Here is a 109,618-nt window from a genome sequence, read left to right on the forward strand (position 1 = left end):
AGACCTGAAGGGGTCCGACGTCGAAACGCCTTCGGATGCGACCGGTTGCCGAATGGAACCGGTGTCGGTGACAGATGCCTCCGGATCGAGATCCGGAACCCCCTGGCCACCCCCACCCAAGAAAGCAGTCACGCTCCCTTTGGCGAACGCATACCAGAGCGTCAAGTGCGCCGAGCCGCTTTTCCCCCGGCGCGAGAACACCTGTCGTTGGGGCACAGACTTCCCCCGGAAAGCGACATTTTCATGATATCTGGAATTTCCTGCCCCAAGGGGGTTCGGAGAAGTGGTGCCTGGGGGCGGATTCGAACCACCGACACGCGGATTTTCAATCCGCTGCTCTACCAACTGAGCTACCCAGGCGCGCTCCGGCGGGCGGGAGCGGGGTCTATAGGCGAGCGAATGCGGGGTGTCCAGCACCCTTCTTCACAGTTCGCTTTCGTCGTCCCGCCGATCGTCCTCGCCGCCCTCTGCGGGCTCCCCGGGAAGCACATATCCTCCCGTCAGCCAGCGCTGCAGATCAACGTCCGAACACCGTTTGGAACAAAACGGCCGATAATCCGGATGTGTGGAATTTTTCTTGCAGATCGGACACTTGGCCATTCAGCCCTCCCGCAGTTCATAGGTACCGACCGCCAGGCCCGGGTCTGCGACAACGCGTCCCCTCGGACCGAGGCCGACGGTCAGCGACGCGATGTCGCCCGCCTCCCCTTCCGGGACCGCCAGGCTCACCCACGGGGATGACCTGTCGGTGGCCAGCGCATGGCGCAAGTTGCGCACGGCGTCGATCTGTTCCGTCCGCCGTCGCCGTTCGCCCGATACACCGAACAGCACCTCCTCGATCGGGGTGTGCGTCCAGGGCAGCGACAGCTGCAGGACCCCGAAACGGCTCAGTGGCCCAAAAGTGACACCGGTGTCCTGAAATGAAATTTTCGCTCCGGCCATCACCGGTTCCGGCGGAAGCGAGGTGCCGACCAGATCAATTGCGACCAGCCCGCCCCAGTTTTTCAGGGCGATCCGGCGCGCGGCCAGCGTCATTCCGCGCCGATTCGCCGCCAGACGAGCGCGCATGCCGTCGCGCCCGGCCTCTCCGGCATGATCGATGTCGACGTTCACCATGGCCCGCGTGCGCTCCACGGCCACGTCCAGTCCGCCTTCCATGACGAGGGCGGCCAGCGCCAGCTCGCGTGCTTCCCGCACGACCTCGATGGCGGGTGCCCCGGTCTCGGGCACGACACCCGGCGCGGTACGGGCCAGCCAATCAGCCACGCCGGGCCCGGCCTTCAGCAGGCGCGGCGCCCCCTGCCCGTCTCCCACCCGCTTCAGCGTCGGCCCCTTGCCGCCCCGCGGCTCGGCCGTGACCGCCACATGGACGGCCTCGCCTACCGCCCCCGCGCCCTTCGGCAGGAATCCGAACGGTTCTCCGGCCCCCAGATCGACAAAGGCCCCGCCGCCCCCGGGCAAAAGCGCCGTCACCCGGCCGATGCTCTCGGCCTCGAGGCGATTCGCCGGATGATCCTCGTCGCGCGACAGGAAGATGCGGCGCGGCTCGCCGTCCTCGCACACCACGCCCCAGGTCTCACCCGGCGCCCTATCCAAAAAGGTCTGCAGCGCGCTCACCCGCGCCGGTACCCGACGCCTTCCAGCAGGCTGACGGTCTCATAGAGCGGCAATCCCATAACCGCCGGGTGACTGCCCACGATTCGCCGGACAAAGGCGCCCGCAGGCCCCTGGATGCCATAGGCCCCGGCCTTGCCGCGCCAGTCGCCACTGGCGACATAGGCGGCGATCTCCGCCTCGCTCAGCACCTTCAGGGCGACGCGGGTCTCCACCACCCGCACGGACACGCGGTCCCCCCGGGCCACGGCCACACCGGTGTGCACCCGGTGGTTCCGGCCCGACAGCATCTTGAGGAAACGCGTCGCCTCGGCCTCGTCCGCCGCCTTTTCCAGAAACCGGCGCCCCAGCGACACGACGGTATCCGCCGCCAGAACGATGGCGTCGGGATGCCGCTCGGCCAGCACAGCCGCCTTGCCGCGCGCCAGACGCTCGGCCAGCTGCGCGGGAGTTTCGGATTTCAGCGGGGTTTCGTCGATGTCGGCGGGCTCTATCCGGTCCGGAACGATCCCCACCTGGGCCAGCAGCTCACGCCGGCGCGGACTGGCCGAAGCCAGGATGAGCTCAGGACGGGCCATCCCGCCCGGCCTTACTTGAAGCGATAGGTGATGCGACCCTTGGTCAGGTCGTAGGGGGTCATTTCGACCAGCACCTTGTCACCGGCCAGCACGCGGATGCGGTTCTTGCGCATCTTGCCCGCGGTGTGGGCGATGATCTCGTGGTCGTTCTCGAGCGTCACACGGAACGTGGCGTTCGGCAGCAGTTCGCTGACCACGCCGGGAAACTCGAGCAGTTCTTCCTTAGCCATGCGGCCTCTCACGCCCGGGGAAACATTGAACGGTACCAAGTCGGGCGAAACACGGACCGTTGAGGTCGCGCCCTATGCATTAAAATGCATGAATAGTCGAGAGGTCAGGGCTGATACGCCGCTTCCATCCGTGTCCAGGCATCAGCCGGCACATACGGTCGGATGGCTTTGGCAAAGCCTTCGTGTTCACCCAAATAGCGTTCTAGATGTCTCGATCCCGGGCTTGCCGCCTCTACATTGGCGACCCGATCAGCCAGCTTTACGAGGGCAGCGTCCGGGGTATCTGCAATCTTGCGATAGATGGCTGACATCTTCTCTGCACGATTTTCGCCCTCTGCGGTCACCGCCCACACCAGACCCGCGACACGCTCTCCGAAAACTCTCATCAGGTCGTCACGAGACGTGTCGGTATCCTCGATCGTGTCGTGCAACCAGGCAGCTGCCAGAAGATCGGGGTCGTCTGTCCAACTCTGCAAAATGTCCACGACCTGCGAAAGGTGATGTTCGTAGGGATGCTCGTCGTACCGCTGCTCCCCATGCTTTCGGATGGCAAAGGCCCTGGCTGATTCCGGCCCCATGGACTTCACCGCCGGTACAGGGCGCAGACCAGGGTGAACAGCCGTCGCGCCGTCTCCTGGTCCATGTCGATCTTGCCGTCCAGCCGGGCCTTCAGGATCTCCGCGCCCTCGTTGTGCAGACCCCGGCGGCCCATGTCGACGGCCTCGATCTGGCTGGGCGAGGAGCCCCTCAGCGCCTCATAATAGCTTTCGCAGATCAGGATATAGTCGCGCAGCACCGTCTTGAGCGGCGTCAGCGACAGCCCGTGCGCCCGCGCATAATCAGGTCCGCTGATATCGAACACCAGCCGGCTGTCCTGCAGCGACAGCTTCAGCGCATAGGGACCGCCGGACGCCCCCTCGGGCCGGAAGGCATTCTTCTCGACCAGATCGAAGATCGCCACCCGGCGCTCATGCTCGATCTCGGCCGTGGCGGCGGGCAGGGTTGCCGCATCCAGGTCGACCGAGGCCAGACGGTCCGTGTCCGGGCGGGCGCTGTCGGTCATTCCGTCTCGCTTCCCTCGTCCAGTTCGGGATGGCTGGGCTTCTCGCGCGCCGGCCACCGGTCCGACAGGTCCGCCAGCACCACGTCCAGACATTCCACATCGATGCGCAGATCGCCACCGCCCGCGAACATCAGATAGACCTGACCGGACGGCGCCTCCGACGGCTCGAAATGCAGGGCCAGCAGTTCCAGCGCCTGTTCCGGTCCGCGCGGCAGCTGCCGGCTTTTGACCGCTGTCACGTCGCCGAACTGCATGGCGGCCATCACCCGCGTGCCGCCGCACTCCCAGCAGAAGCGGCTCAGCGTCAGGGTCAGCTGCCGCGCCGACCGCTCCCACACGATGTCGACCGGTCGCAGGATCGCGTCCTGCAAGGCTGCAGACACAAACTGCAGGTCCTCGACGTCCATGGCCAGCAGCCGCAGGGGCTCGGGCGGCGTGGCCGGCTGCGGCGGCGAGACGGCGGCCTCGACGTCAGTGCTCATGGCCATCCCCTGTGATCCGGCGGATGTCCGCACCACAGCGCCCCAGCTTCTCTTCCAGCCGTTCGAAGCCGCGATCCAGGTGATAGACCCGGCCGATCGTGGTCTCGTCCTCGGCCACCAGCCCGGCGATCACCAGACTGACCGAGGCGCGCAGGTCGGTGGCCATGACCGGCGCCCCGCGCAGGCGCTCGACGCCCGTCACCACCGCCTCGCCGCCGTGCACGGCGATGTCCGCACCCAGACGCGCCAGCTCGGGCGCATGCATGAAGCGGTTCTCGAAAATGTTCTCGTGGATGCGGCTTTCGCCCTCGGCCGTGGTCATCAGGGCCATGAACTGCGCCTGCAGGTCGGTGGCAAAGCCCGGATAGACCTCGGTCGTCACATCGACGGCCTTCAGTCGCTCGGCCGGATCCCGCCGCACGCGCACGCCGTCGTCGGTCTCGGCCACGTCCACCCCGCACTCGCGCAGCTTGGCGGTCAGGGCGGTCATCAGCTCGGGCCGGCTGCCGGTCAGGGTCACGTCGCCCCCCGCCATGGCGGCCGCCACAGCATAGGTGCCCATTTCGATCCGGTCGGCGATCACCGGCCAGGCGGCGCCGCCCAGCGAGGTCACGCCCGTGATCGTCAGCGTATGGGTGTCCAGGCCCTCGACCTTCGCCCCCATCGCCATCAAACACCGCGCCAGATCGCCGATTTCCGGCTCGCGCGCCGCATTGTTCAGGACCGTCGTCCCCTCGGCCAGCACGGCCGCCAGCAGAGCATGCTCGGTCGCCCCGACCGAGATGAAGGGGAAGGTGATCTCCGCGCCTTTCAGGCCGTTCGGCGCCCGGGCCTCGACATAGCCCTCTTCCAGCTCGATCTCGGCGCCCAGCGCCTTCAGCGCCATCAGGTGCAGGTCCACCGGCCGCGCCCCGATCGTGCATCCGCCCGGCAGCGACACCCGTGCCTCGCCGGTCCGGGCCAGCAGCGGGCCCAGCACATTGAACGAGGCCCGCATCTGCCGGACCAGATCATAGGGCGCGAAGGTCGAGGTGATCTCCGGCGCATGGAACAGGGTCTGCTGCGCCCCGGCCTCGCCCGATTCGGTGACCTCGACCCCCAGCTGACGCAGCAGCTGTCCCAGGAAACGCGTATCCGCCAGCCGCGGCATATTGGTCAGGCGCAGCGGCTGGTCGGTCAGGATCGAGGCGGCCATCAGCTTCAGCGCCGAATTCTTGGCGCCACTGACCGGGATGCTGCCGTTCAGGGTGTTGCCGCCGCGGATGGCAATACTGTCCATGTCGATCCTGATGCTGACCGCCGGCACCTGATCGCGCTGCGGGGGGACCGGTTATCTAGCGCGACCCGCCCCCGGGTTGAAAGGGCAGGCCGCCGCCAAAACTCAGCTTTCTTCGTCGCCGGCCTCACCGGCCGGTTCCGGGGCGGGCACGCCGCGCGTGGCCTGCTTGCGCCGCCGCAGATTGGCCCGAAGCGCGCTGGCCAGCCGGTCCTCACGGGCCCGGGCCGCCCGGGCGGCGGGCGTGTCGGCGGGGGAATTGTCTCGCTCGCTCATGCGCCCCTCTGACCACCGGATGCGCTTTTCAGCAAGAGATTGCGATTAGGGGCTTTCGCCCGCACCGCGCTTTGGCTATACGCCCGGTTCCTCAGATTTGGCCGCCGTAGCTCAGTGGTAGAGCGCATCCTTGGTAAGGCTGAGGTCGTGGGTTCGATTCCCCCCGGCGGCACCATCTTCCCTACAAGATTACGCTAGCGCTCCGACTCCGGAGCGCGACGCGTGCGTCCATAGTCCTGCCAGGCCCGCGTGCGCTCCGGTCGGCCGTCGAGGCGCGCGTCGATGGGCTCAAGCCCCGCGTCCGACCGCCAGGGCGTGATCACCACATCGGGCCAGTCGGGGTCATAGTCGTAGCCATAGGGCGAGCCATAGCGGCTGTAGGCGGGAAAGCCGTTCTCGACCTCCCGATAATGCAGCTCCAGATGGCCCCGCTCGCCCAGCGGCACCGACACCGATGCTCCGTACGAGCGATAGCCCTCCGTCCCGACGCCAACGCTGAACTCACCGCGCACGCGGCGTTCGGCGTCCCACGCGACCCCGTCGACGGGGCCCTCGGGCAGATCGTCCGAAATCGTCTCGACGACCGGCCCGGCCGCCAGCCAGCGTTGGATCTGCTGGTCCGTCGTCAGGCCGTGCGGATCGGGGTCCTGAGTCGCTACTGTCGGCTGGCCGGCCCCGGTCGTGGCCACGGCTTCGGCGGACACCTGCGGGGCAGTGGCCGTGCGGATGATCTCGCCCTCGGGGTCCTGCGGATCAGACGCGGACAGGCTGAGGACGGCGCTGGCGAGTAAAAGGATCATCCGCTGATCTTCCCCTGTGATCGGGCGCGCCGCAATGGCCCGGGCGCCCGACCGGCACCGTGGGGGCCAAATGTGGCCATGTCAGGCCCCGTTTCCGGTACCGATTGCCTCGCCCCGACCGAGAGGGTCCGGCAGGGCCTCTCCCTCGGGCACGAAGCTCAAGGCCGCGGAGTTGATGCAGTAGCGCAGACCCGTCGGGGGCGGGCCGTCCGGGAACACATGGCCCTGGTGCCCGTCACAGCGGGCGCAGCGCGTCTCGATCCGCACCATGCCGTAGGAGGTATCGCGGATCTCGCGGATGTGGTCGGGGTCATACGGCCGGTCGAAACTGGGCCAGCCGGTCCCGCTCTCGAACTTGGTCTTGGTCTGGAACAGCGGCAGGCCGCACAGGCGGCAGCAGAAGACCCCCGCCCGCTTCTCGTCCAGCAGCCCGCCACAGAAGGGCGCCTCGGTGCCATGGGCCAGCAGGATCCGTTCCGCCTCCGGGTCCAGATCGGCGATCAGCCGCTCGCGCTGGTCTTCGGAGGGCGGGGTCAGGTCAAAGCCCGAGGCAGAGGTCATCTGGGTCATGTCCCTGAAATAGGAAAGGCCGGCCGGGGTTCCACCCCGACCGGCCCGATCCTTGTCCGTGTCGTGCGCCCTAGAACAGGGTGCCGACCCAGGTCCGCACGGCATTCTCGTCCGTGGGGTTGCCCGTATAGGCCAGACCGTCGGCCGGGACGTGGGGCTCGTTATTGCCCCGCTCGCGGCTGGTCCACACCTTGTGACCATAGGTCAGGTCGGCATAGTTCGACGGCAGGCGCACGATGGTCGGCTCCACAAAGATGGAGTCCTCGGCCGTGGTCGACCCGGCCAGACGCACGTTCGGCAGGTTCACCAGCAGGTCCAGCACGTCCAGGCAGCCGCCCGAGCAGCCCGAGTCGATCAGAACGACCACCGGACCCTGCACGGGGTTGGCCGCACCCGTATCGGGCACCGGAGCCCGACCCGGCAGGACGAAGCTGTCTTCACCGGCAGCCATGGCCGCATCAAACGCGGCGACCAGGGCGCGGGTCTCTTCGATGACGACCGGGTTTTCCTCGACGAACAGCGGATCGGCTTCCATGCGACCCAGCGCGTCGGCGAACCATTTGCGGTTGTCGGCGCTGACCCGATAGGTCACCTCGCCCACGACCGGCTGGCGGCTGACGGTGAATTCGGGCGTCCAGATGCGGTTGGCCACACCATAGGCACGCCGCGAGGCCGTGAACTCCGAGCCGTTGGCTCCGCGCAGGTCCAGCACAAAGCCCTGCGGACCCCGGATCGAGTCGACCTGGGCGACCAGGGCGGCGTTGAACGCGGCCCAGTCAGCGTCTTCGCTCAACGAGTGCACATGCACCCACGGACGACCGTTGACCTCCTCGATGGCCAGCGGCACGTCGCCCGGCATCCAGACGGTGGCGCGATAGGCCGCTTCCATGGCCGCGGGGCTGACCGGCTGGATTTGCAGGTCATAGTCGCGCGGACGGCGACGGCCTTCCTGGAATTTGCAGGTCTGCGGCACGCCGCGGGTGAAGGGGTTGTTGCGGTTCCACAGCAGATAGGGCGCAGAGCGGACACGACCGGCCTCGGTCGTCAGATCGCCTTCCCAGCGATCCAGCTTGCCCATGGCGAATTCCTCGATCGGGATGCCGTTGCATTCCAGAACGACCGAGCCGACCGGCGGACCCCGGCGCACGCCCGGTGCCACCTGGGTCACCACATACTGGCCATCCTTCCAGCCGGTAGTCACACCCGCCCAGCTGGTCGCGAAATACGGTCCCAGCAGGTCGAAGGTCGGGGTGATGCGCAGGTTGGAATCGCGGAAACCGGCGGCGAAGAAGCGCATCAGATAGGCGTGGCTGTCGCCGCTGTTCACCTGTCCGAGCATGGACTGCGCCTCGGCGAGACCTGCATCCAGATAGGTGCGGAAGGCCGCGGCCTCGGGGCCGTCGACGATCAGCGCCGGGTGGTTCTCGCGGATTTCCTCCTGGGCGGTGACCAGGTCCTGCGAGGCCAGTGCGCGAAAGTCCTGCGCAGCGACAGAGGTCGCGGTGGCGATGGCGAGGGCCGCAGCCGTGAGGGCAACATACGGTCGAAACGTCATACAAAAGGCTCCAGTGGCCGTGTCAGGGAGTACCCACACGTTAAAGCCGATCAGGCGGGGCCTTGCCAACCCCGAACGCCGATCAAGCGAACCCCCCGGTCCGGAACGCGGTTTACTCGCATCCGATCACGGCCTAATCGGGGCCGTCGCCTCAAGGTGAGATCACAGAGCCTTGATCTCCCGCCTCCGGCGATGTCGATGGAACCGGGAATGTTCGCCAAAATCCTGATCGCCAACCGGGGCGAAATCGCCGTCCGCATCATCAAAACCTGCCGTCGCATGGGCATTCGCACGGTGCAGGTCTATTCCGAGGCCGACGCCGGCTCGCTGGCCGTCGAGATGGCCGATGAAGCGGTCCTGATCGGTCCGGCTCCGGCCTCCGAGTCCTATCTGCTGGCCGACCGGATCATCGAGGCCGTGCGGCAAACGGGCGCAGAGGCCGTCCACCCCGGATTCGGCTTCCTGTCCGAGAACGCCGGTTTCGCCCGTCGCCTGCGCGACGAGGGAATCGCCTTCATCGGCCCGAACCCCGAGGCGATCGACGCCATGGGCGACAAGATCACCTCCAAGAAGTTCGCCGCCGAGGCCGGGGTCTCCACCGTGCCCGGCCATATGGGCCTGATCGAGACTTCCGAAGAGGCCGTCGAGATCGCGCGCGGCATCGGCTATCCCGTCATGATCAAGGCCTCGGCCGGCGGCGGCGGCAAGGGCATCCGCGTCGCCCACTCCGATGCCGACATGGCCGACGGCTTCTCCTCGGTGAAGGCCGAGGCCAAGGCCGCCTTTGGGGACGACCGGGTCTTCCTCGAGAAATTCATCGAGAACCCCCGTCACATCGAGATCCAGGTGCTGGGCGACAAGCACGGCAACGTCGTCCACCTGTTCGAGCGCGAATGCTCGATCCAGCGCCGCAATCAGAAGGTCATCGAGGAAGCCCCCTCCCCGCTGCTCGACGAAAAGACCCGCAAGGCCATGGGTGACCAGGCCATCGCCCTGGCCAGGGCCGTGAACTACGACTCGGCCGGCACGGTCGAATTCGTCGCCGGTCAGGACAAGAGCTTCTACTTCCTCGAGATGAACACCCGGCTGCAGGTCGAGCATCCGGTCACCGAGCTGATCACCGGCGTCGATCTGGTCGAACAGATGATCCGCTCGGCCTGGGGCGAGAAACTGAACATCACCCAGAAGGACCTCAAAATCCGCGGCTGGGCGATCGAGAGCCGCATCTATGCCGAGGACCCCTATCGCGGCTTCCTGCCGTCGATCGGCCGTCTGGTCCGCTATGGACAGCCCCGCGAGGGGGATCAGGACGGCTATCTGGTCCGCAACGACTCCGGCGTCCGCGAGGGCGACGAGATCAGCATGTTCTACGACCCCATGATCGCCAAGCTGTGCACCTGGGGCGAAACCCGCGAAGCCGCCATCGACGGCATGGCCCGCGCGCTGGAAGACACCCACCTCGAGGGCGTCGGCCACAATGTGCCCTTCCTCGCCGCGGTCATGGACCAGCAGCGCTTCCGCTCGGGCGAACTGTCCACCCGCTATATCACCGACGAATTCCCCGACGGTTTCGACGGCCTGCCCGTGGCGGGCTTTGGCCGCGACGTCATGCTGGCCGCCAGCCTCGCGATGAAGGCGGTCCAGGTCGAACAGGCCGGCGACCCCGGCCACCGCAGCGACTGGACGGTGCTGGTCGGCGCCGAACATGTCTCGGCCTCGCTGGCGGTCGATGACGACGAGAACCTCGTGATCGAGCTGGACGACGAGGATCGCACCCTGGTCCTGTCCGAGATCGACTGGTCGCCCGGCCTGCCCCAGTTCCGCGCCGTGCTGGACGGCACCCCCTTTACCGCCCAGGTCACCCGCGTCCCCGACGGCTTCGACATCCGTCACCGGGCCATGCGTGCCCGCGTCCGCGTGCTGTCCCCGCGCCATGCCGAGCTCTATGCCCGCCTGCCGGAAAAGGTCCCGCCGGACACCTCCAAACTGATCCAGTCGCCCATGCCGGGCCTGGTCGTCTCGGTCCCCGTCACCGTGGGCCAGGAGGTCAAGGAGGGCGAAACCGTCGCCATCATCGAGGCCATGAAGATGCAGAACATCCTCAAGGCCGAGCGCGATGGTGTGGTCAAGGCAATCGGCGCCGGCCCCGGCGACCCCGTCGCCGCCGACGACGTGCTGGTCGAGTTCGAATAGGCTGCGGCTGCGCATTACATTTACGTAAAACGTAATGATATTGCTGTTAATCGATATGTGATCATGTCACATGGGCGGAAAGGAGTTCGCCCATGCCGTCTCATGTCCTGCCCCGCCTTCTGACTGTAGCCCTGATCCTGACCTGCACGGCGACCGCCGTCGCAGCGGCCTTTGCGATCATCGCCCCACTGGTCGGCCAGCCCCTGATCACCGGTTTCCCCGTCGCCTGCGTGGACGCGGCGAATTCGGTCTGTGCCCTTGAGCGGCAGGCGGGCGCCGCCCAGCTGGTCCTCGATCGCGGAGAGATTGTGCTCCCGGCCTCGAGCCTCGACGCCACCGTTCTCCGGGTGGTCGATGTGGCGATCACAGGCGGCTTCGCCATTGTCCTGATCTGGCTTCTGCGCCGCTTCGCCCGCGATGCAGCCAGCGGCAGGCCCTTTACAGCCGGTTCGACCCATAGCCTCGCGCGCGCCGGCGTGCTGCTGATGGCCTGTCCCGTCTGGCAACTCCTCCGATCCGCTCTCTGGCAGATGAGCGTGATCGCTCACCAGGGGGAGCAGGTAACCCTCATCCACACCCTCGCCCCGGCGCCTGACCACGCGGCCCTCCGCCTGCTGCCCGAGTTCAGCCCCGAGGCCGTCATCGCCGGCCTGATCCTTCTGGTCGTGTCCCGCGCATTCGGTGTGGGTGTCGAGGTGCAGCGCGACAGCGACGAAGTCATCTGATGCGCATCGTCATCCGGATCGACGAACTCATGTTGCGCAAGAAGATGTCCCTCAATCAGCTCTCCGAGCAGGTCGGCATCTCCACCACCAATCTCTCCCTGCTGAAGAACGGACATGTGCGCGGGGTCCGGTTCAACACCCTGCTCGCCATCTGCCAGGCGCTGGACTGCCGGCCAGGCGACATTCTGGATATCGAAGAGGAAGCCTGATGCTCCGAACGCTTGCCTGCACCGCCATGCTCCTGCTGGCGACCACCGCCGCCCACGCCCAGGACCCGCTGATCCCCGAGCCCGTCACCCTAGCGGTCCGGTCGGCCGTCCAGGATGGCGATCGTATGGGCGTGGTCATCGGCTACTGGCGGGATGGTCGGAGCGATTTCTACGCATGGGGCACGACCGCGGCGGACGGAGTACCGGTCGGCCCCGACACCCTGTTCGAGACCGGATCGATCACCAAGGTCTTTACCGGAGACCTGCTGGCCGCCCTCAGCCTGTCCGGAGATCTGGAGCTCGATACCCCCCTGTCGGACATCTGGCCGGGCGCGGCCTTGCCGTACGACCTCACCCTCGGTGACCTGGCCACCCATACCGGGGGCCTGCCCCGCGACGTCCCGCTGGCGGCCCTGCAGAGCGGCAATGACGAGGACCTTCTCGCGACCGTTCCCGCACCCCCGCTCGACCGCGCCCCGACCTATTCCAGTGCGGGGATGGCGCTGCTCGCCCGCGCGATGGAAATACGCACCGGGATGTCTATGGAGCGCTTGCTGGGCCGTATCACGGGTCCCGCAGGTCTGCGCAGCACGGCCTACCATCCCGTTGATCGCGCGCGTCTGGCGCGGCCCCATATCGGCAGGACCGACATCGGTGACACCCGCCCGGAAACGGTGGATATCGGCCGGGGCGCAGGCGGCCTCTACAGCACGCCGCGCGATCTGCTCCGCTTTGCCGTCCTTCATCTGCCCGCCAGCCGGCAGCCGCAAACGGCCTCCATGCAGGCCGCACTGGTCGGCTACCGCGACCTTCCGCTCGGCTGGCAGGTTCACGAGGTGGACGGCCAGCGCATCTACCACCACAGCGGCGAGGCTGGCGGGTATCAGACCTTCATGGGCTTTCGTGAGGATGACGGAGGCACCGCCGTCGTCCTGATGTCCAACTCGTCCGTCGACGACGATCTGCAGGCCATCGCCCTGCACCTCCTCGATCCCGCGGTACCGCTCCCCACCTTCGACCGCACGGGCGGTCTGCCGTCGGCCGATGTTGACTATCTGGCGGGCACCTACGCCGTCGCCGAGGATCCCGAAGGCAACCGCATCACCCTCGTCCCCGTGGATTCCGGCCTCGGCTATTCGGAGACGGCACCGGACGGCACCGGTATCCGTCGCGCGCGGCTGGAGTTCGTTGGCCCGGGGGACCTGAGGATTCCCGGCACCCCCATCCACATCCGCTTTGACCCCAGTCCGTCCGGACCGATCCGGCTGGTGGTGGGCGATCAGACCTTCTCGCTGGTGAGGCTGGACCCCGCCGATTGAGCGGAGGGCTTGTCGTCTCCGGCCCCGGCGCCCCCGTCGCCGCCGACGATGTGCTGGTCGAGTTCGAATAGGGCCTACCCCTCGACCGGCTCGGCCTTCGTCCCCTTCAGATACGCCGCCGACAGCTGGCGGAAATAGCGCGAGTTCCAGGCGATCACCGTGACGATCAGGCCCAGAATGCCGGCCACGGTGAAGACCAGCGCCATCCCCCGCTCGGGCCCGCGACCGTACCAGTCGCCGATCAGGTCGGCCCCCCAGCCGTCGGTCATCAGCGGGATGAAGACGAACTGGGCCAGCGGCGCGATCAGGAAGGCCGTCAGGGGCGAGGCTGCCTGCTCCACCGACTGGGCAAAGCCGAACACCCGCCCCTGCCGCTCGAACGGCACCACCTTCTGCAGCGTCGTATGCTCGGCCGCCTCGGCGTAGGGGCTCAGCAGCATCCACATGAAACAGCCGATCGCCAGCAGCACGATCGACGACTGGATGGTGAACAGCGCCGCCACCACCCAGCAGATCAGATTGACGATCATCAGGGTACGAAGCGGGTTCCTCCCCAGCCCCGTTCTGGAAATGATGATCCCGCTCAGGATGAAAGCCGTCGACACCCCGGCCCAGAAGAAGCCCCAGGCCTCGACCGGCATGAGCGACAGCCCGTACGCATCCATCAGGGCCATGAACACGCCGCCGAGGAAGTTGTTGAAGGTCGCAAACAGGATCAGGGCAAACAGCCCCGGCACCACCGCGATCACCTTGATCGTCCCGCGAATGTCGACCCGCGCCGGGCCGCTCTGCCCGGCTTCTGCCCGCAAGGTCTCAGGGTACGGCTCATCGACGGCCACGAACCGCAGATGCAGGAATACCGGCACGATCAGCGCCAGGGCGAACGCCAGCGCACCTTGCATCCCGGACCAGGCGACCAGCAGACCGCTGATTACCGAGGTGGTCAGAAACCCGATCCCGGTCACCATCCCCACCAGTCCGTTGGCCCGGTCGCGCCGGTCCTCGGCAACCAGCGCCGTCACCAGCGTCGGCAGGGCGATGGAGCGGATATTGCCGGCAATTACGCCCAGCATCACCACGCCGACGAAGGCCCACAGCCAGAGGCTTCCGACCTCGGTCATCGCCCCGTCCGGCGCAACGGTCAGCACGCCAAATGACACGCCATAAAGCCCCAGCGACACCAGGCTGGACGCCAGCATGACCTTCTTCTTGCGATGGTGGTCCACCAGACTGCCGAACCAGAAGGCCAGCCCCGCCGTTAGCACCAGATACAGACCCGCGATCATCCCGGTGGCGAACACCGAGCGCGTCTCCAGAAACACCCAGAAGGTCAGGGCGAACCACACCGTGAAGTTGATGATGTTGGCCACCAGATTGTTGACCAGCACATGGTGAAAGGCGCTCATGACCCGCTCGCAATCCCACGCGCGGCCCGGCCTGCGCGGCGCGCCTTATGCCAGAAGTCGAGGCAGGCGGACCAGAGGGGCCGCCGGCGGGCGCCAGCCCTCGACGCGCGATCAAATCGGCCGTTTCCCGTGACAGCATCGCCCATGGCTGCCAGCATGGCCGCTATGACCTCCCCCCTCCGCGTCCTGCTGGCCGTCTGCCTGATGCTGATCATCGGACTGGCGGCGGCGGGCGCGCCGGCCTGGGGCCAGACGCCCGAACCGGTTCAGGATCCCCCCGCCATCCGCGTCGACAACGACGCCGGCTCTGATGCCGCCATCGCCGCGCGCCTGACACGCATTTTCGCCCAGTTCGACGCCCTTTCCGCGGTCGAGGTCCGGGTGACCGAGGGGGTGGTGACCCTCGACGGCATGGTGGCCGACCGCGCGGATCTGGATCAGGCCGAGGCGATCGCCGGCCGGGTCGAGGGCGTGGTGGCCGTGCGCAACGAGCTTGTGGCCAGTGTCCAGCTGGGCGAGCGGGTGTCCCCCTTCCTCGCACAGATGAAGGCCCTGTGGCGGTCTGTGCTCGACAGCGGGCCGCTGGTGGTACTCAGCCTCGTGATCGTCCTCGTCTGCGCGGGCCTGGGCTGGTGGGTGGCGTCATTCAACCGGTTCTGGCGTGGCCTGACGCCCAATCCCTTCGTCGGCGACCTGCTCGCCCAACTGGTCCGGGTGGTCAGCCTGATCATCGGGATCGTTCTGGCGCTGAACCTGATGGGCGCCACTGCCCTGCTGGGCACCGTGCTGGGCGGCGCGGGCGTGCTGGGCATCGCAGTCGGCTTCGCCCTGCGCGACACCCTGGAAAACTACATCTCCAGCATCATGCTCAGCCTTCGCCAGCCGTTCCGGGCGAACGACCACGTCGTCATCGACAGTCACGAGGGCAAGGTGGTGCGGCTGACGTCGCGGGCGACCGTCCTGATGACGCTGGACGGCAATCACCTGCGCATTCCCAATATGATGGTCTTCCGGGCGGTGATCCTGAACTACACCCGCAACCCGCAGCGCCGGCTGGAATTCGAACTGGGCGTCGATGCCGAGGACGACCCGGAGGCCGCCATCAAGGTGGGCGTGGCCGCCCTGGCGGACCTCGACTTCACTCTGTCCGACCCTGCGCCGACCGGCGTCATCGTGGCCGTCGGCGACAGCAACATCATCCTGAAGTTCACCGGCTGGATCGATCAGAAAGACGTCGATTTCCTCAAGGGGCGGAGTGCCGCCATCCGCGTCGCCAAGATGGCCATCGAATCGTCAGGCTTCTCGCTTCCCGAGCCCATCTACCGCCTGCGCATCGACCAGATGCCGGATCTGTCCCCAACCCCGGCCAGTCCGCCGGTGGCCAGGCCCCGCGCGGCCGCCCCGGCGGACGGCTCGGCCGAGACCGTGCAGTCCGTTCGCCCCGACGACCACATCGACCGCACCATCGAGGCCGAGCGCCGCGACTCCTCCGAAGAGAATCTGCTCTCGTCCAAACGCCCCATCGAATGACCACACGGGTCAGGCGCCGGCGCCCCGTCCCCCATCCCGTTCCCGGTGCGGGCACCCCGGCCAGCAGCAGGGGCGGCGCTTGCCGGCGGTCAGGTCCTCGATGGCCCGGACCACATGCTTCTCGCGCGTCCCGGCCTTCTTCACCGAGATCGTCCAGCAGATCCATTCATTGCGCGCCAGCGGGGTGATGTCCTCCCACGCGGCGCGCGCTTCGGGGTGAGCCTTCAGGGCGACGGCCAGATCGTCGGGCAGGTCGTGGACCACGCCCCCGCTGAGGACGGGTCCGCTCATGCGGCCCGTTCCCGCCTCACGACCCCACCGATGGCTTCCAGCAGGCCCGCTGGCGTCACCGGTTTCGACACGTGCCGGTCCGCACCAGCCTCCTTCGCCTGCTCCAGATGCTGGGGCATGGCATTGGCGCTCAGCATCAGGATGGGCAGGCGCTTCGGCGTCGCCATCGCCGCCTCGGCCGCCCGGATCGCCTGGGTCGCGGCCAGGCCGTCCATCACGGGCATCTGCATGTCCATCAGCACCACGTCATAGGCACCGGTCTCCACCTCGGCGATCGCCAGGGCGCCGTTCTCGACAATGGTCAGTTCGAACTCCGGCCCCGCCAGCATGGCCTCCACCACCCGCTGGTTCACGGGATGGTCCTCGGCCAGAAGCACCCGCACCGGCCTTTCGGCGTCCCGCGCTGTGATCGTCGGGACCGCCTGTTCGGCCCGCTCGCGCGCGGCCGCCACGCCAGCGTCATAGGCGTCCAGCGAGCGCGTCCGTGACAGCGGCAGCTCCACGACGAAGCGACTGCCCTTGCCCGGAACGGACTCGGCCCGAATCTCACCGCCCATCATCTCGGTCAGCGCCTGACAGATCGACAGGCCCAGACCCGTCCCCCCGAACCGGCGCGTGATCGTGCTGTCGGCCTGGGTGAACCGGTCGAACAGGGTCCGCGCAGCCTCGGCATCAAAGCCGACGCCCGAGTCCTGCACAACTATCACCAGCTGGCTCACCCCCGGCTCGGGCGTGTCGTCGTCGATCGTCAGCTCCAGCGCGACCTCGCCCACGTGGGTGAATTTGATGGCGTTCGACAGCAGGTTGGACAGGACCTGCCGGATGCGTCCGACATCGGCCAGGAACCGCCCGCGCGCCGTCGGCCCCGGGCGGAAAGTGAAGGTCAGATCCTTGGCCTCGGCCTTGGCCCGGGCCGTCGCGATCGCCCCCGCCAGCTCGTCCATGATGTCCATGTCGACCGGCACGATCTCGAGCTTGCCGGCCTCGACCTTCGACACATCCAGAATGTCCGACACCAGCCGCTCCAGGCTCTCGCCGGATTGGGCGATCAGGTCGACCAGTTCCCTTTGGCGCGGCGTCAGATCATCGCCCTGCAAGGCGCCGATCAGACCGATCACCCCGTTCAGCGGCGTGCGGATCTCATGGCTCATATTGGCCAGAAAGTCGGTCTTGGCCTGGCTGGCCGCCTCGGCGGCGATCTTGGCGGCCTCCAGTTCGCGCCGGGTGATCTCTCGCTCGGTGACATCGCGGGCCACGGCAAAGATGTGATCCCCGTGGCGCCGCGCCTGCCACTCCAGCAGCCGGTAACCCCCGTCCCGGTGTCGGTATCGATTAATGTATCCGCTTACAAAGCCGCCCCTCTGAAGGTCCTGCACCCGGGCGGCCGTCGTCTGCGTCGCCGCCAGGTCCTCAGGGTGCACCAGTTTTAGCAGCGGCTGACCTTCCAGTTCATCGGGCGAATAGCCGAGCGTCGATTCCCACGAGCGACTGACCCGGACGATCCGACCCTCCAGGTCGCGGATGCACAGCATGTCGAGCGAGACGTCGAAAAAGGTATCCGCCACGCCCATCTCGTCCGGGCAGGAATCAAAGGCGGCAAGAGACATGGCAGGCATACCCGGACACTTCTGGCGATAAGCCAAGCTTGCACACCGAAGTTAAGTTTACCCTGCGACCGTTGAGCCGAACTCCCTTTCGAAGCTGCTCTTAAGCGCGGCATCCACCTCGTCCATGCTCGCCAGAACCCCCAGATCGTGCAGGCTGGTGACCCCGTGCTCGCGAATGCCACAGGGCACGATCCCCCCGAAATGGTCCAGGTCCGGCTCCACATTCAGGCTGATGCCGTGGAAGCTGACCCATTTGCGCACCTTCACGCCGATGGCCGCGATCTTGTCCTCGCGCGACCATCCGGGCCCCTTGCGAGTGACCCAGACGCCGACACGGCCGTCCTTGACCTCGCCCTCGATGCCGAACTCGGCGAGCGCCCCAATGATCCACCGCTCAAGTCCCCGGACGAAGCCACGAATGTCCCGACCGCGCTGGTCGAGGTCCAGCATCACATAGGCCACCCGCTGCCCCGGTCCGTGATAGGTGAATTGCCCGCCCCGGCCCGTCTTGTGCACCGGAAAGCGCGCGTCGATCAGGTCCTCGGGCCGGGCCGAGACGCCGGCGGTATAGAGCGGCGGATGTTCCAGCAGCCATACGCGTTCCGTGGCCTCGCCTGCGCGGATGTCGGCCACCCGCGCCTCCATCTCCGCCTCGGCCTCGGCGTAGTCGGTCCGCCTAGGCGTCACGCGCCATTCAACCGGCCGTCCGTCGGCACGAATGAGGGCGGATCGCGCGGGGCTTAAGGCTTGCGAAAGCATGGTGCCCCCAATGTGGCCTGCGGGGGGTCCCATGCAAGCTCCATCCCAAACTTCGTCCAGTACGCCCGAGTCCGTCATGAGTCAGATCAACGCCGTCGATGTCGAAATCTCCGTCGTCCTCGGTCGCTCCGTGCTGCCCATGTCCCAACTGCTCAAGATGGGTCGTGGCGCCGTGATTCCGCTGAACGCCACCGAGTCGGACGAGGTCTGGATTCTGGCCAACAACCATCCGATCGCGCGCGGCGAGATCTCGATCAGCGACGACCGCATTGCGATCACCGTGACCCGCCCCGCCGACGTCTACGACTTCATGGCCGGCTCCGCCTGACCCCGGCGGGCAGCGCTATTCGGCCGCCTCTGTCTTCACCAGCACCGCGTCAATCGGCTGGATCACGCCATTGCGGGCCTGGACCTCGGTCCCGGACAGACGCGCGGACGCACCATCCGACGCCGTGACCACGATGGTCTCGCCGTCGCGGGTGAAGGTCAGCATGTCGTCCCCCATGGTCCGCATCTGGGCCTGATCGTTCCCGGACGCATCGATGGCGGCATTGATGTCCGCCCGGCCCAGCGAGCCCGGCACGATGTGGGCGCGCACCAGCGCCGCAGCCTCGGCCGACATGGCCTCATCCTTCAATCCGTCGGCATCGGTGCCCAGGGCCGTGTCCGACGGCGCGAACACCGTATAGGGCCCGACGCCTTCCAGAGCGGTGGAGAGACCCGAATTGTCCAGCACGTCGCGGAAGCCCGCCGCATCACCCTGATCCGACAGGGCCGCCGTCAGTGTCCGGTCTGATCGGGTCGAGGCGATCTCAGATCCGGTCGTGTCCGTCTCGGGCGCCGGGTCACAGGCCGCGAGCGACAGGCCGGCGACGCCCAGCACGGCGGCGGACAGCATCAGGGTATGAAGACGATTGCGCATGATGACTCTCCCCGGCCCTAGGCCAACAGCTGGATAACGGCCTGCACCAGCCGGGTGGTCGGATCGACCTGATAGACATAGCCGTCGCTGTACCGGTACCAGGACTGCGGACTGTCCGCGTACTGCCCGCGATACTGGTACGGCACATTGTAGACGTCATAGCCCTGCGGCATGGCCTGTCCGACGGTCCACGGCTGGCCGGTCAGCAGGGCCGCGACCGACTGGATCGCCTGCGTCTGCGGGTCCACGCCGTACAGAACGCCGTCGGCATAGCGATAGCTGTAACGGTCATTCAGGCCGTAATACTGGCTGTAGTACTGCGGCGCAGGCTGATAGCTGTACTGCTGGGGCCAGAGGTTGCCGAGGCCGAGCGCCCCGCCCAGCGCCGGCAGCCACCCGGTCAGGCCGCCGTTCCGGTCATAGCGATACATATAGCCGTCGTCATAGCGGTACCGGTAACCCTCGTCCCCGCGCAGCCAGTAGCCGTCGTACCGGCCCAGGGCCTCGCGCCGCATCTGGCGGGCCTGTCCCGGCGGCAGGCAGCCGTTGTTCTTCTTCGCCAGTCCCGGCGGGCATCCATCGATCAGCGCACGGCGCTCCACGCGGCCGTCGCGGAACAGGGTCACCACCGGCTCGGGCCGGTCATCACGACCGACCGGGACCGTCACCCGGGCCCGTGCATCGGCCCGTCGATCGGCATCGCGCACATCGGGACCATTGCCCCGATCCCGGGGTCGCGGCTCTACCTGGGGCGGCACCGGGCCATTACCGTTGCCGCGCGCCGCCGGAGGACCACGATCATCCTTGCGGGCGTTGTCATTGCCCCGACCCGGGTTACCCCGGTTGCCGTTGCCGGGACCGTCCTGGACGCGCTCGGCGCGGGCCGCCTGCGCCCGACCATTCCCGTTGCCATTGCCATTGCCGTTGCCACGATCCTGATCGGCAGCCAGCGCTGGCAGGGCCAGCGCCGCCGACAGCGCGAGGGTGGAAACCAGGGTGATGTGCGATTTCATGGTACTCCGTCCTGTGAAAGACGCCCTTCTGTCGGGTCAGGAAACGTGATCCCCCCGGCGATGTTCCGCCGACGGAGCGCTCGGACACTCGGCGGCCCCACTGCGCGAATGCGGGACGATGCCCCTTCCCTTTCCCCGCGACCTGCGCTATCGCCCCCGCTCCGATGCGAGCGGTCGTGGCGGAATTGGTAGACGCGCAGCGTTGAGGTCGCTGTGGGGCAACCCGTGGAAGTTCGAGTCTTCTCGACCGCACCATCTGATATCGAAGGGCGAATCATCGGCGAATAGCTGATCTGAAATCCGGGAGGCAGCCGCGTGAGCACAGACGCCATCGCATCCCCGGGCCCTGAATCCGACGAGATCGAGCACATCGCGCTCGACGAGGACTATGTGCTGACGCCCGCCTTCGTGGAAAAGGTCGTCGACGCCGCCGATGACGGCGACGGCATGCGGCTGCGCGGCCTGCTGGAAGACCTCCACCCCGCCGACGTCGCCGACCTGATGGGCTTTCTGACGGCCGAGCACCGCGCGGTGGTAACGCTCTGGCTGCCGCCCGAACTGCTGGCCGAGACCCTTCCCGAGCTCGACGACGGTATCCGCGAGGAGGTGCTGGAGCGCGTTCCCCACCTGACCCTGGCCGAGGCGCTGCAGGAGCTCGACTCGGACGACGCCGCCGCCGTGGTCGAGGACCTGGAGGACGACCGGCGCGAGCGGGTGCTGGCCGCCATGCCCGAGCTGGACCGGGCCGCGATCGAGAGCAGCCTCGGCTATGCGGAGGACTCCGCCGGCCGTCTGATGCAGCGCGAGGTCATGGCCGCGCCCCAGTTCTGGAGCGTCGGCGACACCATCGACCACGTCCGCGCCCAGGGCGAGGAGCTGCCGGAACTGTTCTTCGACATCTATGTCGTCGATCCGCTGAACCGGCCGGTGGGTGGCGTCGCTGTCAGCCAGCTCCTGCGCGCGCCCCGCGCCGTCCCGCTGACCGAGCTGATGGAGCCGATCAACGAGATCACCGTGGACCAGGACCAGGAAGAGGTCGCCTACGTCTTCGAGAAATACCACCTGATTTCGGCGCCGGTGATCGACTCGGCCGGGCGGCTGGTCGGCCAGATCACCGTCGATGACATCGTCAACATCATCCAGGAAGAGAACCGCGAGGACATCCTGCGCCTCGCCGGTGTGTCGGACGAGGACCGGGGCTCGTCGATTCCGGAGATCGTCCGCGGTCGCGTGCCCTGGCTGGCGATCAATCTGGCCACGGCGGTGCTGGGCGCCAGCGTCATCTCCTGGTTCGGCGCCACCCTGGAACAGATCATCGCGCTTGCCGTGCTGATGCCGATCGTCTCGGCCATCGGGGGCAATGCCGGCACCCAGGCCCTGACCGTGACCGTGCGCGCGCTCGCCACCCGTGAGCTGAACAGCTCCAACGCCGTGCGGACCTTCTGGCGCGAACTGGTGGTCGGTCTGGCCAACGGCCTGATCCTGTCGCCCCTGATCGGCATCGCCGCTGCCCTCTGGTCCGGCGACTGGCGCATCGGTGCGGTCATCTCGACCGCCATGGTGCTGAACCTGCTGGTCGCGGCCACTGTCGGCGTGCTGACGCCCCTGACCCTGTCCCGGCTCAAGTTCGACCCTGCGGTCTCCTCGGCCGTCTTTGTCACGGCGACGACCGATTTCTTTGGTTTCCTGATCTTCCTTGGCCTCGCCACCATCGTCCTGCTCTAGGCCGGAGGGCGTGGCCCGCCCCTTGCTGGGTGTCTGGCACGGCGAGGGTCGCCGTCTCGATTTGGGTCAATTGCGGTGTCTGAAGCCATCCGACACAAGATGAAGGTCTCCCGCGAGGGAGTGGTGCTCATCAAGAGCTTCGAGGGGTTCCGCGCGACCGCCACCCTCGATGCCGACGGGCGCTGGGTGATCGGCTACGGTCACCGTCTGACCGCGCGCGAGGGCCTGACCATCGGCGAGGCCGATGCCGAGCTGCTGCTGCAGTACGACCTGATCCCCGTGGTCAAGGCGCTGAACGGCGCCATGGACGACGGTCGCATCCCGACCCTTAACGGCCACCAGTTCGATGCCCTGGCCAGTTTCGCCCTGTCGGTCGGGGTCGAGACCTTCATGGCCTCCGATGTGCTCGAGACCCTGACCCGGGGGGCGACCGGCGAGGCCGCCGACGCCCTGGTCCACTGGCCCCAGCCCGCCTCGCCCCAGGACGGCCTGCGCCGTCGGGCGGCCGAGCGCGCGCTGTTCATGGCCGATCCGGGTCACCCCGTGGCACTGGCCGCCCTGCTGTCGGCCCCCCTGCCGCCGCCCGAACCCGCGCCGGCCGCAGAGCCTGAGCCGGACGACCGGGATCCCCGCGCCGAGGCCGTCGCCGTCCTGCTCGGCGAGACCGAAGCCGCCGCAGAGCCGCAGCCCGACGCCGCGCCCGAGGCGCAGCCCGCGCCGGACGTCCAGATCCCGAACTTCGGCCCCGCCCCGCTGCAGTCCGAGGTCCCCGAGCATCCCATGGTGGGCGAGGCGACCGACGCCCCGGCCTCCAACCCCGAGCCGCCCGCTGCGCCCGCGCCTGCGCCCACGGCCGCGCCTGCATTCCAGCGCTTCCTGCCCTATTCGGTCCAGGCCATCGGCCCCCTGCCCTTCCTGACCGCGGCCCCGGCGCCCGAGCCGGCTCCGGCCCCCGTCCCTGAGCCTGAACCTGCGCCCGAGCCAATCGAGGAGCCCCAACCGGAGCCCGAACCGGCACCGGCGCCCGAGCCCGAGGCCCAGCCCGAGCCCCAGGTCGAGGACACCCCCGTCACCCTGCCGGCCTTCGGCGAATCAGCCACGTTCCCGCCGGCCGCGCCGGCGCTGGAGCTGACCCCGCCGTCCCCGGTCGAGGAACCCCCGCCGCTCCGTCCGGTCTGGACCGAGGGGGACCGCAGCGGCGGCTTCCAGCTGGACCAGTCGCCCCTGTTCATCGACGACGGCGGCCAGACCGGTGTGCTGGTCCACGAAATGCCGGAAGAGCCGGCTCGCCGCTTCGACTGGCGCGAGACGGGGGCCTTCCTGATCATGGGCGGCGTGGGTCTGGCGGCCTGCACCGCCTCGGCCGCTGCCTTCCGCCTCGCCGTCGACCAGCCGTCTCCGATGGGCGAGACCACCCTGATCGCCTGGGTGCTGGCCGTGATTGGCGCGGCTTGCGTCGGCGTCTCGGCCCTCAACCTCTATCTGCGCTTCGGGCGCGGACGCTCGGGCGACAACGGGACGGCGGCCGAAGACGGCGAAGCCTGACGGTCGGGCGCCGGGGTCTTACCGGACCGCGGGATCGGTGCTAACCCGCTCGGCATGAGCATTCCCAACGCCCCCCAATCCATGGAATTCGGCCTCGGCGAGACCGCTGACGCCATCCGCGACACCACCGCCCGCTGGGCCACCGACCGGCTGGCCCCCCGCGCCGCCGAGATCGACGAAAAGAACGAATTCGCCCGCGACCTCTGGCCCGAAATGGGCGAGCTGGGCCTGCACGGCATCACTGTCGAGGAAGAGTTCGGCGGCCTCGGCCTCGGCTATCTGGAACACTGCGTGGCCATGGAGGAAGTCTCGCGCGCCTCGGCCTCGATCGGCCTCTCTTACGGCGCCCACTCCAACCTCTGCGTCAACCAGATCCGCCGCTGGGGCACCCCGGAGCAGAAGGCGAAATACCTGCCCAAGCTGATCTCGGGCGAACACGTCGGCTCGCTGGCCATGTCCGAGGCCGGCTCCGGCTCCGACGTCATGTCGATGAAGACCCGCGCCGAGAAAAAGGGCGACCGCTACGTCCTGAACGGCACCAAATTCTGGATCACCAACGCCCCGCACGCCGAGACCCTGGTGGTCTATGCCCGCACCGGCGACGGTAATGGCGGCGTCACCGCCTTCCTGATCGAGAAGGGCATGAAGGGTTTCTCGGTCTCCAGGAAGCTCGACAAGATGGGCATGCGCGGCTCCGACACCGCCGAGCTGGTATTCGAGGACTGCGAGGTCCCGGCTGAGAACATCATGGGCGGCGAAGGCCGCGGCGCGGCCGTCCTGATGAGCGGCCTCGACTATGAGCGCGCCGTGCTGGCCGCCGGACCGCTGGGCATCATGCAGGCCGCCCTCGACGTCGTCCTGCCCTACGTCCGCGAGCGGAAACAGTTCGGCAAGCCGATCGGCAGCTTCCAGCTGATGCAGGCCAAGGTCGCCGACATGTACGTCGCCCTGAACAGCGCCCGCGCCTATGTCTATGCCGTCGCCCGCGCCTGCGACCAGGGCCTGACCACCCGCTATGACGCCGCCGGCGCCATCCTGCTGGCCTCGGAAAATGCCGTGAAGGTCAGCCTCGAGGCCGTCCAGGCTCTCGGCGGGGCAGGCTACACAAAGGAATGGCCCGTCGAACGCCTCGTCCGCGACGCCAAACTCTATGACATCGGCGCCGGCACGAACGAGATCCGGCGGTTCCTGATCGGTCGGGAGTTGCTGGGGGGATGACTCCCCTCTGGCCCCTTTTTCTGACGTACATCGTCGGCTTGGGGGTCGACATCTTCGCGGCCAGGCAGGCTTGGCCGCTCTTCCGACGCATGGAACGGGAAGGCATCCTGAAAAAGCCGGTTCCCGACCTGCTCGAGGGCAACACGAATGCTTGGCGCACGACCGTCTTGGTGTGGGCCACGCCAGTTCCGGCAGAACGCAAGCGGCTGCGGAGATGGCTCCTGATCTGTCGCGCGGCACAGATCACATGGGTCGCTTCAATTCTGGCCATTCTGGCCATCGGGATCACCCGGCCTCCGAGTATGTCCCCGGAATCCAGCTCTGCGTCCCCGGCCGGCGATGTTCGGCTGGAGATTGGCTCGCAATGATCCCCGCCCCCCTCCTCGCCGAGTTGCAAGCGCGCTACGCCGAGCCGCAGCGCCAGTATCACACCTGGGCACACATCGAGGCCCTGCGGCGATGGTTCGGGCAGCGCTGCGCGCATCTGCACGATCCGGCGGCGGTCGAGCTGGCCATCCTGTTTCACGATGCCGTCTATGATCCAACCCGAACGGACAATGAGGCCGAGAGCGCCCGCCTCCTGAAGGACGCCGACCTGCCGGGCCTCGACGACACTGTCCGCGCCCAGGCCGTACGGATGATCGAGGCGACGGCCCGTCACGAAGTCCCCGACGGCCTCGACGCGCTCGACCGGAGCGACATGGCCGAGTTCCTCGACATGGACCTCTCAATCCTCGGCGCCCGGCCGGATGTGTTCGACACCTACGAACAGAACATCCGCCGCGAATACACCTTTGTGCCTGAGCCGCTCTATCGCGAGGCCCGGCGCGACATCCTGCAGCGTTTCGTCGAACGCCCCTCGCTCTACTTCAGCGACTGGGGCCGGGCGACGTTTGAGGATCAGGCCCGCGCCAATCTGGAGCGGTCGATCCAGCGACTGCAATAGATCCCGCCTTCAGCCTTCCTGTCGCCAGCGGCGGTCGAGGGTCGCCGTCACCCCGCACAGCTGGATGAAGCCGATCACCGGCCGGCCCGGCCCATCCCCGGTCGGCCGCGCCATCAGCGGCGTCAGCACATGCTGCTTCGGAAAGCGGGCCAGCTTTAAATCGGGATCGGCTCGCAGATGCGGGCACAGTTTTGCGGAGCGCTGGGCACAGGCCCTGTGCAGCGGTGCGATGGCGCCCGCATCGACGACCCGCTGGTCGTCGTGGATGTCCGGCGGCAGGTTTACCCCCCGGGCCCGCAGCGCTCCCGCCGAGCGGACCTTTGCCGTCAGGGTCCAGCGGTCCCCGGGTGGCGTCGGCTCTCCGCACATGGGGCACAGCATGCGCACGACCGTGTCGCGCTGCCGCTCCAGATGGTTCTGGGAATACAGGGGCCGGCCCCGCCCCGGATCATGCGTCTGACACAGAGCGGGGCGCCCGCCGACAGTCGCACAGCGCGCCGCGCCCGTGGGTTCCTCGGCGGTCCAGCTGGTGACCCAGGGAACGTCGATGCCCACCTTCAGCGACGAGAGCTTGTGCATGGACCGACCATGAACCTCTCCGCGTCGGCAGGCCAGCCGGAACCGCCCAACCGGCCACGGATTGGTTTCCCAGGAAAGGAGAGTCCCATGCCCGCCAAATCCGCTGCCCAACAGAAAGCCGCCGGCGCCGCCCTGTCGGCCAAGCGCGGCGACACGCCGAAATCCGACCTCAAGGGCGCGTCGAAATCCATGGTCGAGTCCATGAGCGAGAAGGAGCTGGAGGAGATGGCCAGCACCTCCCGCAAGGGCAAACCCGAACACAAGGGCGACTGAGGGGCGGGCGGGCCTGCCCCCCTCTTCCTTCTCCCCTTGCGGGAGAAGGTGCCCCCTGAGAAGGGGGCGGATGAGGGGTCGCGCTGCGGTCTGATAGTCACCGGGCCGGTCAAAGCGAACTCATCATCACCCGACTGAGAGACCCCTCATCCGTCAGGCTTCGCCTGCCACCTCCTCCCGCAAGGGGAGAAGGACCGCTGCCCGATGCCCTCAACCATCACAGTCGCCCCCGAATTCCCCCGCCCTTTCAAAGCCCCCACCCTTTCCCGACCCAACTTCCCCACCTCACCTCAGGCCTGTGCCAACGTCCTCCCGTCCCGTCGCACGGAGGGCTCGTAAGGCCTGCGACCTTGTGAGCGGCGGGAGCGATGGAGCGGGGTCGGGTCCAAGGGCCTGAGCACCCTCGATCTCCGCCTCCGGGTGCGGGATCGGGGCAAGGGTTGAGGGGGATACTCAGCCGTTCCGGGAGCCTTCGCAGGAAGGCCCCGCCCGTCGGAGGCGCTGCGGTAAGGCCCGAATACGGCCACCCGACGCAAGCTTCCGGAAAACCACCGCGCGGAGCGTCAGCCTTCGTCGAAACGGTATTTACTCAATGACTCCGGGCGAAGGCCCGGCGCTCCGCCTGCTCTCCACCCTCTGCCGCGCGCGGCGAGAGGCGCTTCCGCCTGTCCGGTCTTTGAAATCCAGCGTGCGCCTACGCCCGCACCGCCCCCGCCCGGCCCTCGACGCCCAGCGCGACCAGCGCCGTCGCGGCGATCTGGTCGGCGTTCAGGCCGGCGGCGGCATATTGCACCTCGGGCTTGTCGTGGTCTTGGAAGACGTCGGGCAGGTGCAGGGTGCGCACCTTCAGCCCCGCATCCAGCGCGCCCTTTTCGGCCAGCATCTGCAGCACAAAGCCGCCGAAGCCACCGATCGCGCCCTCCTCGACCGTGATCAGCACCTCGTGCTCGCGGGCCAGACGCAGGATCAGGTCCTCGTCCAGTGGCTTGGCAAACCGGGCATCGGCGACCGTGGTCGACACGCCCCGGGCGGCCAGGGATTCGGCGGCCTTCAGCGATTCCTGCAGGCGCGTGCCGAGGCTCAGGATCGCCACCGTCGTGCCCTCGCGCACGATGCGGCCCTTGCCGATCTTGAGCGGCGCGGCCAGTTCGGGGATCTCGACGCCCACCCCGTCCCCGCGCGGATAGCGGAAGGCGCTGGGCCGGTCGTCGATCTCGAGGCTGGTGGCGATCATGGCGGCCAATTCGGCCTCATCCGCCGCGGCCATCAGCACCATACCCGGCAGGGCGCCCATATAGCCGATGTCGAAACTGCCGGCATGGGTCGAGCCGTCGGCCCCGACCAGACCGGCCCGGTCCATGGCAAAGCGCACGGGCAGCGACTGGATGGCCACGTCGTGGACCACCTGGTCATAGCCGCGCTGGAGGAAGGTCGAATAGATGGCGCAGACCGGCTTCATCCCGTCGGCCGCCAGACCGGCGCAGAAGGTCACCGCGTGCTGTTCGGCAATGCCCACGTCGAACGTCCGCTCGGGGAAGGCCTGGCCGAACAGGTCCAGCCCGGTGCCCGACGGCATGGCCGCCGTCACGGCCACGATCGACGGGTCGCGCTCGGCCCGCTTGATCAGCTCGGTCCCGAACACCTTGGTATAGCTGGGCGCGTTCGAGACCGGCTTGGCCTGCTTGCCCGAGATCACGTCGAACTTGGCCACGCCGTGATACTTGTCGGCGCTGCTCTCGGCCGGGGCATAGCCCTTGCCCTTTTGCGTCACGACGTGGACCAGCACAGGCCGGTCGTCGACCGCCGCGGCATTCTTCAGCACCGGGATCAGAGCATCCATGTCGTGCCCGTCGATCGGGCCGACGTAGTAGAAGCCCAGCTCCTCGAAGAAGGTCCCGCCGACCACCATGCCCCGGGCATATTCCTCGGCCTTGCGTGCCGCATCGCGAAACGGGCGGGGGAAGTGCTGGGCCACCGACTTTCCGAAGCGGCGCAGGTTGCGATAGGTGCCGCCCGAGACCTGCTTGGCCAGATAGGCGCTCATACCGCCCACCGGCGGGGCGATCGACATGTCGTTGTCGTTCAGCACCACGACCAGCTGTTTGGTGGTCTCGGCGGCGTTGTTCATGGCCTCATAGGCCATGCCCGCCGACATCGAGCCGTCGCCGATCACGGCCACGACCTTGTTGGTCTCGCCCTTCTGGTCGCGGGCGGCCGCAAAGCCCAGCCCGGCCGAGATCGAGGTCGAGGCGTGGGCGGCGCCGAACGGGTCGTACTCACTTTCCGACCGCTTGGTGAAGCCCGACAGGCCGCCGCCCTGACGCAGGGTGCGGATGCGGTCGCGCCGTCCGGTCAGGATCTTGTGCGGATAGCACTGGTGCCCGACGTCCCAGATCAGAATGTCCTTCGGCGTCTCGAACACATGGTGCAGGGCCACCGTCAGCTCGACCACGCCCAGTGCCGAACCCAGATGCCCGCCCGTCACCGACACGGCATCGATCACCTCGGCGCGCAGCTCATCGGCCAGCTGGCGCAGCTGCGGCGTGCTCAGCCCGCGGGTGTCCGCAGGCAGGGTGACGGTATCGAGAAGGGGCGTATCAGGCATTCAGTCGGCTCGGTCCCGGACGCGGAGGTCGTCCTGCAGTCTCTCTACATGATTGATGGGCACCCGGAACACCAGTGAGGGATTCCTGAGCAATGGCTGATTGCCGCAGAGGATCCGTTCAGGACCGCCGTTTCAGCACGATATCCACGCTGGCGGACAGGATTTCGGCGGCGTCGCCGAAGACCTCCAGATGCGCCCGCGCCTGGTCCCGCAACAGGCTGACGCGCTCTCGCGCGGCCTCCAGCCCCAGCAGGGTGACGAAATTGGTCTTGCCCAGCCGTGCGTCCTTGCCTCCGGCCGCCTTGCCCAGCAGGGCCTCGTCGCCCTCGGCGTCCAGCACATCGTCGACGATCTGATAGGCCAGCCCCAGGTCGTGGGCAAAGGCGATCAGGGCCGTGCGCCGCTCGTCCCGGATCTCGCCGATGATCAGCGGAATCTCGAAGGCATGGGTGATCAGCGCCCCGGTCTTCAGCCGCTGCATACGCGCCACCCCGCCCAGGTCGTCACGCACCCCCATCAGGTCGATCATCTGGCCGCCCGCCATGCCCCGCGCCCCCGAGGCATAGGACAGCCGCCGGGCCAGTTCGCAGCGGATGGCCGGATCATCATGCGTATCCGGGTCCAGCAGGATGTCGAAGGCCGCCGTCTGCAGGGCATCGCCGGCCAGCACCGCCGTCGCCTCGTCATAGGCCCGGTGCAGGGTCGGCCGGCCGCGCCGCATGTCGTCGTCGTCCATGCAGGGCAGGTCGTCGTGGATCAGCGAATAGGCGTGCACACACTCCAGCGCACAGGCGGCCCGGAGCACCGCCCCCTCATCCAGGTCGAACAGCCGCCCGGCCTCCAGCGCAAAAAAGGGCCTCAGCCGCTTGCCGGGCCCCAGCGCCGCATAGCGCATGGCCTCGGTCAGGCGGGACTCCGGGCCGTCCGCGCGGGGCAGCAGTTCGTCGAGCGCCACGGTGATCAGGTCCGCGACCTCGGCGATCCGGTCGATCACCGCCTGCTCCGGGGAATTGGCGGCCAGGGGGATCAAAACAGCCGCCCCCCGACCGGAACCTCGCGGTCGACCCCGACCAGCACGACCTCGCCGTCGGCATCCGGAAAGCCCAGGGTCAGCACCTCGGACATCAGCGGCCCGATCTGGCGCGGGGGAAAGTTGACAACCGCCGCCACCTTGCGACCGACCAGCTGCGCGGGGGTGTAATGGCGGGTGATCTGGGCCGAGGACTTCCGGACCCCGATGTCAGGGCCAAAGTCGATCATCAGCTTGAAGGCCGGCTTGCGCGCCTCGGGAAAGGGTTCGGCGGTGACGATCTCGCCGACCCGCACATCCACCTTCAGGAAATCGTCGAAGGTGATCCGGTCGGCCGCGGGTCCGGACATCACTCGAACCCGGCGGGCTCGGCGCGGGCGGCCTTGCCGTCGGGGCCGACCACGATCTGCTCGACCCGCAGCTGGGCAGCCTTCAGCCGCGCCTCGCAAAGGGCTTTCAGGCGGGCGCCCTCCTCGTACAGGCTGATCGATTCCTCGAGCGGAGCCTGTCCGGATTCCAGCCGCGAGACGATGCCTTCCAGCCGCGCCAGCGCGTCTTCGAAGGACAGGTCCGGATCGGGCTTGGGGGCGTCGGCGGTCATGGCAGCGGTTCTGACAGGCAAGGCCGGGACAGGCAAGCCGCCCGGGCCCTTAGCGCTTCACGTAGCGCCGCTGCGACCAGTATTTGAAGCCCTGGTTATGGGCCAGGCGCCAGCCATTGGCCTTCAGCCGCCGGCCGACCATGTGGTTGAAGTAGCCGTGCGCCAGCACCAGCACATCGCCCCCCATGGCCGCCTTTTCGATCAGCAGACGGGCAGCGCGATCGGCCCGGGCCTCGGCCTCGCGGCGGGTCTCCTGCCCCTGATGGTGGTCAAAGGCGTGCCACCAGAAGCGCGACACCACCCCCCACCAGCGGGGCGACAGCTTGAACCAGTCGGGAAAGGGCGGCGGCGGCAGGGGCGCCTCGATAAACAGGGCGTCGCTGATCACTTCGCGATCCCCGGAGATGGCGGCGGCCGTCTCGATGGCGCGCTGGCGGGTGGACGACAGGATGAGGGCCGCCCCCTCCGCCGTCAGAAGCAGCTCGGCCGGCGGCGTCTGGCCTTCCAGCAAACCGCCCAGCTCATACTTGCCCCACCAGTCGCGGTACTGGCGGGCCGTGATCAGGCATTTGCGCGACAGGGCCGGTTCGCCGTGGCGGGCCAGCACGATGTCGCCCGTCGTGCCGGGACGGCGCGCAGCCGATTCGGCTTCCTTGCGCGTGCTGTCGGCAGCAAGATCGTTCAGGCGGTCGGGGTCGAGCATGGCATCGGGGTGGCTTGCGACAGTCAGCTGTCGGTCGGCGTGTCCCTCAATCCTCCCCAAGGGCCTGAACGTGCGCCACGGCAGATTGCCCCAGGCCGGCAAGGTCGTAGCCGCCCTCCAGCGAAGAGACAAGCTTGCCTGAACAGACCCGGCGCGCAACCTCTGCCACCGCCCGTGTGGCCCAGGCGAAATCCTCGGCCTCCAGGCTCTGGTGCGCCAGCGGATCGCGGCGATGCGCGTCGAACCCGGCCGAGATCAGGATCAGGTCGGGCGAGAAGGCCTCCAGCGCGGGCATCAGCCCTTCGGAAAAGGTCCGCCGCCAGACCTCCCGCGCAGCATGGGGCTCGACCGGCGCATTCACGATATTGCCGACCCCGGTCTCGGACCGTGCGCCGGTCCCGGGATAGAGGGGCATCTGGTGGATGGAGGCCAGGAACAGGGTCGGGTCGGCCTCGAACGCCGCCTGGGTGCCATTGCCGTGGTGCACGTCGAAATCCACCACGGCCACCCGCTGCGCCCCCTCCGCCTGCGCGACTCGCGCCGCAACGGCCACATTCGAGAACAGGCAGAAGCCCATCGACTGGTTCGGCTCTGCATGGTGGCCGGGCGGCCGGATCGCGCAGAACGCCCGGGTCATCTGGCCCGCCATCACGGCCCGGGTCGCGTCGATCACGGCCCCGGCCGCCAGACGCGCGGCGCGCACACTGCCCGGCGAAAGGTGGGTATCGGCGTCCAGCGACACCCGCCCGCTCTCCGGCGCGGCGTTCAGGATGTTGGCCACATAGTCGGCCGGATGCAGGCGCTCGAGATCGACGACCGAGGCCTCGCTCGCCTCCCGGCGATCATGGGCCAGTCCGGCGTCGTCCAGCGCCGCCAGCACCGCCGCCAGACGCTCCGGCCGCTCGGGATGGCCGACGCCGGGCTGGTGATCCGACATGGCAGGATGGGTGAAGATCGGCAGACTCATGACGACAGACTAGGGCTCGCCGGGGCGCTTGTCGCCTCCGTCGCGACGGCGTGATAAGCGCGCGCCATGACCGAGATCCTGATCCGCCCCGCCCGCATGGATGACGCCCCGGCCCTGTCCGAAGCCGGGGCCCGCACCTTCGTCGAGACCTTCATGGACGGCTTCGGCATTCCCTATCCGGAGGACGATCTGGCGATCTTCATGGATCAGGTGTTCAGCCTCGAGGCCACCCGCGTCCGACTGGCCGATCCGGCCATGGGCTGGTGGGTCGGTGAGCAAGACGGGAAACTGCTGGGCTTTGCCAATACCGGCCCGAACGCCCTGCCCCATCCGGATGCCCGCCCCGGCGAGACCGAACTGAAGCGGCTGTACATCCTCAAGGAAGCCCAGGGCCTCGGCCTCGGCACCCGCCTGCTCAAGGTCGCCATGGACTGGATGACCGAGCACGGCACCGGCGCCCAGTGGATCGGCGTCTGGAGCGGCAATCTGAAGGCCCAGAAGCTGTACGCGGCCTACGGCTTCAAGAAGGCCGGCGACTACCAGTTCGCCGTCGGGAGCTGGATGGATGACGAGTTCATCCTGCGGAAGCCCGCCTGATCCTGGCATGGACGCGCGGTCGCTCGCGTGGTCATCTGCCGATCCACACACGGGAGCCCTGCCATGCTGCGTCGTTTGTCCGGTCTGTTCGCCTGCGGATTGCTGCTTGCCCTGTCGACGCCGGTCGTCGCGCAGGAGGGCCCGCCACCGGCGACCGCCGAGGAGATCGCAGAAGCCCGCCAGATCGCCGACATGTTGATCAAGGGCGATGATGTCAGCCCCTACTTCACAAACATTACCGACGACGGCGTGCCGACAGTCCGGCACACGCGGAGCGGGCTGGTGTGCATGTTCGGCGGACTGGATGGCTCAAGGGTGGTCAGTTTCCCGGCCCAGGGAGGCGCTGAGCCCGGCGATGACGTGGGTTGCCTGAGCCGCGACGAGACTCTCGGTCTGGACCTTACGGTGTACGCCACACGCTATGTCGACGAGGTCCCGGCCGAGGACGTCATTGCCTCCGCAGCCTATGCCATCGAGCAGCGGTTCGAGGGCGTGAAGCCCTTCGAGGGTGACCTCAGCATCGTGTCCGTTGAGGGCATGGATCCGCCCCTGGCCGCAGCCTACGTTTACGAATCGACCGCCGGGCCCATGCTGACAATGGCCCTCGTCTCCCATCGCGACGGGTGGAGCTACAAGGTGCGGGCCACCGGACCGGCCGAACAGGCGACCGTCGTCAGTCTGATGGCCGGGATTACCCTGCTTATTGGCATGGACGTCGTCGACGCGGACGAATAGCCGGACCCCATGCTCCTCCCCTTCTTCACCGCGCTGCGTGACGCCCGGGTTCCGGTCTCGCTCAAGGAATGGCTGTTCCTGATGGAGGCCATGGACCGGCAGGTGCTGAGCGCCGACACGCGAGTCGAGGACTTCTACCACCTGTCGCGCGCCGTCCTGATCAAGGACGAGAAACACTATGACCGGTTCGATCAGGTGTTCGGCTCGGTGTTCAAGGGGCTGGAGACCCTAGGGCCGGGCGACGAGCCCGACGTCCACTCGGTGCCGGAGGACTGGCTGCGCCTGCTGAACGAGAAATACCTCACCGATGAGGAGAAGGCCCAGATCGAGGCCCTCGGCGGCTTCGACAAGCTGATGGAGACGCTTCGCCAGCGGCTTGAGGAGCAGCACGACCGCCACCAGGGCGGCAACAAATGGATCGGCACCGGCGGCACCAGCCCGTTCGGCAATGGCGGCTTCAATCCCGAGGGCATCCGCATCGGCGGCCAGTCGCGCCACGGCCGGGCGGTCAAGGTCTGGGAAAAGCGCGAATACCGGAATCTGGACGACTCGGTCGAACTGGGCACCCGCAACATCAAGGTGGCCCTGCGCCGCCTGCGCCGCTTCGCCCGGCAGGGCACGCCGGACGAGCTGGACATGGATGCCACTATCGACGGCACCGCGCGTCAGGGATGGCTGGACATCCAGATGCGGCCCGAGCGGCGAAACACGATCAAGGTGCTGCTGTTCCTCGACATCGGCGGTTCCATGGATGGCCACGTCAAGCTTTGCGAAGAGCTGTTCTCGGCCGCCAAATCCGAGTTCCGGCACCTGGAGTTCTTCTACTTCCACAACTGCCTCTACGAGGGTGTCTGGAAGGACAACCGCCGCCGGCATGAGGCCCGCACCCCGACCTGGGAAGTGCTGAACCGCTATCCGGGCGACTGGCGTGCGGTGGTCGTGGGGGACGCCACCATGAGCCCCTATGAGGTCACCATGCCCGGCGGGTCGGTCGAGCACTGGAACGAGGAAGCCGGCGCCGTCTGGCTCAAACGCCTGCGCCAGCAATGGCCCAAGTCCGCATGGCTGAACCCGGTGCCAGAGCGCTACTGGTCTTACACGCCTTCGGTGGGCCTGATCCGGGAGGTGATGGAGGAGCAGATGTTCCCCCTCACACTGGACGGACTGGAGCGGGCCATGCGATCGTTGGCGCGCTAGGGAGGCGAACTCTCGGAGGCTGCCATGCTCAGTGCCCTTGTTCTCAGCCTGATCCTTCAGGATCCCCTGCCCCAGTGGGCGAAGGACGACCCCTACGCCTGGGAGCGCGCCCGGTGCCATCCGCAGGTGCGGGGCGACACCCCGCTCGAGACCTGCCAGCTTTCCGTGCGCCGCCAGCTCGCCGCCGAACTCGGCGACAGCCTGCCGGCCGCCCTGCGTCCCACCAGCGAGCTGGAAAACTGCGCCCGCGCCCAGGCCGACGCCGGCTATGCCGTCCAGTGCGACCAGCCGCGCGAGGTGCGCGGGCCGAGCACGCCGCAGCTTGCCGACCGCGGCCGCTGCGAAACCCGTCCCCGGGCCCGCCCCGACGGCGGAGTCGTCTGGGAAGAAGTGTGCGAGCAACCGGCCGGCCGAGACAACGACGGCGGCCTGCGCGTCAACCTGTCGGGCCGAGACTGAAAAAAGGCCGCTGTCCTGCGACAGCGGCCCCTTTGATCAGCGAGAGATCAGGCGATCAGTGCTTGATGTCTTCCTTGACGTCGCCGACGGTCTTCTGGACCTTGCCTTCGACCTGGTCGGCCTTGCCTTCGGCCTGAAGTTTGCGGTTGTCGGTCGCGTCGCCCGCGGCATCCTTGACATTGCCCATGGCTTCCTTGGCGCGGCCTTCGACTTGATCCTTGTTCATTGTCGTCTCCTGGGAGGAAGGGCAGACCCGTTGTCCGCCCGCATGAAGACTCAACCGGTGGCTGCTCTATCCGTTCCCGGGATCACGCGGTTGTGCGAGTGCGCAGCCATACGGCGACCGCCCAGGCGTGGGCGTCGTGCCTCAGTTCGGCCAGCGCCACGGCCGGTTCCAGCCAGACCAGCTCATGGTCGTCCTCGATCTTGCCGGACGGCACGGGGTCCAGCAGGGTCAGTGTCCAGAACCCGCCGGTGTTGTTGACGGTCCGACCGTCGCTCTTGTCGACGAACTGGGCCGCCTCGGTCAGGCGCTCCCCGGCGGCGACCCGCAGGCCGGTCTCCTCCCGGTATTCGCGGACGACCGCCTCGACCTCAGTCTCCTGCCCATCCCGGGCGCCACCGGGCAGATCGAGGTAGCTGTTCGCCCCCCGGTCGATCCGCACACAGGCCAGCCGCCCTTCATGCACCAGAAGCCCGAACGCGGTCGGACGCGGGGCATAGACGTGATCCGGGCGGGCCGTTCCGAACTGCAGCATGGGTAAAGCCTAGAGGTCGAAGGCCAGCTGGGCGCGCACGCCCTTGTGCTTGTCATCGAACTGGACGGCGGAACGCAGCCCGCCGGCCATGGCCGCCACGATCTTGGACCCCAGTCCCGTGCCCTTCGGCCCGTTGGTCTGGTCGCCCAGGCCCGGACCGTCGTCCTCGACCGTCAGCAGGGCGCGCCCTTCGCCATCGGCCTTGAGGTGGATGCGGATTTCGCCCCCCTGCCCGGGCTCATAGGCGTATTTGACCGCATTGGTGACCAGCTCGGTCACGATCACGCCCAGCGAGACCGCCTGGTCGGTGCCGACATTCATCGGATCGGCGTCCAGCTTGAGATTGGGGGCATTGTCCTCGCGACCCAACGAGACGCCCAGTTCCTCGATCAGGCTTTGCAGATATTCGTGCATCGCCACCTGGGCCATGTCGCCGGAGGTATAGAGCCGGCGGTGGACATGGGCGACCGCCTCGATCCGGGCCTGGGCCTCGCGCAGGGCATCGCGCGCGTCGCCGTCCTTCAGCTGGCGCATCTGGAGCGAGATGAAGCTGGACACCAGTTGCAGCGAATTGCCCACGCGGTGATTCACCTCGCGCAGCATGGCCTCGGCCCGGTCGCGCGCGATGCGGACCTCGTCCTGGGCGATCTCGTTCTCGCGCTGCAGGCGCCGACGGTGATGCGCGTCCTCGATGGCCGAGCGCAGCAGGGCGGTGAAGTCCTCGGACACGTCCTTGATGACATAGTCCGCCGCGCCGGCGCGAAGCGCGGCCACCGCGATGCGGCCCTCCTGGGCGCCGGTCACATAGACGACGGGGGGCGGGTCCTGCAGGGCCAGGATGTCAGGCAGGACGTCCAGCCCGTCACGCTCCGGCATATAGTGGTCGAGCGCGCAGACATCGAACGTCTTGCCGCTCCGCAGGATCTCGAGGCCCGCCTCGCCGTCGGCCGCGCAGGTCACCACAAAGCCCTGCCGGCCAAGCTCCTTCTCGACCAGACGCGAGAGACCCCGGTCGTCATCAATGTAGAGCAGGTGCAGGGGATTGGTCAGGGGCTGCAATCGGATATCGGCTCTCAGCTGATCTCGGGCGCCTGGATCACGGACAGGAACAGGCCCAGCTGCCGGATGGCGTCGGAGAAGGACTCATACTCCACCGGCTTGGTGATGTAGACGTTGCAGCCCAGATCGTAGCAGCGCTGGATCTCCACCTTGTCGTCCGTGGTCGTCAGAATGACCACCGGGGCCCGGCGCAGGCGCTCGTCCGACTTGATCTTCTCGAGGATGTCCGTGCCGGACATGTCGGGCAGGTTCAGGTCCAGCAGGATCAGCAGCGGGCCGTTGTTCAGCACCTTCTCGCTGAACAGATGCTCGAGGGCCGAGGAGCCGTCGGCGAAATGCTCGATCTCGTTCGAGATGTTGGCCCGGCGAATGTTCTTCTCGATCAGGCGCGCATGGCCGTGATCGTCCTCGATCATCACGATCTTCACAGAGTGCGGCATATCCGGTCCCTTCTCGACTAGCTCAGCCGTTTCGGAAATTTCAGGAGGAATGTCGAGCCTTCACCGAGCTTCGACTCCACGGTGATGTCCCCGCCCATGCGGCGGACGCTGTTCTTGACGAAGGCCAGGCCCAGGCCTTCGCCGGGCTGGTCCTGTTTGCCGGCCCGCCGGAACAGTTCGAAAATCCGCTCGTGGTCGCGGTCTGAAATGCCCCGGCCGTTGTCGATGATCCGGTACTCCACCATGCCGTCGGCAAGGTCCACGCCCTCCACCCGGATGCGACCCGGGCGGTCGGGCGACAGGTATTTCACCGCATTGTCGATCAGATTGCCGAATACCTGTTCCAGCGACAGGCGGTCCCCTGTCAGCCCCGGAAGGTCCGTGACCTCGACCTCGGCGCCCACGCTTTCCGTCTGGTGGTTCACGGCGTCGGCGATCTTTTGAACCATCTTCGTCATGTCGATCGGTTCGGCGGTCAGCACCCGCCGGCCCTCCCGTGACAGCTTGAGGATGGCGTTGATCAGCCGGTCCATCTTCTCGGTCGAGGCGCGGATGAAGCCGATCGCCTCGGGCACATCCTCGCGCACCGCCAGCAGGGCGTCGCTTTCCATCAGGTCGGGAGCCTCGGTTTCCACCCTGGACATCTGGCGATCGATGATCTGGCCCGCCGTCTCGAGTTCCGAGGTGTAACCCATCACATTCACCAGCGGCGCGCGCAGGTCGTGGCTGACGATATAGGCGAAGCGCTGGATTTCCTCGTTGGCCCGGATCAGATCGCCCGTGCGGTCCCGGACCTCGTTCTCCAGATTCGCATTGATGCGATCCAGCTCCATCTGCGCCGACTGCATCTGGCGCAGATAGCGCATCACCATCCAGGCGACGATGCCGGCCAGCATCAGGATCAGTATGCCGGCGAGGGCATTGATGCCGACCGTAGCACCTGCGGACCATTCCGACTGTTGCCGCCGCGACGCCCAGCGCTCTTCCTCGATCGCGTCGATGGCGGATATCTCGGCCCGCATCTGGTCCATCAGTTCCTTGCCGCGGCCCTCGCGGACGATGCCGATGGCATCCCCGGACCTTTGGGCGCGACCCAGGGAGATGGTGGCTTCCATGATGCCGATCCGCTCACGTGCCATCTCGCGCAGGCGATCCACCCGGTCCCGCACCTCCGCATCCTGTGCGGTCAGGTCGTCCAGCGCCTGCATCAGGCCCGGCAGGTCGCGGATGGCCTCGTCGTGGATGGTCAGGAATTCCTGACTGCCCGTCAGCAGATAGCCGCGCTGGCCGGTCTCGGCATCCACCAGCCGGATCAGCAGGTCCCGCGCGGCGGTCTGCACCCGGTGGCTGCGGTCCACGGTTTCATGGAATTCGGTGGTACGACCGATCATGAAGAAGGTCGCGAGGTTCACGATCAGCAGCAGTACAAAGGCCAGTGACAGCAGGCCCAGCAAGGATCGTCCCAGCCCGCCGGTCCGCAGGAACCGGCTGAAGGTGACCAGATTTTCGCGAATGTTCCATTCCATCGGCGCGCACGTTTAACCGGTGGCCGGTGCAAGTCCAGTCGCGTCTCCGGTGAAACCTTCCACGTACCAAGGATTTACGGTTACCATTGTTCTAACGCGCGGATTCAGGGGGAAGACATGGTCTGGTGGTGGTGGATAATCCCGGCGATCGTCGGTGTGGCGGGCGTGATCTTTCTGCTCAGCGGTCTGGGCGCCTTCTTCAGGGGCCGTTTCCTGTCGGGCGGGCTCGGCGCCATCGGGGGGGGCGGTCTGGCGGCCGCAGCCGTCATCGCGGCCCTGCTGGGCATGAACGTCCAGACCTATGCCCGCCTGACCTATGAGCGCCCGGTCGCCACGATCCGCGTCAAGCAACTGGGACCCCAGTATTTCGAGACGACCGTCACCCAGCCGGCCGCGAGCGAGACGGGCGAGCCTGTGTCGGCGACCTATCCGCTGCATGGCGACGAATGGCGCATCGAGGCCCAGGTCCTGCGCTGGAAGCCTTGGGCCAATGTACTGGGTCTGGACACCCAGTACCGGCTGGACCGTCTGTCGGGTCGTTACCAGTCGATCCAGCAGGAGCGCGAGGGCATTCGCAGCGTGCATGCCCTGAGCGGCGGCGACCAGCCCGATGCCCTGTCCTGGCGCGTCAATGCCTGGGACATGGCGCGCAAGTACCGCCGCTATGTCGATGCCGTCGACACCCTGTATGGCGGCGGCGCCTATATGCCGATGGCCGACGGCGCGGAGTATGAGGTCTGGATCACCCAATCCGGCCTGATCGCCCGCCCGACCAATGAAGCCGCCCGGCAGGCCTCGTCCGAGGGCTGGACCGAGGTCAACTGATCCGTCGTCAGACCTGACCAAGGGTGCGCAGGCGCGCCCGCGGGTGGATTTCGTTCTGGCTCATCACGACCGTCTGGCCGCGGAAGCGTTCGATGATCGAGCGCACATAGGGGCGGACCTGCGGGCCCGTCAGCAGGACGGCGGTCTCGCCCGCCATGGCCGCGCGCTCGAACACGTCGCGCGTCGCGCGGATGAAGTCCTGCAGGCGTGAGGGCGCCATGGCCAGTTGCTTGTCCTCGCCCTGCCCCACCAGACTTTCGGCGAAGGCCTGCTCCCACTCGGGCGACAGGGTGACGATCGGCAGCGCGCCGTCGTCGCCCTTGTGCTGCCAGCACAGCTGGCGGGCCAGACGCGAGCGCACATGCTCCACCAGGATCGTCACCGAGCTGGTGTGCGGCGCCGCCTCGGCCAGACCTTCCAGAATGGCGGGCAGGTCGCGGATCGAGACCTTTTCCTTCAGGAGCGACTGCAGCACCCGTTGCAGGGTGGTGACGGTGACCGAGCCTGGGATCAGGTCCTCGACCAGCTTCTTCTCCTCGCCCTCCAGACCGTTCAGCAGCTTCTGCACCTCGGCATAGGACAGCAGCTCGGCCATGTTCTCCTTGAGGATCTCCGTCAGGTGGGTGGTCAGCACCGTCGACGGGTCCACGACCGTATAACCGCGGAAGGTCGCCTCCTCGCGCAGGGACTCATCGATCCAGGTCGCGGGCAGGCCAAAGGCCGGCTCCTTGGTGTGTTCGCCGGGCAGCTCGACCTGACGGCCCGCAGGATCCATGGCCAGCAGCTGGCCCAGACGCACTTCGCCGGTCCCGGCCTCCATCTCCTTGATGCGGATGGCATAGCCCTGGGTGCCGAGGCGCATGTTGTCGAGGATGCGCACCGACGGCATGACGAAGCCGTACTCCTGCGCCAGCGAGCGGCGGAGCGCGCGGACCTGATCCGTCAGACGGCGGCCCTCCAGATCATTGATCAGGGCCAGCAGCGAATAGCCCAGTTCGATCTTGACCTCGTCGATGTTGAGGGCGGTCTGGATCGGCTCCTCGACATCCTCGCGGGGCTTGGCGGATTCGGCCGCCTCGACCGGTTCGGGCTTCAGCCGGGCCCGGCCCAGCCGCCAGGCCATGAAGCCCGCGCCCGCCGCCAGGGCGAAGAACGGCAGCAGCGGCATGCCCGGGATCAGGCCGATCAGGGCCGAGGCCCCGGCCACCATGCCGAGGCTGACAGGGTTGGTGGCCAGCTGGCTGACGAGCGCCTTGTCGGCCGAGCCTTCGACGCCGGCCTTCGACACCAGAAAGCCCGCGGCGATCGAGATGATGATGGCCGGCACCTGGGTGACCAGGCCGTCGCCGATGGTCAGCTGCACATAGGCCGAGGCGGCCTCGCCGATCGGCATGCCGTGCTGCAGCGTTCCGATCAGGATGCCGCCGATGATGTTGATGAAGACGATGATCAGGCCGGCCACGGCATCGCCGCGCACGAATTTCGACGCACCGTCCATGGCGCCGAAGAAGGTCGATTCCTGCTCCAGCTCCTTGCGGCGGATCTTGGCCTGCGCCTCGTCGATCAGGCCGGCCGACAGGTCGGCGTCGATGGCCATCTGCTTGCCGGGCATGGAGTCGAGGGTGAAGCGGGCCGAGACTTCGGCGATCCGGGTCGAGCCCTTGGTGATGACAACGAAGTTCACCACCAGAATGATCGCAAAGACGATGATCCCGATGATGAAGCTGCCGCCCATCATCAGGGCGCCGAACGACTCGATCACCTTGCCGGCCGCATCGCCGCCCTCGTGACCGCTGGTCAGCACCAGCCGTGTCGAGGCCAGGTTCAGGCCCAACCGATAGAGGGTCGAGACCAGCAGCACCGTCGGGAAGATGGCGAAGTCCAGCGGCCGCTTCATCATCAGCGCCGTCATCAGGATCAGCACGCTGGAGATCAGCGAGATCGCCAGCAGCATGTCCATCAGGAAGGACGGGATCGGCAGGATCAGCAGCAGGATGACGCCGATCACGCCGACGGCCATGCCGACCTCGCCGCGCGCGATCCAGCCCAGCATGTCCTTGCCCGAAGGTCGGGCCATGCCGTCCTTCATCATGACGGGGGTATCAGTCATGCCCGGCCGCCTTCAGAACGCGCTGGACAGCCTCGGCCAGAATGGCCTCGCCCTCGGCAAAGTTGTCGGTTTCCGGCCCCTGATAGTAGGCGACGACATACACAGGCTGATCTTGCGGCGGCAGCATCAGGCCGATGTCGTTGACCGGGCCGGCGTTGCTGGTGCCGGTCTTGTGCGCCACCGTCCAGCCCAGCGGCGCGGCGGCCTTCAGCCGGTTCGGTCCCGTGGGAGTTTCGATCAGCCAGCTCATCAGCCGCTCGCGCGACGGCGGCGTGAGCAGGCTCGCATCGGGGGACAGAACCTTCCCGAGGTTGGTGGCGGTTTGCTCGGGCGTTGTCGTGTCGCGCTCGTCGCCCACACCGTTCAGGGCCGGTTCCAGCCGGTCCACACGCGTGACCGTATCGCCGATCCCGCGATACCAGGCCCGCCAGGCATCCAGCCCGCCCATTTCGCGGATCAGGATATTGGCCGCCGGGTTGTCGCTCAGTTCGACCGTGGCCTTGCACAATGCTTCAACCGACAGCGTCTTGCCCACCGCATCGCCGGTCACCGGCGCGTGGAAGACCATGTCGGCCTCGGTGATCGGGATTTCCCGGTCCAGCGGCATCTCGCCCCGATCAGCCCGTTGCAGCACGGCGGCCGCCAGAAACAGCTTGAAGGTCGAGCAATAGGTGAAGCGTTCGGACGCGCGCCAACCGACCGTATCGGCGCCCACGACCTGAATACCCAACCGGCCGCCCTGACGGGCTTCCAGATCGCTCAGGTCGATTCCCGGACGGTCACCTTGAGGCGAGGTCCCGGCTCCGGTGCAGCCGGCCAGGGTGAACAGGCCCATGCCGGTCAGAACGCTTCTGCGATCCACGCTCTCGCTCCCTAGCCGACGGCGGCGGCAATGCCGGACTGGGGCGCCGGGATCGGCGTGCCCTCGTCGGCGTATTCGTTCAGCTTGTTGCGCAGGGTGCGGATGGAAATGCCGAGGATGTTGGCCGCATGGGTGCGGTTGCCCAGGCAGTGCCCCAGGGTGTCGAGGATCAGCGTCTTTTCCATCTGGGCCACCGTCTGGCCGACATAGGCCCGGGTCACGGCATCGGCGGTCTGGGCCGCGCGACCGGCGGGGCCGGTGTCCTGGACGGCGCCCGTCAGGGGCTGACCGTCCGGCAGGCGGATGGCGTCGACGTCGATCTCCGGGCCCTGGGCCAGCAGCACCGCGCGGTGCATGGCGTTTTCCAGTTCCCGGACGTTGCCGTTCCAGCGGTGCGCCATCAGGGCGCGGCGCGCATCGGCCGACAGCGGCCGGCCGGGCACGCCATTGGCCGTCGCATATTTCCGCACGAAGAAGTCCGCCAGCGCCGGGATGTCGGCCGGGCGCTCACGCAGGCTGGGCAGGCGCAGGTTCACGACATTCAGGCGATAGAGCAGGTCTTCCCGGAAGGTGCCTTCCGACACCGACCGCGCCAGATCGCGGTTCGAGGTGGCGATGATGCGGATGTCGACCTTGACCGGCGTCGTGCCGCCTACGCGGTCGATGACCCGTTCCTGCAGCGCCCGCAGCAGCTTGGCCTGCAGGCGGACATCCATTTCGCTGATTTCGTCGAGCAGCAGGGTGCCGCCATCGGCCTCCTCGAACTTGCCGACGCGGCGGGCCACGGCGCCGGTGAAGGCGCCCTTCTCGTGCCCGAACAGTTCGGATTCCAGCAGATTGTCGGGAATGGCGGCGCAGTTGACGCTGATGAACGGCTTTTCGGCCCGGCGCGAGTTCTGGTGCAGGTAGCGCGCCATGACTTCCTTGCCGACGCCGCTTTCCCCGGTGATCAGGATCGAGGCCTCCGAGCGCGCAACCTGATCGGCCAGACTGATCACCGCCTTCATCGACGGATCGGCCGAGATCAGGGGGCGCTCGTCATCGGCAACCGCCGACAGGACGGCCGCGATCAGATCGGCTTCGGGCGGGAGGGGAATGAACTCCTTGGCCCCGGCCCGGATGGTGGCGGCCGCATCGTCCGGCCCGGCATCGACGCCACAGGCAACGACTGGCACATGGATGCGCTCGGCCTCATTGGCTGCGATCAGGGCCGCGATGTCGACGCGGTAGTCGACCATCAGCAGGTCCGCACCCTGCCCTCGCCGGAGCTGCTCGGTGGCCTGATCGCCCCGCTCGACGTGATGCACCTTGGCGCCGTGCGCCATGGCCATTTTCACGGCCGAGGCCAGCTGCCCGCTCAGTCTGCCAACTACCAGAAGCCGCATGGGTCTTCTCCTCTAAATCTCACTGTCGGTCGCCGATCAGGCGCCCGCGTCCTCGGTCTTGATGATTTCCGTCATGGTCACGCCCAGCCGGTCCTCGACGACCACCACCTCGCCGCGCGCCACCAGTCGATTGTTGACGAAGATGTCGATCGCCTCGCCGACCTTGCGGTCCAGCTCCAGCACCGAGCCGCTGGTCAGCTTCAGCAGCTGCGCCACCGACATCTGCGACTTGCCCAGCACGGCCGAGATGTTCACCGGCACGTCGAACACGGGCGCCAGGTCGCTGGCGGACTTGTCCACGCTGTCGTCGGCCGAGACGGGCTGGACCCCGTGATCGAATTCCTCGAGCGGCAGATTGTCGACGGTCATGAGTTCATCCCTTCGGACGAGGCTGAGGGTTCGGTTCGGTCGGCGGCCAGCGCCCGCGCAACGGCGGCTTCCAGCCGGGCATAGGCTTCGGCCACATCAAAGGCGGCGCGGCCGTCGGCCCATTCGAGTTCAAAGGCGGCGGTCGCCAGACCCGGCTCTTCGCGGAAGCGGACGGCCCCGGCATAGCCCGTGCTGGCACACAGCGCTTCGATCTCGCTGCGGGCCGCATCGTCCAGACCGGCCATGGCGACGACCAGTCGGGGCGAGGCGTCGATCTCGCGGCCCAGTTCCTCCAGCGCCGCCTGCAAGGCCGCACGGGGCATGCGCTCCAGCGCGGTCGAGGCCAGCGCCCGACCGGTCGCCAGCGCCAGTTCGGCCGTCTGCTCGCGATAGGTCTCGATCACCCCTCCGAGGCGCGGCAGGCTGGCGGCCAGGGCGGCGCTGAGGTCGGCGATGGCCTGTGCGCGGCGGCTGTCCAGTTCGGCCAGGGCCTGGGCCCGGCCTTCGCTGCGCGCCTCGGCCACCAAGGCCTCGACCTCGGCCGGTGAATACGCCCGCTTGACCGGCTGCCAGGCCGAGGCGCGCACGACATTGCCGGTCGCATCGAACTCGGTGTCGAAGGAAAAGGGCTGGGCGGGGATGGGGGCTACGGTCATCAGTAGATCAACTCGTCATCGCCGCCCTGGCCGACCAGCATGATCTCGCCCTTGGCCGCCAGATCCTTGGCGACCTGGACCATGGCCATCTGCGCCGCATCGACGTCCTTGAGGCGCACCGGGCCCATCGACTCCATGTCCTCGCGCATGATCTTGGAGGCGCGCTCGGACATGTTGCCGAAGAACAGTTCGCGCAGGGACTCGGACGCCCCCTTCAGCGCGAGGGCCAGCTGGTCCTTTTCGACCGCGCGCAGCAGGGTCTGGATGCCGCCGGGGTCCAGCTTGGCCAGGTCCTCGAACACGAACATCAGGGCGCGGATGCGCTCGGCCGCCTCGCGATTGCGCTCCTCCAGCGCGCCGATGAAGCGCGCCTCGGTCTGGCGATCAAAGCTGTTGAAGATGTCGGCCATCATCTCGTGGCTGTCGCGCTTGGACGTGCGCGCCAGGTTAGACATGAATTCGGTCCGCAGGGTCTGTTCGATCTTGTCGAGAATTTCGCGCTGGACCGGCTCCATGCGCAGCATGCGCTGGACGCACTCCATGGCGAAGTCTTCGGGCAGGGCCGTCAGCACGCGCGAGGCATGGTCCGGCTTGATCTTCGACAGGACCACCGCGACGGTCTGGGGGTATTCGTTCTTCAGATAGTTGGCGAGGACCGCCTCGTTCACATTGCCCAGCTTGTCCCACATGGTCCGGCCGGCCGGACCGCGGATTTCCTCCATCAGGCCTTCGACCCGATCGGGCGGCATGAAGGAGGACAGCAGTTTCTGGGTCTGCTCGAAGCTGCCCATGACGGCGCCAGAGCCGGTCATGCCCGACACGAACTCCAGCAGCAGTTCCTCGACGACACTCGAGCTCACCGTGCCCAACGAGGCCATCGCCTGGGAGATTTCCTTGATCTCGTCGTCGTCCAGACCTTCCCAAAGACGGGTGTGGTCTTCGCCCAGCGACAGCAGCACCACGGCAGCCTTTTCCGGGCCGGTCAGCTTGCGGGCGTCCTCGACCGACGGCTTGCGTGCGACCATCCGCGCCATCAGCCTTCATGCACCCAATTGCGGAGGATCGATGTCGACTCCTCCGGGTGCCGCTCCACGAACTCCGAGACCTTCTTGACCGACGACGCCTTCACCTGACCCTCAATGCGGGCGATATCCAGGCGCTGCTCCATGTCGGTCGGACCGGTCAGCTGCCCGGCCGCGGCCTGACCCGACGCGCCGACCGGCATGGTCTGCACGGCCGTCACGCCATTGCCGCCCGCGCCGGCCATCGCCGGCACGCCGGCCGCGCCGCCACCGGTCGTGGCCTTGAGCAGAGGCCGCAGCACGAACAGGATCAGCAGGATGCCGGTGATCAGCAGCACCAGCAGTTCAATGCCGCGCATCATGTCGTTCTTGGTGAAATCGAACAGGCCGTTGCCCGCCTCGGTCCCGCCACCCGGCGCCGACTGGCGGTTGAACTCGACATTGCTGACCCGGACCACATCGCCCCGCTCGGCGCTGAAGCCGACCGCTGCCTTAACAAGTTCCTCGATCTGGGCGATCTGCTCGGGAGAGCGCGGCGCATAGGTCGGCTCGGCCCCATCCGCGCCCGGCGTCCAGACGCCATCGACCGCCACGGCCACCGCCAGCTTTTTGACCTCGCCCGGCTCACGGACTGTCGTCGTGGTCGTGTTCGAGATCTCGTAGTTGGTGGTCTCGGTCATGTCCTCGCGGCTGGAGCCTTCCGCGACCATGCCTGCGGGATCACCGCCGGGGATGTTCTCGGTCGCCGTCGCACCCGCCAGCGACTGGCCGGAGGTGTCCTGCGAGGTCGAGCCGTTGGTGGCCATAGAGCGCACCACCTGACCGTCAGGGTCGAAGCGCTGCTCCTGGGTGGTCGAGCGGCTGTGATCGATCTCGGCGGTGACCTGCACCCGCGCAGCGCCCGGGCCGACAATGCCCTGCACCACGTCCATGACCCGGGCCTGCAGCTGGGCCTCGGTGGTCGCTTTCATCCGGTCAGCACTGGCGCCCGAGAAGCCGTCCTCGTCCCCGCCGGCCGCCAGCGTCCGATTGGTGTCATCCATCACCGTGACGCGGGTCGGTTTCAGGTTCGGCACGCTGGACGCCACCAGCGAGCGAATGCCGCGGATCTGGTCGGCGGTCAGGTCGCGCCCGCCCAGCCCCACCACGACCGACGCCGTGGGCTCGGCCGCCTCGGCCTGGAACAGGGCCCGCTCGGGCAGGGCGATCAGCACGCGCGCCATGGTGACCCCGCGCAGGGTCATAATGTTGCGCGCCAGCTCGCCTTCCAGGGCACGCTTGGCGTTCAGGTTCTGCTGGAATTCGGTCTGGCCCAGCACCGACTGGTTGTCGAAGATTTCGTAGCCGACCGAGCCGCTGGTCACGATGCCCTTGCCGGCGACCAGCATACGGGCCGTGCCCACCTCGTCGCGGCTGACGAAGATGGTCGAGCCGTCGCCGCGCGACGAATATTTGATGCCCGCCGTATCGAGGGCCGAAGTGATTTCGGCCGCCTCGCGCAGGTCCAGGTTGGAATAGAGCAAGGCATCGGGGGCCTGGCCGATGCGCAGCATCAGCACGGCGAGCACCGCAGCCACCCCGGCGGCAACCCCCGCCAGGGCAGCCAGCCGCCCGATCCCAAACCTCTGCACCGCCGCTGAAAAGCCGCCCACGCGAGCCTCTACACCCCTACTCACAGGCGACACGCCCGCTAGGCAGAAAGTGCCGCCCCCATAGTAAACGGCGCGTTAAGAGACGGGGCAGAAAGGTGCTTAAGCGGGTTTAACCCTGCCCGGTCACGCGGCCCGGGCGCGCGCCTTCTCGTCCGCTGCGGCCTGGATGCGGGCCTCGGCGATGGAGTCAGCGACCTCGTGGGTCGGGCGTTGCTCGCGCTCCGAACGCTCCAGCACCTCGTCCAGGGTCTCCATCAGGCGGGCCAGCTTGCCCTCGACCCAGGCCGGATCATAGGCACCGCCGCTGTTCCGCGCGGCCATTTCCGAGGCCACATTGATGATGCCGCCGCCATTGACGACATAGTCGGGGGCGTACAGCACGCCGCGCTCGAACAGGATGCGGCCGATCCCGGGCGTGGCCAGCTGGTTGTTCGCGGCCCCGACCACGGCCTTCGCCGACAACCGGTCCAGAGTTTGCGGGTTCAGCGTCGCGCCGAGCGCACAGGGGGCATAGATGTCGGCCTTGACGTCATAGATGGCGTCAGGCGCCACGACCTCGGCGCCGGTGCGGGCCGACACCTCTTCCAGCAGGCCGGTGTTGACGTCGGTCATCACCAGTTTGGCGCCGGCCTTGTGCAGCTTGTCCGCCAGATAGCCGCCCACGTGGCCGATGCCCTGAACCGCGACGGTCAGGCCGGTCAGGTCGTCCTGCTTCCACAGGCGGCGGGCAACCGTCAGGGTCGAGCGGAACACGCCCTCGGCAGTCACAGGGCTGGGATCCCCGGAGCCTTCCTTGCCGCCCGACAGGCCGACGACATATTCGGTTTCCTTGCGGGCCTCGGCGATATCCTCGACCGAGACGCCGACGTCCTCGGCGGCGTAGTAGATACCGCCCAGGGTGTTGATGGCGCGACCGAAGGCCTGGAACAGTTCCGGCGTCTTCTGGGTTCGGCTGTCGCCGATGATCACCGACTTGCCGCCGCCCATCTCCAGATCGGCCACGGCATTCTTGTAGCTCATGCCGCGCGACAGACGCAGGACGTCCTCCAGCGCCTCGGCCGCCGTGGAGTAATTCCACATACGGGTGCCGCCCACGGCAGGACCGCGCGCAGTCGAGTGCACCGCAGCAATAGCCTTGAGGCCGGTCTTTTCGTCATAGAAGGCGTGCACGCCCTCATGGTTCGCGAACGACGGCGAATCGAACAGTGTCATGCCCTTTACGAGCCTTTCCTGGGTATTTTTGTTGCGGGCGCTGATACGCGGGTTACCCGGGCGGAGCAAGCTTGACCTTACGCAGGGTCACGCGGTTCAGGGAACGCGGATCGGCCCCGCGCCCGAGGGCAGGGCCGCCCGGGTATCCCGCAGCCAGGCCTCGACGTCCTCAAATACCCGCACAGCCTGAAGATCGCGGTTCAGGATGTGGTAGCCGTCCTCGTAGAAGGCGGTGCGCAGGTTCGGCATCGGGCCGGCTCTCTCCAGGGCCTGATGGACTGCCCGATCCGGCACCAGGTCATCGTGAGCACCGTACTGGAACAGGGTGGGCACCTGCACCTGCCCCAGCCCCTGTCCGGCATGCTCCATCAGGTCCACGAGGCCATACAGCACATCAAAACGCGTGGTCAGCGCCTGGTCCGGATCGCGTCCGCTGCGGATCAGCTCCATCAGATTGTCTGTGGCCAGCACCTGATCCGCTGCCCATTCCGGCGGCTCCAGCGCCACATCGCCGAAGGTCCAGGCCGCTACCGACAGGGACATGCGGTACAGCAGCGGCTGGCTGGACCAGCCCCAGACCGCCGGCGCCAGCAGGATCAGGCGGTCGGCGGCAGGGGGCGTCTCCGAGGCAAAGGCCGTGATGCTCACGGCGCCGCCCATGCTTTCCCCCGCAACCGCGATGAGCGCCCCGGGGTGCCGCGCCCGCACCAGAGCCACCACCTCCCCCAGATCCTGCGCCATCAGGTCTCCGGCCCACAGCCCACGCCCCGGTGCGTCGCCAAAGCCGCGCTGGTCATAGGCGTAGGTGGCAATGCCCCGCTCGGCCCACCAGGGCCCGGCCAAACGGAAGGCCGCCCGTGAATCATTGATGCCATGCAGGGCGACGATCACCGCCCAGGGCTCACCGTTCTCCGGTGCCCAGTGCAGATAGGGCAAGGCGGCGCCGTCCGGCATGAGGAACCGGTCCCCCGTCATGCTGGCCGACACCAGACGCTCGGGCGGCACCAGCGGCGACTGGGCATAGGGCCCCGCGCACCCCGTCAGGGCCAGGGCGAGGATCAGCAGCAGGGATCGCATTACGACCCGCACACCGACTGCCCCGGATCAGTCCGCATCGTCCGCGGCCGGAGGGTTGGCCCGGGCATGGGCCTCGGCTTCCTCGGCCGTCGGCAGGCGCAGGCGCGTTACCCCCTTGAAGCTGGAGGGATCGACCGGCTTGCCCTTCTTGGTGATCACCAGCCGCCCCTGCCGCATCATCCCCAGCGCTGTCGTGCGGACGCGCGGCAGCATGCGTTGCCACTGCTCCGGCTGAAGGATCTTGGCCACGTCGGCCGGTTCGATGCTCTTGCCGGGGCCCAGCGCTTCGAGTTTTTCGAGAATGGTGGCTTCGATGGGGTCGCTCATTGCCCCTATATGCGGCATTGCGGGACGAAGAAGAAGCAGAGGATCATCATGGTCGCCAAGATCACCGTTACCGAGGGCGAGTTCGCCGGCTGGAAGACCTATGACCTGCACGGCACCTTCGACCAGGTGGTCGGCCCCTTCTACTTCCGCCCGGACCCCGACGGGCGGATGCGCTGCGCCTTCCGGGCCGAGCCCAAGCACATGAATGCGGGCGGGCGGATGCACGGCGGGTGCCTGATGACCTTTGCCGACATCGCCCTGTTCCAGACAGCCTATCAGGAGATGGAAGGCGCCTCGGGCGTCACCGTCCAGCTGGACTCGACTTTCATCGACGGCGCCTATGTCGGCGAACTGGTCGAGGCGACCGGCGAGGTGATCCGCGCGGGCCGGAGCCTCATCTTCGTCCGAGGCCAGATCAATGCCGGCGAGCGGGTGCTGATGACCTTCTCGGGCGTCATCCGGAAATTCCGGCCGCGGGACTGACCCCTAGACGCCGGCCTTGGCCGCCGGGCGGGCCCGGCAAGCGTCCAGCCACCGATTGAGGTTCTCCAGCTCGACCGGCGGGCGGTATTTGATCAGCCGCGCGAAATCCAGCCCGACCACGGCGACGATGTCGGCAATGGTGAACCGGTCCAGTGCCATGAACTCGCGGCCTTCCAGATGGCGATCCAGCGTCTTCATGAAGCGTTCGGCGGCCACGCGGTTGTAATCAGCGACCTGCGGCTGGGGCGTGGCCTCCAGCACCGCCAGCGCCGGGTGGGTGAAGCGGACCGTCAGCATGACCGGATTGGCCAGATAGAATTCGCAACGCCGCGTCCACATCTCGACGATGGCCTGCTCGCGGGCGTCGTTTCCGAACAGGTTCGGCTCTGGATAGACCGACTCCAGATAGCGACAGATGGCGACCGACTCCGAGATACAGGTGCCGTCGTCCAGCTCCAGCGCAGGTACGTGCGGCACCCCGACCTTCGCCCGGTATTCCGGCGTCCGGTGCTCGCCGGCCAGCAGGTCGACCTGCACGACCTCGACGTCCTCGATGCCCTTCTCGGCCATGACCCAGCGCACCCGGCGCGGATTGGGAGCGCGATGGCTGTCGTAGAGCTTCATGGCAGGTCTCTCGGTTGCGTTTCGAAACCCTAGCCGCCGAACACCCCGGCGGGCAAGGCGCCGACCACCGAGGCGGTCATCAGGGTCGCCATGAAGCCGGCCGCCAGCGCCTTCCACACCATGCCCAGCACCTCGGTGCGCCGCTCGGGCATCAGGACGGACAAGCCGGTCACCGTGATGCCGACCGAGCCGATGTTGGCGAAGCCGCACAGGGCATAGGTCATCAGCATCCGGGTGCGCTCGCTGATCGTCTCGGGTGGCACCTTGCCCAGTTCGATGAAGGCGACGAACTCGGTCAGGGTCAGCTTCACGCCCAGCAGTCGCCCGGCCTCGCCCGCGTCGGCCCAGGAGACGCCGGTCAGCCACGCCACCGGCATGAACAGCCAGCCCAGCAGCCGCTCGACCGAGACGGGCTCCCCGAACAGCCAGAAACCGCCGATCATGGTGTTCACGAGGGCCACGAGCGCGACGAACACGATCAGCACGGCCGAGATGTTCAGCACCACCATCAGACCGTCCGACGTGCCCTTCACAATGGCGTCGATCGAAGAGTCGTACTTCAGCGAAGCGGAATAGTCGGCGACCTCGCCGCCCTGCCCCGGGGTCTCGGGGATCATGATGCGGGCCAGCAGCACCCCCGCGGGGGCCGAGACGATCGAGGCCACCAGCACATGACCCGCCGCATTGGGCAGCACGGGGGCAAGGATGGCGGCATAGGCCACCATGGTCGAGCCGGCGACGGTCGCCAGCCCGACCACCATCATGAGAAACAGCTCGGATCGGGTCAGCTTGTCCAGATAGGCGCGGATGACGATCGGGCTCTCGATCATGCCGAGGAAGATGTTGGCCGCGACGGCCAGCGCCGACGCTCCGCCCAGCCCCATGGTCCGCTGGAACAGCAGGCCGAAGCCATACGTAATCGCCTTCAGGATCTTCCAGTGCCACAGCAGGGCCGACAGGGCCGAGATGACCAGAATGAGCGGCAGCACCTGGAAGGCGAAGGTGAACAGTGCCCCCTGATTGCTGACGGCATAGGGCTGATCGCCCCCCGCCAGATAGCCGAACACGAACTGCGCCCCCTGATTGGTGGCGGCGCCGACGGCATCGACCGAGCCGGTTATGGCCGCCAGCACGCCTTGGGACCCGGGAATGGCAAACAGGGCCAGCACCAGCCCGGCCTGCACCGCCACGGCGCCCAGGGTCAGCCGCCAAGGGAAGCGCTTGCGGTTCTCGGACAGCAGCCAGCAGATCGCGACAACGACGCATAGGCCCAGCATGCTCTGGGCATTCAGTGTGGTGAACATCGGCACTCCCCCGTCGCCTGCGCGCGGTCCTGTCCGGCTTGAACGCCACCCCGCGCCCGCTGGCAAGAGCAAGTTGCGCGCGCTGCAGTTTCGTCAGGTTCAGACAGTCTTGCGGGCCCGCATACCGTTGATAGTCTGGCGCCCTCTATTGGGGGGAGACGCGCCATGACCGGTTCGAAACGGGGCCTCGGAGATTTTCGCTCGCTTGCAGGTGCGGCCTTCGCGGCTGTGGCCGGCCTGATGGCCTTGGCAGGGCCGGCGCAGGCCCAGGACCCGATCCGTCTCGGGGGTGAGGTCCAAGGGCGGTTGCAGGACGGCGACGCCCAGCTGACCTCGGGCGAATATGTTGACGTCTATGTGTTCGAGGGCCGGGCCGGACAGCAGGTCACGATCCAGATGTCCTCGGGCGAGGTCGACTCCTACGTCATGATCCGGGGGCCGTCCGGCTTCGCCGAGTTCAACGATGACCGCGATGAGGGTGACGTCGATTCCCAGCTGACCGTGCGCCTGCCGGCCAACGGCCAGTACCGCATCCAGGCGACCACCTTTTCTCCAGGCGAAAGCGGCCGCTATTCGCTGTCCCTCGTGGAAGGGACCGGTCCGCAGATCGCGGCCCGGGGCGGGGGCCGGGCTGAAACCGGGACCAGCGCCGGCCAGCTGTCCAGTTCGGACAGCGCGATCTCCAGCGGGGAATATGCCGACAGCTGGTCCTTCTCCGGAACGCCGGGCGAAACCTATGTCGTGCGGCTGAACTCGGCCGAGTTTGACCCCTATCTGATGGTCCGCGGAGAAGGCGTCAGCGAGGACAATGACGACGACCAGACCGGCCGGGGCACCCGCAACAGCCGCATCGAATTCGTCATGCCCGACACGGGCGAGGTCTCGATCATCACCACCAGCTATGAGGTGGGCGAGACGGGAGCCTATACCCTGGTCCTCGAGGAGGCCGGAGGCGTAACGAATGTCGCCTCCACCGGCGGCGGCACCTCGGCCCTGCGCCTCGGCCAGACAATCACCGGGCGGCTGCAGGACGGCAACGACACCCTGCGCTCGGGCGAATACATCAACATCTACACCTTCTCGGGACAGGCGGGTGACCACATCGAGGTCACCCTGCGCTCGGACCAATTCGACCCCTATCTGTTCGTGCAGGGCCCGGGAGAGTTCGCCGTCGCCAACGATGACGACGAGAGCGGCGAGGACGGCGTCAACAGCCGTCTGGTCCTGACCCTGCCGGCGACCGGGGAATACAGTGTCGTGGCCACGAGCTTCGCCCCGGGCGAGACCGGCACCTATCGCCTGGCCCTCAGCAGCACGGACGCCGGAAGCGTGCAGACGGCGGCGTCAACCCGCGCGGGCAACAGCTTTGCGGACGGCGTCTCGCTCACCGGCAGCCTGTCGGCGAGCGACGAGCAACTGACCACCGGCGAGTACGCGGACCGCTATGTCATCTCGGGGCGGCGCGGAGATCGGGTGGCCCTCGACCTGCAGTCCAGCGCCTTCGACACCTATCTGTTCATGCGCGGTCCCGACGACATGTCGGCCGACAACGATGACGGGCCCAACGGCACCAACAGCCGGATCGACGTCACCCTGCCCGCCGACGGCGACTACACCGTCTCGGTCACCAGCTTTGCGCCGGGCGAGGTCGGGGCCTACAGCCTGACCGCGGGCCTCAGCATGGGCACACCGCGTCAGGCTGGTGTGCAGGGCGGGCCGCGCGTGTTCGCTATCATGGTCGGCATCTCGGACTATGGCGGCTTTGCCGGCGACCTCGCCTATACGGCCGACGACGCGCTCAAACTGGCCGAGGACCTGCGCCGCGAAGGCGTACTGAACCCCGCCAGCATCGTGCTGACCGATGCCGAGGCCACGGTCGACGGCGTGCGCCAGGCCTTTGCCGAGGTCGCGGCCCAGGCCGGACCGGACGACATCTTCCTGTTCTTCTACTCGGGCCACGGCTCGCAGGAAGCCGGCAGCTACAGCGCGCTGGAGCCGGACGGCCGGACGGAAAGCATCGTCATGCGCGATGGCCTGATCACCGACGCCGAGATGGCCGAGCTGTTCGACACGCTCGATACCCGCCTGTCCCTGATCGTGCTGGACAGCTGCTTCTCGGGCGGGTTCGCCCGCAATGTGGTGGACCGCCCCGGCGTCATCGGCCTGTTCAGCTCGGAAGAGGACCTGACCAGCCAGGTGGCCGTGAAGTTCCAGGCCGGGGGCTACCTGTCCCACTTCCTGCGCACCGGACTGACGGGCGAGGCCAATATGGACGGCGACGATCTGATCACCGCCGGTGAACTGACCACCTATCTGCGGCGCAAGTTCGCGGCCGAGGTCATGGACGTCCAGACCCAGACCATGGACGGCCAGCGCAGCTACCAGCACCTCGTCGTGGAGCGCGGCGGCGTGCAGGTCGACGATGTCGTGATCCGGATCGATCGCGGCTGACGGTCATCCTTTCGCCCTGATCCGGGCTCCAGATCACGGAACCGTGATCGGACCGAGGAGGGTGAGATGCGACGGACCATGATGCTGGGGGCGCTGACGATCGCGCTGGGGCTTTCTGCCTGTGATGGCGAGCGTGACAATTCGGCGGCCGAGTATGGCTCCGCCGATGTCGCCATGATGGAAATTGCGCCCGCGGCACCGGTCAGCCCCATGCAGGCAAAGGACGCCGCCGCCACATCCGCCGAAGCGGGGGCATATTCGGGCGCGCCAGTGCCAGCGGTCCAGCCGGTCAGCACCATCGCCTACAGCTATCGCTATGCGCTGGACCTGCCCTCGGATCAGGTCAACCCGATGCGCAGCCGCCACGAGGCCGCCTGCGTCGAGGCCGGGCCGCGCCTCTGCCAGATTCTGGGCTCCGAGAGCCAGGCCTATGGCGACGACCAGGTCTCGGCGTCCCTCAGGTTGAGGGCGACACCCGCCTGGCTCACCACCTTCCGGGCCGGGTTGGAGGGACAGGCGGACGACGCCGGTGGCCGGATCGCCTCCAGCCAGACCGATGCCGAGGATCTCAGCCGGTCCCTGACGGACACCGAAGCCCGGCTCCGCGCCCTCGAGACCCTCCGCGACCGGCTGCAACAGCTGCTGGCCACCCGCAGCGGCCCGCTGGAACAGCTCCTGCAGACCGAGCGGGAGCTGGCCCGGGTCCAAGGCGAACTGGATGCGACCCGCTCGGCCCTCGCCGTGCTTCGGGATCGGGTCGCGATGTCCCAGCTGACGATCACCTATCAGTCCGAGACCCGCTTCGCCTCGAACAGCGCCTTCAGCCCTGTCGGCAATGCATTCGCCAACTCGCTGCGAGTCTTCATGGCGACCCTTGGCGGGCTGATCTATCTGGTCGCCGGCCTGCTGCCCCTTGCGCTGATCCTGGTGCCGGTGGGCTGGCTGGTGCGCCGCTGGGTGCGCGTCCGGCGCGAGCGCCGGCCTCCGCCGACCGTCTAGGCCCGCCGCACCAGCCGCGAATAGGTTTCCATCAGATCCAGGGTCAGCGCGCCCGGCGTGAAGCGGTACTCGCCGATCTCGCTGACCGGGGTCACCTCCACGGCTGTGCCGGTCAGGAAGCATTCCGAGAAGGTCGACAGTTCTTCGGGCCGGATGTGGCGCACCACGACCTCAATGCCCTTCGACTCGGCCAAGGCAATCACGGTCTGGCGGGTGATGCCGTCCAGGATCGCATCGACGGGCGGGGTGTGGATCACACCGTCCTGCACGAAGAAGACGTTGGCGCCGGTGGCCTCGGCGACATAGCCGCGCCAGTCCAGCATCATGGCGTCGGCATAGCCCCGCTTCTCGGCCGCCGTCTTGGACAGGGTGCAGATCATGTAGAGGCCCGCGGCCTTGGCCGTCGTGGGCGCGGTCGTCGGATCGGGCCGGCGCCACTTGGCCCATTCGAGGCGAATGCCCCTGGCCTTGGTTTCGGGGTCGAAATAGCTGGGCCAGTCCCAGACGGCGATGGCCACATGAACCTTGGTCTTGCCGGCCGAGACGCTGACCTGCTCCGGACCGCGATAGGCGACGGGCCGCACATAGCAGTCGCTCAGCCCCATCCGCTCGCACGTCGCCTTGCAGCCTGCGTCGATCTCGGCCACGCTGTACGGAAGTTCGAAATCCAGGAGTTCGGCAGACCGGCGCAGGCGTTCGCTGTGCTCTGTCAGCTTGAAGATTTCGCCATCGTACATACGCTCACCCTCGAACACCGACGAGCCATAGTGCAGGGCATGGGTCAGAACGTGCGTTTTCGCGTCGCGCCAGGGCACGAAATCGCCGTCCATCCAGATCCAGCCGTCACGGTCGTCGAAAGGAACGAAGGCCATTGAACAAAGTCTCCCTTAGCTGTGCTCGGGTTAGAGCCCCCGGTTTCGCTCACGTCAACGTCACCCGGTGCGAGGGGATGCAATGAGCACCTCCGACACGCGGTCGCATGGGCGTTCGGGCCCGGTGGCGGGCGCCGGCTCGGGCCGGCACCTGCTGATCGTCGACGACGACGACCGCATCCGGGAACTGCTCAAGGAATATCTGGCCCGCGAAGGCTATCGCGTGACCGGCGCCGCCCACGCGGCCGCCGCCCGCCGCCTGATGGAGCTGATCGAGTTCGATCTGGTGGTGCTGGACATCATGATGCCCGGCGAGAGCGGCCTCGACCTGACGACCTGGGTCCGTAATAAGGCCGAAACCTCGCAGACGCCCGTCCTGCTGCTGACCGCCCGCGGCGAGGCCGGCGACCGGATCGAGGGTCTGTCGCGCGGGGCCGATGACTACATGTCCAAGCCATTCGATCCGCGCGAGCTGGCGCTGCGCATCGACGCCATCCTGCGCCGGACGGGCGGCAAGCCCCTGACCCCGCGCGAGATCAAGCTGGGCGATGCCGTCTTCGACATGGAACGGCTTGAGTTGATGCGGGGCGGTCGGCCGCAGCGCCTGACCGAGGCCGAGGCCCAACTGCTCAAGACCCTCGCCATCCACGCCCACGCCCCGGTTGAGCGGATGGCCCTGTCGCCCGACACCGCCGACATCACCGGGCGGGCCGTCGACGTGCAGGTCACCCGTCTGCGCCGCAAGCTCGAGGCCGACCCCAAGAACCCTCGCTATCTCCAGACCGTGCGCGGCGTCGGCTATATGCTGGCGCCCGACTGACGCACAGCGGACCGGGCCGGGCCCATGAAACTCCTTCCGTCCACCGTCTGGACGCGCTTCCTCAAGCGACGGTTGCCGACCTCGCTCTGGGGCCGGTCCCTGCTGATCATCGTCCTGCCGGTCCTGCTGATGCAGGTGTTCGTCACCTGGGCCTTCTTCGATGCCCATTGGCAGACGGTGAATGCCCGCCTGTCCGACGGTCTGGCCGGTGACATCGCCTGGGCGGTCGAGACCTATGCCGAGGATCCGACGCCCGAAACCCTTGAGACGCTGGCCGGACGGGCCGAGCGGACCCTGTCGCTGTCCATCGCCTGGCAGGAGGCCAAGGCCCTGCCCGACGACGTGCGCCGGGGGCCCATCGGGGTCGTCGACCGGGCGCTCGAGGCGGCACTGGCGGCGCGCCTTGACCGGCCCTTCTGGTTCGATACGACGCGCTATCCCAACTATGTCGACATCCAGGTCCAGATCGGCGACGGCGTCATGCGGATCATCGCCCCGCGCGAGCGCGCCGTCGCGACCCAGGCCCACATCTTCGTCGTCTGGCTGTTGGCTGCGACGGTCCTGCTGATGTCCGTCGCCATCCTGTTCATCCGCAATCAGGTCCGGGCCATCGAGCGCCTGGCAGAGGCGGCCGAGGCCTTTGGTCGGGGAGAGATGCAGCAACGGTTCAAGCCGCATGGCGCGCGCGAGGTCCGGGCCGCGGCCCGCGCCTTCATGGACATGCGCGACCGGATCCAGCGCCACATCGACCAGCGCACCGCCCTTCTGGCCTCGGTCAGTCATGACCTGCGCACCCCCCTGACCCGCCTGCGGCTCGAACTGGCGCTCGCCCCCCCATTCAAGCGCGCGGCCGCCATGCAAGGCGATCTCGACCAGATGGAGCATATGATCGACGAATATCTCGCCTTCGCCCAGGGCGAGGCTGGCGAGGCGGCGGAAACCCTGTCGGTCCAAGAGCTTCTGGCCCAGGCCGCCGAGGATGCGCGCCGCATCGGCGCCGCGGTCGAGGTCGAGGCGCCCGAAGACCTGACGACGACCGTGCGCCCCCTCGCCTTTCGCCGGGCCCTGGCCAATCTGGTGGGGAATGCGGCGGCCCATGGCGACACCGTGCGCCTGTCCGCCCGCCGCCTGCCGTCCGGCAGTCTGGAAATCGCGATCGAGGACGACGGGCCCGGCATCCCCGAGGAGATGCACGAGGAAGCCTTCCGGCCCTTCTCCAGGCTCGATGCATCCCGCAACCAGAACCGGAAAGGTGTGGGCCTCGGACTGGCCATTGCCCGCGATGTCGCGCGCAGTCATGGCGGCGATATCACGCTTGGTCGCAGCCCGCTGGGTGGCCTGATGGCGCGAATTCGCCTTCCGGGTTAGTATGGGCGTCTGACAGGAGATCGCCATGCGCCCCTTTGCCTTCTTTGCCCCCCTCGCCGCCGTCACGGCCGTCGCCGGCGCCGCCCTCGCCCAAAGCCCCGAAGTGACCGTCACGCTCGGTAGCGACTTGATGGAAAAGGCCGACGAGATCGGGGAGCGCGATTTGACGCAGCAAGCGGATCAGCTGGCCCGGACTGTGGAACGCGCCCTCGCCCGGGAACAGGCCCTTGCCGGGGCCACTGTGTCCCTGGTCCTGGTGGACATCCGCCCGAACCGGCCCACCCAGGCCCAGATGGCGGCGCAACCGGGCCTCGACGGTATCCGCAGCAAGAGCATCGGCGGCGCCACCATCGAAGGCGAGGTGACGCTGGCCGACGGTACCCGCTATCCGGTCCGTTATCGCTGGTATTCGTCCAGTCTGGCCGAGGTGCGCGGTTTCACCACCTGGCAGGATGCCAGCCATGCCTTTGACCGGTTCGCCCGGCGGCTGGCGACCGGCCGCCTAGCGGGATAGTTCGCGGGCCTTGTCGACCGCCGCACGCACCGCCGCCTTCGCGGCGCGCTCGGCCCCGCCGTCTGCCTCCAGCGCATCCAGACCGGCGCGGGTCGTGCCGCCCTTCGACGCGATGCGGCCGATGGCGTCCTCAAGGCTCTGACCGCCCGAGACACCGGCCGCGGCCGAGCGCAGCGCGCCGCGCGCCAGACGCACGGCAGCATCCGCCGTCAGGCCTTCGGCCTCCCCTGCCTTCGCCAGCGCCTGGATGAAGGCATAGACAAAGGCCGGGGCCGAGCCCGCCACGCCCGTCGCCGGATCCAGCAGGTCCTCGGACTCCAGCGGCACCACATCGGCCATGCCCTCGAACAGGGCGGTGGCCATGTCCTGCGCCTTCTGATCCGGTGAATAGAGGCCGGCCACGCCCTGGCGCTGGGCCACGGCTGTCGTCGGCATCAGGCGCGCAACGCCCCGCCCGCCCGCAGCCTCGCGCACATCATCCAGACGCACCCCGGCCATGACCGAGGCCAGTATGGCATCCCTGGCCATCACATCCACATGAGGGGCCAGCGCGTCGCGCCACACCGCCGGCTTGATGGCCAGCACCCAGACGCCCACGTCCTTCAGCTGGTCGGGAGACGGATTGATGGTCGCGCCCGCCGCCTTGGCCTGATCGGTGGCCGGCGTCTCATACTGTTCGATGATCTTCAGCCGATCCGCCTTGAAGCCCGGGGTCGCCAGCCAGCCCTCGACGAGGGCCGAGCCCAGTCGTCCGCATCCGATCAGGGCGATGTCGCAGTCCAGGGTAAAGGCGTCAGTCATGCAGTCTCCACAGGTGGCAAAGGCCCGCGCGGGCCATCAGAACCGGGGAGTGCCTAACATGGGCAGGCGCGCGCCATCAAACCGGCGCGGGCCGGTGGGGCGCCTCAGGCCGTGCCGACGGTCTGGAACATACAGGCGTCGATGGCGTCTTGGGGCTTGCGCCCTCCCCGCACGAGGAAATCAAACGCGGGAAAGTAGCGATCGGCTGCATCGATCGCGGCATCGATCATGGAAGCCGCCTGCGCCAGGGTCGGGCGTTCCCCGTGCGGCAGGGCCAGGGCGTGGCGGAACACGATCTCCTGATCCTCGCTCCACAGCTCGAAATGCCCCAGCCAGGTGCGCTGGTTGATCAGACCGATCAGCTCATGCAGGGCCGGACGGCGGGTCTTCTTCACGCGCAGGTCCAGCGCGCAGCACAGCTGCAGGCAGTCGCCCTCCGGCCGCCAGGCGAACCACAGCTCGTAGTCTTTCCAGTCGCCCGCCAGGGCGAAGGCCAGATCGCCGTCCGCCGTGCGGTCGAACGGCAGGTTCTCCGCTGTCAGAACATGCTCGACCACATCGAGGGGATCGAAGGGTGTGTCCACCTCGTCCGGTCTGACCATGTCCATTCAGAGAGTCCTGTCCTTCAGAGGGTTAGCGGGAAAACCCCGGGAATCGCCCTCGACACACAGACGGTAGGCCTGTTCGCGGATTCGGCTCAACCGGCTGCGTCCCGGGGGGGAAGATCGCCTGTGGACGTTCCCTTTTGAGGCTTGTTGCGGGTGCGTTTCGCGGGTTCCGCGTCCGTGCCCTTCAGCGACGCCAGCTCGGCGCGCAGGGCGGCCACTTCGGCCTTCAGGGCGTCGAACTCGTCCCGGCGCACGAGGTCCAGCTCGGCAACCAGACGATCCGTCTGGGCGCGCATGGCCGATTTCGCTTCCTCGCCGGCCGCCTGGGCCAGTCCCATGGCGCCGGTCGACAGACGGGCCAGTTCATCGAGAAGCGGATTACGGGTCTGCATGGTCTTCTGCCTTGATCGATTGGGTTGACGCTGGGCTGCGCCGGTTTCCAGAGGGTTAATGAAATCTTGCGGCCGCGGGGTCCATGTGGCGCATCGCCCTGCCCGGCGCCAGTCACGCACCGCACGCCGGGGGCCAATTCGTGCAAGACGCCCCGCACCTGACTTGCTAAAGCGAAGCCCACCCCGATCACCCAAGGATACTCCGTGACGTTCCCTGAATTCGATCCGGTCTGGTTCAGCATCGGTCCCTTCCCGGTGCGCTGGTACGCCCTGGCCTATATCGCGGGCCTTGGCCTCGGCTGGTGGTATGCCTCGCGGCTGGCCAGGAACACCTCGCTCTGGCTGCCGGGACGGTCGCCCGTCACCCAGACCCAGCTGGACGACCTCGTGCTGTGGATCGCGCTTGGCGTCATCGGTGGCGGCCGACTGGGCTACGCCCTCTTCTACAAGCCGTCGCTGTATGCCCAGCTGTTCACGGGCGAGGCATGGTCGAAGCTGGAGCTGTTCCGCATGTGGGACGGCGGCATGTCGTTCCATGGCGGCCTGATCGGGGTCACCCTCGCCATCATCTGGTTCGCCCGGCATCAGAAGATACGGCTGCTCAGCGTGGGGGATCTGGTGGCGCCCGTGGTGCCGATCGGCCTGTTCTTCGGCCGCATGGCCAACTTCATCAACGGCGAGCTGTGGGGTCGCACAACGGACGTCCCGTGGGCCATCCGCTTCTGCAACGAGCGCATCTTCAACACCTATGGCTTCTGCCCGGCCGGTGATCTGCCGCGCCACCCCAGCCAGCTTTATGAAGCGGGGCTGGAGGGTGTTCTGCTGTTCCTGATCCTCGCCTTCGCCGTGTGGAAGGTCCGCCTGCTGGCCAAGCCCGGCTATGTCACCGGCCTGTTCCTGCTGGGCTATGGCCTCAGCCGGGCCGTGCTGGAAACGGTGCGCGAGCCCGATGCCCACATGCCCGGCGCCCTGCAGGGCGTCGTCACCATGGGCATGCTGCTGTCAATCCCGATGATGCTGCTGGGCGCCTGGCTGATCTGGCGTGCATGGAGCCGTCCGCCGGTCGGCCCGGCCTCCTGAGCGGGGACGCACCCGCGACGGACCTCAAGGCGCGGCTCGAGCGCGAGATCGCCCTGACCGGCCCCCTGTCCGTCGCGGACTATGTCACGCGCTGCCTGCACGATCCGCGGGCCGGCTATTACGCCACCCGCCCGGCGATCGGGCCGGACGGCGACTTCCTGACGGCCCCGCTGGTCAGCCAGATGTTCGGCGAGCTGATCGGCCTGTGGCTGGTCGAGACCTGGAGCCGCATGGGCGCTCCAGGCGCCTTCCGCTTCGTCGAGGTCGGCCCCGGCGACGGCACCCTTATGGCCGACATCCTGCGCGCCGCCCGGGTCGTGCCCGCCTTCATCGAGGCCTGCCGCCTGACGCTGGTCGAGCCGAGCGCCCCCCTGCGCGCCCTACAGGCAGGGCGGCTGACCGACGCGCCCGTCGCCCCGGTCTGGGCCGACAGTCTGGCGGCGATCGACGGCCAAGGCCCCGTCCTGCTGGTGGCCAATGAGGTGCTGGATTGCCTGCCCGCCCGGCAGATCGAACGCACGCCGGACGGCTGGGCCGAACGCATGGTCGGGCTGGACGCGGACGGACATCTGGCATTCCGTCTGGGGCCGGTCGCGCCCGGCTTCGTGCCGCCGCCCTATGCGGTTCAGCCCGGACAGGTGGCCGAACAGTCCGAAATCCAGACCGCCTTCGCCCGCGCCGTGGCAGGCCTGATACGGGTCGAGGGCGGCGCCGCCCTGCTCATCGACTATGGCCGCGATACCCCCGGGCCGGGCGATACCCTCCAGGCCCTGTCCCGCCACCGGAAGGTCGATCCTCTCGCGACACCCGGTCAGGCCGACCTGACCCAGTGGGCCGACTTTGCCGCCGTGCTGGAGGAGGCCCGTCTGGCGGGTGTCGCAGTCGCTCCCCTGCTGACCCAAGGCGAGTTCCTGACCCGGCTTGGCCTGACGGTCCGCGCTGACCGGCTGAAGGCTGCCCAACCGGACTCAGCCGACATTCTCGACCGTCAGGTGGCGCGCCTGATCTCTCCCGACCAGATGGGTAACCTGTTCAAGGTCGCGGCCCTCCATAGCCCCGACACCCTGACCTTGCCCGCCTTTGAGGTAGCCCCATGACCGACCTGCCGACACCGATCACCCATCCCCTGCTGGATATCCCGGGCATCCGCCATGGCTTCTTCACGCGCGAAGGCGGCGTCTCGACGGGGATCTACAAGGGCCTGAACACCGGGGTCGGGTCGAAGGATGATCCCGAGGCTGTAAGGGAAAACCGCGCGCGTGTTGCCGCCGCCATGGGGGGCACGCCCGGCGATTTCGCCGCCTGCTACCAGATCCACTCCGACATCGTGCACATGACGGACCAGCCGTTCGGCGACGAGCGGCCGGAGGGCGATGCGGTCATCGCCGTCGAAGAGCAGGGCATCCTGTGCGCCGTGCTGACCGCCGACTGTGCCCCTATCCTGATCGCCAACCCCCGCGCCGGTCTGGTCGCAGCGGTCCACGCCGGCTGGAAAGGCGCGATCGGCGGCGTCATTGAGGCCACGCTTCGCCGGATGAAGGAGTGCGGCGCCGAGCACGACCAGACCATCGCCGTCGTGGGCCCCACCATTGGCCAGGCCTCCTATGAGGTCGACGCGGCGTTCGAGGACCGGTTCCTCGGCCAGTCTCCCGGTTCGGGCCAGTTCTTCGTCATGGGCAAACAGCCCGACCGGCGTCAGTTCGACCTGCCGGGCTATGTCATGTGGAAGCTGGAGCGCGCGGGCGTCGGCCAGATCGCCTGGACTGGCCACGATACCCGCGTCGATGCCGACCGCTTCTACTCCAACCGCCGCGCGCATCTGAATGGCGAGCCCGATTTCGGCCGGATGATGAGCGTGATTACGCTGGCCTGAGGCCCTAGCCCGCCATCGCCACGTCGGGCACGCGGGTCACTTCGCGCCACGCATCGGGGCGGGCCAGCAGTTCGCGGACCAGCATGTTGTTGACCGCGTGGCCGGCCTTGTAGCCTTCGTAGCGGCCCAGCAGCGGTCCGCCCAGCACATAGAGGTCGCCGATGGCGTCCAGCGCCTTGTGCTTGACGAACTCGCGCTCCATCCGCAGGCCGCCGGTGTTCAGGATCTGGTCGCCGTCGATCACCACAGCGTTCTCAAGGCTGCCACCGCGGGCCAGACCTGCGCGGCGCAGGGCGTCGACCTCATGGGCGAAGCCGAAGGTGCGGGCCGCCATGATGTCACTGCGGAAGGTGGCCTCGTCGACGACGAAATCGACGACCTGATTGCCGATCACCGGTGTGTCGAAATCGATCTCGAAGCGCATTTCATAGCGGTCGCAGGGCAGCAGGCGGGCGTGCTTGTCGCCCTCCGTCACCTCGATCGGCTTCAGGATTTCGATGTAGCGCAGCGGCGCGGCCTGGTTACGGAAGCCCGCCCGGTCCAGCAGCTGGACGAACGGCAGGGCCGAGCCGTCGAGGATCGGCAGCTCAGGCCCATCCACCTCGACCACGGCGTTCGAAATGCCAAGCGCGCAGAAGGCGGCCATCAGATGCTCGATGGTCGACAGGCGCACACCTGCGCCATTCTCGATCATGGTATTGAGGCGCGCCTCGACCACGGCCTGCCCCGACACTGGGATGCGGTTGTCGCGATCAGTCACATCGGTGCGGACGAAGACGATGCCCGTGCCCGTGGAGGCCGGGCGCACGGCCAGACGCACGCGCTGGCCCGTGTGCACACCGACGCCGGCGATGATCGCCGGGGCGCGCAGGGTCTGTTCGAGATGATCGGCAGAAACCGGGATCACGAAACCGTCCACACAGAGGCCGGGCGGAATTGCCCGACCGAACCTCTATGCCGTGGTTGACGAGACGAAAACCAAAGTCAGGTTTCGGATTGTTTCGCCCCGGTTACGAACGTCCGCAGCACGGACGGTCGCCGGTCGCCCTCAGTTGGCCAGACGCCTCAGAAACGAGGGGATTTCCAACTCATCCTCCTCGGAGGGTTCAGGCTCCGGGGTCTTGAGGGCCGAGTTTCCCGACAGACGCATCGAGCGGGGCTCGTGGCGTGTCTCCGACCGGGCTTCCGGCGCATAGGGGGCGGGTTCCGGCTGGGCGCGCTTGCGACCGAACAGGCTCCAGCCAGACTTGCGGTGATGGTCGCGATCGTCCCACTCGGGCTCGGGGGCGGGTTCCGGCTGGCGCTCGGCGCGTTGCGGCGTCGGCTCCATATAGAGGTCACCCTGGACCGGACGGGTGGTGGCCCGCGGGTTCAGATCGGCTTCGTATTCCTCGACCCAGGGATCGACGATCGGGTCGAGCGTGCGCGGCTCGGCGGCCTTGATGACCGGCTCGGCGGGAGCAGCGGCCGGCGCGGGGCGCGGCTCAATGCGCGGCTCGGGGGCGCGGGCCTGTTCGAAGGTCGGGGTAACCGGCGCGGGCTCGGCCGAACGGATGATCGGCTCGGCGGTGCGGCGCGGCTCGCGATCGGCCATGGTCGGCGTCGGCGCCGGACGGGTGGTCGGCGTGGGTCGCGACAGGGTGGACGGCGGAGTCTGGGCGACCACGCCCTCGTCCATGCCGGTGGCCACGACCGAGACGCGGATCTTGCCGTCCAAGGCCGGATCAAAGGCCGCACCGAAGATGATGTTGGCGTCGGGGTCGACCTCGGCCGAGATGGCGTTGGCGGCCTCGTCGACTTCCAGCAGGGTCATGTCCATGCCGCCGGTGATGTTCACCAGCACGGCCTTGGCGCCCTTCAGGCTGGTCTCGTCCAGCAGCGGATTGGCGATGGCGTTCTGGGCCGCCATCAGGGCGCGGTCGTCGCCCTCGGCCTCGCCCGTGCCCATCATGGCCTTGCCCATTTCGCTCATCACGGCGCGGACGTCGGCAAAGTCGAGGTTGATCAGGCCCGGCAGGATCATCAGGTCGGTGATCGAGCGCACGCCCGAGTGCAGGACCTGGTCGGCCATGCCGAAGGCGTCCGAGAAGGTGGTCCGCTCGTTGGCGACCCGGAACAGGTTCTGGTTCGGAATGACAATCAGGGTGTCGACATAGCGCTGCAGCTCGGCAATGCCGGCCTCGGCCAGCCGCATGCGGTGACGACCTTCGAAGGTGAAGGGCTTGGTCACGACGCCGACGGTCAGGATGTTGCGGTCGCGCGCGCATTTCGCGATCACGGGCGCGGCGCCGGTCCCCGTTCCACCGCCCATACCGGCGGTGATGAAGACCATATGGGCGCCTTCCAGATGGGTGGCGATCTCGTCAGCCGATTCCTCGGCGGCGTTCATGCCGACCTCGGGGTGAGCGCCCGCGCCCAGGCCCTGGGTGATCGTTTCGCCCAGCTGGATACGCCGGTCGGTCTTGGCGAAGCTGAGGTGCTGGGCGTCAGTATTGGCGACGACAAAGTCGACGCCCTCAAGGCCCGCATCGATCATGTTGTTGACGGCATTGCCGCCCGCACCGCCTACGCCGAACACGACGATCCGCGGCTTCAATTCCGTAGCTTCAGGGCGCACCAGCGACAGCGACATGTGTTTTCCGACCTCAAATCCGAGCCCGCTCCGTCCAACCGAACGCCAATCCCCCCGAATCGCATTGGTTATGAGCGGGTTAATAGAACACCCGTAAGCCTTAACAGGTGGTTACCGCATAGACTGAGTCGGGGAACGAGCCAGAGGGGGCAATGCTCCCCGCACGCACATAATTCGTCGGCTGCCAGAGGTCGGCACGGCAATGGGTCAGGCAAAGAAAAAGGGCGGCTCTTGCGAGCCGCCCTTTCCCGTTCCGGTGAGGCAGAACCTTACCAGGGACGGAAGTTCAGACCGATGAAGAAGCGACGGCCCCAAGCATCGAAGTTGTTGTAGAGCGTGCCCTGCAGATAGGGGTTCTGCTCATTGTCGAAGGCGTTGACCACACCGGCGCGCAGCGACAGGTCGTCACGCACATTCCAGCGGAAGGTGAAGTCGTGGCGGGTAAAGGCGCCGGTCTTCAGGGCATCCGAGGGAACGTTGTCGATGTTCGACATGATCGAGAACGGACTGAAGATCTGCTGCGACGTTTGCCAGTCGGCCGTCCAGTTGACGCTCCAGATGTCGTTCGGCGCATAGGTCAGCGACGAGTTGAACCGGACACGCGGGTAGAAGAGGTTGCCCGCCGAACCACTCGCATCCGTCGGATCCGAGGTGTTCGTGTAGGACTCCTGGCTGATCAGCCACAGACCGTTCAGGCTGTAGGAGAACCGACCCATGTCGCGACCGATCAGGTCATAGGTGTCGAGGCTGTAGTTGACGCTGAAGTCCAGACCTTCGGTTTCCAGACCCGCGTAGTTGATCGAGCCCTGGATGAAGCCGCCGATCGGGTCACCGGTCGGGGCACCGATACGGAAGCCCGAAGACCGGACGACCGGGTCGGTCGAGGTCAGATAACCAGCGGTGGCCGGGTTGTTACGGAAGATGGTGTTACAGGCGGCGACGTCGAGCGTCGCACCGTTCACGCAGTTTTCCGAGGCAACACGGGCCGACACGGCCGAGATCACGTTGTCCACGCGGATGTCGTAGTAGTCCAGGACGACCGAGAGGTTCGGGAACATGCGGGGCTTCAGGATCACCGAGAAGGTGAACGATTCCGACTCTTCAGGCTCCAGGAACGGGTTACCCGCGTTCACGCCGGCCACGCCCGAGGTGTAGTTCGGGATGTAGTCGTCCGTGTTGGTCGCGGTCGCACCGGCGAAGTCGAAGAAGCCGGGGGCGAAGCCGTCAGCCTGGGCCAGCGCCTCACAGTTCTGGATCCGGTTGGCCCGGATTTCAGCGCTGAGCGACGGGTTGGTGATCGACGCCGTGGCGCAGGGGTCAACAACACCGTTGTAGAAGGTCTGGGTGGCCGGACGGAAGTTCTCCGCCAGGTTCGGCACCCGCACCGAGGTGTTCAGGCTGGTCCGGAAGGCGATGTCCGGGATCGGACGATAGACCAGGTTCAGACCATAGACGTCACCTTGGCCGGCCGTGGTGTAGTCAAACTCACGGTAGGAGGCGCTGAACTCGGCATAGTCGCCCAGGAAGCTGTCACGGAACAGCGGGATGGCGATTTCACCGTAGAACTCGTCGCTCTCATATTCGGCGCCCAGGAAGTCCGGACCCGTATTCATGAACAGCAGACGACCGTTGGTGTCGGCGCTGCGGCCCACACCTTCGGTGTACTCGCGGCGGTGCTCGTAACCGACGGCAACGCCCAGCGGGCCGGCACCCCAGAAGTCCCACAGCTGACCGGCCACGTTGACCAGGGTCTGCTCCGAGATGTTCTGCTCGCGGACACGGATGGTGGCGTCGATATAGGCGAGAGCCTCATCCGACTGGTTGTCGGCGCCGAAGATGTTCAGCGGCTCGCACTGGTCGATCGAGTCCTGACCATATGTCGTCGCTTGCAGGGCGCCCCCGCGGACACGGTCCGCGCTGAGGATCCCCTGGGCGTCAAGCAGGGTCGAGCGACAGACAATGGCGCCCGGAGTTCCCAGGATACCCGCGGCGTCCACGACAGCGTCCGACGCCAGGGCAAACCGTTGCGAGTCGATGCCACGCTCAGCGTTGACGTTGTTCATCTCGCCACGGGTGTAGCCGACATCCCACGACACATTGCGGAAGAACAGCAGGTTGTCGAAGTCACCGTCCAGGCCGACCACATAACGCTCAACCTCGCGGTTGTTGTCCTGCGAGCGGTCCGGGCCGAACGAGATGTACTGGGCTTGCTGCACCAGCACCTGGCCCAGGAACTGACCGGGCTGGGTCTGGGTCGGCGGGCCATAGCGGTTGAGCATGTTGGTCGCGATCGCGTCCTTCACGTTCTGCGGAAGGAAGGCGTTGTCCGACCAGCGCAGGTCATAGGACTGCACCCCGTAGATCACCGGCGTGCTCGTCGAGCTGTAGCTGGTGTCGTCCAGGTAGATGTTGAAGAAGGTCGGCTGCGAGATGTCGTACACATCTTCGGTCACGAACTTGTACTCACCCGACAGGTTCACGTTCGGCAGGACGCTGAAGGTAAAGCCGGCCTGGAAGCGCTGCGACTCGATTTCCGGGAAGCGCGAGGTGGTACCGAAGTCCGCCGCGCTGACGCCATCTCCGCCGTAGTTGTACGGACGGTTGGCGCCGGTGTTGCCCACGCGCGTACCGAAGTCGGCCAGGCGCGCCGTGCCCTGACCCGGGTCGAACCAGAAGGTATAGCCCGGGTTCACCGCGTAGCAGCTCGAGCTGTAGTTAAACACGCCGGCAGCGCTGGCGCAGGTGAAGTAGGGGATATCCGGATCGTTCAGCGGGCTGGCGGCCTGACCGTTGGCCAGGGTCACCTGACCCCAACGCGGGCGATCCATCCGGTTCAGGTTGTAGAAGATGGCGTTGTCCAGATCGCCATCCGCCGGAGTGGCGGTCGGATCAGCATCGAGACCGATGAAGCGCGGATCATCGTTGAGCCAGTCCACATCGAAGGACGTCACCATGTCCTGCTGCTCGTACTCGCCGAACGCATAGACGTTCAGGCGGTCGTCGAGCAGGTTGGCACCGACCAGCAGCGACGCGCGACCGGCAGCCTGGCCGTCCTGGTTGATCATGCCGTAGTTGGCGTCGAACTCGACACCTTCGAAGTCATCACGCAGGATGAAGTTCAGCACACCGGCCACGGCGTCGGCGCCGTAGATCGACGAGGCACCACCGGTGATGATTTCGATGTTCTCGATCAGCAGACGCGGGATGGTCGAAACGTCAACCGAGAGCGTACCGGCGCTCGAACCGACGTGGCGGCGACCGTCAACCAGGGTCAGCGTACGGCCGGTGCCCAGCGAACGCAGGTTCGCGAAGTCCAGACCACCGTCGTTCAGGCCCGAGCCCGTGGTGTCCGACGGAACCAGCGAGTTCGACAGGGCCGGGATGGTGGCCAGATAGTCGATGACCGTCGACTGACCGGTGGTCAGCAGCGCTTCGCGCTCAACCTGGATCAGCGGGGTCGGAGCGTTGGTCGGGTCGCGACGGATGCGCGAACCGGTAACGACGATTTCCTCAACCTGGACCGCTTCCTGCGGGTCCTGGTTCGAATTGGCATCCTGGGCCAGAGCCGGAGCCGACGCCATCATGACACCCGCCAGGATGGTCGTTCCAAAGAGATACTTGCGCTTCAACAGCATGTTTTGTTGCCCCAACCGTGAGATTTGACAGTACGTGACGGAGGCCACGGGTCGTAGCCTACGCTTCCGGATTTCACGCTAGCAGCAATGTGGCGCGCCACAAGGCATTGTGGCTCGACTGTGACCATTCAAGGCGGGGTATGTTACAATCCGGACACAGTCTCGCCATGCGGGCGAAATGTTTCGGACGGCCGTTATTGGCGGGAATTCAGAGGTTACGGCGCAGCCAGTCGGCGGCGCGGGCGATCACACCGCCCTCGCCCAGCCCCGGCGCATCAGCGGCAGAAATCTGGCGGGTCATGAGCCGGCGGGCCGAGACCGATTCCCGCGGGCCATAGGCCGCCTTCAGCAGACTGCCGGCAGCGGCACAGAAGGCCGGTCCGGAAGCCGCATCGGCCAGGTGGGGCGCCCGCTGGGGTCGGCCCAGGCGCACCGGACGGTCGAACACGCGCACGGCCAGCTCCCGAACGCCGTTCAGCTGACTGGCCCCGCCGGTCAGCACCACGCTGGTGCCGGGCCCCAGCGCGATTCCACCACTGCGGATCCGGTCGCGCAGGATCTCCAGCGTCTCCTCGACGCGAGGGGCAATGACGCTCTTCAGCATGGCGCGCGGGACAACCACGGCCCCCGCAGACGGGTCCTCGCCGCGCGGGGGAGCCTCGAGAAGCTCCCGGTCCTCATTGGCCGAGGCCATGGCCGAGCCATGCAGAGTCTTGAGCCGCTCGGCTCCGACGCGTGAGGTCGACAGGCCGCGGGCGATGTCGCTGGTCACATGGTCGCCCCCGACATTCAGGCTCTCGACATGCAGGAGACTACGGCCGGACCACACGGTCGCCGTGGTCGTGCCGCCCCCCATGTCGATGCACAGGGCGCCCAGATCCATCTCATCATCTTCGAGGGCGGCCAGCGCTGAGGTCACCGGCGCTGCGACCACACCCTGCAGGTCCAGGTGGGCCAACTCCAGACAGTGGCTGAGCGACAGGAAGGCCGTCTCGGCCATCGACACCACCAGCAGGTCCAGCTCGAGGCTGTTGCCCCGCATGGCGCGCGGGTCGCGCACGCCCCTGGCATCATCGACCGACCAGGCAACCGGCAGCACGTGGATGGGGCGACGGTCCGGCAGGCGTATCTTGTCCAGCGCCAGGCCGATGGCCCTGGCCAGATCGGCATCGCTCACCGGATTGGCCCCCAGCGAGACACGCGAGCGTACCCGGTGGCTCTGCATGCGACCGGCCGAGGTGCTGACCATAACGCCGGTCACGGGGACGCCCGCAGCCCGCTCGGCGCGCTCGACCACATGGCCGATGGCCTGGGCGGCGCCCTCCATGTCGACGATCATGCCCTGCTGGACGCCACGCGACTGGACATGGCCCACACCGGCGACGCGCACGGTACGGTCCGCATGGCGCACCCCGTCAGCCTTCATGATGAAGCAGGCCATCTTCGAATGGCCGATATCCAGCGCGGCGACCAGCGGCGCACGGCTGCTGCCCACGGCTCCGTCAAGGCTGAGTTCCGGACGACGTCCCGCCATCACAGACCTCCTGCGGCGTAGGTCGCATCGGCCAGGTCGCCCGCGAGCGCCGCAGGCCGCAGCCCCAGGGTGCCCGGCACCTTCAGATCCACCAACTCGAATCCGCGCTCGAACAGATGATGCCGCTGGTCCAGCGCATCCAGCTGGATCAGGGCGCCCTCGACGTCCTCGGCCGGCAGGCGGATCAGGCCTCCGTCCTTGAGGCGTATATCCCAGCGCCGCTCGTCGACCCGGACCAGGGCCTCGGTGCGGTCTCGCAGGCGCGGGCGCGCCTCGATCAGCGGCAGGATCTCGGCGGCGGCCGCCTCGGCCCCTGCCCCCACCACCAGCGGCAGATGCAGGTACTGACGTGGATCCGCGCCCCGGATCACCTGACCCTCGCCGTCGATCACGGAAATCTGGCCGTTCGCCTGCCAGATGGCCATGCGGTCGTGCTCGACCACCTCGACCAGCAGAGTGCCGGGCAGCAGGCGCACCACGCGCGCGTCCTTGACCCAGCTGACGGCCCGGACCTGTTCCAGCAGGGCGTCGAGATCCAGCGAGCTCATGGCCTGCCCGCGCTGCACGTCCAGGGCCGCCTGGATCGCGGGCGTGGCCTCGGCCGAGGCCCCGGTCACATGCACGCGCGACAGGCGAAAGCCCATGCCGGCGACCATGCCGTCAATGCCATGGGACATGGACTGGCCCACGCGTTCGGCCCTTGCGCCGGTCGCCATCAGCCCACCGATGAACAGCACGCCGACCAGCAGCGAAATCCCCACGGCGCGCGCCGACAGGTCCAGCCGGCCGATAGCCGCCATCTTGGCCGGCAGGCCGTTGGGCTGCGCCTTGCCGCGCCCTCCGCGACCGCGTGACGACGGGGCCTGACGCCCCCGGGACGTGCCTCTGCCTTGCTGGCGCCGACCGCCGCGAACTACCGCGGGCATGACGCGTCCTCCACCATCCACCTGACCAATTCCGGATACCCGATGCCGACATGGGCGGCCTGCTCCGGAACGAGCGAGGTCGAGGTCATGCCCGGCTGGGTGTTGACCTCCAGAAGAACGAGAACGTCCTTAATATCGTCATAACGAAAATCGGATCGCGACACGCCGCGGCAGCCCAGCGCCGTATGGGCCCGCTCCGACAGCCGCAGGGCCATCTCGAACACATCGGATTTCAGTCGCGCCGGCAGCTCGTGGACCGAGCCGCCCGGCGCATATTTGGCCTCATAGTCATAGAAGCCCTTGGTTGGGGTGATGTCGGTCACCGTCAGCGCCCGCGGGCCGTCCGCCTCGCCCAGCACCGCCACCGCCAGTTCGCGACCGGCGATGAAGGGCTCGACCATCACCTGCTCGCCATAGGTCCAGTCGTCGGCCCCGACCTCCTGGGGCGGGCGGTTCGATCCTTCGGTCACCAGAAACACGCCGACCGACGAGCCTTCGGCATTCGGCTTGATCACATAGGGCGGCGCGATCACGTGATCACGCGCGACCTCATGCCGGTCGAACAGGCCCCCGCCTGGCACCGGTATGCCGGCCGCCGCCAGCACCGCCTTGGATTTCGCCTTGTCCATCGCCAGCGCCGAGGCCAGCACGCCGGAATGCGTGTAGGGAATGCCCAGCGTCTCCAGCACGCCCTGGACGCAGCCGTCCTCGCCCCAGGCGCCGTGCAGGCAGTTCAGCACCACATCGGGGCGCACCAGACCGCCCAGCACATTCGCCAGATCCCGACCGGCATCGATGCGGCTGACGCGGCCGACCTGGCCCTCCAGCGCATCCGCACAGCCCTTGCCCGAGTTCAGCGACACCTCGCGCTCCGCCGATAGCCCTCCCATCAGGACGGCGACATGCAGGTCTTTCAGGGAGCGCTTCATGGTGCGGAACGAAACTCAGAGGGGGCGGCCGATCCTCCTGATCTCCCAATCGAGGTTTACGCCGAGTTTACTTTGAACGTCGGCGCGCACCGCCTCGCCCAGCCCCTCGATGTCGGCAGACGTCGCCTCACCCGGGTTGATCATGAAATTGCTGTGCAATTCGCTGAACTTGGCCCCGCCACCGGTGACCGAGAAAAGTTTGCCGCGCCAGCCCGCTTCATCCACAAGTTTCCAGCTGGAGTGGCCGGGCGGATTCTTGAAGGTCGAGCCGCCGGTCTTCTCGCGGATCGGCTGGGTCTGTTCCCGGCGGCTGGTGATCTCGTCGATCCGGGCCTGAACGGCCTCGGGGTCGTCGGGCGAGCCGCGATAGGTGGCCTCCAGCCAGAGGATATCGGCCGGCGCCTCCGAGTGCCGATAGGTGTAGCCGAAGTCGGCCAGCGCATACTCGACGCGCTCGCCCGTCCGGGTCACGCCCCGCGCCGAGACCAGCACATCCTTGGTCTCCGAGCCGTAGCACCCGGCGTTCATGGTCAGGGCGCCGCCGATTGTGCCCGGAATGCCGGCATAGAACTCCAGTCCGGCCAGACCCGCCTTGGCCGAGGCCCGCGCCACCATGGAGTCCAGCGCGCCCGCGCCTGCGGTGATCGTGTCGCCCTCGGTCGTGATCTGTGCCCAGGGCCGCCCGGCCAGGCGGATCACCACGCCCTCGACCCCGCCGTCGCGCACGATGACGTTCGACCCCACACCCAGCACCGTGACCGGCACCGAGCCGTCCAGCGCCTTCAGGAAGTCAGCCAGATCATCTGCATCCGCCGGAATGAACAGCGCATCCGCCGCTCCGCCCACCCGAAACCAGGTGTACGGCCCCAGCGGCTCATCCCGCAGCAGCTTGCCCCGGACCTCGGGCAGGGCCTCACGCCAGTCGCTCATGCGCCCTCCGACTGGTTCGAGACCATGCCGATGGCCCGGGGGTCGGTGTCGTCGCTCTCGTGTTCCGGCATGCCGTCACACAGCTCCAGCCAGGGCAGTTTCGACTCCACCCCATAATGGGTTTCCAGCGCGACCTCCTCGGGGTGATCCAGAGACCCGATCGTCACGCAGTTCCAGTTGCCTTTGTCGTAGCCGAAATAGAGCGGGGTCCCGCAGTCCCGGCAAAAGCCGCGCTGCGCCACATTCGAGCTGCGGTAGAAGGCCGGTTCGCCCTTCGTCCAGGTCAGTTCGTCCTTCTTCACACCGGTTAGCCCGGCAAAGACATTGCCCGCAGCGCGTTGGCACATCCGGCAGTGACAGAAATGCGTGCCCTTCGGCTCCGCGGACAGGGCGTACCGCACTCGCCCGCACTGGCATCCGCCCGTGACCGTCATCCCAGCGCCTCCAGCTGCCCCGGCAGGGCATAGGCCCAGGCCGTGATGTCCCCTGCCCCCAGCAGGACGACCAGATCGCCGGGCTTCGCCTCGTCGCGGATCAGGCGCGGCAGGGCGGCGGCGCTCTCCAGTGGGCGCACCGAGCGATGACCGAACCGGCGGATGCCCTCGACCAGGGCGTCCTTGTCGACCCCCTCGATCGGTTGCTCCCCGGCCGCATAGACGTCGGCGACCAGCACCGAGTCCGCATCCGCGAAACAGGTCGAGAAGTCGTTCATCAGGTCGCGCAGGCGGGTGTAGCGATGCGGCTGCACCACGGCGATGACCCGGCCGCTGCCCTCGGTCTTGTGCACGACCTGACGGGCGGCCCTGAGCACGGCGGCGATTTCCACCGGATGATGGCCATAGTCATCGACGATCCGGACGCCCTCGACCACGCCCGTGGTGGTGAAGCGGCGCTTGACCCCGCCGAAGCCGGCCAGCCCCTCGCGGATCGCCGCATCCGACACGCCCAGTTCGCGCGCCACGGCGATAGCAGCCAGGGCGTTCGACACATTGTGCGAGCCCGCCATCGGCAGGTGCAGCCCCTCCAGAACCTCAGGCTCGTCCAGGGCATCCAGCCCCTGCTTCTGGAAGGCCACGTCGAAGCGCGTTCCGTCAGGGCCCATGTCGCAGTTCACGGCCCGCACCATGGCCTGTGGATTGGTGCCATAGGTGACCAGCCGCCGGTTATCGATAGTGGCCACCAGCCGCTGCACCTCCGGGTGGTCCAGGCAGACGGCGGCAAAGCCGTAGAAGGGGATGTTCTCGACAAAGTCGCAGAATGCCTTCCGCACCCCGTCAAAGTCGCCGTAGTGATCCAGATGCTCGGGATCGATATTGGTCACCACCGCGACCGTAGACTTGAGCCTCAGGAAGCTGCCGTCGCTCTCGTCGGCCTCGACCACGATCCAGTCGCCGTCGCCGACCTTGGCGTTGGTGCCATAGGCATTGATGATCCCGCCGTTGACGATCGTCGGATCGGTCCCGCCCGCATCCAGCAGAGCCGCGATCATCGACGTCGTGGTGGTCTTGCCGTGGGTGCCCCCTACCGCCACCGAGAACTGTAGCCGCATCAGCTCGGCCAGCATCTCGGCCCGCCGGACCAGCGGGATGCGGCGGCTGCGCGCCACCATCATCTCGGGATTGTCCGCCTTGACCGCTGTCGAATAGACGACCGCCGCGACCTCCTCGCCCACATGGGCGGCGTCGTGGCCGATGAAGATCTTCGCGCCCAGCTGTTCCAGCCGCTCGGTATTGGCCCCGGCCTTCGCGTCCGAGCCCTGCACCTGATAGCCGATCTTGAGCATGATCTCGGCGATGCCGCTCATGCCGATGCCGCCGATGCCGACGAAGTGGACGGGCCCGATCGGGAAGGGAACTGGACGAAGACGTGCGATCATCGGGGCGTCATAGCGGACTTTGTCGGGATTGCACCAGACGCGCCCCTGTCCGATTTCGCCGACATGGCTAACCGCCTCTTAACCCTGCGGACTCAGGATCGCCGCCTGTATCAACGGGGCCGCATTCATGTCCGACATCCAGACCGACGTCATCCTGAGGGGCGACTGCATCCAGGTGCTCAAGTCCCTGCCCGACGCCTCGGTCGATCTGGTGTTCGCGGACCCACCCTATAATCTACAGCTGGGCGGCGATCTGCTGCGTCCCGACAATTCGCGCGTCGACGCGGTGGACGACGACTGGGACAAGTTCGACAGCTTCGCCGCCTATGACGCCTTCACCCGTGCCTGGATGGCCGAGTGCCGCCGGGTGCTGAAGCCCGAGGGCTCGATCTGGGTGATCGGCAGCTATCACAATGTCTTCCGCCTCGGCACCGCCATTCAGGACCTCGGCTTCTGGGTGCTGAACGACATCATCTGGCGCAAGTCCAACCCCATGCCGAACTTCAAGGGCACGCGCTTCACCAATGCGCACGAGACCCTGATCTGGGCCGCCCGCAGCCAGGACCAGAAGCGCTACACCTTCAACTACGACGCCCTGAAGGCCTTCAACGAAGACACCCAGATGCGGTCTGACTGGACCTTCGCCCTGTGCACGGGCGAGGAGCGTCTCAAGGACGCCGATGGCAAGAAGGCGCATCCGACCCAGAAACCCGAGGCCCTGCTGCACCGCGTGCTGCTGGCTTCGACCAAACCCGGTGCTGTGGTGCTGGACCCCTTCTTCGGCACCGGCACCACCGGCGCCGCCGCCAAGCGTCTCGGCCGCCACTACATCGGCATCGAGCGCGAGGACGCCTATATCCGCCTGGCCGAACAGCGCCTCGCCGCCGTCGTGCCCGCCAACCCCGAGGACCTCGCCGTCATGGGCTCCAAGCGGTCCGAACCGCGCGTGCCCTTTGGCGCCCTGGTCGAGGCCGGCCTGCTGCGCCCCGGCGACCGCCTCTATGCGCCGGACGGTTCGCGCGAGGCCCGCGTCCGCGCCGACGGCAGCCTGATCCACGGCGACCTGACCGGCTCGATCCACAAGCTGGGTGCCCTGATGGAGAACGCCCCGGCCTGCAACGGCTGGACCTACTGGCGCTTCAAGACCGATCAGGGCTTCAAGTCGATCGACACCCTGCGCGCCGAAATCCGCGCGGCGATGTAGGCTCTCAGCCCGCCCGCGCGCGCACCAACGCCTTCCGGAATACCGTCGGCAGCACGTTCTCGGCCTGATCGGCCTCTCGCCAGATCAGGTCGGCCGCGCCCTCGCCCCGCATCACGGTCAACTCCAGCTCGAAATGAGTGAAGACGTGGCGCACGGTGCCGACGTTCTGCCAGTCTGCCTCGACCGGCGGGGCGACGTTTTCGGCGCCGTCCCACCCCCCGGTCGGAAGCGCCAGCATGCCGCCCAGCAAGCCCCTCTCCGGCCGCTTGACCAGACCGATCCGGCCCTCGCCGTCGAACAGCGCCCAGACCAAGCCCTCCCGCCGGGGCTTCTTCGTCTTCGCCAGCTTTTTCGGCCAGGCTTCGGGCGTGCCGCTGGCCAGCGCCTCGCACTCTCCGGACAGTGGGCACTCCCCGCACAGCGGTGAGCGGGGCCGACAGATACGGGACCCAAGATCCATCAGAGCCTGGGCCCAGTCGCCGGGATCGTAGTCCGTTGGCTCCGGCGTCAGGGCGTCGGCCAGGGCCCGCAGTTCGGGTCGCGCCTTCGGCAACGGCGTCTCTACAGTGAACAGCCGCGCCATCACCCGCTCGACATTGCCGTCGACCACGACCGCCCTGCGGCCAAAGGCGATGGCCGCGACCGCCGCCGCCGTATAGGCGCCGAGGCCGGGCAGGGCGCGCAGGCCCTCTTCCGTGTCCGGGAACACCCCGCCGTGCCGCTCCGCCACAGCCCGCGCACAGGCCAGCAGGTTCCGGGCGCGGGCGTAGTATCCCAGCCCCGCCCAGGCGGCCATCACCGCCTCGTCGGTCTCTCCCGCCAGCGCCTCGACCGTCGGCCAGCGTTGCGTGAAGGCCTCGAAATAGGGCGTGGCGTGCGGGACGGTGGTCTGTTGCAGCATCACTTCCGACAGCCAGACCCGATAGGGATCCGCCCGCGTGGCAGAGCCCGGCGGCATCCGCCACGGCAGGCGCCGCGCCTCGGTCGCATACCAGCCGGCCAGCGTGCTGCGGATCGAGGCCAGTCGTCTGGAATCGGCGGAGGTCATGCTCTCCAGCATAGGAGCCCCGATCGTAGAGGAGTATAGAGGGTCATATGAGACGACCTCTACCGACGGAAGACGAGGCCCGCGCTATTCTGGCCCGGCGAAAGACGCGTCCCCTGCCCCGCTCCGCGCCCCGCGTCGGGCGGGCGCTGGAAAAGCTGATCCGCACGCTCGACGACCGCTATGGCCGGGGGGCCGAGGCGCTGGAGGCCCGCTGGACCGAGATCGTGGGCGACCGCCTCGCCGCCGTCACCCGCCCGCAGAAACTGACCCGCCCGCGCAAGGGGCCGGACGGCCAGTCCGCCGGGGCGACGCTGGAACTGCGCGTGGCCGGCCCGGCCGCCCTGCTGGTCCAGCATCAGTCGGAAGACATTCTGGAGCGCGTCAATCTGTTCCTGGGTCAGGGGTCGGTCGCCCGGCTTCGGATCGCACAGGGCCCGATCGGACCGCGCGCGTCCCGCACGCCCGCACCGAAGGCCGCGCCCCCTCCCGTGCTCGGCGCCGCCGACGAGGCCGCGCTCCGGAACTCGGTCGCCAAGGCCCCGCCGCCCCTTGCGGCTGCGCTTGAACGTCTGGGGCGAAGCGTGCTCACCCGACGCGACGGCCGGCCCTAGGACAAAACTTTGCCGCAAGGCGTCTCGACAAAGGCTGGGCGGGGTCCTAGCCAAGGACTCGTATTATCTGACGCGCCGCGTGCGCCCTGACCGTCAAGAGGATCGATCATGTCCACCGGCCGCAACACCGCCCGTTTCCGCTTTGGCGCCATGAGCCGCCGTGCCGCCCTGACCGGTGCCGCTCTTGCCGCCATGGGCGCGCTCGCAGCGTGCGGCGGAGACAGCGGCGGGCAGGCGGCCCAGGGCGACATGGCCAAGGGCGCTCCGGAAGGCGCCGAGGTCACCGTCGTGGAATATGCCTCGGTCACCTGCGGTCACTGCGCCCAGTGGCAGGAAACCGTCTGGCCCGAGTTCAAGGCCAAATACGTCGACACCAACAAGGTGCGTTTCGTCTTCCGCGAATTCCCGACCCCGCCAGCCGAAGTCGCGGCCGCCGGCTTCCTGCTGGCCCGCTGCGCGGGCGAGGATCGCTACTTCCAGGTGATCGAAGAGATCATGGCCAGCCAGCGCGAGTGGCAGCAGGGCATATCCCCCGCCGCCACGCTCAGCCGCGTCGCGACCTCGGTCGGCCTGAGCGAGGACGAATACCGCGCCTGCATCACCGACGCCGACGCGCTCGCTGCTCTCGATGAGCGCATTCAGGCCGGCCGGGCCGAGGGCGTGACCGGTACCCCGACCTTCTTCGTCAACGGCACCCGCGTGCCCGACAGTTCGCTGCAAGGCCTGTCGGCCGCGGTCGACGCCGAGCTGGCCAAATAGCCATGCGCCTTGTTGCCCTGATCGGCGCAGCCCTTGTTGCGGTGGCCGCGCCAGCGGTCGCCCAGGTGGCACCCGTCCCGCCGGTCGTGGCGGGCGAACGTGTGCTGGGCCAGGCTGATGCGCCGGTGACGGTGATCGAGTACGCCTCCTTCACCTGCCCGCACTGTGCGCACTGGGCCGCCGATGTCCTGCCGGCGTTCAAGGCGGCCTATGTCGATACCGGCAAGGTGCGACTGGTCTATCGGGATCTGCCGACACCGCCGGCCGAGCCGTCGTTCGTGGCGGCCAAGGTGTCGCGCTGCGTCGCTTCGGAACAGGCCTTTCCGGTCATCGAAACCCTGTTTGCCCAGCAGGGCGCGGCCCGCCTGATGCGCTGGCCGGCCGGCTGGTTCCTGAACGCCATCGACCAGGGAGGACGCGCGCCACAGGAGGTCATTGCCTGCATCGAGGACCCGGCCACAGAGGCAGCCCTGAATGCCGACCTCGAGGCCGCAGAGGCCGCTGGCGTGACCGGCACGCCGACCTTCTTCGTCAACGGGGTTCGCGTCGAGGATCCCTCGCTGGAAGGTCTGGCCGCCGTCATCGACCCGCTGCTGGCGGGGCACTGACCCCGGACCCATGCATTTCCAGCGGCTCAGACTGGTCGGCTTCAAATCCTTCGTCGATCCGACGGAAGTGCATATTGCGCCGGGCCTGACGGGCATCGTCGGGCCCAACGGCTGCGGCAAGTCCAACGTGCTGGAATCCCTTCGCTGGGTCATGGGCGCCAACTCCGCCAAGGCCATGCGCGGCCAGGGCATGGACGACGTCATCTTTGCCGGTGCCGCCGACCGGCCGCCGCGCAGCCATGCCGAGGTTTCGCTCAGCATCGACAACAGCCAGCGGCGTGCGCCCCAGCCCTTCACGGACTCGGCGGTGCTCGAGGTCTCGCGCCGCATCGACCGGGGTCAGGGCTCGACCTATCGCATCAACGGCAAGGAGGTCCGGGCTCGCGACGTCCAGCTGCTGTTCGCCGATGCCTCGACCGGCGCCAACTCGCCCGCCCTGGTTCGCCAAGGTCAGATCAGCGAACTGATCGCCGCCAAGCCCCAGAACCGCCGACGCATCCTTGAGGAGGCCGGGGGCGTGTCGGGTCTGCACACCCGGAGGCATGAGGCCGAGCTCCGCCTCAAGGCCGCCGAGACCAACCTCGACCGGCTGGACGATATCGGCAAGGAGCTGGAGACCGCCCTCACCCGTCTGAAGCGCGAAGCCCGTCAGGCCGAAAAGTACCGCAAGATCTCCGCCGAGATCCGGGCCCTGCAGTCCGCCGTGCTGCTGGCGCGCTGGAAGGAGGCGGTCACGGCCCGGGACGACGCGGTCACGGCCCTGCGCGAGGCCGAGGCCGAGGTCGGCCGCACCGAACTGGCCGCGACGCAGGCGCGCACCGAGTCACTCAAGGCCCAGGAAGGGCTCAAGCCGGCACGCGAGGAGGATGCCGTCGCCGGCGCCGTCCTGCACCGGGCGACCCTCGAACGCGACCGCCTCGACATGGCCGAGCAGGCCGCCCGCGCCGAGGTCGACCGCCTGACCCGCGAAGCCGAGCGGATCGCCGCCGATCTGGCTCGCGAGACCGAAATGGCCGGCGATGCCGACGCCGAGCTGAAGCGCCTGTCTGATGCCGTCACAGCCCTTGCGGCAGAGATTGATGCAGCCCCCACGCGTGGCCCGGAACTCGACAAGGCCTTCGAGGACGCCGAAGCCGCCCGCCGGACGGCCGAAGCGGAGGTCGAACGCCTCACCTCGGAACTGGCCGCCATCCAGGCCCGCGCCCGCGCCGAGGCCGCCCGGCGGCAGGACGCGCAGTCCCGGCTCGACCGTCTGGAGGCCTCCCGCCGCCAGACGGCCGCCGAACGCGAGGCCCTCGGCTCGGTCGATGCCGACGCCCGTGCCGAGGTCGACGCCGCCCTGACGAAGGCCCAGGCCGATCTGGAAGCCGCCCGCGCGGCCCTCGAACAGGCTGAGGTCGAACGGGGCGATCTGGCCCGCGCGGAACAGGAGGCCCGCACGACCGCCCGCACGCTGGAGGACCGCCTCGGCCGCCTGCAGACCGAAGCGCGGGGTCTGGCCCAGCTGCTGGCCCGCGCCCGCCGGGACCACGCTCCGGCCCTCGATTCCGTTCAGGCGGACCGGGGCTATGAGGCGGCGTTGGCGGCGGCGCTGGGCGAGGATCTGGATGCCGCCCTCGACCCGGCCGCCACCGCCCACTGGGCCGGTGCCGACGTCCCCGGGCCGACATGGCCGGATGGCGTCATACCCCTGTCGGCGCACGTGACGGCCCCCGACCTGCTGGCCGCCCGTCTGGCCTGGTGCGGCGTGGTGTCGGACAAGGACGCCGGCCGCCTGTCGCGCAACCTGCCGGTCGGCGCGCGGCTGGTGACCGCTCGCGGCGACCTCTTTCGCTGGGACGGTCTGGTCGTGCGGGCCGAGGCCCCTCGTCCCGCCGCCATCCGGCTGGAGCAGCGCACCCGCCTGTCGGAAGTCGAGACCGAGATCGATCAGGGCCGCCCGGCGCTTGAGGCCGCCCAGGCTGAGCTCAAGGATCTGACCGAACGCCTCCGCGCCGCCGATGAGGCCGTCAAATCCGCCCGACAGACGCCCATCGCTCTCGACCGCGCTGTCACCACCGCTCGCGACCGGGTCGAGGCCCTGGCCCGCGAAGCGGCGCGTCAGGAAGCCCGTGCCCAGTCGCTTGATGAAACCCTCGCCCGGCTGGACGAAGACCTTGCCGCCGCCCGCGCGGCCCTCGACGCCCTGGCCGAGACCGAAGCGCCTGCCGCCTCTGTGACCGAACTGGAGGCGGGCGTTGCCACAGTCCGCCAGACGGCCGAGGCCGCACGCGCCGCTGCCGCCCAGGCCCGCCTGGATCGCGACGCCGAGGCCCGCGCCGTCGAGGGTCGTGCCCGCCAGCTGGACACCCTCACCCGCGAGCGGGACGCCTGGTCCACCCGGGGCAAGGAAGCCCGCGCCCGCGTAGCCGCTCTCGAGGCCGCTCAGGCCACCACAGCCGATCAGCTCACGTCCGCCGCCCAGGCCCCCGATCAGTTCGTCGACAGGCGCAACACCCTGCTCGATGCCCTGACCGCCGCCGAAACCCGCAAGAAGGCGGCCTCAGACGCCCTGGCCGAAGCCGAAACCCGCGCTGGCGAGGCCGACCGGGCGTCGCGGGCGGCGGAGTCCGCAGCGTCTCAGGCCCGCGAGGCCCGGGCCGGTCTGGTCGAGCGCGCCCGCGCCACCGAAGACGCCCTCGATCTCGCCGTGAACCGCCTGCGCGAAGCGGCCCAGATGACGCCCGAGGCGCTCGAGGCCAAGCTTTCCGAGGACGCCGTCGCCCGCCCCGCCGATGTGGCCGGGGCCGAGAGCCTGCTGGCCGGTCTGGAGCGCGAGCGCGAGCATCTGGCCGCGGTGAACCTGCGCGCCGAGGAAGAGGCTGGCGAATACACCGAGCGCCTGGACGCCATGCGCACCGAGCGCGCCGACCTGACCGGCGCCATCGCCCGGCTGCGCGACGGTATCGACGAGCTGAACGCCGAGGGCCGCGAGCGCCTGCTGGCCGCCTTCGACATCATCAATGACAACTTCAAGGCCCTGTTCGAGGCCCTGTTCGACGGGGGTCAGGCCGAGCTGAAGCTGGTCGAGAGCGACGATCCGCTGGAAGCCGGCCTCGAGATCTACGCCTGCCCGCCCGGCAAACGGCTGGCGGTCATGAGCCTGATGTCCGGCGGCGAGCAGGCCTTGACGGCGGCGGCCCTGATCTTTGCCGTCTTCCTCGCCAACCCTGCCCCCGTCTGCGTGCTGGACGAGGTCGACGCGCCGCTAGACGACGCCAATGTCGACCGCTTCTGTCGCATGCTGAACGAGATGCGCAATCGCACCGACACCCGCTTCATCGTCATCACCCACAATCCGGTGACCATGAGCCGCATGGACCGCCTGTACGGCGTCACCATGCCCGAACGCGGTGTGTCGCAGCTGGTCAGCGTCGACCTGAAACAGGCCGAGAAGCTGGTGGCCTAGCGCCGCATCAACCCGGGCGGCCGTGTAGCTCCATGCACATCGTGCGGATCTCCGCCAGGTCTGCGTCGGAGACACGATCAAGCTTCATGGCCTCGTCGATGATGTCTTCCTTCACCTGGTCGGGGAGCCGACCAAGAGCTGCACCTGACCGTATTGCCGGGGCCTGCAGAAACACAACGTCCGCGATGTGGGACTCATCCGCGTTGCCCCCTTGTCGCGCTCGGAACCCGATCATGGTAACGACGGCCGCGCAGGCCCGGTCGATGTCGTAGACCTCCTGCGGCGTCGGGTCCTGCGTCTCTGCCGCATTTGCGGACGGCGAGATCATCACTGTAGACGCAAAGATGAGGGCGACGAGTGAGAGGCGAGTCATGGTCAGGCTCCGCAAGTGTTCCCATCAGTTTCGCATACCGCGCTCTGGTGGGCATCTGACGAAGTCTGATCCTCACCGCCGCAGCGCCGACCTCAGATCATTTATGATCGGTCCCATCAGGTGCCAGGGCTCCACGCAGTAGCGGTGGAACAGGCGCCGGGGGTCGACCGCGAGCCGGTACAACCACTCCAGGCCGAGCTTGCCCATCCAGCGGGGCGCGGCCTTTTGCACTCCGGCCTCATAGTCAAAGGCGGCGCCGACGTTCAGCACCACGCAATCCGGCAGGGCATCCAGATGGTCGGCGATCCAGATTTCCTGACGCGGCATACCCATGCCGACCATCAGCAAATGCGGCGCGAAGGCCTCCACCTTGCCCAGCAGCGCCTGATTGTCCGGTGAGCCCGGTGCCGCGTCGAAATAGCCCGAGTGCACCGCCAGTGCGACATTCCGATGCCGGCTGCGCAGGCGCTCGGCGGCCAGCTCGGCCACCCCGTCCGCACCTCCGATGAACATGACGCGCCACCCCTTGCGGTCAGCAAGCGCCCAGAAATGCTCACGCCAGTCCAGATAGGTCGAGCGATGCTTCCGCCGCGTCCCCCGTCCGACCAGACGGCCAAAGGCGATCAGGGGGGTCGAGTCGATCTGCACCAGATCGGCCCGGGCAAAAAAGTCCGCGACCCGCGGCTCGGTGCGGATCAGATGCAGACTGTGCAGATTGTGGTTGGCGATGACGGCCTTCTCGCCGGCCTCGACCCAGGTGGTCAGCTGGTGCATGACCTCCTCGGGCCGTACCTTGTCCATCACCTGACCCAGCAGGCGAATGCGTTCGCCCTCGCGACGCTGCAGACGGTGGGGTACACGCGGGCGACGCCGCCGGTCTGGCAGCGCAACCACGTCGGACAGTCCCATCTGCTGGTCGAACATGGTTGTACGTTAGTCGGGCCTTCTGAAAACGGGGTGATCGAATGCGGTTAATGAAGTCTGCGCTCCTGGCCGTGCTCGGCGCAGGTCTCACGGTCGGCCCCGGATGGGCTCAGGAACACGAGCCGCGGCTGGTGATGAGTGGTGTCGGACGGTTCGCCATCTTCGTCGATCTCTCGACCCGCGAGGCCGACGGCCGGCAGGTCCGCATCCGCTCGCTTCAGGTCGCCGAGCCCGGATTCGAGGTGGAGGGCGCACAGTACTGGGGTGGATGGTCCTGGTGGCAGTTCGACTGTGTCGACCGCACCGCCGACCGGCTGGACTTCGCCTCGGTCCTCGCCGGCGGTGTCGAGGGGCCTGCCGTCGCGGATTCCCAGCCAGCCTTCTTCGCCTCCCCCGGAGGAGACGCAGCCGAAGTACTGGCTATCGCCTGCGCCACCGGTCCCTACGAGGGGCCAACGTTCGGCTCCCTGCAGGACGCCGTTGCCGAAGGTCATCGTCAGATCGGGTCATAGGCGGCTGGTGGACTCGTAATCGCGGGACTCTGGCCAGGGCCTTTCCGCTTCTCCAAGGTCAGGAATAGTCAGGGGTCCCGGCGCGCACTGTGCGTTACTAGGGTGAGACACCTTTGGAGGCGATCATGTTCACCAAATTCACCCTCGCCGGCGGCGTTGCCGCCCTCGTCATGCTGGCTGCCGGCACCGTCTCGGCCCAGAGCGCCCCGCTGAACTATCAGCAGCACCTGACCTGCTCGGCGATGTTCTTCGCCTTCTCCAAGATCCAGTCGGACCCCGACGACGCCGCAGCCCTTGAATCCGCCACCGGCGTGATGGTCAACCGGGCCCTGGCGATGCCGGAGGCGAGAGGTGTGTCGCAGGACGCCATCATCGACGCCGCGTTCGGCGAGACTGTCGACATCATGGCTGCGATGGACGCCGAGTCCTCTCTCACGGCCAAGCAACAGGTCGTCTACAGCTGGGGCCCCGGCCTCGACCGTTGCCTGGAAGCCGTTCTGGACGAACAGTAGACCAGCCCGATACGCTCAGCCCCGGGTCACGGCATTCGCCGGGGCCTGACCCCGTCCCCGAACTGAAGGCCTTGCCATGTTGCTCGCCACTGCCCTGACCCTCTCGATGGCCCTGTCTCCGGTTCAGGACCCTGAGCCGCTGAACCTCGATACAGCGACCCTCTGCGCCGGCGTCTTCTTCGCCCATTCGCGCCAGCCGGAACTGGCGGAACTGGATGGCGTGGAGCTGTACGAGCAACTGGTCGTCGTCTTCATCGACCAGGCGGAGGCGCTGGGCGCTCCCGCCGGTCTCGACCGCGATGCCGTCATCGCCCGTTCCGCCAGCGCCTCAGACCGGCTGACCGGCACGCTGGCTCAGCAGGACACGCCGGAAGCCCGGGAGGCGATGCTCAACCAGTGGTTCGAGATCGAACAGGCCTGCGTGGCGGCCGCCGAGGCGACCGCACCGCTGGACTAGGCGCGCGCCACCTGCGCCTCGACCAGATCGGCGAGACGCGAAGCCGCTTCCGGCAAGGCCGCTGAGCGGGCGCCCTCGGCCATCTTCGCCAAACGGCCGGACTCGCCCAGAATGCCTTCCAGCGTGGCGGCCAGCCCCTCAACCGTCAGGTCGTCCTCGAGGACCAGCGCCGCGCCCCCGGCCTCGACCAGACCCCGGGCATTGAAGCGCTGGTGGTCATCCGTCGCGATCTTGAGCGGCACCAGAATGGACGGCAGGCCCACGACGGCCAGCTCGGTACAGGTCGAGGCGCCGGCCCGGCCGATCGCCAGATGCGCCTCTCCCAGCCGCGCGGCCATGTCGGCGAAGAAGGGCGCCACCTCGGCCTTGACCCCGGCTGCGGCATAGGTGCCGCGCGCGGCATCGACGAACTCCGGCCGGGCCTGTTGCACCACGACCAGTCGCTTGCGCAGCTTGTCCGGCAGCGTCGCGATCGCGCGCGGGACCGTGTCCGACAGGATGCGCGCGCCCTGGCTGCCCCCCGTCACCAACAGGTGGATCGACCCACGCGCGCCCGGGGCCGCATAGGGTTTGCCCTCGAGCGCGGCGATCGGAGGGCGAACCGGGTTGCCGACGACCTCCAGCCGGTCCTTCAGGCCCTCGGGCAGGCGCCCGAGCGTCGGAAAGGCCGAGGCGACCACGCCGACCCGCTTGGCCAGCAGGCGGTTGGTTCGCCCCAGCACCGCATTCTGCTCGTGGATCAGGGTCGGCAGGCCCATGCTCATGGCCGCCAGCAGCGACGGCGCCGACGGATAACCACCGAAACCGACCACCACCGAGGCGTCCAGACGGCGAAAGGCCTTGCGCGCTTGCAGGACGCCCGCCGCGATCTTGACCCCCGCCTTCAACAGGCCGACCGGCCCGCTGCCGGTCGCGGAATCGAGCGCCAGGCGTTCGTCGGCCGGGAAATGTTCGGCAAAGGCCTGACCGCGCCGGTCGGTCGCCAGCACGATCCGCCATCCTCTGCGGGCCATCTCCTGGGCCAGCGCCTGGGCGGGAAACAGGTGTCCGCCGGTTCCCCCGGCAGCGACGACACAGGTCTTGGTCATGGCGGTCCTACGACAGTATGCGGCCCAGCTGCGGCGCCGGGCGGCGCCCGGTCCCCGGCTCGTAGGCGCCCGCTCGCCTGCGGGTCAAGGCGAGCGCCAGCCCCATCGTCAGGCCCATGGCCATCATCGACGAGCCGCCATAGCTGATGAAGGGCAGGGTCATCCCCTTGGTCGGGATCAGGTTCAGGTTCACCGCCACATTGATCGCCGCCTGCAGGCCGATCAGCATGAACAGGCCGGCGGCGGCCGTCTGTTCGAACGGATCGTTCAGCCGCATGGCCCGCGACAGGCCCCGCACCACGATGAAGGCATAGAGGCCGATCATCAGCAGCGACAAGATCAGGCCGAACTCCTCGGCGCCGACGGAATAGATGAAGTCGGTGTGCAGGTCCGGCACGTGACGCTTCATCACCCCCTCGCCCACGCCGCGCCCGAACAGGCCCCCGGCGCGAATGGCTTCGGAGGCACGGTCGATCTGGTGGGTGTCCTCCTGACCCGGAGCCAGGAATTTTGCCACCCGCTCGCGCACGTGATCGAACAGGAAGTACAGCGAGAAGATGCCGGACATGACCAACCCGCCCAGCACCGCCATCCACTTCAGCGGCACCCCGGCCATGAAGAAGACGGCCATGAAGGTCGTGGTGATCAGCAGGGTCTGGCCGATGTCGGGCTGGATCAGCAACAGGCCAACGGTCACCACATAGAAGCTGAAGGCGATCGAGACGCCGGGCACCCCCTGCCCCTTCTGGCCCTCGGCGAACATCCAGGCCGCCAGCACGATCAGGGTCGGCTTGGCGAACTCGGACGGCTGGAAGCTGAACGGCCCGATCAGGATCCATCGCGTGGCGCCCTTGGCCTCATTGCCCAGTATGGGCAGCACCGCCATGACCAGCAGGGCCGCGATCAGGGTGAAGACGGCAACCCGCCTTACCCCGCGGGGTGAAAGCAGCGACGTCCCCAGCATGGCCACCAGTCCGACCGAGGCGAACACGATCATCCGGATCGAATAGTGGAACGGGTTGGACAGCCGCTCATCGGCCATGATGGCGGCCGGGCTCGAGGCGAACGACAGGGCGATGCCGATCGCCATCAGGCCCAGTGCCGCCAGCACCAGTCCGCGATCCACCGTCCAGAACCACTTGGCCAGCAGGCTCTGGTCGCTCCGGGAAAAGGGCGGAACATAGGTCTGGGTCATGCGACCACCTCGGGCTGGGCGCCAAGCGACAGGGCGGCGGCGCGGAAGGCCTCTCCCCGTGCCTCGAAGTCGGGAAACTGGTCGAAGCTGGCAGCGGCCGGGCTCAACAGCACCACCTCCTCGCGGCCGGTCGCGGACGCGGCCTCGAACGCCTGCTGGACGGCGCTGGCCATATCGCCGCTGATCCGGTGTGGCACATCGCCCAGGGCCGCCGCGAACGGTCCCGCCGCCTCGCCGATCAGGAAGGCTTCGACCACGCGCGGGAACAGCTCCGTCAGGTCGTCGATCCCGCCCGCCTTGGCTCGCCCTCCGGCGATCCAGAACACCCGGTCATACGCCGCCAGCGCCTGTCGCGCCGCATCGGCATTGGTCGCCTTGGAGTCATTGATGAAGCGCACGCGCCCGATCCGCCCGACCGGCTCCATCCGGTGCGCCAGTCCGGGGAAGGACAGCAGGCCCTCGACGGCAACGGCAGGGTCGACTCCGATGGCACCCGCGCTAATCAGGGCAAAGGCGGCATTCTGGGCGTTATGGCGCCCGGCGAGTGCCTTGGCGGCCGAGAGATCGGCCAGTGTCGAAACTTCTCCGCCGGGCTCCTCGATGAGCTCGACTTCGCCCGGCCTCGCCAGAATCAGCGGCCCGCCAACTTGCCAGACCGGGGCCAGTTGATCGGCGGTCCCATGGGTCGCGACAGGAATCACAGACCATCCAGCGTCCGATGCTGGATAGGCAATCTCGAGGAAGACGCCCAGATCATCCGTACTGATCACGGCTGCGCCGCCCTGGACGGGGCAGTTGGCGAATATCCGGGCCTTGGCCGCGACATAGCCCTCCATGCCACCGTGCCGGTCGAGATGGTCCGGGCTGATGTTGGTCAGGATCGCCACATCGGGCGCGAAGGTGGTGGTCAGGTCCAGCTGGTAGGACGAGCACTCGATCACATAGACGGCCCCCGGCGTCGGCTTTGGCAGGGCCAGCACGCCGATCCCGATATTGCCGCCCATGTGCACCGTCATCCCGGCCTGTTTCAGCACCCACGCCGTCAGGGCCGTGGTCGTCGACTTGCCGTTGGTCCCCGTGATGGCCACCACCTGCGGCCGCTCGCCCTCCGGCAGCGCCGCCAGCGCGCGCGCGAACAGCTCCAGATCGCCGACGATCTCGATCCCGACCTCCTTCGCCTTCTCGACGGTCCAGTGCGGCACCGGATGGGTCAGGGGCACGCCGGGCGACACCACCAGGGCGGCAAGCCCCGACCAGTCGGCGGTCGTCAGGTCCTCGACGACAAATCCCTCGGCCTCGGCCTGCATGCGGCTGGAGATCCCGTCATCCCACAGCACCGGCTCGGCGCCCCCGGCCTTGAGGGCGCGCGCCGCCGTCAGTCCCGACCGTCCAAGGCCGAAGACCGCGACCCGCCTGCCCTCGAAACCGGGAACCGGGATCATCGTCTATCTCAGTTTCAGGGTCGCCAGACCCGCCAGCGCCAGCATGGCCGACACGATCCAGAACCGGATCACCACCGTCGACTCGGGCCAGCCCATCTTTTCGAAATGGTGGTGGATCGGCGCCATCAGGAAGACGCGCTTGCCGGTGGCCTTGAAATACCCCACCTGGATCATGACCGACATGGCCTCCAGCACGAACAGGCCGCCGACGATGCCCAGCACCAGCTCGTGCTTGGTGGTCACGGCGACGGCGCCCAGCGCTCCGCCCAGCGCCAGCGAGCCCGTGTCGCCCATGAAGATCTTGGCCGGCGGCGCATTGTACCAGAGGAAGCCCGTGCCCCCGCCGATGATGGCCGCGAGGAACACCGACAGCTCGCCCGCGCCCGGCACATGGTGGATCTGCAGATACTCCGAGAAGGCAAAGTTGCCAGCCAGATAGGCGATCATGCCGAACGCCGCCGAGGCCATCATGACCGGCACAATAGCCAGGCCGTCCAGGCCGTCGGTCAGGTTCACCGCATTGGAAAAGCCGACGATGGTGAAGGCCGCGAACGCCACATAGAACCAGCCGATGTTCAGCAGCACGTCCTTGAAGAAGGGGAAGGCGACCGAGGTCTCGAGCCCCGCCGAGGTCGAGGGCGTCATCCACAGCACGGTCAGCACGCCCGCGATCACGGCAACCACCGTCTGGGCGACCAGCTTCTGTTTCGAGGTCAGGCCGGCCGAGCTCTGCTTGGTCACCTTGGAATAGTCGTCGACAAAGCCCAGCACCGCGAATGCCAGCGTCACGCCCGACACGATCCAGATATAGGGGTTGGTCAGATCGCCCCACAGCAGCACCGCCACGGCGATACCGGTGAGGATCATCAGGCCGCCCATGGTCGGGGTGCCGACCTTCGACAGGTGCGAGACCGGGCCGTCGTCGCGGATCGGCTGGCCCTTGCCCTGCTTCTTGCGCATCCAGGCGATGAAGCGGCTGCCCATGGCCACGGCCACGATCATGGCGGTCGCCAGCGCCAGTGCCACGCGCACGGTCTGGTACTGCACCAGGTTCAGCAGGGGATAATCCTGGGCGACGTCCGCATAGTAGAGATAGAGCAGGTAAAACACCTCAGACGGCCTCCTTAAGCCCCATCGTCAGAATTCAGGGCGGCCAGCGCCGCCGCAATCAGTCCGGCACGCGAGCCGTTCGATCCCTTGACCATGACCAGATCGCCGTCGCGCACCAGGGCGTCGACCTCTCCGGCCATGGCGGTGGCCGTCTCGCGCCACTCTCCGCGCCGACCCACAGGCAGCGCCTCGTGCAGGTGGCGCATCATCGGCCCGGCCGTGTGCACCACATCGATGCCACCGTCCGCCAACGGCCCGGCCAGTCCCGCATGCATGGCTTCGGCCTGATCGCCCAGCTCCAGCATGTCGGTCAGGAAGACCACACGCCGTCCGCCTTCCGGCAGGGTGCGGGCCCCCAGGCTGCGGAATCCCGCCGTCATCGACAGCGGATTGGCATTGTAGCTCTCGTCGATCAGGGTGAAGGCCCCGCCCCCGGCCCTGCGGATCTGGCGCACCTGTCCGCGGCCCGCCAGCGGCGCGAATCCGGCCAGCGCCTCAAGCGCCGTGTCCAGCGACACCTCCATGGCCCGCAGCACCGTCAGCACCGCCAGGCTGTTAAGGCCCCAGTGATAGCCCGACTGGCGCAGCCGGAACTCCAGCGACTGTCCCTCGACCACGGCCGAGACCGTCGCCCCCTCGGCGTCCGGCTGAAAGTCCAGCAACCGCGCCCCATGGTCAGCGGCGCTTCCGAACAGTCGCACCTCGGCGCCGTGCTCACGCGCGACATCGGCAAGCAGCCGCGTCCACGGATTGTCGCCGTTGATGACGGCGATGCCCCCGGCCTCCAGACCCTCGAAGATCGCCGCCTTCTCGCGCGCCACCCCGGCCTCGCCGTCGGCAAAGGCCTCGATGTGCACGGGGCCGACCGTGGTCACGCAGGCGACGTGCGGCCGGACCATCTTCGACAGCGGGCCGATCTCGCCCGGCGCATTCATGCCGATCTCGAACACCGCCCGCTCAGTGTCGCGGGGCATGCGCGCCAGCGTCAGCGGCACGCCGATATGGTTGTTGTAGCTCTTGACCGAGGCGTGGGCCCTCCCGGCCAGATCAAGGCCGGCCTTGATCGCCTGGGTCACACTGGTCTTGCCGACACTGCCGGTGACCGCGGCACGCCGGGCCGGAGCCCTCACCCGCGCCGCCTCGCCCAGAGCCTCAAGCGCCCTCAGCGTGTCGCCCACCTCGACGAACGGCCCGCCCTCCACCGGTCGCTCGACCAGGGCCCCGGCAGCGCCGGCCTCAAAGGCGCCCTTGGCGAATTCATGGCCGTCCCGCACGCCCTTCAGCGCCACGAACAGCTTGCCGGGCTCGATCTCGCGGCTGTCGAAGGCGACGCCGTCGACGACGAAGGTCTCGCCACTCAGCCGCCCCCCGGTCGCCCGGGCAATCTCGTCTGCCGTCCAGAGCGGCGCAGTAGGGGTTTCAGGCATGAACGCTCAGGGCCTCACTGGCGACGGTCACATCGTCGAACGGGTGCAAGGTCGCCCCGACGATCTGACCCTGCTCATGCCCCTTTCCGGCGATCAGCACCACATCCCCGTCTTCTGCGCGCTCGATGGCCGACTGGATGGCCTTCCGACGGTCCCCGATCTCCTCGGCATCCGGACAGCCGTTGCGGACCTCGGCCCGGATCGTCGCCGGGTCCTCGGAGCGCGGATTGTCGTCCGTGACGATGGCAATGTCGGCCAGCTCGGCCGCCACCTGACCCATCAGGGGCCGCTTGGCCCGGTCCCGGTCCCCGCCCGCCCCGAACACAACGATCAGCCGCCCGCGCGTGTGGGGGCGGAGCGACTGCAGCACGGTCTGCAGACCATCGGGCGTATGGGCATAGTCGACATAGACCTCGGCCCGGCCCCACGAACGGCCGCCCTGCACCCGCTCCAGCCGGCCACGCGCGCCCTCGATCTTCTCCAGCGCGGCCAGGACGTCCCCGATGGCCGCGCCCCCCGCGATGCACAGGCCTGCAGCCACCAGAACGTTCGAGGCCTGGAAGGCACCCGCCAGCGGCAGCAGCACCTCATGGCTCTCGCCGCGATAATCGAGTGTCAGCCGCTGGCCCTCCGGCAGGGCCTCGCGCCCCGTCAGGGTCAGGTCGCGGCCCCGCTGGCCCACGCCCATGATGTTCAGGCCCGACATGATCCCGGCCGCGGCAAAGCGCGAATAGGCGTCGGAGTCGGCGTTCAGCACCGCCGTCCGACCGCGCGGCAACAGGGTCTCGAACAGCCGCAGCTTGGCCGACCGATAGGCGTCCATGTCGCCGTGATAGTCCAGATGGTCCTGGGTCAGGTTGGTAAAGGCCGCAGCCTTCAGCGCCACACCGTCCAGCCGCCGCTGGTCGATCCCGTGAGACGAGGCTTCCAGCGCCAGATGGGTCACCCCGCCCGCCGCCATGTCGGCCAGCAGGCGCGCGGCCTCGGCCGCATCGGGGCTGGTCAGGCCGGGGCCGGTCAGGGCGGTCAGCTCGCCCTTGCGCTGCACGGTCGCGCCGAGCGTCCCCATGCTGGCCGAGACCAGACCCATGTGCGCCCAGATCTGGCGGCAGAAGGTGGCGACCGACGTCTTGCCGTTGGTGCCCGTCACCGCGACGCAGGTGCGCGGCTGGGCCCCGTAGAAGCCCCGCGCGGCCAGCGCATAGGCGCGGCGCACATCACCTGCGGTCACCAGAACCGGCGCCGCACCGGCAGGCGTATCGGACGGGGCCAGCACGGCGGCGGCCCCCCGCGCCAGGGCCTGCGGGATGAAGGCGCGACCGTCCTGCGCCGTGCCCGGCAGGGCGACGAACAGGCTGCCGGCATCCACCTTGCGGCTGTCGGCGGTCACGCCGGTGATGACGGGGTCGGCGGGCACGTCCCGCTTGAGAAGATCGGACAGACGCTGGCCTTGCATCACAGCGAGGCCTCCATGTCCTTGAGCGTCGGATTGGGGCGTCCGTCGGCCAGCTGCCAGGCGTCGTCCGCGCGCTTCACGCCGACGAAGGGCGCGATCCGTTCGGCGATGCGTCCGACGGCCGGCGCGGCGACAAAGCCACCGGTGCGCGGATAGCTGCCCGGTTCATCGACCAGCACCAGAATGGCATAGCGCGGAGCATCAAGCGGCCCGTCGCTGGGGAACACCCCGATGAAGGTGCCGACCGCGACCGCCGGGTCATAGCGGCTGCCGGTCCATTTGTTGGCCGAACCGGTCTTGCCGCCGACGCGCAGACCCGCAGCATTGGCCCGACCGCCCGAACCGCGCACCACATTGCGCCGCATCAGGTCCAGCATGTTCACGCTGGTCTGGGTGCTGACGACCTGCACAGGCTCGGTCCCCGCGCCGCCCTTGCGCAGGCTGAGCGGCACATAGCGCCCGCCGTTGCTGAGCGCGCCGACCGCCGTGATCACCTGCACCGGCGTCACCATGATGCCGTAGCCGAACGACAGCGACGCCAGCGTGGAGGGCGACCAGTCGCGCGGCACCCGCGGCGCGGCCGATTCCACCAGTTCGATCGGCGCCCGCTCCAGCAGGCCCAGCCGCCCGAAATAGTCCTTCATCACATCGGGGCCCATCTGCACCGCGAGGCGCGAGGTGCCGATGTTAGACGAGTGCAGATAGACCTCTTCGAGCGTCATCACCCGGTTCTGGGCGTGGAAATCCGTGATCCGGCGATTGCCGATCATGAAGGGCTCGGAGGCGTCGAACAGGGTCGCCATGTCCGCTGCGCCGGTGTCCAGCCCGGCCGCGACCGTGAAGCTCTTGAACACCGAGCCCATTTCATAGTGGCCCGAGGTGGCCAGGTTGCGCGAGCCGCTGTCGGGCCAGCTGGCCATGGCCAGCACCTCGCCCGTCTGGACATTGGTGACGATCGCCACCCCGGCCTTGGCCTGGGTTTCGGCCATGGCCGTGGCCAGTTCGCTCTCGACCACGCCCTGGATGCGCAGGTCGATCGACAGGGCGAACGGTTCACCCGCCGCGCCGTCGGCCCGCAGTTCCTTGTCGAAGGCCAGCTCGACCCCCGAAATGCCCTGCCCGCCCGTGTCGGTTGCGCCGATCAGATGCCGGGCCTGGCCGCCCTCCAGCGGATAGACGCGGCCATCCTCCATCGAGAAGGTCACCCCGCCCAGGCCCAGGTCGTGCACCTTTGCCCGCTCCTGCGGGGTCAGGCCGCTGGCGACGATCACCTGACGGTCGCCCCACAGCGCGCCCTTCAGCCGGTCTGCGTCCAGCTCGGGCATGGCGCGCCGGATCTCGCGGAAGGCCACATCGCGGTCCCAGACCTGCGAGGGGTCGATGAACATGGCGTAGAAGATGACGTCGGTGGCCAGCAGCCGCCCGTTGCGATCGGTCAGGTCCGCGCGACTGCGGTCCGAGGCCACGCCGGCATAACCTGCATCAACGGGCTTCAGCAGGGCGGCATAGCCGGCTCTGAGGGCCAGACCGCTGAACACCAGTCCGAAGACGGCCATCACCAGAAAGATGCGGACCCGGCTGTCTTCCTCGGGGCGAGCGTCGGCACGGGCACGCTCGAACCCGTGCTCGATCCACCACACCGCCTCAGCCAGCCAGCGCCACGACGGCGACAGCCGCCGCGCCCGGCTTTCCAGGTCCTTGAGCGGGCCACGCGCGGACGGACGCCGCATCGACGACGGATGATGCTGGACGCTCATTGCGCGCCCTCCGCCACATCCGTCGGCACTGCCTCCGCCTCGGCCTCAGCCGGTGCAGGCGCGACGTCCTCGCCGGCCGGGGCCACGACCTGCGCCTCGGGCGCATCCTCGCCGATGGGCGCCAGACCCGCCTGACGGGACAGGGCCTCCAGCCGCGCCGGACTCTCAAGGCGCGCCACCTCGGCCCGCAGCATGCGGACCCGCAGCGAGGACTGGTCGATCTCGCGCTCCAGCTGGGCGATGCGCGAGGTCTCGCGCGCCGCCGACGCCTTGGTCAGATACACCGACAGCAGCATGGCCGCGACGCACAGCAGGCCGAAAATCTCGACCCAGCGAACACCGCGCACCTTCCAGTCGAACAGACGCCGGACCATCGTCATGCGGCCAGCCTCCCCCAGGCGGGCGCCGCCGTCCGCACGGCGGCCCGCAGCCGGGCCGAGCGGGCGCGAGGATTGGCGGCCAGCTCTGCCTCACCGGCGTCGACCGACCCCTTGAACTGCAGGGTGAAGCTCGGCGCCCGCGGCTCGACCCTCTGCGGGGCGTGACGCGATCCGCCCGGCGCATTGCCGGTGCGCTCGGTCAGGAAGCTCTTGACCATCCGGTCTTCCAGCGAATGGAAGGTCACCACCGCCAGCCGCCCGTCTTCCGGCAGGACCGCCTCGGCCCCTTCCAGCCCCCGGGCCAGTTCGCCCAGTTCGTCATTCACGGCAATGCGCAGGGCCTGGAACACCCGCGTGGCCGGATGGGTGGGCGCACCGCGCCGTCCGCCCAGCGCCGCCTCGACCACATCGGCCAGATCCAGCGTCCGCTCGAACGGCCGCTCGGCCCGCCGCCGCAGGATAGCGGTCGCGATCCGGCCGGACTGACGCTCGTCGCCGTACAGTTTGAAGATATGAGCCAGCGGACCGTGGTCCCAGCTGTTGACGATATCGGCCGCGCTCTGGCCCTCACGCGACATGCGCATGTCCAGCGGGCCGTCCTTCATGAAGGAAAAGCCGCGCTCGGCCTGGTCCAGCTGCATGGACGACACGCCGATGTCGAACACCACCGCATCGATCCGCGCCTCGCCGCCCAGCACGTCGGCCAGTTCCGAAAAGGCCGAGCGGATCAGGCGGAACCGGTCCGGAAACGCCTGTCTCAGGGCCTCGGCATGGGGTTCCACCGTCGGGTCGCGGTCCAAGGCGATCACCTCGGCGCCCGCCTCAAGGAAGGCGCGCGAATAGCCGCCGGCGCCAAAGGTGGCGTCCACCACCCGCTGGCCGGGCGCCGGGCGCACCGCCTCGATCACGGCACCCAGCAGGACGGGAATGTGCGGCCGGGCGGCGTCGGTCATGAGCCGCCCCCTTCGACCTTCAGCTGGGCCGCCAGCCGCAGCGCGCCCAGTTCGGCGATACCCGCGCGCGCCAGCTGCCTGCGCTCGGCCCGGCGCGCCACCCAGGCCTCGCGGTTCCAGATCTGGAACCGGTCGCCCAGCCCCACGATCACCACCGTCTCGCCCAGACCGGCATCCTGGATCAGGCTTTCCGGCAGGGTCACCCGCCCGCCGCCGTCAAAGGTCAGCCGGGTCTGCTCGCCCAGCACCTGCCATTCGAGCGCCGAGCGCTGCTCGGACCCGAACGGCAGGGAGCGGATCATTTCGACATAGGTGGCGAACAGCGGGTCTCCGCCGGCCTCGAGACAGTCAGCCTCGATCGACGGAAAGACGAAGATGGCGTGCTCGGCCCCGTTTTCGGAGGTGCGGAAGTCCTGCGGGATCAGCAACCGCCGCTTCGCATCCAATTGTTTCTCGACCGTCGAGAGAAACACCCCGTCCACTCGGACCCGTGAGGCCCGCCCCTTGGCTTACAAACGCGACGCCCAGCCGACGTCAGACACCCCAAATCATTCGACTGGGATAGCATGGGATGAAATGGGTCTCAATGGGATTAGTTGACGATCCTTAACCATAAGGACGGTCCAGAACTGTCATCTCGACTGCACAGATGAGAACATACAGCGAACGCGCCAAGTATTAACAGCCTGTGGACACAGTGTGCGCCACCTTTGCGCTCAAAGGGTTAACGCCCCCGCCGCAAGCAGGGAGCCGCCGCGCGGTGAGCGGCAGGCCCGGGAAAACTGCCTCAAGCAGCGAGCGCCCGCGGCGCGAGCGGTAGGCAGAAAAATGCCGCCTCAAGCAGCGAGCCGCCGCGCGGCGAGCGGTAGGCCAAGGATTAAGGTGCCAGACGGTCTGTAAGCCGGGTTCTGTACCGCCCGGAGGCGGTGACGATCATTCCTCTAGGCCGATCGTTGCCGACCGGCTCCAGCAACCAACCCGGACGTCTGGGGCGGTGACCCCCGCACGGCAAGCCGCGCGCGACATCCCTATTCGGTCTTGCTCCAGGCGGGGTTTACCGTGCCGTCTCCGTTGCCGTCGACGCGGTGGGCTCTTACCCCACCCTTTCACCCTTCCCGGCCTCGAAAGGCCGGAGGTTTGCTTTCTGTGGCACTGTCCCTCGGGTCACCCCGGGCGGGCGTTACCCGCCGCCTTTTCACCGTGGAGCCCGGACTTTCCTCGCCGGAGCCGAAACCCCGCCGCGACCGTCCGACCGTCTGGCGAGCGACAGATGCGCCCTGTCACGGGCCGCGTCAATCGGAGGGGCCTAGGAGGGCAGCACGCCCGTCCGGCTCTCGGCGCTGGCCAGTTGCAACAGGCCGACCAGACGCGCCCGCGTCTCGCCATCGGCCTCGCCGTCCACGCGGTCCTGCCGCCAGTGCCGCTGGAACGCCGACGCCGTAAGACGCAGGTCCTCGTCGTATTCGGCGCGCGGCGCGATGCCATAGCCCAGCCGGTGCAGGCCCGCGCTCAGCACGGTGACGCCCAGTCCCGTGTCACCGACCCTGAGGGGCGCGCCCAGGGCGGCAACCCGCTCAAGCGCCGGCACGAACCACAGGCCGTGCCCCTCGCCTGCCAGACGTTTCCACGGAAAGCGCTCGCCCGGATCCTCCTTGCGGTCAGGCGCCAGGTCGGAATGGCCGATGATGCGGCTGTCGGGGATGGTCCAGCGGCTTCGGATGTCGGCGATCAGGGCGATCACCGCATCCACCTGCGCCTCGGGAAAGTCGCGATAGCCCCACTCATGCCCGGGATTGACGATCTCGATCCCGATCGAGGCGGCGTTGCAGTCGGTCTCGCCTTGCCAGCTGCCCTTGCCCGCGTGCCAGGCGCGACGCTCCTCGGGCACCAGGGCATAGAGGGTGCCGTCCTCGTCGACGACATAGTGGGCGGACACCCGCGCCTCGGTATCGCGCAGCCGGGCAATGGCCTCTTCGGCCGTCTGCATGCCCGTATAGTGAAGCACCAGCATGTCGGGCGGTGCCCGCCGGGCGTCAAAATTCGGAGAGGGCGCGGCCCGCAGTTCCAGCGTCACCGCCGCCTACCGGCCTGACCGTTCCCAGCCATAGGCCACCCAGGTGCCGTCGACCTTGTGCGCCTCGATGACCGTATCGTCCCCGTCCGTGCGGCGACGGCCCTTGCGCGCCCCCATGGAGCGGCGCGCGCGGCTGGACATACCCATCAGGAACATCACCACGCCGGCGACGACGGCGATGACGGCCACGGCGATGGCAGTGAAGACGGCGAGAAGCGCGCCCACGGCCATGGCACAGCCGGCTGCGATAAGACCTCCCAGCCAGAGCAGCGGCCGGAACAGCCCGCCGCGCCCTCCGTCGATGCGCGCCGTAGCGGCTCCGAGACTGTCAAAGCGAGGTCCAGACGAGGTCATACGCACTCCTTGTCGGCTTCGGGAACGAAGCGCATCGCCCCTAACGCCCGAAGCCCAATGTCGGTCCATAGGCCGCCCGGGTCAAGCAACCCCGGGGTGCGGCATACCGCCGGGCGGATCAACCCAGCGGACGATCGGCCAGCACCACGGCCCCTTCACGTCGCATGCGGTCGGCCTCGATCCGCCGCATGACCGCCTGGGCCTGCGGGTCCTCGACCGCGCCCCCGATCAGGATCAGGGCGCGGGCGGCCTCGCCGGAGACGCCGAAGGCACTGGCCAGCGCCTCGAACGGCGACTGCTGTTCGGGGAAGCGCTTGATGCGGACCGAGGCGTCGGGATCGATCCCGGCCAGTTCGCGCGCCTTGGCGATCGCCTCGGTCACGCCACCCAGTTCGTCGACCAGACCCAGCTCCAGCGCCTGGGCACCCGTCCAGACGCGGCCCCGGGCGATCTCGCCGACCCGCTCGCGCGGCAGGTTCCGGCCCCGGGCGACCAGGGTGATGAAGTCGCCATAGATGCGGTCCATGGTCCCGGAAAAGGCCTCGCGCTGGGCCGGGGTGAATTCGTCGCCAATGGCATAGGCATCGGCATATTCGCCGCCGACCGACAGGCCGCGCACATCCACCCCGAACCGCGCCAGGGCATCGCGCAGTACCATCTTGCCGCCGAACACCCCGATCGAGCCGGTGAGGGTCGAGGGCTGGGCCACGATGTAGCTGGCATCGGCACTGATCCAGTAGCCGCCCGAGGCCGCATAGGTCCCCATGGACACCACCACCGGCTTGCCTGCCGCCTTGGCCGCACGCACTGCGGCTCCGATCTGGTCCGAGGCCTCGGGCGAGCCGCCGGGCGACGACACGCGCAGCACAATCGCCTTCACCGACTTGTCCTCGATGGCGTCATAGATGGCTTCCGCCATAACGTCGGAATAGATGGACGAGCCGCCGCCGAACGGCGAACCGCCACCGCCCGAACCCGTGACGATGGCCCCTTCGCCACCGATCACGGCAATGGCGTCGCGGCCCGAGCCGTTGTTCGGCCCGACGGCCGAGCTGTACTCGTGGAAGGGAATGATGCGGGCGCCCTTGCCGGCACGATTCAGCGCCTCGGCCTCCGCCTCCTCGACCTGACCGACCTTGTCGACCAGGTTGCGCTCGCGCGCCTCCTCGGCGGTCCAGGGCCCTTCCTCGATGCTGGCCTTCAGGGCCGCAGGCGTCAGCTTGCGATCCTTGGCCGCCTGCACGATCGAGGTGTCATAGATGGAGCCCATCCACGCCAGCATGGCCTCGCGGTGCGCGGCCGTGAAATCGCTCTGGGTGTAGACATTCACCGCATTCTTGTATTCGTAGCGCTGCTCGAACTGGGGCTCGACGCCGTATTTGTCGAACGCCCTGCCGAGGAAGATCTCCTCGGCGCTGAACCCGGTGGCCTGGAAGCTGGCCGTGTCCTGCATCCACAGCTCGGACGCCGAAGCCCCGACCATATAGCTGGACATCACCGCCCCCGCGGGCATGAAGCCCTGCGAGTGGGCGATCACCGGCTTGCCAGAGGCGCGGAAGCGGCGGATCGCCTGGCGAACCTCGTCGGCGGCCGCGGGCGCCATGCCGGTCTCGGGCAGACGGACCAGCAGCACCTTGATGTTCTTGTCGTCCTCGGCCTGGGCCAGGGTGTCGACCACCTGCATGACCGACAGACCGCCGCCACCGAAAATGGCCAGCGGCGAGGACGGCGGCTGGTCGCTCAGTCCGTCGCGCAGATCGAGTTCCAGCACTGCATTATGGGGCACGTCCGGCCCGGACGAACTGGCCGCCGCCATGGTGATCAGCACCATCGGCACCACGATCACAAACAGCAGCAGGCCGGTGAAGACCCCCAGCACAGTCAGGAAAAATTGCTTCATGTCGGTCGGTTATTCCCGTCGAGGCCCGGAACGGCGGAGGCTCGACCATAGTGGCGAAGCCGTCACCGTCAAATGAACGTCCCGTAACAGGCGAACCTGTCGCGGGCCGGATGCTGCGTCGCAGCATGGTGATTGATAGCGCGCCTCCTGGTCCCTATATGAGGCGTCCCTCTGCGGGGGCTGTTCCCCGCGCCGTGCCGGAGACCGCACTCCCCATGCTGGTCACCCTTATGAAGTCCAAGCTGCACCGCGCGACGGTGACCCAGGCCGACCTCGACTATGAGGGGTCGATTGCCATTGACCGCGACCTGCTGGACGCAGCCGACATCTATCCGAACGAGCAGGTCGATGTTCTGAACATCACGACCGGCGCGCGCTTCACCACCTATGCCATCGAGGCCCCGCGCGGCTCGCGCGTCATCGGCGTCAACGGCGCCGCGGCCCGACTGGTCCAGAAGAACGACAAGGTGATCATCGTCACCTATGGCCAGCTTCCCGCCGAGGAAGCGCGCAACTATGCGCCCACCGTCGTGCTGCTGGACGACGCCAACCACATCAAGCGCGCCGCCTGATCGGGCAAGAAAAAGGGGTGACGCCGCGCGCCACCCCTATCCTGTTCGGTAGCAGACCCTATCGGGTCAGGTCGTAGATCCCGGTGATGTCCACGCGAACGGTCAGCTCGCCCGGCGCGACCGAGGTTCCGGCGTCCGCCGATTCCATGGCGGCCATGCCGCGCGCATAGGGCATCGGCGGCTGCACGCTCATCGAGGTGCCCTCGCTCAGGGCACGGATGCCGCCCAGCTGCACACCCAGAGCCTCGGCGTACAGGCTGGCCTTGCGCTGCAGGTCCCGCACCGCCAGACGCCGGGCCTGATCCTCGGCCGCCGTCCGGTCGGTCAGGCCAAAGCTGATGCCGTCGATCTGGTTGACGCCCGCGCTGACCACCGCATCGGCCGTAGAGCCCACGCGCTCCAGGTCGCGCACCGTGACGGTCACGCGGTTCACCGCCTGATAGCCGCGCAGACGGGGCGGCTGGTCAGGCTGGTAGTCGTATTGCGGCGAGAGGTTCAGACCCGAGGTCTGGATGTCCCGTTCGGCGATGCCGGCCCGGCGGAGAGCCGCCATGACGCGGTTCATGCGCTCGGCATTCTGTTGCATGGCCTCCTCGGCGGTCGCCGCCTCGGTCATGACGCCGAAATTGATCATCGCCTTGTCCGGCGCGACCTTCACCTCGCCATAGGCCGACAGGCTCAGGTTCGGCGGCGCCATCATATGGTGGCTCGCGTCGCCCATGGACTGGGCAAGGGCCGGCGCCGACACGCTGGTCAGGGCCAGGGCGGCAGCCATAGGCATCAGCAGGCGGAGCGGGGAACGGTTCATGAAAAACTCCTTGAGAGAGGGGCGCACGACATCCGTGCGTCACCATGGCCAACCTGGGCCATATCGTCTGAATGAACGCGCCCGCCCCCCGGTCAGGTTCCGTTCATCGCAAAAGACGCGCGGCCGGATTTCTGCTGACAAGTCCCCATTTGCCCGCCCTGCCTCCGACCTGTGTCAGGATGCCGGCCCGGGAGCCACAGGGAGACGCTATTTCGAACACCACTCGCAGGTCTGCGGGGCCCATGGAGAAAGTGGAGTCTGTTTTGGCACCCGGACTCCATCGCCCGCAATTCAGACGATTCAGACCATTCAGACGGTGTTTATTCCTTCCCCACCGGGGGAGGGGGACCGCGCAGCGGTGGAGGGGGCAGCGCAGCCGCCGCCACACTCTTTGCAACATCCCGTCCGCCTGCTAGGCCCGGACACGCCTCTGGGGGCCCGTAGCTCAATGGTTAGAGCCGACCGCTCATAACGGTCTGGTTGGGGGTTCGAGTCCCTCCGGGCCTACCAGACGCGCCGGGGGCGTGGAGCTCGAGCCACACTGGTGCGGCGCGGGGCGGTTCGCGAACAACGGGCGTTGACCTGCGCCGTTTGCCCGGTAATCGATGGTCCATGACCTTTCCCGCTCCGGATGCGGCAGGGACCTCTCTCGCCTCGGACCCGGGCCTGCAGGAGGCCCATGCCCGGCTGATGGCCGACCGCTCGCTGCAGTTCGAGCGGGCCGACATGCCGGTGCCCGAGGTCTCGCCCTTCTTCAGATGGCTGACGGAGGTGCTGGGTCATCTCGCGCCGTTTCTGGAGTGGGGCTTCTGGATCGGCCTCGCCGTCGTCGTGCTCCTGATCGTCTGGTTGCTGGTCCGCGAACTGTTCGCCATGCGCCGGGCGCCGGACCGTCCCACCCCGCCGCCTGCCCAGCCCGAGACGTGGCAACCGACGGCGCGCGACGCCCGCGACCTGCTCGCCGACGCGGATGCCCTCGCGGCCGCCGGACAGTATGCCGAGGCGGCCCACCTCATCCTGCTGCGCAGCGTGGCGGATATCGAGCGGCGCCTGCCGCGGGCCGTGAAGGACTCACTCACCAGCCGCGAGATCGCGGCCCTCCCCGCCCTGCCCGAGGCCGCCCGCTCCACCTTCGGCGACATCGCCCGCCTGGTGGAAATCAGCCTGTTCGGCGGCAAGCCGGTGGTCCGCGACGACTATGCCTCCTGCCGCGCGGCCTATGAGGCCTTCGCCTTGCCCGGGGGGCGGCTCCACGAATGAGGGGGATGGGGGGGAAGCAATCGGGGCCGTTCTCACCCGCCGTCGTGGTGGCCGTGGTGCTCGTCGGCTTCGTGTCCCTGCTCGGGATCCTGGCGGTCGGCGCCTTCGCGCCCGACCTGCGCTCGGGCAATGACGGCGGCGAGCATGCCCTGTCGCAATCCGCCACCGGCTTCGGCGCCCTGCCGATCCTTCTGCGCGACATGGGTGTCCCGGTGATCCTCAGCCGCACACGCCTCATTGCCGACGCCGACGACAGCCTCCTGATCGCCACTCCAGGTCCGGTCGCCGACCCGTCAGAGCTGGAACAGCTGGACCGGGGCAACGCCACCCTGATCGTCCTGCCCAAATGGGTTGTCGTCCCCGACAGCCGGCGCGACGGCTGGACCAAGGTGGCCGCCCCCCTCCCGCTCCAGCAGGTCCTTGGCGTTCTGCCGGCCGCGCTGGAGTACCAGACCCGGCTCGCCTCGGAGGCCGCCCCCCGGCGCGTCCAGTTGATGACCGCCTACGGGGATGAGGTCGGCGTTCCGGTGCAGGTCGAGGGCCTGAGGACCTTGTCCGGCCCGTCCTGGATTCCCGTGGTCGTCGACGAGCGCGGCGGGATCGTGCTGGGCCGCCACGAAACGACCGGAGAGTATGTGCTGGCCGACCCCGACCTGCTCGCGACCTCGGGGCTCGCGACGATCGAGGGGGCACAGACGGCGCTCGCGCTGATCGATAGCGTGCGACCCGAGGGCGGCCCGGTGGTCTTCGACCTGACCCTCCACGGCATGGAGCGGTCTCGCAGCCTGATGCGCCTGATGTTCGTGCCGCCCCTGCTGGGCTTCACCCTGGCCCTGCTGGGCCTCGCGGTCTTCGCGGGCGTCCAGGCGGCCGTGCGGTTCAGCCCGCCGAAGGAGGGGGGCCGGCTGCTGTCGTTCGGCAAGACCGCCCTGGCCGACAACACGGCAGGGCTGGTGCGACTGGCCCGGCGCGAACACCATATGGCCCTGCCCTATGCCCGCCTTGTCCGGGCCCGGACGGCGCGTCTGATCGGCGCCCCGCGCAACCTGTCCGAGGCCGAGCTGGACGCCTTCCTCGACCGGGTCAGCGCGGCGGTCGGCAGCACAACGACCTGCACCGCGCTGACCGAGCGCGCGCGCAACGCCCGCAACACCCGCGACCTGATGCAGGTCGCCCGAGATCTCTATCGCTGGAACCAGGAGCTGACCCGTGGCCGTAAATGAGGTGAAACCGCTCGCCGACCAGATCCGGGCGGAGGTGGCAAAGGCCGTGGTTGGACAGGACGACACCGTCGACCTGCTGCTCACCGCCCTGTTCGCGGGCGGGCACATCCTGCTGGAAGCTCCCCCGGGCACCGCCAAGACCCTGCTGGCCCGCAGCTTCTCCATCGCCGTGGGCCTGGACTACGGCCGCATCCAGTTCACGCCCGACCTGATGCCCGGCGACATCATCGGGTCCAACCTCTTCAACTTCCAGACCTCCAGCTTCACCCTGACCCAGGGGCCGATCTTCTGCGAGCTGCTGCTCGCCGACGAGATCAACCGCACGCCGCCCAAGACCCAGGCCGCCCTGCTCGAGGCGATGCAGGAGCGCCGGGTCACCCTCGACGGCCAGACCCACGAGCTGGGCGAGCGATTCATGGTGGTCGCCACCCAGAACCCGATCGAGCAGCAGGGCACCTATCCCCTGCCCGAGGCCCAGCTGGACCGCTTCCTGTTCAAGCACCTGCTGGACTATCCGGACGAAGCTCAGGAGCGCGACATTGTCGCCCGCCACGGTATCGGTCGGGGCAGCCTCGACCCCGCCGGCATGGGTGTGCAGCGGGTCGCCGACGGCGCCGCCATCGATGCGGCGGTCAAGGCCGGCGAGTCTGTTCGCCTGACCGACGAGGTGATCCACTATGTGACCGCCCTGGTGCGGGCCACCCGCAGCTCGTCCGACATTGGCGTGGGGGCCTCGCCCCGTGCGGGCGCGATGCTGGCGCGCGCCGCGCGGGCCAGGGCCGCGCTGGATGGTCGTGACTATGTGATCCCCGACGATGTGAAGACCCTGGCGCTGCCCGTGCTGCGCCACCGTCTGGTGCTGTCGCCGTCGGCCGAGATCGAAGGACGGCACATCGAACAGGTGCTCGGCACCCTGGTCGAGCAGGTGGCCGCACCCCGGTGATCTATCCGACCCGGCGCTCTGTGATCCTCATGGCCGTGGGCGCCCCCGCGGCCCTGATCGCTGGCGCCCTCCTGCCGGCGGGATGGCTGCTGGGTCCGATCTGGATCGTGGCACTGGCCCTGCTCGCGGGGCTCGATGCCCTCCTGTCGGGATCGCGCCGGCGCCTGCAGCTGGATGCTCCCTCTGTGCCCGACGCCGCCGTGGGTCGAGCCGGTCATCTGGAGCTGATCCTGCGCCTGACAGGCCGTCGCCGGACCTATGCCGGGCTGGAGGGCCGACTGGCCGCGCAGGCCTCGCTGGGCGTCGCCGCAGAGGCCTCCCGCGTCGCGGTTCAGGACCGCGTCGCCACCGCGTCCTTCGCCTTCGTCCCGGAGCGTCGGGGCGATGCACGGGTCGACTCCCTCCGGCTGCGCTGGTCCGGTCCGCTCGGCCTGATCTACAAGCAGAAGACCTTTGCCCTCGACCTGGACGTGCCGGTGCATGTCGACCTGGAGTGGGTCAGGGATCGGGCCGTCCAGCTGTTCGCGCGGGATCCTGTGACCGGCATCCGGGTACAGCCGCTGCGCGGCGAAGGGTCCGAGTTCCACTCCCTTCGCGACTTCCAGACCGGCATGGACCGGCGCTCCATCGACTGGAAGCAGTCGGCCCGCCACACCGCCCTGCTGGCCAAGGAGTTCCGGGCCGAGCGCAACAACCAGATCATCCTGGCGCTGGATTCAGGTCGGTCCGGCAGCGATCCGGTCGGCGGCATGCCGCGCATCGACCGCTTCATCCATGTGGCCCTGCTGATGGCCGTCACCAGCCTGCGAATGGGGGACCGCGTCGGCCTGTACGCCTTCGACTCCGCGCCGCGCCTGTCGACCGGTGTCGTCGGGGGGTCCGGTGCGTTCGGCATGCTTCAGCGCGCAGCCAGCAAGGTCGACTATTCCAGCCACGAGACCAACTACACGCTCGGCCTCACCCACCTCTCCAGCCAGCTCAAGCGGCGCTCGCTGATCATGGTCTTCACCGACTTCACCGACAGCACCTCGGCCGAGTTGATGATCGAATCCGCCGCCCGGCTGCTGCAACGGCATCTCGTGGTGTTCGTCGTGCTGCGCGATGAGGAGCTGGAGGGACTGGCGGCGACCGCTCCGGAGGCTCCCGATGATGTGTCGCGTGCCGTGATCGCCGAGAGCCTGATCCTGGAGCGCGAAGTGGTCATCACCCGCCTCCGCCGGATGGGTGCGCACATTGTCCACACCACGGTGGAGCGCCTCGGCCCCGATGTGGTCCAGGCCTATATGGATCTGAAGCGCAGGGATCTGCTGTGACCGACACCCTGGGATCTCAACTGAAGAGCCAACGGTTCCGCCAGAGCCGGGAGGCCGACTGGCGGAGGCTGGAGGCCCTGGTGGACAAGGCCGAAAAGCGTTCGCTCTCGCGCCTGTCGGACAGCGAGATTCTGGCCATCCCGGTCCTCTATCGCTCCACCCTGTCGGCCCTCTCCGTGGCTCGCGAGACGTCGCTCGATCAGGGCACCATCGACTATCTCGAGACCCTCGCGGCCCGGGCCTATTTCTTCGTCTATGGCTCGCGCGCCTCGCTGGGCGAGCGGCTCGTGTCCTTCCTTGTCTACGACTGGCCCCGGGCGGTGCAGTCGCTGTGGCGCGAGACCCTGCTGGCCGCCGCCCTGATGCTGCTGGGCGCGC

The 109,618-nt window shown here is 68.0% G+C and carries 112 protein-coding genes, 4 tRNA genes and 1 other RNA gene (1 of these 117 running past the window's edge); 43 read left to right on the forward strand and 74 right to left on the reverse strand.

Annotation, left to right across the window (positions count from 1 at the left end; all coding sequences use genetic code 11):
• Positions 1-284: 284 nt before the first annotated feature.
• From LC068_RS03800 to LC068_RS03845, 10 genes are all read right to left on the reverse strand, one after another.
• A tRNA-Phe gene (locus LC068_RS03800) sits at positions 285-360 on the reverse strand.
• A 63-nt stretch (positions 361-423) separates the two neighbouring features.
• Positions 424-600 carry a DNA gyrase inhibitor YacG gene (locus LC068_RS03805; protein WP_226634655.1) on the reverse strand — a complete coding sequence of 59 codons (177 nt, stop codon included), beginning with the start codon at positions 598-600 and terminating at the stop codon, positions 424-426.
• Positions 601-1,617 carry a S1 domain-containing protein gene (locus LC068_RS03810; RefSeq protein ID WP_226634657.1) on the reverse strand — a complete coding sequence of 339 codons (1,017 nt, stop codon included), beginning with the start codon at positions 1,615-1,617 and terminating at the stop codon, positions 601-603.
• On the reverse strand, positions 1,614-2,192 hold the full coding sequence (locus tag LC068_RS03815) for a Maf family protein (RefSeq protein ID WP_226634659.1): 579 nt from the start codon (positions 2,190-2,192) through the stop codon (positions 1,614-1,616). Before LC068_RS03815 ends, LC068_RS03810 begins: the two co-directional genes overlap by 4 nt.
• A gap of 11 nt (positions 2,193-2,203) precedes the next feature.
• A complete protein-coding gene (infA, locus tag LC068_RS03820; protein ID WP_003164348.1) occupies positions 2,204-2,422 on the reverse strand; it encodes a translation initiation factor IF-1 in 219 nt (72 codons plus the stop codon).
• A 104-nt stretch (positions 2,423-2,526) separates the two neighbouring features.
• Complete coding sequence (locus LC068_RS03825; protein WP_226634661.1) at positions 2,527-3,000, reverse strand: HD domain-containing protein; 474 nt, start codon at positions 2,998-3,000, stop codon at positions 2,527-2,529.
• Between the two features lie 5 nt (positions 3,001-3,005).
• Complete coding sequence (locus LC068_RS03830) at positions 3,006-3,485, reverse strand: UPF0262 family protein (RefSeq protein ID WP_226634663.1); 480 nt, start codon at positions 3,483-3,485, stop codon at positions 3,006-3,008.
• The gene (locus tag LC068_RS03835; RefSeq protein ID WP_226634665.1) at positions 3,482-3,967 is read right to left on the reverse strand and encodes a DUF2948 family protein; all 486 of its coding nucleotides are present in this window, start codon (positions 3,965-3,967) and stop codon (positions 3,482-3,484) included. Before LC068_RS03835 ends, LC068_RS03830 begins: the two co-directional genes overlap by 4 nt.
• Complete coding sequence (murA, locus tag LC068_RS03840) at positions 3,957-5,246, reverse strand: UDP-N-acetylglucosamine 1-carboxyvinyltransferase (RefSeq protein ID WP_226634666.1); 1,290 nt, start codon at positions 5,244-5,246, stop codon at positions 3,957-3,959. Before murA ends, LC068_RS03835 begins: the two co-directional genes overlap by 11 nt.
• Before the next feature lie 102 nt (positions 5,247-5,348).
• Positions 5,349-5,519 (reverse strand): hypothetical protein, encoded by a 171-nt coding sequence (locus LC068_RS03845; RefSeq protein WP_226634668.1) that lies wholly within the window; start codon positions 5,517-5,519, stop codon positions 5,349-5,351.
• A gap of 100 nt (positions 5,520-5,619) precedes the next feature.
• Between LC068_RS03845 and LC068_RS03850 the strand changes: the two genes are divergently transcribed.
• Positions 5,620-5,694, forward strand: a tRNA-Thr gene (locus LC068_RS03850).
• 19 nt (positions 5,695-5,713) lie between these two features.
• Here the strand turns inward: LC068_RS03850 and LC068_RS03855 are convergent.
• From LC068_RS03855 to LC068_RS03865, 3 genes are all read right to left on the reverse strand, one after another.
• Positions 5,714-6,319: a hypothetical protein gene (locus LC068_RS03855; protein WP_226634670.1), complete on the reverse strand. Its 606-nt coding sequence runs from the start codon at positions 6,317-6,319 to the stop codon at positions 5,714-5,716.
• An 81-nt stretch (positions 6,320-6,400) separates the two neighbouring features.
• Positions 6,401-6,889: a peptide-methionine (R)-S-oxide reductase MsrB gene (msrB, locus tag LC068_RS03860; RefSeq protein ID WP_226634672.1), complete on the reverse strand. Its 489-nt coding sequence runs from the start codon at positions 6,887-6,889 to the stop codon at positions 6,401-6,403.
• A 70-nt stretch (positions 6,890-6,959) separates the two neighbouring features.
• On the reverse strand, positions 6,960-8,444 hold the full coding sequence (locus tag LC068_RS03865) for a hypothetical protein (protein WP_226634674.1): 1,485 nt from the start codon (positions 8,442-8,444) through the stop codon (positions 6,960-6,962).
• Between the two features lie 210 nt (positions 8,445-8,654).
• Here LC068_RS03865 and LC068_RS03870 point away from each other — a divergent pair, with 210 nt between their 5' ends.
• From LC068_RS03870 to LC068_RS03885, 4 genes are all read left to right on the forward strand, one after another.
• Positions 8,655-10,637, forward strand: coding sequence for an acetyl-CoA carboxylase biotin carboxylase subunit (locus LC068_RS03870; protein ID WP_226634677.1), 1,983 nt, complete (start codon positions 8,655-8,657; stop codon positions 10,635-10,637).
• A gap of 92 nt (positions 10,638-10,729) precedes the next feature.
• On the forward strand, positions 10,730-11,362 hold the full coding sequence (locus tag LC068_RS03875) for a hypothetical protein (RefSeq protein WP_226634679.1): 633 nt from the start codon (positions 10,730-10,732) through the stop codon (positions 11,360-11,362).
• Positions 11,362-11,571 carry a helix-turn-helix domain-containing protein gene (locus LC068_RS03880; protein WP_209120430.1) on the forward strand — a complete coding sequence of 70 codons (210 nt, stop codon included), beginning with the start codon at positions 11,362-11,364 and terminating at the stop codon, positions 11,569-11,571. The genes LC068_RS03875 and LC068_RS03880 overlap by 1 nt, the downstream gene beginning before the upstream one ends.
• Positions 11,571-12,890, forward strand: coding sequence for a serine hydrolase domain-containing protein (locus LC068_RS03885; protein ID WP_226634681.1), 1,320 nt, complete (start codon positions 11,571-11,573; stop codon positions 12,888-12,890). The genes LC068_RS03880 and LC068_RS03885 overlap by 1 nt, the downstream gene beginning before the upstream one ends.
• A 74-nt stretch (positions 12,891-12,964) precedes the next feature.
• Here LC068_RS03885 and LC068_RS03890 read toward each other — a convergent pair whose 3' ends face one another.
• On the reverse strand, positions 12,965-14,296 hold the full coding sequence (locus tag LC068_RS03890) for an MFS transporter (RefSeq protein ID WP_226634683.1): 1,332 nt from the start codon (positions 14,294-14,296) through the stop codon (positions 12,965-12,967).
• A gap of 165 nt (positions 14,297-14,461) precedes the next feature.
• On the opposite strand from LC068_RS03890, the gene LC068_RS03895 reads away from it, so the two are divergent.
• Positions 14,462-15,826: a mechanosensitive ion channel family protein gene (locus LC068_RS03895; protein ID WP_226634685.1), complete on the forward strand. Its 1,365-nt coding sequence runs from the start codon at positions 14,462-14,464 to the stop codon at positions 15,824-15,826.
• 9 nt (positions 15,827-15,835) lie between these two features.
• Here LC068_RS03895 and LC068_RS03900 read toward each other — a convergent pair whose 3' ends face one another.
• Genes LC068_RS03900 through lipB form a run of 3 tightly spaced genes read right to left on the reverse strand, consistent with a single transcriptional unit; the run spans position 15,836 to position 18,483 of the window.
• On the reverse strand, positions 15,836-16,117 hold the full coding sequence (locus LC068_RS03900) for a YdeI/OmpD-associated family protein (protein WP_226634688.1): 282 nt from the start codon (positions 16,115-16,117) through the stop codon (positions 15,836-15,838).
• A complete protein-coding gene (locus LC068_RS03905) occupies positions 16,114-17,724 on the reverse strand; it encodes an ATP-binding protein (RefSeq protein ID WP_226634690.1) in 1,611 nt (536 codons plus the stop codon). Before LC068_RS03905 ends, LC068_RS03900 begins: the two co-directional genes overlap by 4 nt.
• A 57-nt stretch (positions 17,725-17,781) precedes the next feature.
• The gene (lipB, locus tag LC068_RS03910; protein WP_226634692.1) at positions 17,782-18,483 is read right to left on the reverse strand and encodes a lipoyl(octanoyl) transferase LipB; all 702 of its coding nucleotides are present in this window, start codon (positions 18,481-18,483) and stop codon (positions 17,782-17,784) included.
• A gap of 31 nt (positions 18,484-18,514) precedes the next feature.
• Here lipB and LC068_RS03915 point away from each other — a divergent pair, with 31 nt between their 5' ends.
• Complete coding sequence (locus tag LC068_RS03915) at positions 18,515-18,811, forward strand: FliM/FliN family flagellar motor switch protein (protein WP_226634694.1); 297 nt, start codon at positions 18,515-18,517, stop codon at positions 18,809-18,811.
• A 15-nt stretch (positions 18,812-18,826) separates the two neighbouring features.
• Here LC068_RS03915 and LC068_RS03920 read toward each other — a convergent pair whose 3' ends face one another.
• A complete protein-coding gene (locus tag LC068_RS03920; RefSeq protein WP_226634696.1) occupies positions 18,827-19,405 on the reverse strand; it encodes a fasciclin domain-containing protein in 579 nt (192 codons plus the stop codon).
• 17 nt (positions 19,406-19,422) lie between these two features.
• Positions 19,423-20,418, reverse strand: coding sequence for a hypothetical protein (locus LC068_RS03925; protein WP_226634698.1), 996 nt, complete (start codon positions 20,416-20,418; stop codon positions 19,423-19,425).
• Between the two features lie 170 nt (positions 20,419-20,588).
• Here LC068_RS03925 and LC068_RS03930 point away from each other — a divergent pair.
• From LC068_RS03930 to LC068_RS03955, 6 genes are all read left to right on the forward strand, one after another.
• Positions 20,589-20,673 (forward strand) — tRNA-Leu (locus LC068_RS03930).
• A gap of 60 nt (positions 20,674-20,733) precedes the next feature.
• Positions 20,734-22,143, forward strand: coding sequence for a magnesium transporter (gene mgtE / locus LC068_RS03935; RefSeq protein WP_226634700.1), 1,410 nt, complete (start codon positions 20,734-20,736; stop codon positions 22,141-22,143).
• A gap of 99 nt (positions 22,144-22,242) precedes the next feature.
• The gene (locus LC068_RS03940; protein WP_226635474.1) at positions 22,243-23,688 is read left to right on the forward strand and encodes a lysozyme; all 1,446 of its coding nucleotides are present in this window, start codon (positions 22,243-22,245) and stop codon (positions 23,686-23,688) included.
• 54 nt (positions 23,689-23,742) lie between these two features.
• Positions 23,743-24,906 carry an isovaleryl-CoA dehydrogenase gene (locus tag LC068_RS03945; RefSeq protein WP_226634702.1) on the forward strand — a complete coding sequence of 388 codons (1,164 nt, stop codon included), beginning with the start codon at positions 23,743-23,745 and terminating at the stop codon, positions 24,904-24,906.
• Entirely contained in the window at positions 24,903-25,274 is a 372-nt protein-coding gene (locus LC068_RS03950) for a hypothetical protein (protein WP_226634704.1), read from the forward strand. Before LC068_RS03945 ends, LC068_RS03950 begins: the two co-directional genes overlap by 4 nt.
• On the forward strand, positions 25,271-25,852 hold the full coding sequence (locus LC068_RS03955; RefSeq protein ID WP_226634705.1) for an HD domain-containing protein: 582 nt from the start codon (positions 25,271-25,273) through the stop codon (positions 25,850-25,852). The genes LC068_RS03950 and LC068_RS03955 overlap by 4 nt, the downstream gene beginning before the upstream one ends.
• Before the next feature lie 9 nt (positions 25,853-25,861).
• Here the strand turns inward: LC068_RS03955 and LC068_RS03960 are convergent, their stop codons facing one another.
• Positions 25,862-26,431: a hypothetical protein gene (locus tag LC068_RS03960; protein ID WP_226634706.1), complete on the reverse strand. Its 570-nt coding sequence runs from the start codon at positions 26,429-26,431 to the stop codon at positions 25,862-25,864.
• Positions 26,432-26,518: 87 nt separating this feature from the next.
• Here LC068_RS03960 and LC068_RS03965 point away from each other — a divergent pair, with 87 nt between their 5' ends.
• Complete coding sequence (locus tag LC068_RS03965; RefSeq protein WP_226634707.1) at positions 26,519-26,704, forward strand: DUF3008 family protein; 186 nt, start codon at positions 26,519-26,521, stop codon at positions 26,702-26,704.
• A 694-nt stretch (positions 26,705-27,398) separates the two neighbouring features.
• Here LC068_RS03965 and dxs read toward each other — a convergent pair.
• The 6 genes from dxs to LC068_RS03995 all read right to left on the reverse strand — a co-directional run bounded on the left by dxs (position 27,399) and on the right by LC068_RS03995 (position 32,610).
• On the reverse strand, positions 27,399-29,309 hold the full coding sequence (gene dxs / locus LC068_RS03970; protein ID WP_226634708.1) for a 1-deoxy-D-xylulose-5-phosphate synthase: 1,911 nt from the start codon (positions 29,307-29,309) through the stop codon (positions 27,399-27,401).
• 118 nt (positions 29,310-29,427) lie between these two features.
• A complete protein-coding gene (locus LC068_RS03975; RefSeq protein WP_226635451.1) occupies positions 29,428-30,303 on the reverse strand; it encodes a polyprenyl synthetase family protein in 876 nt (291 codons plus the stop codon).
• A 32-nt stretch (positions 30,304-30,335) separates the two neighbouring features.
• A complete protein-coding gene (locus tag LC068_RS03980; RefSeq protein WP_226634709.1) occupies positions 30,336-30,689 on the reverse strand; it encodes a tRNA-binding protein in 354 nt (117 codons plus the stop codon).
• Positions 30,689-30,940 carry an exodeoxyribonuclease VII small subunit gene (locus LC068_RS03985; RefSeq protein WP_226634710.1) on the reverse strand — a complete coding sequence of 84 codons (252 nt, stop codon included), beginning with the start codon at positions 30,938-30,940 and terminating at the stop codon, positions 30,689-30,691. The genes LC068_RS03980 and LC068_RS03985 overlap by 1 nt, the downstream gene beginning before the upstream one ends.
• Before the next feature lie 49 nt (positions 30,941-30,989).
• Positions 30,990-31,643: a histidine phosphatase family protein gene (locus tag LC068_RS03990; RefSeq protein WP_226634712.1), complete on the reverse strand. Its 654-nt coding sequence runs from the start codon at positions 31,641-31,643 to the stop codon at positions 30,990-30,992.
• Between the two features lie 46 nt (positions 31,644-31,689).
• Positions 31,690-32,610 (reverse strand): histone deacetylase family protein, encoded by a 921-nt coding sequence (locus LC068_RS03995; protein WP_226634713.1) that lies wholly within the window; start codon positions 32,608-32,610, stop codon positions 31,690-31,692.
• Between the two features lie 66 nt (positions 32,611-32,676).
• Here LC068_RS03995 and LC068_RS04000 point away from each other — a divergent pair, with 66 nt between their 5' ends.
• The 4 genes from LC068_RS04000 to LC068_RS04015 all read left to right on the forward strand — a co-directional run bounded on the left by LC068_RS04000 (position 32,677) and on the right by LC068_RS04015 (position 35,598).
• Entirely contained in the window at positions 32,677-33,207 is a 531-nt protein-coding gene (locus LC068_RS04000; RefSeq protein WP_226634716.1) for a GNAT family N-acetyltransferase, read from the forward strand.
• Positions 33,208-33,270: 63 nt separating this feature from the next.
• Complete coding sequence (locus LC068_RS04005; RefSeq protein WP_226634717.1) at positions 33,271-33,942, forward strand: hypothetical protein; 672 nt, start codon at positions 33,271-33,273, stop codon at positions 33,940-33,942.
• Positions 33,943-33,951: 9 nt separating this feature from the next.
• Positions 33,952-35,139, forward strand: coding sequence for a vWA domain-containing protein (locus tag LC068_RS04010; RefSeq protein WP_226634719.1), 1,188 nt, complete (start codon positions 33,952-33,954; stop codon positions 35,137-35,139).
• A 24-nt stretch (positions 35,140-35,163) separates the two neighbouring features.
• A complete protein-coding gene (locus tag LC068_RS04015) occupies positions 35,164-35,598 on the forward strand; it encodes a hypothetical protein (RefSeq protein ID WP_226634721.1) in 435 nt (144 codons plus the stop codon).
• A gap of 55 nt (positions 35,599-35,653) precedes the next feature.
• On the opposite strand, the gene LC068_RS04020 is transcribed toward LC068_RS04015, so the two are convergent.
• From LC068_RS04020 to LC068_RS04040, 5 genes are all read right to left on the reverse strand, one after another.
• On the reverse strand, positions 35,654-35,824 hold the full coding sequence (locus LC068_RS04020) for a CsbD family protein (protein ID WP_226634723.1): 171 nt from the start codon (positions 35,822-35,824) through the stop codon (positions 35,654-35,656).
• A gap of 82 nt (positions 35,825-35,906) precedes the next feature.
• A complete protein-coding gene (locus LC068_RS04025; protein ID WP_226634725.1) occupies positions 35,907-36,356 on the reverse strand; it encodes an NUDIX domain-containing protein in 450 nt (149 codons plus the stop codon).
• Between the two features lie 9 nt (positions 36,357-36,365).
• Positions 36,366-37,415, reverse strand: coding sequence for a histidine kinase dimerization/phosphoacceptor domain -containing protein (locus tag LC068_RS04030; RefSeq protein WP_226634727.1), 1,050 nt, complete (start codon positions 37,413-37,415; stop codon positions 36,366-36,368).
• A gap of 14 nt (positions 37,416-37,429) precedes the next feature.
• Entirely contained in the window at positions 37,430-37,855 is a 426-nt protein-coding gene (locus LC068_RS04035) for a response regulator (protein ID WP_209116555.1), read from the reverse strand.
• Between the two features lie 17 nt (positions 37,856-37,872).
• Positions 37,873-39,381 carry a sensor histidine kinase gene (locus tag LC068_RS04040; protein ID WP_226634729.1) on the reverse strand — a complete coding sequence of 503 codons (1,509 nt, stop codon included), beginning with the start codon at positions 39,379-39,381 and terminating at the stop codon, positions 37,873-37,875.
• Between the two features lie 117 nt (positions 39,382-39,498).
• Here LC068_RS04040 and LC068_RS04045 point away from each other — a divergent pair, with 117 nt between their 5' ends.
• A complete protein-coding gene (locus tag LC068_RS04045; protein WP_226634731.1) occupies positions 39,499-40,206 on the forward strand; it encodes a hypothetical protein in 708 nt (235 codons plus the stop codon).
• A gap of 7 nt (positions 40,207-40,213) precedes the next feature.
• Here the strand turns inward: LC068_RS04045 and flhA are convergent, their stop codons facing one another.
• From flhA to LC068_RS04095, 10 genes are all read right to left on the reverse strand, one after another.
• Entirely contained in the window at positions 40,214-42,298 is a 2,085-nt protein-coding gene (gene flhA / locus LC068_RS04050; RefSeq protein WP_226635454.1) for a flagellar biosynthesis protein FlhA, read from the reverse strand.
• A 10-nt stretch (positions 42,299-42,308) separates the two neighbouring features.
• Entirely contained in the window at positions 42,309-43,178 is an 870-nt protein-coding gene (gene bla / locus LC068_RS04055) for a class A beta-lactamase (RefSeq protein WP_226634733.1), read from the reverse strand.
• An 11-nt stretch (positions 43,179-43,189) separates the two neighbouring features.
• On the reverse strand, positions 43,190-44,563 hold the full coding sequence (flbD, locus tag LC068_RS04060) for a sigma-54-dependent transcriptional regulator FlbD (protein ID WP_209116565.1): 1,374 nt from the start codon (positions 44,561-44,563) through the stop codon (positions 43,190-43,192).
• Positions 44,564-44,599: 36 nt separating this feature from the next.
• Positions 44,600-44,932: a flagellar motor switch protein FliN gene (gene fliN / locus LC068_RS04065; protein ID WP_209116567.1), complete on the reverse strand. Its 333-nt coding sequence runs from the start codon at positions 44,930-44,932 to the stop codon at positions 44,600-44,602.
• The gene (locus LC068_RS04070) at positions 44,929-45,588 is read right to left on the reverse strand and encodes a FliH/SctL family protein (protein WP_226634736.1); all 660 of its coding nucleotides are present in this window, start codon (positions 45,586-45,588) and stop codon (positions 44,929-44,931) included. Before LC068_RS04070 ends, fliN begins: the two co-directional genes overlap by 4 nt.
• The gene (gene fliG / locus LC068_RS04075; RefSeq protein ID WP_226634738.1) at positions 45,588-46,613 is read right to left on the reverse strand and encodes a flagellar motor switch protein FliG; all 1,026 of its coding nucleotides are present in this window, start codon (positions 46,611-46,613) and stop codon (positions 45,588-45,590) included. Before fliG ends, LC068_RS04070 begins: the two co-directional genes overlap by 1 nt.
• Positions 46,614-46,621: 8 nt before the next feature.
• Positions 46,622-48,262 carry a flagellar basal-body MS-ring/collar protein FliF gene (gene fliF / locus LC068_RS04080; RefSeq protein WP_226634740.1) on the reverse strand — a complete coding sequence of 547 codons (1,641 nt, stop codon included), beginning with the start codon at positions 48,260-48,262 and terminating at the stop codon, positions 46,622-46,624.
• Between the two features lie 123 nt (positions 48,263-48,385).
• Positions 48,386-49,474 carry a Glu/Leu/Phe/Val family dehydrogenase gene (locus LC068_RS04085; protein ID WP_226634742.1) on the reverse strand — a complete coding sequence of 363 codons (1,089 nt, stop codon included), beginning with the start codon at positions 49,472-49,474 and terminating at the stop codon, positions 48,386-48,388.
• Between the two features lie 96 nt (positions 49,475-49,570).
• Positions 49,571-50,551: an alpha/beta fold hydrolase gene (locus LC068_RS04090; RefSeq protein ID WP_226634744.1), complete on the reverse strand. Its 981-nt coding sequence runs from the start codon at positions 50,549-50,551 to the stop codon at positions 49,571-49,573.
• A 27-nt stretch (positions 50,552-50,578) separates the two neighbouring features.
• A complete protein-coding gene (locus tag LC068_RS04095) occupies positions 50,579-50,878 on the reverse strand; it encodes a DUF3253 domain-containing protein (RefSeq protein WP_209116573.1) in 300 nt (99 codons plus the stop codon).
• 48 nt (positions 50,879-50,926) lie between these two features.
• On the opposite strand from LC068_RS04095, the gene LC068_RS04100 reads away from it, so the two are divergent.
• Positions 50,927-51,361: a PaaI family thioesterase gene (locus LC068_RS04100; protein WP_226634746.1), complete on the forward strand. Its 435-nt coding sequence runs from the start codon at positions 50,927-50,929 to the stop codon at positions 51,359-51,361.
• Positions 51,362-51,364: 3 nt separating this feature from the next.
• On the opposite strand, the gene LC068_RS04105 is transcribed toward LC068_RS04100, so the two are convergent.
• Both LC068_RS04105 and LC068_RS04110 read right to left on the reverse strand, forming a co-directional pair.
• Positions 51,365-51,985: a glutathione S-transferase family protein gene (locus tag LC068_RS04105; protein WP_226634749.1), complete on the reverse strand. Its 621-nt coding sequence runs from the start codon at positions 51,983-51,985 to the stop codon at positions 51,365-51,367.
• Positions 51,986-52,014: 29 nt separating this feature from the next.
• The gene (locus tag LC068_RS04110) at positions 52,015-53,289 is read right to left on the reverse strand and encodes a NupC/NupG family nucleoside CNT transporter (RefSeq protein WP_226634751.1); all 1,275 of its coding nucleotides are present in this window, start codon (positions 53,287-53,289) and stop codon (positions 52,015-52,017) included.
• Between the two features lie 165 nt (positions 53,290-53,454).
• Here LC068_RS04110 and LC068_RS04115 point away from each other — a divergent pair, with 165 nt between their 5' ends.
• Both LC068_RS04115 and LC068_RS04120 read left to right on the forward strand, forming a co-directional pair.
• Entirely contained in the window at positions 53,455-55,740 is a 2,286-nt protein-coding gene (locus LC068_RS04115) for a pre-peptidase C-terminal domain-containing protein (protein ID WP_226634753.1), read from the forward strand.
• A gap of 66 nt (positions 55,741-55,806) precedes the next feature.
• Positions 55,807-56,739: a DUF4349 domain-containing protein gene (locus LC068_RS04120; protein WP_226634755.1), complete on the forward strand. Its 933-nt coding sequence runs from the start codon at positions 55,807-55,809 to the stop codon at positions 56,737-56,739.
• Here LC068_RS04120 and LC068_RS04125 read toward each other — a convergent pair.
• The gene (locus LC068_RS04125; RefSeq protein WP_226634756.1) at positions 56,736-57,611 is read right to left on the reverse strand and encodes a branched-chain amino acid aminotransferase; all 876 of its coding nucleotides are present in this window, start codon (positions 57,609-57,611) and stop codon (positions 56,736-56,738) included. The two genes, LC068_RS04120 and LC068_RS04125, sit on opposite strands and share 4 nt — an antisense overlap.
• An 82-nt stretch (positions 57,612-57,693) precedes the next feature.
• Between LC068_RS04125 and LC068_RS04130 the strand changes: the two genes are divergently transcribed.
• Genes LC068_RS04130 through LC068_RS04140 form a run of 3 tightly spaced genes read left to right on the forward strand, consistent with a single transcriptional unit; the run spans position 57,694 to position 60,313 of the window.
• Positions 57,694-58,431 (forward strand): response regulator, encoded by a 738-nt coding sequence (locus tag LC068_RS04130; RefSeq protein ID WP_226634757.1) that lies wholly within the window; start codon positions 57,694-57,696, stop codon positions 58,429-58,431.
• A 24-nt stretch (positions 58,432-58,455) separates the two neighbouring features.
• A complete protein-coding gene (locus tag LC068_RS04135) occupies positions 58,456-59,799 on the forward strand; it encodes a sensor histidine kinase (protein ID WP_226634758.1) in 1,344 nt (447 codons plus the stop codon).
• 25 nt (positions 59,800-59,824) lie between these two features.
• Positions 59,825-60,313 carry a hypothetical protein gene (locus tag LC068_RS04140; protein ID WP_226634759.1) on the forward strand — a complete coding sequence of 163 codons (489 nt, stop codon included), beginning with the start codon at positions 59,825-59,827 and terminating at the stop codon, positions 60,311-60,313.
• Here the strand turns inward: LC068_RS04140 and LC068_RS04145 are convergent.
• The 3 genes from LC068_RS04145 to LC068_RS04155 form a co-directional block, all read right to left on the reverse strand.
• The gene (locus tag LC068_RS04145) at positions 60,302-61,114 is read right to left on the reverse strand and encodes a pyrroline-5-carboxylate reductase family protein (protein ID WP_226634760.1); all 813 of its coding nucleotides are present in this window, start codon (positions 61,112-61,114) and stop codon (positions 60,302-60,304) included. The genes LC068_RS04140 and LC068_RS04145 overlap by 12 nt on opposite strands.
• A 104-nt stretch (positions 61,115-61,218) precedes the next feature.
• Positions 61,219-61,722 (reverse strand): type III secretion system chaperone family protein, encoded by a 504-nt coding sequence (locus LC068_RS04150; protein ID WP_209116594.1) that lies wholly within the window; start codon positions 61,720-61,722, stop codon positions 61,219-61,221.
• Between the two features lie 89 nt (positions 61,723-61,811).
• Positions 61,812-62,114 (reverse strand): accessory factor UbiK family protein, encoded by a 303-nt coding sequence (locus LC068_RS04155; RefSeq protein WP_226634761.1) that lies wholly within the window; start codon positions 62,112-62,114, stop codon positions 61,812-61,814.
• Positions 62,115-62,318: 204 nt separating this feature from the next.
• Here LC068_RS04155 and lgt point away from each other — a divergent pair, with 204 nt between their 5' ends.
• From lgt to pgeF, 3 genes are read left to right on the forward strand one after another with little or no spacing between them, the layout of a single operon-like run.
• Complete coding sequence (gene lgt, locus LC068_RS04160; RefSeq protein WP_226634763.1) at positions 62,319-63,194, forward strand: prolipoprotein diacylglyceryl transferase; 876 nt, start codon at positions 62,319-62,321, stop codon at positions 63,192-63,194.
• A complete protein-coding gene (locus tag LC068_RS04165; protein ID WP_226634765.1) occupies positions 63,161-64,291 on the forward strand; it encodes a class I SAM-dependent methyltransferase in 1,131 nt (376 codons plus the stop codon). Before lgt ends, LC068_RS04165 begins: the two co-directional genes overlap by 34 nt.
• Positions 64,288-65,067 carry a peptidoglycan editing factor PgeF gene (pgeF, locus tag LC068_RS04170; protein ID WP_226634767.1) on the forward strand — a complete coding sequence of 260 codons (780 nt, stop codon included), beginning with the start codon at positions 64,288-64,290 and terminating at the stop codon, positions 65,065-65,067. The genes LC068_RS04165 and pgeF overlap by 4 nt, the downstream gene beginning before the upstream one ends.
• Before the next feature lie 4 nt (positions 65,068-65,071).
• On the opposite strand, the gene lpxC is transcribed toward pgeF, so the two are convergent.
• From lpxC to murC, 9 genes are all read right to left on the reverse strand, one after another.
• Positions 65,072-65,971 carry a UDP-3-O-acyl-N-acetylglucosamine deacetylase gene (lpxC, locus tag LC068_RS04175; protein ID WP_226635456.1) on the reverse strand — a complete coding sequence of 300 codons (900 nt, stop codon included), beginning with the start codon at positions 65,969-65,971 and terminating at the stop codon, positions 65,072-65,074.
• Between the two features lie 144 nt (positions 65,972-66,115).
• Positions 66,116-67,699, reverse strand: coding sequence for a cell division protein FtsZ (gene ftsZ, locus LC068_RS04180; protein ID WP_226634769.1), 1,584 nt, complete (start codon positions 67,697-67,699; stop codon positions 66,116-66,118).
• A 269-nt stretch (positions 67,700-67,968) separates the two neighbouring features.
• The gene (locus tag LC068_RS04185; protein WP_226634771.1) at positions 67,969-71,334 is read right to left on the reverse strand and encodes a TonB-dependent receptor domain-containing protein; all 3,366 of its coding nucleotides are present in this window, start codon (positions 71,332-71,334) and stop codon (positions 67,969-67,971) included.
• A gap of 208 nt (positions 71,335-71,542) precedes the next feature.
• Positions 71,543-72,868, reverse strand: a complete 1,326-nt coding sequence (ftsA, locus tag LC068_RS04190; RefSeq protein ID WP_226634773.1) for a cell division protein FtsA — start codon at positions 72,866-72,868, stop codon at positions 71,543-71,545.
• Entirely contained in the window at positions 72,868-73,794 is a 927-nt protein-coding gene (locus LC068_RS04195; protein WP_226634775.1) for a cell division protein FtsQ/DivIB, read from the reverse strand. Before LC068_RS04195 ends, ftsA begins: the two co-directional genes overlap by 1 nt.
• Positions 73,782-74,723, reverse strand: coding sequence for a D-alanine--D-alanine ligase (locus LC068_RS04200; protein WP_226634777.1), 942 nt, complete (start codon positions 74,721-74,723; stop codon positions 73,782-73,784). Before LC068_RS04200 ends, LC068_RS04195 begins: the two co-directional genes overlap by 13 nt.
• A gap of 15 nt (positions 74,724-74,738) precedes the next feature.
• On the reverse strand, positions 74,739-75,653 hold the full coding sequence (gene murB, locus LC068_RS04205) for a UDP-N-acetylmuramate dehydrogenase (protein WP_226634780.1): 915 nt from the start codon (positions 75,651-75,653) through the stop codon (positions 74,739-74,741).
• Positions 75,650-76,087 carry a GFA family protein gene (locus tag LC068_RS04210; protein WP_226634782.1) on the reverse strand — a complete coding sequence of 146 codons (438 nt, stop codon included), beginning with the start codon at positions 76,085-76,087 and terminating at the stop codon, positions 75,650-75,652. The genes murB and LC068_RS04210 overlap by 4 nt, the downstream gene beginning before the upstream one ends.
• Positions 76,084-77,529 carry a UDP-N-acetylmuramate--L-alanine ligase gene (murC, locus tag LC068_RS04215; protein WP_226634785.1) on the reverse strand — a complete coding sequence of 482 codons (1,446 nt, stop codon included), beginning with the start codon at positions 77,527-77,529 and terminating at the stop codon, positions 76,084-76,086. Before murC ends, LC068_RS04210 begins: the two co-directional genes overlap by 4 nt.
• A 127-nt stretch (positions 77,530-77,656) precedes the next feature.
• Here murC and LC068_RS04220 point away from each other — a divergent pair, with 127 nt between their 5' ends.
• A complete protein-coding gene (locus LC068_RS04220; RefSeq protein WP_226634787.1) occupies positions 77,657-78,733 on the forward strand; it encodes a site-specific DNA-methyltransferase in 1,077 nt (358 codons plus the stop codon).
• 4 nt (positions 78,734-78,737) lie between these two features.
• On the opposite strand, the gene LC068_RS04225 is transcribed toward LC068_RS04220, so the two are convergent.
• A complete protein-coding gene (locus tag LC068_RS04225) occupies positions 78,738-79,781 on the reverse strand; it encodes an A/G-specific adenine glycosylase (RefSeq protein WP_226634788.1) in 1,044 nt (347 codons plus the stop codon).
• 47 nt (positions 79,782-79,828) lie between these two features.
• Here LC068_RS04225 and LC068_RS04230 point away from each other — a divergent pair, with 47 nt between their 5' ends.
• The 4 genes from LC068_RS04230 to LC068_RS04245 all read left to right on the forward strand — a co-directional run bounded on the left by LC068_RS04230 (position 79,829) and on the right by LC068_RS04245 (position 85,207).
• Positions 79,829-80,392: a DUF721 domain-containing protein gene (locus tag LC068_RS04230; protein ID WP_226634789.1), complete on the forward strand. Its 564-nt coding sequence runs from the start codon at positions 79,829-79,831 to the stop codon at positions 80,390-80,392.
• Positions 80,393-80,500: 108 nt separating this feature from the next.
• On the forward strand, positions 80,501-81,151 hold the full coding sequence (locus LC068_RS04235; protein WP_226634790.1) for a DsbA family protein: 651 nt from the start codon (positions 80,501-80,503) through the stop codon (positions 81,149-81,151).
• A 2-nt stretch (positions 81,152-81,153) separates the two neighbouring features.
• Positions 81,154-81,759: a DsbA family protein gene (locus LC068_RS04240; RefSeq protein ID WP_226634791.1), complete on the forward strand. Its 606-nt coding sequence runs from the start codon at positions 81,154-81,156 to the stop codon at positions 81,757-81,759.
• A gap of 10 nt (positions 81,760-81,769) precedes the next feature.
• Positions 81,770-85,207, forward strand: coding sequence for an AAA family ATPase (locus tag LC068_RS04245; protein WP_226634792.1), 3,438 nt, complete (start codon positions 81,770-81,772; stop codon positions 85,205-85,207).
• A 7-nt stretch (positions 85,208-85,214) separates the two neighbouring features.
• Here LC068_RS04245 and LC068_RS04250 read toward each other — a convergent pair whose 3' ends face one another.
• Both LC068_RS04250 and LC068_RS04255 read right to left on the reverse strand, forming a co-directional pair.
• The gene (locus LC068_RS04250) at positions 85,215-85,580 is read right to left on the reverse strand and encodes a hypothetical protein (RefSeq protein WP_226634793.1); all 366 of its coding nucleotides are present in this window, start codon (positions 85,578-85,580) and stop codon (positions 85,215-85,217) included.
• A gap of 72 nt (positions 85,581-85,652) precedes the next feature.
• Positions 85,653-86,504 (reverse strand): WecB/TagA/CpsF family glycosyltransferase, encoded by an 852-nt coding sequence (locus tag LC068_RS04255; RefSeq protein WP_226634794.1) that lies wholly within the window; start codon positions 86,502-86,504, stop codon positions 85,653-85,655.
• A 50-nt stretch (positions 86,505-86,554) separates the two neighbouring features.
• Between LC068_RS04255 and LC068_RS04260 the strand changes: the two genes are divergently transcribed.
• The 3 genes from LC068_RS04260 (at position 86,555) to LC068_RS04270 (ending at position 87,985) form a co-directional block, all read left to right on the forward strand.
• On the forward strand, positions 86,555-87,016 hold the full coding sequence (locus LC068_RS04260) for a hypothetical protein (RefSeq protein WP_226634797.1): 462 nt from the start codon (positions 86,555-86,557) through the stop codon (positions 87,014-87,016).
• 125 nt (positions 87,017-87,141) lie between these two features.
• Positions 87,142-87,528: a hypothetical protein gene (locus LC068_RS04265; RefSeq protein ID WP_226634799.1), complete on the forward strand. Its 387-nt coding sequence runs from the start codon at positions 87,142-87,144 to the stop codon at positions 87,526-87,528.
• A gap of 76 nt (positions 87,529-87,604) precedes the next feature.
• Positions 87,605-87,985 carry a hypothetical protein gene (locus LC068_RS04270; RefSeq protein ID WP_226634801.1) on the forward strand — a complete coding sequence of 127 codons (381 nt, stop codon included), beginning with the start codon at positions 87,605-87,607 and terminating at the stop codon, positions 87,983-87,985.
• Here the strand turns inward: LC068_RS04270 and murG are convergent.
• The 14 genes from murG to sppA form a co-directional block, all read right to left on the reverse strand.
• Positions 87,982-89,073, reverse strand: a complete 1,092-nt coding sequence (gene murG, locus LC068_RS04275) for an undecaprenyldiphospho-muramoylpentapeptide beta-N-acetylglucosaminyltransferase (RefSeq protein ID WP_226634803.1) — start codon at positions 89,071-89,073, stop codon at positions 87,982-87,984. The two genes, LC068_RS04270 and murG, sit on opposite strands and share 4 nt — an antisense overlap.
• Positions 89,074-89,080: 7 nt before the next feature.
• On the reverse strand, positions 89,081-90,268 hold the full coding sequence (gene ftsW / locus LC068_RS04280) for a putative lipid II flippase FtsW (protein WP_209116644.1): 1,188 nt from the start codon (positions 90,266-90,268) through the stop codon (positions 89,081-89,083).
• A complete protein-coding gene (gene murD / locus LC068_RS04285) occupies positions 90,265-91,710 on the reverse strand; it encodes a UDP-N-acetylmuramoyl-L-alanine--D-glutamate ligase (RefSeq protein ID WP_226634805.1) in 1,446 nt (481 codons plus the stop codon). Before murD ends, ftsW begins: the two co-directional genes overlap by 4 nt.
• A gap of 3 nt (positions 91,711-91,713) precedes the next feature.
• Entirely contained in the window at positions 91,714-92,820 is a 1,107-nt protein-coding gene (gene mraY / locus LC068_RS04290; protein ID WP_226634807.1) for a phospho-N-acetylmuramoyl-pentapeptide-transferase, read from the reverse strand.
• A 14-nt stretch (positions 92,821-92,834) separates the two neighbouring features.
• On the reverse strand, positions 92,835-94,247 hold the full coding sequence (locus LC068_RS04295; RefSeq protein WP_226634808.1) for a UDP-N-acetylmuramoyl-tripeptide--D-alanyl-D-alanine ligase: 1,413 nt from the start codon (positions 94,245-94,247) through the stop codon (positions 92,835-92,837).
• The gene (locus LC068_RS04300; RefSeq protein ID WP_226634810.1) at positions 94,240-95,703 is read right to left on the reverse strand and encodes a UDP-N-acetylmuramoyl-L-alanyl-D-glutamate--2,6-diaminopimelate ligase; all 1,464 of its coding nucleotides are present in this window, start codon (positions 95,701-95,703) and stop codon (positions 94,240-94,242) included. The genes LC068_RS04295 and LC068_RS04300 overlap by 8 nt, the downstream gene beginning before the upstream one ends.
• Positions 95,703-97,433, reverse strand: coding sequence for a peptidoglycan D,D-transpeptidase FtsI family protein (locus LC068_RS04305; protein WP_404825195.1), 1,731 nt, complete (start codon positions 97,431-97,433; stop codon positions 95,703-95,705). Before LC068_RS04305 ends, LC068_RS04300 begins: the two co-directional genes overlap by 1 nt.
• Positions 97,434-97,456: 23 nt before the next feature.
• Entirely contained in the window at positions 97,457-97,840 is a 384-nt protein-coding gene (ftsL, locus tag LC068_RS04310; RefSeq protein WP_226634815.1) for a cell division protein FtsL, read from the reverse strand.
• Complete coding sequence (gene rsmH / locus LC068_RS04315) at positions 97,837-98,793, reverse strand: 16S rRNA (cytosine(1402)-N(4))-methyltransferase RsmH (protein ID WP_226634817.1); 957 nt, start codon at positions 98,791-98,793, stop codon at positions 97,837-97,839. Before rsmH ends, ftsL begins: the two co-directional genes overlap by 4 nt.
• The gene (locus tag LC068_RS04320) at positions 98,790-99,266 is read right to left on the reverse strand and encodes a division/cell wall cluster transcriptional repressor MraZ (RefSeq protein WP_226634819.1); all 477 of its coding nucleotides are present in this window, start codon (positions 99,264-99,266) and stop codon (positions 98,790-98,792) included. The genes rsmH and LC068_RS04320 overlap by 4 nt, the downstream gene beginning before the upstream one ends.
• Before the next feature lie 408 nt (positions 99,267-99,674).
• An RNA gene (gene rnpB / locus LC068_RS04325) (RNase P RNA component class A) lies at positions 99,675-100,053 on the reverse strand.
• 46 nt (positions 100,054-100,099) lie between these two features.
• Complete coding sequence (locus LC068_RS04330; RefSeq protein WP_226634821.1) at positions 100,100-100,867, reverse strand: N-acetylmuramoyl-L-alanine amidase; 768 nt, start codon at positions 100,865-100,867, stop codon at positions 100,100-100,102.
• 6 nt (positions 100,868-100,873) lie between these two features.
• Positions 100,874-101,221, reverse strand: a complete 348-nt coding sequence (locus tag LC068_RS04335; protein WP_226634822.1) for a hypothetical protein — start codon at positions 101,219-101,221, stop codon at positions 100,874-100,876.
• 118 nt (positions 101,222-101,339) lie between these two features.
• The gene (gene sppA / locus LC068_RS04340; RefSeq protein WP_226634823.1) at positions 101,340-103,121 is read right to left on the reverse strand and encodes a signal peptide peptidase SppA; all 1,782 of its coding nucleotides are present in this window, start codon (positions 103,119-103,121) and stop codon (positions 101,340-101,342) included.
• Between the two features lie 215 nt (positions 103,122-103,336).
• Here sppA and panD point away from each other — a divergent pair, with 215 nt between their 5' ends.
• Positions 103,337-103,693: an aspartate 1-decarboxylase gene (panD, locus tag LC068_RS04345; RefSeq protein ID WP_209116665.1), complete on the forward strand. Its 357-nt coding sequence runs from the start codon at positions 103,337-103,339 to the stop codon at positions 103,691-103,693.
• Positions 103,694-103,751: 58 nt separating this feature from the next.
• Here the strand turns inward: panD and LC068_RS04350 are convergent, their stop codons facing one another.
• Entirely contained in the window at positions 103,752-104,501 is a 750-nt protein-coding gene (locus LC068_RS04350; protein ID WP_226634824.1) for an SIMPL domain-containing protein, read from the reverse strand.
• 434 nt (positions 104,502-104,935) lie between these two features.
• Between LC068_RS04350 and LC068_RS04355 the strand changes: the two genes are divergently transcribed.
• The 6 genes from LC068_RS04355 to LC068_RS04380 all read left to right on the forward strand — a co-directional run.
• Positions 104,936-105,011: transfer RNA gene (locus LC068_RS04355), tRNA-Ile, on the forward strand.
• Between the two features lie 102 nt (positions 105,012-105,113).
• Complete coding sequence (locus LC068_RS04360) at positions 105,114-105,761, forward strand: DUF4129 domain-containing protein (protein WP_226634825.1); 648 nt, start codon at positions 105,114-105,116, stop codon at positions 105,759-105,761.
• A gap of 5 nt (positions 105,762-105,766) precedes the next feature.
• Positions 105,767-106,984: a DUF4350 domain-containing protein gene (locus tag LC068_RS04365; RefSeq protein ID WP_226634826.1), complete on the forward strand. Its 1,218-nt coding sequence runs from the start codon at positions 105,767-105,769 to the stop codon at positions 106,982-106,984.
• On the forward strand, positions 106,971-107,927 hold the full coding sequence (locus LC068_RS04370) for an AAA family ATPase (protein ID WP_226634827.1): 957 nt from the start codon (positions 106,971-106,973) through the stop codon (positions 107,925-107,927). Before LC068_RS04365 ends, LC068_RS04370 begins: the two co-directional genes overlap by 14 nt.
• Complete coding sequence (locus tag LC068_RS04375; RefSeq protein WP_226634829.1) at positions 107,924-109,240, forward strand: DUF58 domain-containing protein; 1,317 nt, start codon at positions 107,924-107,926, stop codon at positions 109,238-109,240. The genes LC068_RS04370 and LC068_RS04375 overlap by 4 nt, the downstream gene beginning before the upstream one ends.
• Positions 109,237-109,618: the beginning of a stage II sporulation protein M gene (locus tag LC068_RS04380; protein ID WP_226634831.1), read on the forward strand. 623 nt of this gene lie beyond the right edge of the window; 382 of the gene's 1,005 nt are visible here — the first part of the coding sequence; its start codon is at positions 109,237-109,239; the stop codon falls past the right edge of the window. The genes LC068_RS04375 and LC068_RS04380 overlap by 4 nt, the downstream gene beginning before the upstream one ends.

This window comes from Brevundimonas poindexterae (assembly GCF_020524625.1).
Classification (GTDB): domain Bacteria; phylum Pseudomonadota; class Alphaproteobacteria; order Caulobacterales; family Caulobacteraceae; genus Brevundimonas; species Brevundimonas poindexterae_A.

What these genes read in the sequence shown, in the direction of transcription:
- LC068_RS03980 (WP_226634709.1), bottom strand. Translation starts at nt 30,689, where the DNA reads ATGTCCGGACCCGCGGCCGACCGGATCACCTTCGACGATTTCCTGAAG.
- LC068_RS04220 (WP_226634787.1), top strand. Translation starts at nt 77,657, where the DNA reads ATGTCCGACATCCAGACCGACGTCATCCTGAGGGGCGACTGCATCCAG.
- LC068_RS04305 (WP_404825195.1), bottom strand. Translation starts at nt 97,433, where the DNA reads ATGCGGCGTCCGTCCGCGCGTGGCCCGCTCAAGGACCTGGAAAGCCGG.
- LC068_RS03905 (WP_226634690.1), bottom strand. Translation starts at nt 17,724, where the DNA reads ATGTCTCTTGCCGCCTTTGATTCCTGCCCGGACGAGATGGGCGTGGCG.
- LC068_RS03880 (WP_209120430.1), top strand. Translation starts at nt 11,362, where the DNA reads ATGCGCATCGTCATCCGGATCGACGAACTCATGTTGCGCAAGAAGATG.
- LC068_RS04195 (WP_226634775.1), bottom strand. Translation starts at nt 73,794, where the DNA reads ATGCCCGCGGTAGTTCGCGGCGGTCGGCGCCAGCAAGGCAGAGGCACG.
- LC068_RS04365 (WP_226634826.1), top strand. Translation starts at nt 105,767, where the DNA reads ATGGGGGGGAAGCAATCGGGGCCGTTCTCACCCGCCGTCGTGGTGGCC.
- LC068_RS04130 (WP_226634757.1), top strand. Translation starts at nt 57,694, where the DNA reads ATGAGCACCTCCGACACGCGGTCGCATGGGCGTTCGGGCCCGGTGGCG.
- fliN (WP_209116567.1), bottom strand. Translation starts at nt 44,932, where the DNA reads ATGACCGTCGACAATCTGCCGCTCGAGGAATTCGATCACGGGGTCCAG.
- LC068_RS03995 (WP_226634713.1), bottom strand. Translation starts at nt 32,610, where the DNA reads ATGAGTCTGCCGATCTTCACCCATCCTGCCATGTCGGATCACCAGCCC.
- LC068_RS04040 (WP_226634729.1), bottom strand. Translation starts at nt 39,381, where the DNA reads ATGGAATGGAACATTCGCGAAAATCTGGTCACCTTCAGCCGGTTCCTG.
- LC068_RS04110 (WP_226634751.1), bottom strand. Translation starts at nt 53,289, where the DNA reads ATGTTCACCACACTGAATGCCCAGAGCATGCTGGGCCTATGCGTCGTT.
- LC068_RS03960 (WP_226634706.1), bottom strand. Translation starts at nt 26,431, where the DNA reads ATGCACAAGCTCTCGTCGCTGAAGGTGGGCATCGACGTTCCCTGGGTC.
- LC068_RS04265 (WP_226634799.1), top strand. Translation starts at nt 87,142, where the DNA reads ATGTTCACCAAATTCACCCTCGCCGGCGGCGTTGCCGCCCTCGTCATG.
- LC068_RS03940 (WP_226635474.1), top strand. Translation starts at nt 22,243, where the DNA reads ATGAAGGTCTCCCGCGAGGGAGTGGTGCTCATCAAGAGCTTCGAGGGG.
- LC068_RS04145 (WP_226634760.1), bottom strand. Translation starts at nt 61,114, where the DNA reads ATGACTGACGCCTTTACCCTGGACTGCGACATCGCCCTGATCGGATGC.
- ftsW (WP_209116644.1), bottom strand. Translation starts at nt 90,268, where the DNA reads ATGACCCAGACCTATGTTCCGCCCTTTTCCCGGAGCGACCAGAGCCTG.
- murC (WP_226634785.1), bottom strand. Translation starts at nt 77,529, where the DNA reads ATGATCGCACGTCTTCGTCCAGTTCCCTTCCCGATCGGGCCCGTCCAC.
- LC068_RS04185 (WP_226634771.1), bottom strand. Translation starts at nt 71,334, where the DNA reads ATGCTGTTGAAGCGCAAGTATCTCTTTGGAACGACCATCCTGGCGGGT.
- LC068_RS03925 (WP_226634698.1), bottom strand. Translation starts at nt 20,418, where the DNA reads ATGAAATCGCACATCACCCTGGTTTCCACCCTCGCGCTGTCGGCGGCG.
- LC068_RS04240 (WP_226634791.1), top strand. Translation starts at nt 81,154, where the DNA reads ATGCGCCTTGTTGCCCTGATCGGCGCAGCCCTTGTTGCGGTGGCCGCG.
- LC068_RS04005 (WP_226634717.1), top strand. Translation starts at nt 33,271, where the DNA reads ATGCTGCGTCGTTTGTCCGGTCTGTTCGCCTGCGGATTGCTGCTTGCC.
- LC068_RS04210 (WP_226634782.1), bottom strand. Translation starts at nt 76,087, where the DNA reads ATGACGGTCACGGGCGGATGCCAGTGCGGGCGAGTGCGGTACGCCCTG.
- LC068_RS03915 (WP_226634694.1), top strand. Translation starts at nt 18,515, where the DNA reads ATGCAAGCTCCATCCCAAACTTCGTCCAGTACGCCCGAGTCCGTCATG.
- LC068_RS04360 (WP_226634825.1), top strand. Translation starts at nt 105,114, where the DNA reads ATGACCTTTCCCGCTCCGGATGCGGCAGGGACCTCTCTCGCCTCGGAC.
- LC068_RS03885 (WP_226634681.1), top strand. Translation starts at nt 11,571, where the DNA reads ATGCTCCGAACGCTTGCCTGCACCGCCATGCTCCTGCTGGCGACCACC.
- LC068_RS03890 (WP_226634683.1), bottom strand. Translation starts at nt 14,296, where the DNA reads ATGAGCGCCTTTCACCATGTGCTGGTCAACAATCTGGTGGCCAACATC.
- LC068_RS04100 (WP_226634746.1), top strand. Translation starts at nt 50,927, where the DNA reads ATGGTCGCCAAGATCACCGTTACCGAGGGCGAGTTCGCCGGCTGGAAG.
- LC068_RS04125 (WP_226634756.1), bottom strand. Translation starts at nt 57,611, where the DNA reads ATGGCCTTCGTTCCTTTCGACGACCGTGACGGCTGGATCTGGATGGAC.
- LC068_RS04270 (WP_226634801.1), top strand. Translation starts at nt 87,605, where the DNA reads ATGTTGCTCGCCACTGCCCTGACCCTCTCGATGGCCCTGTCTCCGGTT.
- LC068_RS04020 (WP_226634723.1), bottom strand. Translation starts at nt 35,824, where the DNA reads ATGAACAAGGATCAAGTCGAAGGCCGCGCCAAGGAAGCCATGGGCAAT.
- lipB (WP_226634692.1), bottom strand. Translation starts at nt 18,483, where the DNA reads ATGCTTTCGCAAGCCTTAAGCCCCGCGCGATCCGCCCTCATTCGTGCC.
- LC068_RS04155 (WP_226634761.1), bottom strand. Translation starts at nt 62,114, where the DNA reads ATGCAGACCCGTAATCCGCTTCTCGATGAACTGGCCCGTCTGTCGACC.
- fliG (WP_226634738.1), bottom strand. Translation starts at nt 46,613, where the DNA reads ATGGTCGCACGCAAGCCGTCGGTCGAGGACGCCCGCAAGCTGACCGGC.
- LC068_RS03855 (WP_226634670.1), bottom strand. Translation starts at nt 6,319, where the DNA reads ATGATCCTTTTACTCGCCAGCGCCGTCCTCAGCCTGTCCGCGTCTGAT.
- infA (WP_003164348.1), bottom strand. Translation starts at nt 2,422, where the DNA reads ATGGCTAAGGAAGAACTGCTCGAGTTTCCCGGCGTGGTCAGCGAACTG.
- LC068_RS04025 (WP_226634725.1), bottom strand. Translation starts at nt 36,356, where the DNA reads ATGCTGCAGTTCGGAACGGCCCGCCCGGATCACGTCTATGCCCCGCGT.
- sppA (WP_226634823.1), bottom strand. Translation starts at nt 103,121, where the DNA reads ATGAAGCAATTTTTCCTGACTGTGCTGGGGGTCTTCACCGGCCTGCTG.
- LC068_RS04300 (WP_226634810.1), bottom strand. Translation starts at nt 95,703, where the DNA reads ATGCAAGGCCAGCGTCTGTCCGATCTTCTCAAGCGGGACGTGCCCGCC.
- LC068_RS03955 (WP_226634705.1), top strand. Translation starts at nt 25,271, where the DNA reads ATGATCCCCGCCCCCCTCCTCGCCGAGTTGCAAGCGCGCTACGCCGAG.
- LC068_RS03920 (WP_226634696.1), bottom strand. Translation starts at nt 19,405, where the DNA reads ATGCGCAATCGTCTTCATACCCTGATGCTGTCCGCCGCCGTGCTGGGC.
- LC068_RS04035 (WP_209116555.1), bottom strand. Translation starts at nt 37,855, where the DNA reads ATGCCGCACTCTGTGAAGATCGTGATGATCGAGGACGATCACGGCCAT.
- LC068_RS03870 (WP_226634677.1), top strand. Translation starts at nt 8,655, where the DNA reads ATGTTCGCCAAAATCCTGATCGCCAACCGGGGCGAAATCGCCGTCCGC.
- flbD (WP_209116565.1), bottom strand. Translation starts at nt 44,563, where the DNA reads ATGCGGCTTCTGGTAGTTGGCAGACTGAGCGGGCAGCTGGCCTCGGCC.
- rsmH (WP_226634817.1), bottom strand. Translation starts at nt 98,793, where the DNA reads ATGACCGACGCCGCCCGGCCGCACATTCCCGTCCTGCTGGGTGCCGTG.
- LC068_RS04135 (WP_226634758.1), top strand. Translation starts at nt 58,456, where the DNA reads ATGAAACTCCTTCCGTCCACCGTCTGGACGCGCTTCCTCAAGCGACGG.
- LC068_RS04335 (WP_226634822.1), bottom strand. Translation starts at nt 101,221, where the DNA reads ATGACCTCGTCTGGACCTCGCTTTGACAGTCTCGGAGCCGCTACGGCG.
- murG (WP_226634803.1), bottom strand. Translation starts at nt 89,073, where the DNA reads ATGACCAAGACCTGTGTCGTCGCTGCCGGGGGAACCGGCGGACACCTG.
- LC068_RS04295 (WP_226634808.1), bottom strand. Translation starts at nt 94,247, where the DNA reads ATGCCTGAAACCCCTACTGCGCCGCTCTGGACGGCAGACGAGATTGCC.
- LC068_RS04045 (WP_226634731.1), top strand. Translation starts at nt 39,499, where the DNA reads ATGGTCTGGTGGTGGTGGATAATCCCGGCGATCGTCGGTGTGGCGGGC.
- LC068_RS03815 (WP_226634659.1), bottom strand. Translation starts at nt 2,192, where the DNA reads ATGGCCCGTCCTGAGCTCATCCTGGCTTCGGCCAGTCCGCGCCGGCGT.
- murA (WP_226634666.1), bottom strand. Translation starts at nt 5,246, where the DNA reads ATGGACAGTATTGCCATCCGCGGCGGCAACACCCTGAACGGCAGCATC.
- LC068_RS04015 (WP_226634721.1), top strand. Translation starts at nt 35,164, where the DNA reads ATGCTCAGTGCCCTTGTTCTCAGCCTGATCCTTCAGGATCCCCTGCCC.
- LC068_RS03965 (WP_226634707.1), top strand. Translation starts at nt 26,519, where the DNA reads ATGCCCGCCAAATCCGCTGCCCAACAGAAAGCCGCCGGCGCCGCCCTG.
- LC068_RS04140 (WP_226634759.1), top strand. Translation starts at nt 59,825, where the DNA reads ATGCGCCCCTTTGCCTTCTTTGCCCCCCTCGCCGCCGTCACGGCCGTC.
- LC068_RS03835 (WP_226634665.1), bottom strand. Translation starts at nt 3,967, where the DNA reads ATGAGCACTGACGTCGAGGCCGCCGTCTCGCCGCCGCAGCCGGCCACG.
- murB (WP_226634780.1), bottom strand. Translation starts at nt 75,653, where the DNA reads ATGAGCGACTGGCGTGAGGCCCTGCCCGAGGTCCGGGGCAAGCTGCTG.
- panD (WP_209116665.1), top strand. Translation starts at nt 103,337, where the DNA reads ATGCTGGTCACCCTTATGAAGTCCAAGCTGCACCGCGCGACGGTGACC.
- msrB (WP_226634672.1), bottom strand. Translation starts at nt 6,889, where the DNA reads ATGACCCAGATGACCTCTGCCTCGGGCTTTGACCTGACCCCGCCCTCC.
- LC068_RS04260 (WP_226634797.1), top strand. Translation starts at nt 86,555, where the DNA reads ATGAAGTCTGCGCTCCTGGCCGTGCTCGGCGCAGGTCTCACGGTCGGC.
- LC068_RS04225 (WP_226634788.1), bottom strand. Translation starts at nt 79,781, where the DNA reads ATGACCTCCGCCGATTCCAGACGACTGGCCTCGATCCGCAGCACGCTG.
- LC068_RS04000 (WP_226634716.1), top strand. Translation starts at nt 32,677, where the DNA reads ATGACCGAGATCCTGATCCGCCCCGCCCGCATGGATGACGCCCCGGCC.
- LC068_RS04165 (WP_226634765.1), top strand. Translation starts at nt 63,161, where the DNA reads ATGGAGCCGTCCGCCGGTCGGCCCGGCCTCCTGAGCGGGGACGCACCC.
- LC068_RS04150 (WP_209116594.1), bottom strand. Translation starts at nt 61,722, where the DNA reads ATGGACATGGTCAGACCGGACGAGGTGGACACACCCTTCGATCCCCTC.
- LC068_RS04095 (WP_209116573.1), bottom strand. Translation starts at nt 50,878, where the DNA reads ATGAGCGACCCCATCGAAGCCACCATTCTCGAAAAACTCGAAGCGCTG.
- LC068_RS04255 (WP_226634794.1), bottom strand. Translation starts at nt 86,504, where the DNA reads ATGTTCGACCAGCAGATGGGACTGTCCGACGTGGTTGCGCTGCCAGAC.
- LC068_RS03830 (WP_226634663.1), bottom strand. Translation starts at nt 3,485, where the DNA reads ATGACCGACAGCGCCCGCCCGGACACGGACCGTCTGGCCTCGGTCGAC.
- pgeF (WP_226634767.1), top strand. Translation starts at nt 64,288, where the DNA reads ATGACCGACCTGCCGACACCGATCACCCATCCCCTGCTGGATATCCCG.
- LC068_RS03945 (WP_226634702.1), top strand. Translation starts at nt 23,743, where the DNA reads ATGAGCATTCCCAACGCCCCCCAATCCATGGAATTCGGCCTCGGCGAG.
- LC068_RS03990 (WP_226634712.1), bottom strand. Translation starts at nt 31,643, where the DNA reads ATGCTCGACCCCGACCGCCTGAACGATCTTGCTGCCGACAGCACGCGC.
- LC068_RS04235 (WP_226634790.1), top strand. Translation starts at nt 80,501, where the DNA reads ATGTCCACCGGCCGCAACACCGCCCGTTTCCGCTTTGGCGCCATGAGC.
- murD (WP_226634805.1), bottom strand. Translation starts at nt 91,710, where the DNA reads ATGATCCCGGTTCCCGGTTTCGAGGGCAGGCGGGTCGCGGTCTTCGGC.
- LC068_RS04090 (WP_226634744.1), bottom strand. Translation starts at nt 50,551, where the DNA reads ATGCGATCCCTGCTGCTGATCCTCGCCCTGGCCCTGACGGGGTGCGCG.
- LC068_RS03805 (WP_226634655.1), bottom strand. Translation starts at nt 600, where the DNA reads ATGGCCAAGTGTCCGATCTGCAAGAAAAATTCCACACATCCGGATTAT.
- LC068_RS04085 (WP_226634742.1), bottom strand. Translation starts at nt 49,474, where the DNA reads ATGACACTGTTCGATTCGCCGTCGTTCGCGAACCATGAGGGCGTGCAC.
- dxs (WP_226634708.1), bottom strand. Translation starts at nt 29,309, where the DNA reads ATGCCTGATACGCCCCTTCTCGATACCGTCACCCTGCCTGCGGACACC.
- LC068_RS04105 (WP_226634749.1), bottom strand. Translation starts at nt 51,985, where the DNA reads ATGAAGCTCTACGACAGCCATCGCGCTCCCAATCCGCGCCGGGTGCGC.
- LC068_RS04350 (WP_226634824.1), bottom strand. Translation starts at nt 104,501, where the DNA reads ATGAACCGTTCCCCGCTCCGCCTGCTGATGCCTATGGCTGCCGCCCTG.
- LC068_RS04245 (WP_226634792.1), top strand. Translation starts at nt 81,770, where the DNA reads ATGCATTTCCAGCGGCTCAGACTGGTCGGCTTCAAATCCTTCGTCGAT.
- ftsL (WP_226634815.1), bottom strand. Translation starts at nt 97,840, where the DNA reads ATGACGATGGTCCGGCGTCTGTTCGACTGGAAGGTGCGCGGTGTTCGC.
- flhA (WP_226635454.1), bottom strand. Translation starts at nt 42,298, where the DNA reads ATGATGAAGGACGGCATGGCCCGACCTTCGGGCAAGGACATGCTGGGC.
- LC068_RS04115 (WP_226634753.1), top strand. Translation starts at nt 53,455, where the DNA reads ATGACCGGTTCGAAACGGGGCCTCGGAGATTTTCGCTCGCTTGCAGGT.
- LC068_RS03895 (WP_226634685.1), top strand. Translation starts at nt 14,462, where the DNA reads ATGACCTCCCCCCTCCGCGTCCTGCTGGCCGTCTGCCTGATGCTGATC.
- LC068_RS04070 (WP_226634736.1), bottom strand. Translation starts at nt 45,588, where the DNA reads ATGACCGTAGCCCCCATCCCCGCCCAGCCCTTTTCCTTCGACACCGAG.
- LC068_RS03985 (WP_226634710.1), bottom strand. Translation starts at nt 30,940, where the DNA reads ATGACCGCCGACGCCCCCAAGCCCGATCCGGACCTGTCCTTCGAAGAC.
- LC068_RS04230 (WP_226634789.1), top strand. Translation starts at nt 79,829, where the DNA reads ATGAGACGACCTCTACCGACGGAAGACGAGGCCCGCGCTATTCTGGCC.
- LC068_RS03825 (WP_226634661.1), bottom strand. Translation starts at nt 3,000, where the DNA reads ATGGGGCCGGAATCAGCCAGGGCCTTTGCCATCCGAAAGCATGGGGAG.
- LC068_RS04120 (WP_226634755.1), top strand. Translation starts at nt 55,807, where the DNA reads ATGCGACGGACCATGATGCTGGGGGCGCTGACGATCGCGCTGGGGCTT.
- LC068_RS03900 (WP_226634688.1), bottom strand. Translation starts at nt 16,117, where the DNA reads ATGAGCGGACCCGTCCTCAGCGGGGGCGTGGTCCACGACCTGCCCGAC.
- ftsZ (WP_226634769.1), bottom strand. Translation starts at nt 67,699, where the DNA reads ATGTCGCTGTCGCTGGTGCGCCCTGAAGCTACGGAATTGAAGCCGCGG.
- LC068_RS03845 (WP_226634668.1), bottom strand. Translation starts at nt 5,519, where the DNA reads ATGAGCGAGCGAGACAATTCCCCCGCCGACACGCCCGCCGCCCGGGCG.
- LC068_RS04010 (WP_226634719.1), top strand. Translation starts at nt 33,952, where the DNA reads ATGCTCCTCCCCTTCTTCACCGCGCTGCGTGACGCCCGGGTTCCGGTC.
- LC068_RS04200 (WP_226634777.1), bottom strand. Translation starts at nt 74,723, where the DNA reads ATGAAGCGCTCCCTGAAAGACCTGCATGTCGCCGTCCTGATGGGAGGG.
- LC068_RS03865 (WP_226634674.1), bottom strand. Translation starts at nt 8,444, where the DNA reads ATGACGTTTCGACCGTATGTTGCCCTCACGGCTGCGGCCCTCGCCATC.
- LC068_RS03950 (WP_226634704.1), top strand. Translation starts at nt 24,903, where the DNA reads ATGACTCCCCTCTGGCCCCTTTTTCTGACGTACATCGTCGGCTTGGGG.
- LC068_RS04250 (WP_226634793.1), bottom strand. Translation starts at nt 85,580, where the DNA reads ATGACTCGCCTCTCACTCGTCGCCCTCATCTTTGCGTCTACAGTGATG.
- ftsA (WP_226634773.1), bottom strand. Translation starts at nt 72,868, where the DNA reads ATGGCGGGACGTCGTCCGGAACTCAGCCTTGACGGAGCCGTGGGCAGC.
- LC068_RS03875 (WP_226634679.1), top strand. Translation starts at nt 10,730, where the DNA reads ATGCCGTCTCATGTCCTGCCCCGCCTTCTGACTGTAGCCCTGATCCTG.